This window comes from Methanocaldococcus villosus KIN24-T80 (assembly GCF_000371805.1).
Taxonomy (GTDB): Archaea; AGJL01; Methanococci; order Methanococcales; family Methanocaldococcaceae; genus Methanocaldococcus; species Methanocaldococcus villosus.
The window spans coordinates 229858-345200 of record NZ_AQUK01000001.1 but is presented as its reverse complement, the minus strand read 5'-3'; the positions used below and the strand labels follow the sequence as shown (position 1 = coordinate 345200).

120 protein-coding genes, 6 tRNA genes, 2 rRNA genes, 1 pseudogene and 1 CRISPR repeat array (2 of these 130 only partly in view) are annotated in these 115343 nt (G+C 30.8%); of the genes and pseudogenes, 54 read left to right on the top strand and 75 right to left on the bottom strand.

What is annotated here, in order from left to right; genetic code table 11:
• Positions 1 to 1131, top strand: the 3' portion of a protein-coding gene (locus METVI_RS0101945; RefSeq protein ID WP_004591345.1) for an NCS2 family permease. The gene continues 174 nt to the left of window position 1, outside the view; 1131 of the gene's 1305 nt are visible here — the last part of the coding sequence; its start codon lies beyond the left edge, outside the window; its stop codon occupies positions 1129 to 1131.
• A 5-nt stretch (positions 1132 to 1136) separates the two neighbouring features.
• Here METVI_RS0101945 and METVI_RS0101940 read toward each other — a convergent pair whose 3' ends face one another.
• Positions 1137 to 1508 (bottom strand): 4Fe-4S dicluster domain-containing protein, encoded by a 372-nt coding sequence (locus tag METVI_RS0101940; RefSeq protein ID WP_017980987.1) that lies wholly within the window; start codon positions 1506 to 1508, stop codon positions 1137 to 1139.
• Positions 1509 to 1516: 8 nt separating this feature from the next.
• Positions 1517 to 2056, bottom strand: coding sequence for an OsmC family protein (locus tag METVI_RS0101935; RefSeq protein WP_004591342.1), 540 nt, complete (start codon positions 2054 to 2056; stop codon positions 1517 to 1519).
• 279 nt (positions 2057 to 2335) lie between these two features.
• Between METVI_RS0101935 and frhA the strand changes: the two genes are divergently transcribed.
• The 4 genes from frhA to frhB are packed head-to-tail and all read left to right on the top strand — an operon-like array spanning position 2336 to position 5603.
• Positions 2336 to 3544, top strand: coding sequence for a coenzyme F420 hydrogenase subunit alpha (gene frhA / locus METVI_RS0101930; protein WP_081604663.1), 1209 nt, complete (start codon positions 2336 to 2338; stop codon positions 3542 to 3544).
• A gap of 49 nt (positions 3545 to 3593) precedes the next feature.
• Entirely contained in the window at positions 3594 to 4088 is a 495-nt protein-coding gene (gene frhD / locus METVI_RS0101925) for a coenzyme F420-reducing hydrogenase, FrhD protein (RefSeq protein ID WP_004591338.1), read from the top strand.
• The gene (frhG, locus tag METVI_RS0101920) at positions 4076 to 4753 is read left to right on the top strand and encodes a coenzyme F420 hydrogenase subunit gamma (RefSeq protein WP_004591336.1); all 678 of its coding nucleotides are present in this window, start codon (positions 4076 to 4078) and stop codon (positions 4751 to 4753) included. The genes frhD and frhG overlap by 13 nt, the downstream gene beginning before the upstream one ends.
• Position 4754: 1 nt before the next feature.
• Entirely contained in the window at positions 4755 to 5603 is an 849-nt protein-coding gene (gene frhB / locus METVI_RS0101915; protein ID WP_004591334.1) for a coenzyme F420 hydrogenase subunit beta, read from the top strand.
• On the opposite strand, the gene METVI_RS0101910 is transcribed toward frhB, so the two are convergent.
• Genes METVI_RS0101910 through cobY form a run of 4 tightly spaced genes read right to left on the bottom strand, consistent with a single transcriptional unit; the run spans position 5600 to position 7610 of the window.
• Positions 5600 to 5992, bottom strand: coding sequence for a 30S ribosomal protein S8e (locus METVI_RS0101910; protein ID WP_004591332.1), 393 nt, complete (start codon positions 5990 to 5992; stop codon positions 5600 to 5602). The genes frhB and METVI_RS0101910 overlap by 4 nt on opposite strands.
• 10 nt (positions 5993 to 6002) lie before the next feature.
• Entirely contained in the window at positions 6003 to 6779 is a 777-nt protein-coding gene (locus METVI_RS0101905; RefSeq protein ID WP_004591329.1) for a helix-turn-helix domain-containing protein, read from the bottom strand.
• A 1-nt stretch (position 6780) separates the two neighbouring features.
• On the bottom strand, positions 6781 to 7047 hold the full coding sequence (locus METVI_RS0101900; protein ID WP_004591328.1) for a PRC-barrel domain-containing protein: 267 nt from the start codon (positions 7045 to 7047) through the stop codon (positions 6781 to 6783).
• 5 nt (positions 7048 to 7052) lie between these two features.
• Positions 7053 to 7610 carry an adenosylcobinamide-phosphate guanylyltransferase gene (gene cobY / locus METVI_RS0101895; RefSeq protein WP_004591326.1) on the bottom strand — a complete coding sequence of 186 codons (558 nt, stop codon included), beginning with the start codon at positions 7608 to 7610 and terminating at the stop codon, positions 7053 to 7055.
• Positions 7611 to 8040: 430 nt separating this feature from the next.
• A CRISPR array of direct repeats spans positions 8041 to 8594; the repeat unit is 37 nt; unit sequence GTTTGAATCGCTTATCCATTAAAACAAGGATGGAAAC.
• A gap of 57 nt (positions 8595 to 8651) precedes the next feature.
• Between cobY and hemL the strand changes: the two genes are divergently transcribed.
• The 4 genes from hemL to METVI_RS0101875 all read left to right on the top strand — a co-directional run bounded on the left by hemL (position 8652) and on the right by METVI_RS0101875 (position 11261).
• Positions 8652 to 9917 carry a glutamate-1-semialdehyde 2,1-aminomutase gene (gene hemL / locus METVI_RS0101890; RefSeq protein WP_017980986.1) on the top strand — a complete coding sequence of 422 codons (1266 nt, stop codon included), beginning with the start codon at positions 8652 to 8654 and terminating at the stop codon, positions 9915 to 9917.
• Between the two features lie 4 nt (positions 9918 to 9921).
• Complete coding sequence (gene pyrH / locus METVI_RS0101885) at positions 9922 to 10596, top strand: UMP kinase (protein WP_017980985.1); 675 nt, start codon at positions 9922 to 9924, stop codon at positions 10594 to 10596.
• A complete protein-coding gene (locus tag METVI_RS0101880; RefSeq protein WP_017980984.1) occupies positions 10593 to 10781 on the top strand; it encodes a DUF2116 family Zn-ribbon domain-containing protein in 189 nt (62 codons plus the stop codon). Before pyrH ends, METVI_RS0101880 begins: the two co-directional genes overlap by 4 nt.
• Positions 10782 to 10877: 96 nt before the next feature.
• Complete coding sequence (locus METVI_RS0101875; RefSeq protein ID WP_017980983.1) at positions 10878 to 11261, top strand: CBS domain-containing protein; 384 nt, start codon at positions 10878 to 10880, stop codon at positions 11259 to 11261.
• On the opposite strand, the gene METVI_RS0101870 is transcribed toward METVI_RS0101875, so the two are convergent.
• From METVI_RS0101870 to METVI_RS0101850, 5 genes are all read right to left on the bottom strand, one after another.
• Positions 11258 to 11599 (bottom strand): DUF555 domain-containing protein, encoded by a 342-nt coding sequence (locus tag METVI_RS0101870; RefSeq protein ID WP_017980982.1) that lies wholly within the window; start codon positions 11597 to 11599, stop codon positions 11258 to 11260. The two genes, METVI_RS0101875 and METVI_RS0101870, sit on opposite strands and share 4 nt — an antisense overlap.
• A gap of 15 nt (positions 11600 to 11614) precedes the next feature.
• Positions 11615 to 12271 carry a triose-phosphate isomerase gene (gene tpiA / locus METVI_RS0101865; RefSeq protein ID WP_017980981.1) on the bottom strand — a complete coding sequence of 219 codons (657 nt, stop codon included), beginning with the start codon at positions 12269 to 12271 and terminating at the stop codon, positions 11615 to 11617.
• A 2-nt stretch (positions 12272 to 12273) separates the two neighbouring features.
• Positions 12274 to 12909: a stage II sporulation protein M gene (locus METVI_RS0101860; RefSeq protein WP_026152861.1), complete on the bottom strand. Its 636-nt coding sequence runs from the start codon at positions 12907 to 12909 to the stop codon at positions 12274 to 12276.
• Positions 12910 to 12911: 2 nt separating this feature from the next.
• Complete coding sequence (gene hmgA / locus METVI_RS0101855) at positions 12912 to 14102, bottom strand: hydroxymethylglutaryl-CoA reductase (NADPH) (protein ID WP_017980979.1); 1191 nt, start codon at positions 14100 to 14102, stop codon at positions 12912 to 12914.
• Positions 14103 to 14209: 107 nt separating this feature from the next.
• A tRNA-Leu gene (locus tag METVI_RS0101850) sits at positions 14210 to 14297 on the bottom strand.
• A gap of 159 nt (positions 14298 to 14456) precedes the next feature.
• Between METVI_RS0101850 and METVI_RS0101845 the strand changes: the two genes are divergently transcribed.
• Positions 14457 to 15602 (top strand): ABC transporter substrate-binding protein, encoded by a 1146-nt coding sequence (locus METVI_RS0101845; RefSeq protein WP_004593811.1) that lies wholly within the window; start codon positions 14457 to 14459, stop codon positions 15600 to 15602.
• On the opposite strand, the gene METVI_RS0101840 is transcribed toward METVI_RS0101845, so the two are convergent.
• The 4 genes from METVI_RS0101840 to alaS are packed head-to-tail and all read right to left on the bottom strand — an operon-like array spanning position 15599 to position 19985.
• Complete coding sequence (locus METVI_RS0101840) at positions 15599 to 16408, bottom strand: SPFH domain-containing protein (protein WP_004593809.1); 810 nt, start codon at positions 16406 to 16408, stop codon at positions 15599 to 15601. The two genes, METVI_RS0101845 and METVI_RS0101840, sit on opposite strands and share 4 nt — an antisense overlap.
• Positions 16405 to 16818 carry an NfeD family protein gene (locus METVI_RS0101835; RefSeq protein ID WP_004593808.1) on the bottom strand — a complete coding sequence of 138 codons (414 nt, stop codon included), beginning with the start codon at positions 16816 to 16818 and terminating at the stop codon, positions 16405 to 16407. Before METVI_RS0101835 ends, METVI_RS0101840 begins: the two co-directional genes overlap by 4 nt.
• A gap of 25 nt (positions 16819 to 16843) precedes the next feature.
• Positions 16844 to 17308 (bottom strand): methylated-DNA--[protein]-cysteine S-methyltransferase, encoded by a 465-nt coding sequence (locus tag METVI_RS0101830; RefSeq protein WP_004593806.1) that lies wholly within the window; start codon positions 17306 to 17308, stop codon positions 16844 to 16846.
• Positions 17309 to 17342: 34 nt separating this feature from the next.
• Positions 17343 to 19985 (bottom strand): alanine--tRNA ligase, encoded by a 2643-nt coding sequence (gene alaS / locus METVI_RS0101825; protein ID WP_017980978.1) that lies wholly within the window; start codon positions 19983 to 19985, stop codon positions 17343 to 17345.
• A 72-nt stretch (positions 19986 to 20057) separates the two neighbouring features.
• Here alaS and afpA point away from each other — a divergent pair, with 72 nt between their 5' ends.
• The gene (afpA, locus tag METVI_RS0101820; RefSeq protein ID WP_017980977.1) at positions 20058 to 20606 is read left to right on the top strand and encodes an archaeoflavoprotein AfpA; all 549 of its coding nucleotides are present in this window, start codon (positions 20058 to 20060) and stop codon (positions 20604 to 20606) included.
• Here afpA and METVI_RS0101815 read toward each other — a convergent pair.
• Both METVI_RS0101815 and METVI_RS0101810 read right to left on the bottom strand, forming a co-directional pair.
• Positions 20593 to 20919 (bottom strand): DUF192 domain-containing protein, encoded by a 327-nt coding sequence (locus METVI_RS0101815; RefSeq protein WP_004593800.1) that lies wholly within the window; start codon positions 20917 to 20919, stop codon positions 20593 to 20595. The genes afpA and METVI_RS0101815 overlap by 14 nt on opposite strands.
• Positions 20906 to 21736 carry an SDH family Clp fold serine proteinase gene (locus tag METVI_RS0101810; RefSeq protein WP_026152858.1) on the bottom strand — a complete coding sequence of 277 codons (831 nt, stop codon included), beginning with the start codon at positions 21734 to 21736 and terminating at the stop codon, positions 20906 to 20908. Before METVI_RS0101810 ends, METVI_RS0101815 begins: the two co-directional genes overlap by 14 nt.
• 109 nt (positions 21737 to 21845) lie before the next feature.
• Here METVI_RS0101810 and METVI_RS0101805 point away from each other — a divergent pair, with 109 nt between their 5' ends.
• Positions 21846 to 22961 (top strand): AAA family ATPase, encoded by a 1116-nt coding sequence (locus METVI_RS0101805; protein WP_004590360.1) that lies wholly within the window; start codon positions 21846 to 21848, stop codon positions 22959 to 22961.
• A gap of 1 nt (position 22962) precedes the next feature.
• Here METVI_RS0101805 and METVI_RS0101800 read toward each other — a convergent pair whose 3' ends face one another.
• From METVI_RS0101800 to METVI_RS0101785, 4 genes are all read right to left on the bottom strand, one after another.
• Entirely contained in the window at positions 22963 to 24063 is a 1101-nt protein-coding gene (locus tag METVI_RS0101800; RefSeq protein WP_004590357.1) for an OBG GTPase family GTP-binding protein, read from the bottom strand.
• A gap of 63 nt (positions 24064 to 24126) precedes the next feature.
• Positions 24127 to 24396 (bottom strand): ArsR/SmtB family transcription factor, encoded by a 270-nt coding sequence (locus tag METVI_RS0101795; protein WP_004590349.1) that lies wholly within the window; start codon positions 24394 to 24396, stop codon positions 24127 to 24129.
• A gap of 135 nt (positions 24397 to 24531) precedes the next feature.
• The gene (gene pheT, locus METVI_RS0101790) at positions 24532 to 26154 is read right to left on the bottom strand and encodes a phenylalanine--tRNA ligase subunit beta (protein ID WP_004590348.1); all 1623 of its coding nucleotides are present in this window, start codon (positions 26152 to 26154) and stop codon (positions 24532 to 24534) included.
• Positions 26142 to 27155, bottom strand: coding sequence for a nucleotidyltransferase domain-containing protein (locus METVI_RS0101785; RefSeq protein WP_004590347.1), 1014 nt, complete (start codon positions 27153 to 27155; stop codon positions 26142 to 26144). The genes pheT and METVI_RS0101785 overlap by 13 nt, the downstream gene beginning before the upstream one ends.
• Before the next feature lie 115 nt (positions 27156 to 27270).
• Here METVI_RS0101785 and METVI_RS0101780 point away from each other — a divergent pair, with 115 nt between their 5' ends.
• The 6 genes from METVI_RS0101780 to METVI_RS0101755 all read left to right on the top strand — a co-directional run bounded on the left by METVI_RS0101780 (position 27271) and on the right by METVI_RS0101755 (position 32744).
• Positions 27271 to 28116, top strand: coding sequence for a PhoU domain-containing protein (locus tag METVI_RS0101780; protein ID WP_004590346.1), 846 nt, complete (start codon positions 27271 to 27273; stop codon positions 28114 to 28116).
• The gene (gene trmY, locus METVI_RS0101775; protein WP_004590345.1) at positions 28113 to 28724 is read left to right on the top strand and encodes a tRNA (pseudouridine(54)-N(1))-methyltransferase TrmY; all 612 of its coding nucleotides are present in this window, start codon (positions 28113 to 28115) and stop codon (positions 28722 to 28724) included. Before METVI_RS0101780 ends, trmY begins: the two co-directional genes overlap by 4 nt.
• Positions 28714 to 29838, top strand: coding sequence for an NAD(P)/FAD-dependent oxidoreductase (locus tag METVI_RS0101770; RefSeq protein ID WP_004590344.1), 1125 nt, complete (start codon positions 28714 to 28716; stop codon positions 29836 to 29838). The genes trmY and METVI_RS0101770 overlap by 11 nt, the downstream gene beginning before the upstream one ends.
• A gap of 183 nt (positions 29839 to 30021) precedes the next feature.
• Positions 30022 to 30654: a formate dehydrogenase accessory sulfurtransferase FdhD gene (locus METVI_RS0101765; RefSeq protein WP_004590342.1), complete on the top strand. Its 633-nt coding sequence runs from the start codon at positions 30022 to 30024 to the stop codon at positions 30652 to 30654.
• 38 nt (positions 30655 to 30692) lie between these two features.
• Positions 30693 to 31967 (top strand): isopropylmalate/citramalate isomerase large subunit, encoded by a 1275-nt coding sequence (gene leuC, locus METVI_RS0101760; RefSeq protein WP_004590339.1) that lies wholly within the window; start codon positions 30693 to 30695, stop codon positions 31965 to 31967.
• A 12-nt stretch (positions 31968 to 31979) separates the two neighbouring features.
• Positions 31980 to 32744, top strand: coding sequence for a sulfide-dependent adenosine diphosphate thiazole synthase (locus METVI_RS0101755; RefSeq protein ID WP_004590337.1), 765 nt, complete (start codon positions 31980 to 31982; stop codon positions 32742 to 32744).
• Here the strand turns inward: METVI_RS0101755 and METVI_RS0101750 are convergent.
• The 6 genes from METVI_RS0101750 to ilvC all read right to left on the bottom strand — a co-directional run bounded on the left by METVI_RS0101750 (position 32733) and on the right by ilvC (position 35687).
• On the bottom strand, positions 32733 to 33410 hold the full coding sequence (locus METVI_RS0101750; protein ID WP_004590334.1) for a KEOPS complex subunit Pcc1: 678 nt from the start codon (positions 33408 to 33410) through the stop codon (positions 32733 to 32735). The genes METVI_RS0101755 and METVI_RS0101750 overlap by 12 nt on opposite strands.
• Before the next feature lie 58 nt (positions 33411 to 33468).
• Positions 33469 to 33541, bottom strand: a tRNA-Gly gene (locus METVI_RS0101745).
• An 11-nt stretch (positions 33542 to 33552) separates the two neighbouring features.
• Positions 33553 to 33628: transfer RNA gene (locus tag METVI_RS0101740), tRNA-Gly, on the bottom strand.
• A 71-nt stretch (positions 33629 to 33699) separates the two neighbouring features.
• Positions 33700 to 34278, bottom strand: coding sequence for a flavodoxin family protein (locus tag METVI_RS0101735; protein WP_026152857.1), 579 nt, complete (start codon positions 34276 to 34278; stop codon positions 33700 to 33702).
• A 1-nt stretch (position 34279) separates the two neighbouring features.
• Positions 34280 to 34678, bottom strand: coding sequence for a secondary thiamine-phosphate synthase enzyme YjbQ (locus METVI_RS0101730; protein ID WP_017980974.1), 399 nt, complete (start codon positions 34676 to 34678; stop codon positions 34280 to 34282).
• A 22-nt stretch (positions 34679 to 34700) separates the two neighbouring features.
• On the bottom strand, positions 34701 to 35687 hold the full coding sequence (ilvC, locus tag METVI_RS0101725) for a ketol-acid reductoisomerase (RefSeq protein WP_004590328.1): 987 nt from the start codon (positions 35685 to 35687) through the stop codon (positions 34701 to 34703).
• A gap of 925 nt (positions 35688 to 36612) precedes the next feature.
• Here ilvC and METVI_RS0101720 point away from each other — a divergent pair.
• Together METVI_RS0101720 and METVI_RS0101715 are read left to right on the top strand one after the other, a co-directional pair.
• Entirely contained in the window at positions 36613 to 38298 is a 1686-nt protein-coding gene (locus METVI_RS0101720) for a bifunctional NADP phosphatase/NAD kinase (RefSeq protein WP_017980973.1), read from the top strand.
• Positions 38295 to 38978, top strand: coding sequence for a TrmJ/YjtD family RNA methyltransferase (locus METVI_RS0101715; protein WP_017980972.1), 684 nt, complete (start codon positions 38295 to 38297; stop codon positions 38976 to 38978). The genes METVI_RS0101720 and METVI_RS0101715 overlap by 4 nt, the downstream gene beginning before the upstream one ends.
• On the opposite strand, the gene METVI_RS0101710 is transcribed toward METVI_RS0101715, so the two are convergent.
• From METVI_RS0101710 to METVI_RS0101685, 6 genes are all read right to left on the bottom strand, one after another.
• The gene (locus METVI_RS0101710; RefSeq protein ID WP_017980971.1) at positions 38970 to 39650 is read right to left on the bottom strand and encodes a translation initiation factor IF-6; all 681 of its coding nucleotides are present in this window, start codon (positions 39648 to 39650) and stop codon (positions 38970 to 38972) included. The two genes, METVI_RS0101715 and METVI_RS0101710, sit on opposite strands and share 9 nt — an antisense overlap.
• 6 nt (positions 39651 to 39656) lie before the next feature.
• A complete protein-coding gene (locus METVI_RS0101705; protein ID WP_026152854.1) occupies positions 39657 to 39908 on the bottom strand; it encodes a 50S ribosomal protein L31e in 252 nt (83 codons plus the stop codon).
• A gap of 8 nt (positions 39909 to 39916) precedes the next feature.
• On the bottom strand, positions 39917 to 40561 hold the full coding sequence (locus tag METVI_RS0101700) for a 30S ribosomal protein S3ae (protein WP_017980969.1): 645 nt from the start codon (positions 40559 to 40561) through the stop codon (positions 39917 to 39919).
• Positions 40562 to 40575: 14 nt separating this feature from the next.
• Positions 40576 to 41178 carry an HVO_0476 family zinc finger protein gene (locus tag METVI_RS0101695; RefSeq protein ID WP_017980968.1) on the bottom strand — a complete coding sequence of 201 codons (603 nt, stop codon included), beginning with the start codon at positions 41176 to 41178 and terminating at the stop codon, positions 40576 to 40578.
• A 10-nt stretch (positions 41179 to 41188) separates the two neighbouring features.
• Entirely contained in the window at positions 41189 to 41851 is a 663-nt protein-coding gene (gene rpsB / locus METVI_RS0101690) for a 30S ribosomal protein S2 (protein WP_017980967.1), read from the bottom strand.
• 77 nt (positions 41852 to 41928) lie between these two features.
• Entirely contained in the window at positions 41929 to 42513 is a 585-nt protein-coding gene (locus METVI_RS0101685) for a 50S ribosomal protein L15e (protein WP_017980966.1), read from the bottom strand.
• A 108-nt stretch (positions 42514 to 42621) separates the two neighbouring features.
• Here METVI_RS0101685 and METVI_RS0101680 point away from each other — a divergent pair, with 108 nt between their 5' ends.
• Positions 42622 to 43209 (top strand): segregation/condensation protein A, encoded by a 588-nt coding sequence (locus METVI_RS0101680; RefSeq protein WP_017980965.1) that lies wholly within the window; start codon positions 42622 to 42624, stop codon positions 43207 to 43209.
• A 1-nt stretch (position 43210) separates the two neighbouring features.
• On the opposite strand, the gene METVI_RS07130 is transcribed toward METVI_RS0101680, so the two are convergent.
• Positions 43211 to 43528: a CRISPR-associated protein Cas4 gene (locus METVI_RS07130; protein ID WP_238318265.1), complete on the bottom strand. Its 318-nt coding sequence runs from the start codon at positions 43526 to 43528 to the stop codon at positions 43211 to 43213.
• Between the two features lie 334 nt (positions 43529 to 43862).
• Between METVI_RS07130 and METVI_RS0101670 the strand changes: the two genes are divergently transcribed.
• On the top strand, positions 43863 to 44249 hold the full coding sequence (locus METVI_RS0101670) for a GIY-YIG nuclease family protein (RefSeq protein ID WP_017980964.1): 387 nt from the start codon (positions 43863 to 43865) through the stop codon (positions 44247 to 44249).
• A gap of 486 nt (positions 44250 to 44735) precedes the next feature.
• Here METVI_RS0101670 and METVI_RS0101655 read toward each other — a convergent pair whose 3' ends face one another.
• Positions 44736 to 45044: a hypothetical protein gene (locus tag METVI_RS0101655; RefSeq protein WP_017980961.1), complete on the bottom strand. Its 309-nt coding sequence runs from the start codon at positions 45042 to 45044 to the stop codon at positions 44736 to 44738.
• Positions 45045 to 45155: 111 nt separating this feature from the next.
• Here METVI_RS0101655 and METVI_RS07365 point away from each other — a divergent pair, with 111 nt between their 5' ends.
• The 5 genes from METVI_RS07365 to METVI_RS0101630 all read left to right on the top strand — a co-directional run bounded on the left by METVI_RS07365 (position 45156) and on the right by METVI_RS0101630 (position 51368).
• Positions 45156 to 45437 carry a transposase gene (locus METVI_RS07365; protein WP_081604662.1) on the top strand — a complete coding sequence of 94 codons (282 nt, stop codon included), beginning with the start codon at positions 45156 to 45158 and terminating at the stop codon, positions 45435 to 45437.
• Positions 45438 to 45674: 237 nt separating this feature from the next.
• The gene (locus tag METVI_RS0101645; RefSeq protein WP_017980959.1) at positions 45675 to 47471 is read left to right on the top strand and encodes a TIGR02556 family CRISPR-associated protein; all 1797 of its coding nucleotides are present in this window, start codon (positions 45675 to 45677) and stop codon (positions 47469 to 47471) included.
• Entirely contained in the window at positions 47455 to 48348 is an 894-nt protein-coding gene (gene cas7b / locus METVI_RS0101640) for a type I-B CRISPR-associated protein Cas7/Csh2 (RefSeq protein ID WP_017980958.1), read from the top strand. Before METVI_RS0101645 ends, cas7b begins: the two co-directional genes overlap by 17 nt.
• Positions 48349 to 48370: 22 nt before the next feature.
• On the top strand, positions 48371 to 49090 hold the full coding sequence (gene cas5b / locus METVI_RS0101635) for a type I-B CRISPR-associated protein Cas5b (protein ID WP_017980957.1): 720 nt from the start codon (positions 48371 to 48373) through the stop codon (positions 49088 to 49090).
• Between the two features lie 22 nt (positions 49091 to 49112).
• Complete coding sequence (locus METVI_RS0101630; RefSeq protein WP_026152853.1) at positions 49113 to 51368, top strand: CRISPR-associated helicase/endonuclease Cas3; 2256 nt, start codon at positions 49113 to 49115, stop codon at positions 51366 to 51368.
• A gap of 761 nt (positions 51369 to 52129) precedes the next feature.
• Here METVI_RS0101630 and cobN read toward each other — a convergent pair.
• On the bottom strand, positions 52130 to 55588 hold the full coding sequence (gene cobN, locus METVI_RS0101625; RefSeq protein ID WP_017980955.1) for a cobaltochelatase subunit CobN: 3459 nt from the start codon (positions 55586 to 55588) through the stop codon (positions 52130 to 52132).
• A 91-nt stretch (positions 55589 to 55679) separates the two neighbouring features.
• Here cobN and METVI_RS0101620 point away from each other — a divergent pair, with 91 nt between their 5' ends.
• A complete protein-coding gene (locus METVI_RS0101620; protein ID WP_004590019.1) occupies positions 55680 to 56093 on the top strand; it encodes a 4Fe-4S dicluster domain-containing protein in 414 nt (137 codons plus the stop codon).
• On the opposite strand, the gene rgy is transcribed toward METVI_RS0101620, so the two are convergent.
• Positions 56086 to 59424: a reverse gyrase gene (gene rgy / locus METVI_RS0101615; protein WP_017980954.1), complete on the bottom strand. Its 3339-nt coding sequence runs from the start codon at positions 59422 to 59424 to the stop codon at positions 56086 to 56088. The two genes, METVI_RS0101620 and rgy, sit on opposite strands and share 8 nt — an antisense overlap.
• A 117-nt stretch (positions 59425 to 59541) precedes the next feature.
• Positions 59542 to 59757 carry a TRAM domain-containing protein gene (locus tag METVI_RS0101610; RefSeq protein ID WP_004590898.1) on the bottom strand — a complete coding sequence of 72 codons (216 nt, stop codon included), beginning with the start codon at positions 59755 to 59757 and terminating at the stop codon, positions 59542 to 59544.
• Positions 59758 to 59887: 130 nt separating this feature from the next.
• On the opposite strand from METVI_RS0101610, the gene aroC reads away from it, so the two are divergent.
• The gene (gene aroC / locus METVI_RS0101605; protein ID WP_004590897.1) at positions 59888 to 61009 is read left to right on the top strand and encodes a chorismate synthase; all 1122 of its coding nucleotides are present in this window, start codon (positions 59888 to 59890) and stop codon (positions 61007 to 61009) included.
• Here aroC and METVI_RS0101600 read toward each other — a convergent pair.
• Positions 60991 to 61212 (bottom strand): hypothetical protein, encoded by a 222-nt coding sequence (locus METVI_RS0101600; protein ID WP_026152852.1) that lies wholly within the window; start codon positions 61210 to 61212, stop codon positions 60991 to 60993. The genes aroC and METVI_RS0101600 overlap by 19 nt on opposite strands.
• Entirely contained in the window at positions 61190 to 61531 is a 342-nt protein-coding gene (locus METVI_RS0101595) for a DUF2304 domain-containing protein (RefSeq protein WP_004590895.1), read from the bottom strand. The genes METVI_RS0101600 and METVI_RS0101595 overlap by 23 nt, the downstream gene beginning before the upstream one ends.
• Positions 61532 to 61683: 152 nt before the next feature.
• Between METVI_RS0101595 and cdhA the strand changes: the two genes are divergently transcribed.
• From cdhA to cdhC, 4 genes are read left to right on the top strand one after another with little or no spacing between them, the layout of a single operon-like run.
• Positions 61684 to 63975 (top strand): CO dehydrogenase/acetyl-CoA synthase complex subunit alpha, encoded by a 2292-nt coding sequence (gene cdhA / locus METVI_RS0101590; RefSeq protein WP_017980953.1) that lies wholly within the window; start codon positions 61684 to 61686, stop codon positions 63973 to 63975.
• Positions 63976 to 63981: 6 nt separating this feature from the next.
• Complete coding sequence (gene cdhB, locus METVI_RS0101585) at positions 63982 to 64407, top strand: CO dehydrogenase/acetyl-CoA synthase complex subunit epsilon (RefSeq protein WP_004590893.1); 426 nt, start codon at positions 63982 to 63984, stop codon at positions 64405 to 64407.
• Positions 64408 to 64411: 4 nt separating this feature from the next.
• Positions 64412 to 64852, top strand: coding sequence for a 4Fe-4S dicluster domain-containing protein (locus METVI_RS0101580; protein WP_004590891.1), 441 nt, complete (start codon positions 64412 to 64414; stop codon positions 64850 to 64852).
• A 10-nt stretch (positions 64853 to 64862) separates the two neighbouring features.
• Positions 64863 to 66239, top strand: a complete 1377-nt coding sequence (cdhC, locus tag METVI_RS0101575; RefSeq protein ID WP_004590889.1) for a CO dehydrogenase/CO-methylating acetyl-CoA synthase complex subunit beta — start codon at positions 64863 to 64865, stop codon at positions 66237 to 66239.
• A gap of 143 nt (positions 66240 to 66382) precedes the next feature.
• Here the strand turns inward: cdhC and METVI_RS0101570 are convergent.
• The 5 genes from METVI_RS0101570 to METVI_RS0101550 all read right to left on the bottom strand — a co-directional run bounded on the left by METVI_RS0101570 (position 66383) and on the right by METVI_RS0101550 (position 73139).
• Positions 66383 to 69393 (bottom strand): 23S ribosomal RNA (locus METVI_RS0101570).
• A 106-nt stretch (positions 69394 to 69499) separates the two neighbouring features.
• Positions 69500 to 69575 (bottom strand) — tRNA-Ala (locus METVI_RS0101565).
• 63 nt (positions 69576 to 69638) lie between these two features.
• Positions 69639 to 71126, bottom strand: a 16S ribosomal RNA gene (locus tag METVI_RS0101560).
• The 16S and 23S rRNA genes sit together here with 1 tRNA gene alongside, the layout of an rRNA operon.
• 196 nt (positions 71127 to 71322) lie before the next feature.
• The gene (mobA, locus tag METVI_RS0101555; RefSeq protein ID WP_017980952.1) at positions 71323 to 71889 is read right to left on the bottom strand and encodes a molybdenum cofactor guanylyltransferase; all 567 of its coding nucleotides are present in this window, start codon (positions 71887 to 71889) and stop codon (positions 71323 to 71325) included.
• Between the two features lie 26 nt (positions 71890 to 71915).
• Entirely contained in the window at positions 71916 to 73139 is a 1224-nt protein-coding gene (locus METVI_RS0101550) for a TldD/PmbA family protein (RefSeq protein ID WP_004592260.1), read from the bottom strand.
• Positions 73140 to 73158: 19 nt separating this feature from the next.
• Between METVI_RS0101550 and METVI_RS0101545 the strand changes: the two genes are divergently transcribed.
• Positions 73159 to 74187, top strand: a complete 1029-nt coding sequence (locus tag METVI_RS0101545; RefSeq protein WP_004592261.1) for a mechanosensitive ion channel family protein — start codon at positions 73159 to 73161, stop codon at positions 74185 to 74187.
• Here METVI_RS0101545 and METVI_RS0101540 read toward each other — a convergent pair.
• Positions 74162 to 75487 carry a P-loop domain-containing protein gene (locus METVI_RS0101540; protein WP_004592262.1) on the bottom strand — a complete coding sequence of 442 codons (1326 nt, stop codon included), beginning with the start codon at positions 75485 to 75487 and terminating at the stop codon, positions 74162 to 74164. The two genes, METVI_RS0101545 and METVI_RS0101540, sit on opposite strands and share 26 nt — an antisense overlap.
• Positions 75484 to 75984, bottom strand: coding sequence for a DUF531 domain-containing protein (locus METVI_RS0101535; protein ID WP_004592263.1), 501 nt, complete (start codon positions 75982 to 75984; stop codon positions 75484 to 75486). The genes METVI_RS0101540 and METVI_RS0101535 overlap by 4 nt, the downstream gene beginning before the upstream one ends.
• Positions 75985 to 76037: 53 nt before the next feature.
• Between METVI_RS0101535 and amrB the strand changes: the two genes are divergently transcribed.
• The 3 genes from amrB to glnA all read left to right on the top strand — a co-directional run bounded on the left by amrB (position 76038) and on the right by glnA (position 79947).
• Entirely contained in the window at positions 76038 to 76892 is an 855-nt protein-coding gene (gene amrB / locus METVI_RS0101530) for an AmmeMemoRadiSam system protein B (RefSeq protein WP_017980951.1), read from the top strand.
• 49 nt (positions 76893 to 76941) lie between these two features.
• Complete coding sequence (gene tfrA, locus METVI_RS0101525; protein WP_004592264.1) at positions 76942 to 78528, top strand: fumarate reductase (CoM/CoB) subunit TfrA; 1587 nt, start codon at positions 76942 to 76944, stop codon at positions 78526 to 78528.
• Positions 78529 to 78600: 72 nt separating this feature from the next.
• The gene (glnA, locus tag METVI_RS0101520; RefSeq protein WP_004592265.1) at positions 78601 to 79947 is read left to right on the top strand and encodes a type I glutamate--ammonia ligase; all 1347 of its coding nucleotides are present in this window, start codon (positions 78601 to 78603) and stop codon (positions 79945 to 79947) included.
• Here glnA and METVI_RS0101515 read toward each other — a convergent pair.
• The 3 genes from METVI_RS0101515 to METVI_RS0101505 all read right to left on the bottom strand — a co-directional run bounded on the left by METVI_RS0101515 (position 79936) and on the right by METVI_RS0101505 (position 82749).
• Positions 79936 to 80634, bottom strand: coding sequence for an anaerobic ribonucleoside-triphosphate reductase activating protein (locus METVI_RS0101515; RefSeq protein ID WP_004592266.1), 699 nt, complete (start codon positions 80632 to 80634; stop codon positions 79936 to 79938). The genes glnA and METVI_RS0101515 overlap by 12 nt on opposite strands.
• A gap of 5 nt (positions 80635 to 80639) precedes the next feature.
• Positions 80640 to 81743, bottom strand: a complete 1104-nt coding sequence (locus tag METVI_RS0101510; RefSeq protein WP_004592267.1) for a hypothetical protein — start codon at positions 81741 to 81743, stop codon at positions 80640 to 80642.
• A gap of 76 nt (positions 81744 to 81819) precedes the next feature.
• Positions 81820 to 82749 (bottom strand): thiamine-phosphate kinase, encoded by a 930-nt coding sequence (locus tag METVI_RS0101505; RefSeq protein ID WP_004592268.1) that lies wholly within the window; start codon positions 82747 to 82749, stop codon positions 81820 to 81822.
• Between the two features lie 177 nt (positions 82750 to 82926).
• Between METVI_RS0101505 and METVI_RS07435 the strand changes: the two are divergent.
• A pseudogene (locus METVI_RS07435) lies at positions 82927 to 83049 on the top strand (IS481 family transposase); the annotation flags it as partial.
• A 64-nt stretch (positions 83050 to 83113) separates the two neighbouring features.
• Here the strand turns inward: METVI_RS07435 and METVI_RS0101495 are convergent.
• The 6 genes from METVI_RS0101495 to METVI_RS0101465 form a co-directional block, all read right to left on the bottom strand.
• Positions 83114 to 84181, bottom strand: a complete 1068-nt coding sequence (locus tag METVI_RS0101495; RefSeq protein ID WP_004593331.1) for a YibE/F family protein — start codon at positions 84179 to 84181, stop codon at positions 83114 to 83116.
• A gap of 4 nt (positions 84182 to 84185) precedes the next feature.
• Positions 84186 to 84377, bottom strand: coding sequence for a hypothetical protein (locus tag METVI_RS0101490; protein ID WP_004593333.1), 192 nt, complete (start codon positions 84375 to 84377; stop codon positions 84186 to 84188).
• Between the two features lie 31 nt (positions 84378 to 84408).
• Positions 84409 to 85890: an alkaline phosphatase gene (locus METVI_RS0101485; protein WP_004593336.1), complete on the bottom strand. Its 1482-nt coding sequence runs from the start codon at positions 85888 to 85890 to the stop codon at positions 84409 to 84411.
• Positions 85891 to 86324: 434 nt separating this feature from the next.
• Positions 86325 to 87023 carry a metal-dependent hydrolase gene (locus METVI_RS0101475; protein ID WP_004593338.1) on the bottom strand — a complete coding sequence of 233 codons (699 nt, stop codon included), beginning with the start codon at positions 87021 to 87023 and terminating at the stop codon, positions 86325 to 86327.
• 131 nt (positions 87024 to 87154) lie between these two features.
• Complete coding sequence (locus METVI_RS0101470; protein ID WP_004593340.1) at positions 87155 to 87721, bottom strand: ZPR1 zinc finger domain-containing protein; 567 nt, start codon at positions 87719 to 87721, stop codon at positions 87155 to 87157.
• The gene (locus METVI_RS0101465; RefSeq protein ID WP_004593342.1) at positions 87722 to 87862 is read right to left on the bottom strand and encodes a C2H2-type zinc finger protein; all 141 of its coding nucleotides are present in this window, start codon (positions 87860 to 87862) and stop codon (positions 87722 to 87724) included.
• Positions 87863 to 87951: 89 nt separating this feature from the next.
• Here METVI_RS0101465 and acs point away from each other — a divergent pair, with 89 nt between their 5' ends.
• The gene (gene acs / locus METVI_RS0101460; RefSeq protein WP_004593344.1) at positions 87952 to 90015 is read left to right on the top strand and encodes an acetate--CoA ligase alpha subunit; all 2064 of its coding nucleotides are present in this window, start codon (positions 87952 to 87954) and stop codon (positions 90013 to 90015) included.
• 11 nt (positions 90016 to 90026) lie between these two features.
• Positions 90027 to 91331 carry a pyruvate kinase gene (pyk, locus tag METVI_RS0101455; protein WP_004593345.1) on the top strand — a complete coding sequence of 435 codons (1305 nt, stop codon included), beginning with the start codon at positions 90027 to 90029 and terminating at the stop codon, positions 91329 to 91331.
• On the opposite strand, the gene METVI_RS0101450 is transcribed toward pyk, so the two are convergent.
• Positions 91324 to 92037 (bottom strand): bifunctional fructose-bisphosphatase/inositol-phosphate phosphatase, encoded by a 714-nt coding sequence (locus tag METVI_RS0101450; RefSeq protein WP_017980948.1) that lies wholly within the window; start codon positions 92035 to 92037, stop codon positions 91324 to 91326. The two genes, pyk and METVI_RS0101450, sit on opposite strands and share 8 nt — an antisense overlap.
• A complete protein-coding gene (locus METVI_RS0101445) occupies positions 91998 to 92294 on the bottom strand; it encodes a SemiSWEET transporter (protein WP_004593349.1) in 297 nt (98 codons plus the stop codon). The genes METVI_RS0101450 and METVI_RS0101445 overlap by 40 nt, the downstream gene beginning before the upstream one ends.
• Positions 92295 to 92332: 38 nt before the next feature.
• Here METVI_RS0101445 and METVI_RS0101440 point away from each other — a divergent pair, with 38 nt between their 5' ends.
• The 4 genes from METVI_RS0101440 (at position 92333) to METVI_RS0101425 (ending at position 95492) form a co-directional block, all read left to right on the top strand.
• A complete protein-coding gene (locus METVI_RS0101440; RefSeq protein WP_017980947.1) occupies positions 92333 to 93514 on the top strand; it encodes a preprotein translocase subunit SecD in 1182 nt (393 codons plus the stop codon).
• Positions 93515 to 93603: 89 nt separating this feature from the next.
• Positions 93604 to 93816 (top strand): histone family protein, encoded by a 213-nt coding sequence (locus METVI_RS0101435; protein ID WP_004593351.1) that lies wholly within the window; start codon positions 93604 to 93606, stop codon positions 93814 to 93816.
• A 69-nt stretch (positions 93817 to 93885) separates the two neighbouring features.
• Positions 93886 to 94641 (top strand): MBL fold metallo-hydrolase, encoded by a 756-nt coding sequence (locus tag METVI_RS0101430; protein WP_004593353.1) that lies wholly within the window; start codon positions 93886 to 93888, stop codon positions 94639 to 94641.
• On the top strand, positions 94638 to 95492 hold the full coding sequence (locus METVI_RS0101425; RefSeq protein WP_004593355.1) for a cation diffusion facilitator family transporter: 855 nt from the start codon (positions 94638 to 94640) through the stop codon (positions 95490 to 95492). Before METVI_RS0101430 ends, METVI_RS0101425 begins: the two co-directional genes overlap by 4 nt.
• A gap of 4 nt (positions 95493 to 95496) precedes the next feature.
• Here METVI_RS0101425 and METVI_RS0101420 read toward each other — a convergent pair.
• Positions 95497 to 95573 (bottom strand) — tRNA-Val (locus tag METVI_RS0101420).
• 131 nt (positions 95574 to 95704) lie between these two features.
• Between METVI_RS0101420 and METVI_RS0101415 the strand changes: the two genes are divergently transcribed.
• Both METVI_RS0101415 and METVI_RS0101410 read left to right on the top strand, forming a co-directional pair.
• A complete protein-coding gene (locus METVI_RS0101415; protein ID WP_004593357.1) occupies positions 95705 to 96193 on the top strand; it encodes a CBS domain-containing protein in 489 nt (162 codons plus the stop codon).
• 34 nt (positions 96194 to 96227) lie between these two features.
• A complete protein-coding gene (locus tag METVI_RS0101410; protein ID WP_004593359.1) occupies positions 96228 to 96890 on the top strand; it encodes a phosphoribosylanthranilate isomerase in 663 nt (220 codons plus the stop codon).
• Here the strand turns inward: METVI_RS0101410 and mtnA are convergent.
• From mtnA to METVI_RS0101360, 10 genes are all read right to left on the bottom strand, one after another.
• On the bottom strand, positions 96883 to 97881 hold the full coding sequence (mtnA, locus tag METVI_RS0101405) for an S-methyl-5-thioribose-1-phosphate isomerase (RefSeq protein ID WP_004593361.1): 999 nt from the start codon (positions 97879 to 97881) through the stop codon (positions 96883 to 96885). The genes METVI_RS0101410 and mtnA overlap by 8 nt on opposite strands.
• Entirely contained in the window at positions 97853 to 98611 is a 759-nt protein-coding gene (psmA, locus tag METVI_RS0101400) for an archaeal proteasome endopeptidase complex subunit alpha (protein ID WP_201763966.1), read from the bottom strand. The genes mtnA and psmA overlap by 29 nt, the downstream gene beginning before the upstream one ends.
• A gap of 46 nt (positions 98612 to 98657) precedes the next feature.
• A complete protein-coding gene (locus METVI_RS0101395) occupies positions 98658 to 99500 on the bottom strand; it encodes a PIN domain-containing protein (RefSeq protein WP_004593365.1) in 843 nt (280 codons plus the stop codon).
• Between the two features lie 25 nt (positions 99501 to 99525).
• A tRNA-Arg gene (locus METVI_RS0101390) sits at positions 99526 to 99600 on the bottom strand.
• A gap of 11 nt (positions 99601 to 99611) precedes the next feature.
• Complete coding sequence (locus METVI_RS0101385; RefSeq protein ID WP_004592674.1) at positions 99612 to 100319, bottom strand: (5-formylfuran-3-yl)methyl phosphate synthase; 708 nt, start codon at positions 100317 to 100319, stop codon at positions 99612 to 99614.
• A gap of 109 nt (positions 100320 to 100428) precedes the next feature.
• Positions 100429 to 100884 (bottom strand): 30S ribosomal protein S19, encoded by a 456-nt coding sequence (gene rpsS / locus METVI_RS0101380; RefSeq protein ID WP_004592676.1) that lies wholly within the window; start codon positions 100882 to 100884, stop codon positions 100429 to 100431.
• Between the two features lie 11 nt (positions 100885 to 100895).
• Positions 100896 to 101627, bottom strand: coding sequence for a 50S ribosomal protein L2 (locus tag METVI_RS0101375; RefSeq protein WP_004592678.1), 732 nt, complete (start codon positions 101625 to 101627; stop codon positions 100896 to 100898).
• A 12-nt stretch (positions 101628 to 101639) separates the two neighbouring features.
• A complete protein-coding gene (locus tag METVI_RS0101370; protein ID WP_004592680.1) occupies positions 101640 to 101900 on the bottom strand; it encodes a 50S ribosomal protein L23 in 261 nt (86 codons plus the stop codon).
• A 9-nt stretch (positions 101901 to 101909) separates the two neighbouring features.
• Entirely contained in the window at positions 101910 to 102665 is a 756-nt protein-coding gene (gene rpl4p / locus METVI_RS0101365; RefSeq protein WP_004592682.1) for a 50S ribosomal protein L4, read from the bottom strand.
• A gap of 11 nt (positions 102666 to 102676) precedes the next feature.
• On the bottom strand, positions 102677 to 103675 hold the full coding sequence (locus tag METVI_RS0101360; protein WP_004592684.1) for a 50S ribosomal protein L3: 999 nt from the start codon (positions 103673 to 103675) through the stop codon (positions 102677 to 102679).
• A gap of 163 nt (positions 103676 to 103838) precedes the next feature.
• On the opposite strand from METVI_RS0101360, the gene METVI_RS0101355 reads away from it, so the two are divergent.
• Positions 103839 to 104444, top strand: coding sequence for a translin family protein (locus METVI_RS0101355; protein ID WP_004592685.1), 606 nt, complete (start codon positions 103839 to 103841; stop codon positions 104442 to 104444).
• Positions 104441 to 105196, top strand: a complete 756-nt coding sequence (locus METVI_RS0101350) for an MTAP family purine nucleoside phosphorylase (protein WP_004592687.1) — start codon at positions 104441 to 104443, stop codon at positions 105194 to 105196. Before METVI_RS0101355 ends, METVI_RS0101350 begins: the two co-directional genes overlap by 4 nt.
• Here METVI_RS0101350 and minD read toward each other — a convergent pair.
• The 4 genes from minD to nadC are packed head-to-tail and all read right to left on the bottom strand — an operon-like array spanning position 105186 to position 107643.
• Entirely contained in the window at positions 105186 to 105953 is a 768-nt protein-coding gene (gene minD / locus METVI_RS0101345; protein WP_004592689.1) for a cell division ATPase MinD, read from the bottom strand. The genes METVI_RS0101350 and minD overlap by 11 nt on opposite strands.
• Positions 105954 to 105958: 5 nt before the next feature.
• The gene (locus METVI_RS0101340) at positions 105959 to 106525 is read right to left on the bottom strand and encodes a hypothetical protein (RefSeq protein ID WP_004592691.1); all 567 of its coding nucleotides are present in this window, start codon (positions 106523 to 106525) and stop codon (positions 105959 to 105961) included.
• 2 nt (positions 106526 to 106527) lie between these two features.
• Positions 106528 to 106794 carry a hypothetical protein gene (locus tag METVI_RS0101335; protein WP_004592692.1) on the bottom strand — a complete coding sequence of 89 codons (267 nt, stop codon included), beginning with the start codon at positions 106792 to 106794 and terminating at the stop codon, positions 106528 to 106530.
• A 6-nt stretch (positions 106795 to 106800) separates the two neighbouring features.
• Positions 106801 to 107643 (bottom strand): carboxylating nicotinate-nucleotide diphosphorylase, encoded by an 843-nt coding sequence (gene nadC / locus METVI_RS0101330; protein ID WP_004592694.1) that lies wholly within the window; start codon positions 107641 to 107643, stop codon positions 106801 to 106803.
• Between the two features lie 24 nt (positions 107644 to 107667).
• On the opposite strand from nadC, the gene METVI_RS0101325 reads away from it, so the two are divergent.
• Positions 107668 to 108045 (top strand): Rpp14/Pop5 family protein, encoded by a 378-nt coding sequence (locus tag METVI_RS0101325; protein WP_004592696.1) that lies wholly within the window; start codon positions 107668 to 107670, stop codon positions 108043 to 108045.
• A gap of 4 nt (positions 108046 to 108049) precedes the next feature.
• Positions 108050 to 109267: a UbiD family decarboxylase gene (locus tag METVI_RS0101320; protein WP_004592698.1), complete on the top strand. Its 1218-nt coding sequence runs from the start codon at positions 108050 to 108052 to the stop codon at positions 109265 to 109267.
• On the opposite strand, the gene METVI_RS0101315 is transcribed toward METVI_RS0101320, so the two are convergent.
• Both METVI_RS0101315 and METVI_RS0101310 read right to left on the bottom strand, forming a co-directional pair.
• Complete coding sequence (locus METVI_RS0101315) at positions 109260 to 110486, bottom strand: nucleotide sugar dehydrogenase (protein WP_004592700.1); 1227 nt, start codon at positions 110484 to 110486, stop codon at positions 109260 to 109262. The genes METVI_RS0101320 and METVI_RS0101315 overlap by 8 nt on opposite strands.
• A complete protein-coding gene (locus METVI_RS0101310; RefSeq protein WP_004592702.1) occupies positions 110483 to 112159 on the bottom strand; it encodes a beta-propeller domain-containing protein in 1677 nt (558 codons plus the stop codon). The genes METVI_RS0101315 and METVI_RS0101310 overlap by 4 nt, the downstream gene beginning before the upstream one ends.
• 163 nt (positions 112160 to 112322) lie before the next feature.
• Between METVI_RS0101310 and METVI_RS0101305 the strand changes: the two genes are divergently transcribed.
• The 4 genes from METVI_RS0101305 to fdhF all read left to right on the top strand — a co-directional run.
• Positions 112323 to 113579, top strand: a complete 1257-nt coding sequence (locus METVI_RS0101305; protein WP_004592704.1) for an ammonium transporter — start codon at positions 112323 to 112325, stop codon at positions 113577 to 113579.
• A 33-nt stretch (positions 113580 to 113612) separates the two neighbouring features.
• A complete protein-coding gene (locus METVI_RS0101300; protein WP_017980946.1) occupies positions 113613 to 113951 on the top strand; it encodes a P-II family nitrogen regulator in 339 nt (112 codons plus the stop codon).
• 32 nt (positions 113952 to 113983) lie between these two features.
• Complete coding sequence (locus METVI_RS0101295) at positions 113984 to 114844, top strand: TIGR00341 family protein (protein WP_004590199.1); 861 nt, start codon at positions 113984 to 113986, stop codon at positions 114842 to 114844.
• A gap of 91 nt (positions 114845 to 114935) precedes the next feature.
• A protein-coding gene (gene fdhF, locus METVI_RS0101285) for a formate dehydrogenase subunit alpha (RefSeq protein ID WP_081604661.1) crosses the window boundary here: on the top strand, positions 114936 to 115343 show its 5' end (the start). Its footprint extends 1614 nt past the window's final position; only the first 408 of its 2022 coding nucleotides appear in the window; it begins with the start codon at positions 114936 to 114938; its stop codon lies off the right edge, out of view.

Sequence of the window (115343 nt, the reverse complement as noted above, 5' to 3'; positions counted from 1 at the left end):
GCTTCAGCAATAGCAACATTGATCATGGGTTTATATGCAAAATATCCATTTGCTTTGGCTCCAGGGATGGGATTAAATGCTTATTTTACATATGGTGTATGCTTGGGTATGGGCATTGATTGGAGGGTGGCATTAGGGGCTGTTTTTATATCAGGAATACTATTTATTATTTTAACACTTACAAAAGTAAGAACATGGATTTTTAATGTCATCCCTAATGCAATAAAATATGGAACTGCTGTTGGAATTGGACTGTTTATAGCTTTTATTGGTCTAAAAAATGCTGGAATAATTGTAGAAAGTAAAGCAACTTTAGTAACTTTGGGTAATATATTAAATCCTGAACCTTTATTATCTTTATTTGGCATATTTCTAACATCAATCTTAGTTAGTAGAAATGTTATTGGTGGAATACTTATTGGAATTATAATAACCTCTTTAATTGGAATGATTTTTGGAATTTCACAATTTCCTAGTGGGATTGTTTCATTACCCCCCTCAATAGAGCCAACATTTTTAAAACTTGATATATTTGGTGCTTTAAATTTGGGATTATTAACAATTGTGATGTCATTCTTCTTTGTTGATATGTTTGATACTATAGGAACACTGAGTGCTCTCTCATCACAGGCAGGATATTTAGATAAAGATGGAAAGTTGCCAAGAGTAGAAAAAGCTTTAATGTCTGATGCTACAGGAACAGTTTTAGGATCTCTATTAGGGACATCAACAGTAACAACATATATAGAATCTGCTTCTGGAATTGCAATGGGTGGAAAAACAGGATTTGTTTCAGTTGTTGTAGCTTTATTATTTTTATTATCTCTCTTCTTTTACCCCTTGGTTAAAGCTATCCCTACATATGCTACAGCTTCAGCTTTAGTTATTGTTGGAGCTTTAATGATGAAAGCTATAAAAAATATTAATTTTGATGATTATACTGAATCTATTCCAGCTTTTATAACAATATTAACAATTCCTTTGACATTTAGTATAGCTACTGGTTTAGCTTTAGGATTTATAACATATCCAATATTAAAAATCTTCACTGGAAGGGCTAAAGAAGTCCACTGGTTGGTTTATATCTTAGCAGCAATATTTGCTTTGAGATTTGTTTATTTAAGTGGATAGTATATTTAAATTAATCCAGCTTCTTTTAATTTCTCTTTTATTTTTGCTAAAATCTTATATTCTTTTATGATATTTTGAATATATTCTTTTTTTGGAAATTCTATAGCATCCACTGGACATAGGGTTTTACAGGTGGTACATGCTACAACACAGTTGTAAGGTCTTGCCACTATAGGCCTTTTTTTCTCTTCATCCCAATCAAACACTACCCTATTTGCACAAGTTAAGAAACAGAGACCACATCCAATACATTTTTCATAATTAATTTCTGGATACCATTTAATATCTTTCCTATCTATTCCAAACCATGGTTTTACTGACCAATCTCTAATAACTCTTCCTAATTTATCTTTTCCAATTACAGGAATGTCCTCCATTTTTCCACCTACTCTATTATAACATTTTTAATTACTTCACATTTTAAGGAATTAGAGATTAAACACTTATTAGAACCTTTTAATACAAGAGTTTTTAACTCTTCTTTATTTACATCTTTTTTAGGTTTAACATAAATATCCAATTTTATCTTTTCAATACATCCTTTTTCAAAATTTTTTTCTACAGATCCTTTAACATTGATATCAGCTTCAATATTTTTTTCTAATAAAGTATTTCCTACTGCTATAGCTATACACCCACATAAGCCAGATAAAAATGTATCCATTGGAGAAATTTTCTCTTTTATAGCTCCTTTTCCTCCTCTTGAATGTATTTTTAACCCTTTAATATTTAATATTGATTCAAACTCCTTAACAAACTTACTTGAAATCTCTTGATTATCTGTCTTTGAAACAATAATATCTACAATATCCATAATAAGTTTATCTCTCTCCTTTTCAGGAATTTTCATTAAAAAATTCTCTAAAGCTTTTGGTAACATTATTGGCATTATCTTTGGTGCTATTTCTTTACAGATCTCTTCCATTTTTTATCACCATAATTATGTTAGCACATTATATATTTATAATTTTCGATTAATTGATTAATTCTAATATTTTTTAAAAATTTTTAAATATTTTGATGAATATTATTAAAAGTTTCTTATTTTTAAAAATAGATTTAATAAAAAATAAGAAATTTCTATAACCATTTAGCATATTTAAGGATTTAATTTAGTTTATTAATTTTTTTAAAGAGATATTAGAATAAATTTGCTAAATTAAAATTATATTTATAACCTTAAAAATTCTTAAAAGTGATCATCATGAGAATTGAACTAAGTCCAACTACAAGGCATGAAGGACATTCAAAGTTGATATTGGAAGTTGAAGGAGAGATTGTTAAAAGGGCTTATTACATTAATACAACACCTGTTAGAGGATTTGAATCCATGTTAAGGGGAAAACCTATAGAATTTGCTCCTATTGCTGTTATGAGAATATGTGGAATATGTCAAGCTACCCATGGTATTGCTTCATGTGAAGCTATAGAAAATGCATTAAACTGTGAAGTTCCAAAAGATGGGTTACTTTTGAGGGAGCTAATAGGTTTAGGAAATAGGATGCATTCACATCCATTACACCATTTATTAACACTTGATGACTTTATTAAAGAGGGTGAAGAAGAATTAAAAATTGAGTTAATAAAAATCATCCAAAAAATGAGAAAAATTGGACAAATGATAGTTGATATAGTTGGTGGAGAAGGAATACATCCTCCAAATTTAGTTGTTGGAGGGGTTAGAAATAATATTACTGAAAGGGCTAAAGCTAAGATCTATTATGGTTTAAGAGAATATGAAAAGTTGGCATATGAGCTTTATGAAAAGTATGTTCCATTAGTTGAGAGATTTTTGGAAGAGAGTGGTATTCCTAACTTAGGAATGCACAACTGTCCATTTTTAGCAACATCACCAACTTATGGAGATAGGGAGAAAATAGATTGGGATCAATTTATTGAAATCCCTCCACAGAGATATTATGGAAATGAGATTGGCTTAGAAACATCTGTTATGATACCTTTATATAATGGTAGTCCTGTTGAAGTAGGGCCTAGAGCAAGAATGATTACATTTGGAAAATTCAAGCCAAAAAGTGCTTTAGATATTAACATAGCAAGAGCAAAAGAGAATTTTGGAGCAGTTTATAGAGCTTATGAAATATTAGATGAAGTTAATATAAATGGAAAAACAAGGGCAGAGATTGAATACAAAGAAGGATTTGGAATTGGAATACATGAAGCTCCAAGAGGAACAAATGTTCACATGGCTGAAACAACCAAAGATGGAAAAATAAAGAGATATTCAATAACAGCAGCTTCCACTTGGAACTTCCCAGTAGTTGAAAAAGCTATTGAAGGCTATCCTCACCAGTATGCTGAAGTAATTATGAGAGCTTATGACATATGAGCTTCATGTGCAACCCATATAATAGTTAAAGAAGATAACAGAGTTATTGAAAAAAGAATGTTATAAGCCCCAAGGGGAACCCTAAAAAGGGACCCTGGGGTTTTAGAGGGAGAAAATGGATTTAAATCCTTCATATTTACAAAAAGAAATTTTAATTATTGGCTGTGGAAATATTTTATTTGCTGATGATGGTTTTGCCTATCATGTTATTGAAAAGTTAAAAGAGAAAATTAATGATGATAGAATAGCTATATTGGATGCTGGCTGTGCCGCTTCACATGTTCTATCTTTAATAGATGAAGAATCTAAAGTGAAAAAAGTTTTATTAGTGGATGTAATTGACTATGGATTAAAACCTGGGGAGTTGAAGATATTATCCTTAGAAGAGCTCCCAGATGTTAGATATGATAGAATTGATATCCATAATTATCCATTAGCTGAGAAATTAAAAGAGCTGTCTAAAAAAGGTATAGAAGTAAAGGTTATTGGCTGCCAAGCTAAATATATTTCTGAACCAGATGTTCATATTGGGCTTTCTAAGGAGGTAGAGGATGCTATAGATAGAGCTTGTGATCTTGTTATTGAAGAGGTGAAAAAATGGTTAAAATAGCCCATGTACAACTTTGTAGCTGTTGTGGATGTTTAGTTTCATTAACAGATTTGTATGAAAGGTTACTTGAAGTTTTAGATAAGGTTGAATTAGTTTATTCTCAGACATTAATGGATGTTAGAGAAATTCCTGAATGTGATATAGCTATAGTTGAAGGAGCTGTTTGTTTAGATGATCATCACTCATTGGAAGTTGCTAAGGAGGTTAGGGAGAGAGCTAAGATTGTTATAGCCCTTGGATCTTGTGCTGTTACAGGAGGAATAACAAGATTTTGTAAAGGAAACCAAAAGCCAAAACCAGTACATAATGCCTTTACTCCATTATCAGAGGTTATAAATGTGGACCTTTCTATTCCTGGTTGCCCTCCAAGTCCTGATATAATATATAATGTGATTTTAGCCTTATTGAATAATGATGTAGATTACCTTTCCTTATTTGTTGATAAGAAAACAAAAGCATGTGGATGTGATTTGATAACTGAGGTTGTTAATAAAGATCTGTGTATGGGCTGTGGAACATGTGCAGCCTCCTGTCCAACAAGAGCTATAGAGATGATAGATGGCAGGCCTGTAATTAAAGAGACATGTATAAAATGTGGAGTATGTTCTTTCCAATGTCCAAGGATTAGATATCCAAAGTTCTTGGAAAATATAGAGGGGGAATAACATGAGCGAGCTTGGAAAATATATAAAAGTTGTTTCAGCAAGATCTAAATTAAAAGAAGTTTTAAAAAAGTCCCAAGATGGGGGGATTGTTTCAACAGCTTTTATATATGGTTTAGAGAACAATTTATTAGATGGGGTTATAGTTGCAGACAAAAAAGATGGGTTTATGCCTTACCCTAAAGTAGCTACAACTGTTGAAGAAGTTTTAGAAGCAGCAGGGACAAAATATAGTGTTTGCCCTAATATATCTGTTTTGAAATCTGCTGCAAGGGAATATGGATGTGAAAAAATAGGGGTAGTTGGGACACCTTGTCAAGTTAGAGCAGTTAGAAAGCTTATAAAATATCCTTTAGGCTTTAGACATGTAGCTGATAAAATTGCTTTAATTATTGGTATATTCTGTATGGAGAACTTCCCATATGAAGGTTTAAAATTAATTGTTGAGGAGCATTGTAATGTGAAGATGGATGATGTTGTTAAATTAGATATTGGAAAAGGTAAGTTCTGGGTTTATACAAGATGGGGAGAAACAAAAGCTATAAAGTTAAAAGAAACTCATCCATATGAACAAACATCCTGTCATGTCTGTTTAGATTATACAGCTGAGTTAGCAGATATCTCCACAGGATCAGTAGGTAGCCCTGATGGATGGAGTACAGTATTTATTAGAACTAAAAAAGGAGAAGAATTCTTTAATAAAATGGTGGAAGATGGTTACTTAGAAATAAAGCCAATAGAAGAGGTTAAGCCAGGTTTAGATCTTGTTATAAAATTAGCTAAAACTAAAAAAGATAAGAATAGTAAAGAAATAGAGCATAGAAAAGAGCTTAATTTACCAGTTCCACATTAATTCTCTTTTATTAAAACAGCATTAACTGTTCCATCTTGCCCAGGTCTTGAAGTTACTTTTGCTAATCCTAATTCAGTTTCAATAATAGCTCCTTTTGTTATAACATTTCTTCTAACATAGTGTATATTTGCTTGGTTTTCTTTTACTGTTATTATTTTTACTTTTTTAGCTATATTTGTTTCAGGATCAATAACATTTGCATAAGCTGTTCTAACAACTTTTACCTTTCTATTTCCTCCCCTAACTCTAACTATCTTTAACTTCATTCCTTCACTACAAACATGTGTCTCTATAGGCTCTCTTCCCATTTCATATTTTCTCTTTTTTCTAGCTTTTTTATACATTCCTCCAGAAGGTTTTCTTCTACTTCTACCTTGCCAAACACTCATAATGTTTCACCTAATAAAGTTTTATAAATGTAATGGTATGTATTGTTTTCTCATAAAATTTAGGATATTCTATATTTAAACCTTCCGCATATTTAATTAAGGATTCATTTAAAAATAAACTATACCCTTTATTAACTAATTCAATAGCTTTAAATGGATTATTAACTCTTATTCTAACTCTAAAATTTATATTATTACTCTTTAATATATTATATAAAATTCTATGTGGGCTATATCTTATCCCAATAAGGTTTTTATAATTAAACTCTTCTTTATACACCATAACAAAATGGTCTTCATAAGTGTGTATAATATCTATTTTTTTATTCCCTACTTCACTCTTTAAAAATCTATCATCTTCTAACCTATATAGCCAATAGCTATCATCCAAACCAAGAATATCAACAAGATCCATTTTTAATAGTTTTATGGCATTATTAAAGGATGTTATAATAGGATCATCAAATAATTTTTTAGCCAATTCTCCAGAAATATATCCTGAAACTGTAAATCTCTCACTTTCTAATCTACTTTTTTTTATTAAATATTCTTCTAATAAATTTATAGCCTTTTCTGTTAACACAGTACCATTTGGAGAAGAGTAATATAGTTTAAATCCAAGTTTCTTTTCTAACCTCTTTAATTGTATATTAAATGAAGATGGAGAAATATTTAACAATTTTGCAGCAGAATTTTGAGACTTTGTTTTATATAAAGCTAAAAGTAACAAGATTTGATTTGATGTTACAAATTTATCTTTGTCTTTTAGAATAATATCAGCTTTCATATTATTCAACAGGCTTTATATATGCTTGGGTCAGATATTTCTCATCTATTACAACAACATCTTTTATAGCTATTACAGCTTTATATGGAATAAAAACATTTTTTCCATCAGCTATATCTATTGGACTACCCTCTTCTGGCTCTACTTCTAAAGAAACTATCTTTCCTATTTTCTCATCAAAAACTATATCAACTACTCTACCTAAAACACTCCCAAGGTTTCCTACAATATTCTTTCCAAATATTATTTTAGCAGGAAGCTTTTTCATATATATTACCTCTCAAAAAGCTTTTTAGCTAATAATAAATCTTCCTTTGTATTAATGTTAAAGATTAATTTTTTTGTTATATAGATTCCTTCTTTTTGATAGCCTTTTTTAGGAGAAACAATATTTATTCCTGCAGGAACTAAATTCTCATAACATAGATGTGGGTTAGGGTATATATCTTTTGGTATCATAACATTTAGAGCCTCTACATCACTTTTTCTATAATAGTCTATTATATCATTTATGAGCTTAGAATTTAGATTTATTATGTCTGAGCAAACAGTTAAGAATGGTTCTTTAAAATATTTTATACAATAATTTAAATCTTCTATATATCCATTTCCAGGAGTTTCTATTATAAAAATGTTTTTATAATGTTTTTTTAAATATTCTTTAGTTCTCTGTGTATATGGTGAAGTAGCTACATATATATTTTTTATCTTAGATTCATTTAAAGCAGAAATTATATAGTCAATAAGATGTTTCTTATTTATTTTTATTAATGGTTTTTCTAGACCTCCTAATCTCTTTCCTTTACCACCAGCCATTACTAATGCATCCATAATTTTGACCTTAAAAATTTTTTAGAGTTTATCTACATTTAAATATATAAACTATATATAAAGATTTTTAATAACTATATCAATTTTTCTAATTAACTTTTCTTGCCTTTATATATCCTCTTGTTAAAATTTGTATGAGAAAATTAGTGAAAAGTAATAATGATTTTTTCTAATTAAAATTGAGATTTTTTAATTATTTTTGTTATTTATTTTTATTTTTATGGTTTTATGTTTAGTTTGTTTTTATTTTAGTTAGATAAGTTATAATTGTTTATATTTTATGATACAGTTGTGCGTTATATTTATAAATAATTTGCATAATCTTTCTTAACTTTATAAAGGTTTTAATAATTGGGCAGTAAGAAAATTCTAGTTGAAAAAGAAAGGTTTATATAGGAGTTTTGGCGAATATAATTAGTGGTTGCATAGGGTTTGAATCGCTCATCCATTAAAACAAGGATGGAAACTTTCAACAATTTTCAATAATGATCTTTTTATTATATGTTTGAATCGCTCATCCATTAAAACAAGGATGGAAACCATGGTAATAAAACTCATATAAATAATCCATATCCTGTTTGAATCGCTTATCCATTAAAACAAGGATGGAAACATTTTGGATTCTAACTTCTCAGCTGCGTCTTTGCTTGTTTGAATCGCTTATCCATTAAAACAAGGATGGAAACATATTATTTGTTTCTATTGCTATTTTATTCATTCTAGCCACATAATGTTTGAATCGCTTATCCATTAAAACAAGGATGGAAACATCTTTAAGAAGTCTGGATAACTAACTGATATTATCGTTTGAATCGCTTATCCATTAAAACAAGGATGGAAACCTCTATCCCTGTTCATTGTGTCATCTCTAAAACTGTTTGAATCGCTTATCCATTAAAACAAGGATGGAAACTGTACACAAACGGTCAAAATATGGGTAGGACTATGTTTGAATCGCTCATCCATTAAAACAAGGAGAGTTAAAAATAAATATAAAATTTTAAATAATAATAAAAACACATTGAGAATATAGGTGGGTTCATGAAATCTAAAGAGTTATTTGAAGAAGCAAAAAAATACTTAGTTGGTGGAGTTAATAGCCCTGTTAGATATTTTGAACCATATCCTTTTTTTGTTGATAGAGGTGAAGGATGTTATATTTATGATGTTGATGGTAATAAATATATTGATTATTGTTTAGCTTATGGTCCTCTAGTATTAGGTCATTGTAATGAAATAGTTATTAAAGAGGTAATAGAGCAAATAAGAAAAGGTTCTACATTTGGATGCCCTACAGAAAAAGAAATAGAGTTAGCTAAACTTGTAGTTTCTTATGTTCCATCAGCTGAAAAGGTAAGATTTGTTAATTCAGGAACTGAGGCTACAATGTCAGCTATTAGGTTAGCAAGAGGTTACACTGGAAGAAAAAAGATTATAAAATTTGATGGAGCATATCATGGAGCACATGATTATGTTTTAGTAAAAAGTGGTAGTGGAGCTTTAACTCATGGGGCTCCAAATTCTTTAGGAATTCCTGAAGAAACTGTTAAAAACACTATTTTAGTTCCATTCAATGATGAAGATGCAGTGGAAAAGGCTATAAAAGAGAATAAAGATGAAATAGCATGTATTATGGTTGAACCAGTAATGGCTAATGTTGGATGTATTCTACCAAAAAATGGTTTTTTAAAATTTTTAAGAGAAATAACAGAAGAAGAGGGAATATTACTAATATTTGATGAAGTAATAACTGGTTTTAGACTGGCAAGAGGAGGAGCACAAGAATATTTTAATGTAATTCCAGACATAACAACATTAGGAAAAATCTTAGGAGGAGGTTATCCAATAGGGGCTATAGCAGGAAAAGAAGAAATTATGAATAATTTTTCCCCATTAGGAAAAGTGTATCAAGCTGGAACATTTAATGGTAATCCTGTTTCAGTGACTGCAGGAATAGCTACATTGAAGCAGTTAGATGATGAATTTTATAAAAAGACATTCAAATTTGCTGAAACATTAGCTAATACTTTAAGAGATTTAATAGAAAAATATAATATAGAAGCAAGAGTTTATAATATTGGCTCTATGTTTCAAATCTACTTTAATAAGGAAGATGTTATAAATTATGATATTGCTAAAAAGAGTGACATAAAAATGTTTATGAATTATTTCTATGAATTATTAAAGAGGGGAGTTTTTATTCCACCATCTCAGTTTGAATGCTGTTTTACATGTATAAAACATGGTGAAGCTTTAGAAAAAACAATAAATGTGTTAGAAGAGGTATTTAAAAAATTGAAAGAGTGAAATTATGAGAATAGTTTTTGATATTGGGGGTTCTATATTAGCTCCAAACAATATAGATGTTGAAAAGATAAAAGCAATTTCAAATATCTTAAAAAAAATTAAAGATGAAGGTCATGAAGTTGCAGTAGTTGTTGGTGGTGGAAGGACGGCTAGAGAATATATAAAAGCTGCTAAGCAATTTAATGCTGATAATAGCTTCTGTGATGCTATTGGAATAGAAGCTACAAGATTAAATGCTATGCTAATTATTTCAGCTTTAGGAGAGTATGCTATTAAATCTATTCCTAAAAATTTTGAAGAGGCAGAATTAATATTAAAATTAAACAAAATTCCAGTTATGGGTGGAACACATCCAGGCCATACAACTGATGCAGTATCAGCTATGTTGGCAGAATATATAAAAGCAGATTTATTGGTTATAGCCACAAATGTTGATGGAGTTTATGACAAAGATCCTAAAAAATATAAAGATGCTAAAAAATATAATAAGCTCTCATTTAAAGAACTCTTTGAGATAGCTTTAAAAGCTTCATCTGAAGCTGGTAGCTCCAGTGTAGTGGATCCATTAGCTGCAAAGATAATAGAGAGAGCAAGAATAAGGACAATTATTGTTAAAGGAGAGCCAGAAAATTTATTAAATGCTATAATTGGAAAAATTAATGGAACTGTGATAGAATGATTGAACCACATAGACACTGTTTAAATTGTGGAATCTCTATTCCACCAGATAAAGTTTTCTGCTCTGATAAGTGTAGAATTGAATATTTAAAGAAAAGAAAGGCTATGATGAGAACACAATATATGTTTTTGGGAATAGTTGTGTTAATATTATTATATTATATAATTACTATATTTTTAAAATAAGAACAACCCCTCAATGATGAAAGTTACCCCCACTGAATTTTTTAATGATGAAATCGGCACTAACTGAGAGGGACTTTATATAGGGGGAGGGAAAAAATGATATCAAAATATTTAGTAAGAGATGTAATGGTAAAAGGAGTTGTAGAAGTTCCTTTAGAGGCTAAACTTAAAGATATAATAAAAATTATGGCAAAACATAACATTTCTTCTGTTGTGGTTTCAGATGGGCATCAGTATTGGGGAGTTATAACAGATACTGATATTTTAAAGCATTATAAAGACTTAGAAAAAACTGCAGAGGAAATAATGACTACAAAAGTTATAACTGTTAATCCAGAAACTCCTTTAGAAAAAGCAGTAGAAATTATGGCTGAAAATAAAATACACCATCTATATGTGAAATCTTCATGTGAAGAAGTTATAGTTGGTGTTTTATCATCAAAAGATATAATTAAATTATTTTCAGAATTATTAGATTAGATTTCTACAACTTCTACAGGCTCTAATGGAATATCTTTTAAAACTTTTCCTATTGTAGCTTTAGCTATTCTTATAGCATGTTCCTGATTTTCAGCATTAAAAACTTTCATTGATAATAACACTCCCACTAAAGCTGTTCTTGCTACAACTAATACACAATCTATCAATTCCCCACATTTTGGACAAACTGTTAAACCCACATCTATATCAACATAATTCATTCCAGCTTTGTTTAAAGTCTTACCTATCTGTGATATAGCTATATTAATAGCATCCTCTACATCATCAACATTTCTCACTATATATGCAGCTTGTAGTGTCACATGATAATTAGGCATTTACTCTCACCAAATTTAGATATATTTTATTAATTCTCTTATAGCTTCCTCAACATTTTTAGCTTTTACTACTCCAGAAGCTAGTAACACTCCCTCAGCTCCAAGATCTAAAGCCGCTTTTACATCTTCTCCTTTGCTAATCCCTGCTCCACAAAGTACTTTTACATCTTTATTTATTTCCTTTACGGCTTTAACTGTTCCTTCAACTACTTCAGGATTTGCTTTTGATACAGGAATTCCTGTTCCTATAAGTTCTGGAGGCTCAACAGCTATATAATCAGGATTTAGTGCAGCTACAGCTTTAGATGTATTGATATTATTTGTGCAAACAACAGTCTCTAATTTCAATTCTCTACATCTATTTATTAGCTCTTCTATATCAGATAATAATAACCTTTTTTCAGAATGATTTAATAATGTTCCAATACATATATCTTTTATTGATTCTGGCAATATATGCCCTGTATGGCTTCCAGGTTTTATATTATCAACATGCTGTGCATACACAGGGATATTCACATTTTCAGCTATCATTCTTAAATCAACATATTGTGGAGCAACAGCAATATTAACCCCACTTTCTTCTGATACTTTCTCAGCTATCTTAGCAATCTCTAACCCTCTTTTTCCTAAACTCTCTTTATATGTCTTATAGTTTATTATAATTATCATAACTATCCCACTGACATAGCTAATTTAAATGTTACAGTACCTTCTATTATTCCTGCTATTATAAATAATATAATAGAGAATATTAAGATTTTTAATGATTCTTTTAAGTAGATATAAGCTTTACCAAACTCCCTTCTAAATAAGTAGAACAACATTATATTAAAAAGTATTCCTCCAGACACAGATAATATTAATGCAGGAATCTCAAAAATTCCATGTGGTAGAACAAGATAAATAAATTTATTTAACCCATATTTATATAAAACATAGGAAAGTATATATGTGTTAATAAGTAAAATTAATAATGAAAATATTCCTGAAAAATAATCAATTAAGCAAACTTTTAGATTATTTCCCCAGATGAATGTTATTAACTCAAAAGCACTATATTTGCCTCCCTCAACTATTCCAGAATGCTTTACATATTCTTTAAACTCATTAAACATCTCATCTCCTACTTGTAAAAAATACATGTTTGAATTTATCAAAATATAGGAAATAATAAAAAAAGAAAGGAACATAATTGAAACAAATAATATAATCTTTCTATTTCTTATCAGAGCTTTTAGAATTTCTTTTATATTTAATATTTCTTTTATTGTTTCATATAAAATTAATAAAATATAAATTTCTCTCATATTCATCTACCTAACTGTTGATGTGCTTTACCCAAATGTCCTGCTGCTAATGCACCTAATAAAGATAACTCACCAGCTAAAACTGCTGCAGCTACAATTTCAGCAAATTTTAAAGCTTTGTTATCTCCATAACATCCAAGCATTTCTAAACACTCTTTTTGTGTCTCCACTCTTGTTCCTCCCCCTACTGTTCCAACAGGTAAATCAGGTAGTGTTACTGAAAAATAAAGCCCTCCATTTTCAGGTTCAGCCACTGTTATTCCTAAAGAGCCTTCAACTATATGAGCTTCATCCTGCCCTGTAGCTAAAAATATTGCCCCAACAATATTTGCATAGTGTGCATTAAAACCTATACTGTTGCTAATAGCTGAGCCTATATAATTTTTTAATCTATTTACTTCAGCTATAGCTTCAGGTGTAGTTTTTAAATATTTTTCAACTTCTTCCCTCTTTAAATATACTTCAGCTACCACACTTTTACCTCTACCATTTATCAAATTCATGCCACTTGCCTTTTTATCTACACAGGCATTTCCACTGACAGAAACGGTTTTTATATTAAGTTCTTTTTCAATATATTCACAAACTTTCTCAACAGCAATAGTTACCATATTCATACCCATTGCATCTCCAGTCTTAAAGCAGAATCTTGGATATACATACCTTCCAACTATTAAAATTGGATCTATTTTTATAAGTTTTCCATGTCTTGTTGTTGATTCTGCTATCTCTTTTATTTTCTTAAAATTATCTATTAGCCATTTTTTGAACTCTATTGCTTCTACAACAGAAGATGTTTTAAAGCATGGTGCTCTTGTCATCTTGTCATCAATGACCCTAACTGTAACCCCTCCACACTTTGTTACAACTGAACATCCTCTATTTACTGAAGCTACTAAAGCTCCTTCTGTTGTAGCTAAAGGGATGTAATAATAACCATTAGCATATTCTCCATTAATCTTTATTGGCCCAGCATATCCAAGAGGTATTTGGATAGCTCCAATCATGTTTTCTATATTTTTTTTCATTGCCATTTCTTCATTAATACTATACTTAGCTACATGCTCTAACTTTGTATTAGTCCTTATCTCAATAAACTTTCTCCTAATTTCAGTAGCTTTTTTAGCATCAACATATTTTTCTAGCATATATGGCTTTATCTCTCCTTTTAATAATTTCTCTAATAGATCCATAGCTTCACCAGAACATAAAACTTTAATATTTAAAATAGTTAAAAAAGAGATTAAAAATTTTCTATCATATATTTAAATTTATGAATATTATTGTCTAAAATAAAAAATGGTGCAGGGGGTGGGATTTGAACCCACGAACCCCTACGGGACCGGATCTTAAGTCCGGCGCCTTTGGCCAGGCTTGGCGACCCCTGCACCTTAAGCATTCTATAAAATAGAAAATAGATATATATATACTTTTTGGAGTTGTGTATAGAAAAAACAACAACATTGGTTTCCTTTATAGGTTAATAATTATTAAAAAAATAAAAATTTTTATATAAGGATTTATCTTAATGATATATTGGTGATATCATGAGAAAAACTATGGTAATTTTAATTAGCCTCTTATTTGTCAGTGCAGCAATAGCTTTAGCAGGGTGTCAGGAAAAAAAAGTTGTAGAAGAAAACAATGGAGTGGTTAAAATCTCTGTTGGTTACCTACCTACTGACCACCATGCAGCCCTATTTGTGGCATGCTATCATCCAGAAATCTTCAAAAAATATGGTATTTATTTAAAAGAAGTTGAACCTAAAAAAAAGTATGAATTGTATAAAAATGATAAGAAGATAGCAGATATTGAACTTTATCTAATAAAAACTGGTGGAGCAGACATAATGAACTTACTAGCTCAAGGGAAGCTAGATATTGGTTTAAATGGAGTACCTCCTGCAGTATTCTATATTGATAAGGGATGTAATGGAAAGATCATAATGTGCTTACAAGGAGAAGGTTCAGCAGTAGTAGTTAGAAAGGATATACCTGCAAATAATTGGCAAGAGTTTGTTAATTGGATAAAGGAGCAATATAAAGAGGGTAAGCAAGTTAAAATAGGACATCCGCTGCCAACATCTATTCAATATGTTATGATAAAAGATGCCTTAAAAGCTTCAGGAATTAGCTATACTGAAAATCCTAATGAAAAGGCAATGGTATTGTTAGTTAATTGTAAAGGACAAGGATCAATGCCACAAATGCTGTCTCAAAAACAGTTGGATGCTGTTATAGCTTGGGAACCAATGCCAGAGATTTTAAAGAGTAAAGGTGTAGGAAAAGCAATAGTTTATAGTCAAGATTTACCAAAATCTAATGGAGGTACTTGGAAAAACCATCCATGTTGCTGTGTTGTAGCTTCAGAAAAATCTCTAAAAGAGAAAAGAGATGCTATTATAACTTTTGCTAAACTATTGAGATATGCTACTGAAGAAATAAACAAAAATAGGGATCTTGCTGCAGAGGCTTCAACAAAGTGGTTAGGAGTAGATGAGAATGTTGAAAAAGAATCTGTTAAATATATTAAATATGATTGGAGAATTGAAACATTCTTACCAGGAATATTAGAATTTGTAAAAGCTATGAATAACCAAGGATTAATGAAAAATATGTTAAAAGATGTTTCTGATGAAAAAGCTAAAGAAGTAATATTTGATTTCAATGCTTACAATGAAATTAAATCTTAATCTCTTTTTTTAATAATATTTTTTGCTAAATCTAAGACATTTTCAGAGATAATATATTTACTATTTTCTTTTAATACATTATTTGCTACTTCTAATGCCTTATACAATTGAGCTTCTTCTTTAAAATAGTTTCTAGCAGCTTCAGCAACTATTTGAATAGCTTTTGCTTTACCTTCAGCTTCTATTTTTAGACTTTCAGCAATTCCTTGAGCTTTTAATATTCTACTCTGTTTTTCTCCTTCAGCTTCTAATATCTTAGCTCTCTTTAATCTCTCAGCTTTCATCTGTTGAGCCATAGCCTCTTTTATATCTTGTGGAGGGTCAATCTCTTTAACTTCAACCTTCTCTATTCTAACTCCCCAAGGGTCTGTTTCTTTATCTAATATTTCTAATAATTTTGAGTTTATATATTCCCTCTTATTTAACACTTCATCCAATTCCATACTGCCTATTATTGCCCTTAAAGTGGTTTGAGCTAAGTTAATAATAGCATATTCATAATCTTCTACTTCTAAAAGAGCTTTAATGACATCTATAACTCTATAATAAACAACAGCATCAACTCTAACAACAGCATTATCTTTTGTTATCATTTCTTGTGGGGGGATATCAACTACTCTTGTTCTTAAATCTACCTTTTGCACAACATCTATAAATGGGATAATAAAATTAATACCAGGTATTAATCTTCCAGCAACTTTCCCTAGTCTAAATATTAAACCCCCTTCATACTGTTTAACTACAACTATACTCCTTGTTATAATAATTAAAACTAATATTCCTAAAATAATCCAAAATATTATCATTTTGTCACCTTCTTAACAATTAAATGAACCCCTTCATAACCAATAACTTCTATTTTATCTCCTTTCTTTATTTCATCTTCACTTTTAGCTAACCAAGTTTGGTTCTCTATTTCAACCCTTCCATATCCTTCTTTAAAATCCTCTACTGCTCTTCCTCTTTTACCCACATACCCCTCAACACCAACCTTTACATTTACTTTCACAGAATAGACAAAGTAATAAAGAATAATTGCTGTAATAACCCCTGCTAAAATTGCTGAAATAACATCAAATATTGGATTTGGGAAAAGAATTAACAAAATACCATAAACAATTAAAGCTATCCCAATGGCGGGAAAATACAACCCAGGGATTATAGATTCAATGGCAACAATAATCACCCCTAAAATGATATAAAAATATCCAAGCATAATCTCACATTATATAGATTTATCTTTATTTATATTTAAAATTTTTTATCTCTCTATCTAATATCACCTTCTTCTCTTCTAAGCCATATGCATACCCTCCTAAAGAATCTTTTGCTACAACTCTATGACATGGGTATAAAAGAGGTAGAGGGTTTTTATTTAGAGCCCTTCCTACAGCTCTTGGAGAAGTGTTTAATGCTTTTGCCACATCCCCATAAGTTACAGTTTTTCCCATAGGAATATTTGTTATAAATATTAAAACCTTCTTTATAAATGGGCTAACTAACAATTTGTGCTTAACCTTCTTCCTAGCCTCTTTATCTGACATTTTAGCAAAATAGAGCTTTAATATAATCTCTGCTATATCTAAATATTCATCAGAAAGTTCTCCAAAACCTTTGGGTTTAGATTTTAAAGGGATAGTATTGGCTACTAAATAATCATCTTTAAACTTTAAACCAATAAAATATCCATCTATTTCAACTATCATAAAATTAAATTATTTTAAAATTAAAAAATAAATTTTACTCTTTTAAAAATTTCTTAACTATCTCTTTTATTTCCTCTAATTTTCTCTCACATCTTCCCTGTGCTAAATGTTCCTTTCCTCCTCCTTTGGCTATAGCCTTAATTAATTCATTCATACTAACATCAACTTTTTCCCCTCTTTTACATAGTATAAAGCCTTTATTATTTGTTAAAATAACTATTCTATTTCCAATAGCTAAGTTGTCAGCTAAGCTTAACAAGTCTTTTGGTTCGGCATCAACACACTCAATTAAAACTTCATAATCTCCAATTTTTTCAAATTTATCTAACAACTCATATTTTTTTAGTTCAGCTAATTTCTCTCTCATCTCTTCTAATTTTTTATTCAGCTCTTTGTTTTCTTCAAATATTTTTTCTAAAGATTTTGGTAAATCTTCATAAGAACATCTTAATATTTTAGAGCTTTTATCTAATATATCTTCTAAAGTGTTAGCATACTCTAAAGCTCTTAAACCAGAGACATAAATTAATCTTTCAACACCATCCTGAATTCTTTCAGTTTTTATAATCTTTATCATTCCAACTTCTCCAGTATTTTGGCAGTGTGTTCCACCACATGCTTGGACATCTATTAGCTCATCATTTTTGATCATCACAATTCTTAACACATCTCCTGGAACTACACCACCTTGATATATTCTAAATCCAAACTTCTCTTCAGCCTCATTTCTATCCATAAATACTGATTCAACTTTATAATTACCTAGAACAATTTCATTGGCTAACTTTTCTATTTCTTTTAACTCTTCTTTGCTAATTCTTTTATAGTGTGTAATATCTAACCTTGCTTTATCAACATCAACATCTGATCCAGCTTGATAAACATGCTTGCCCAAAACTCTTTGACATGCGGCATTAACAATATGTGTTGCTGTATGATGCCTCATTAATGTTAATCTTCTTTCAAAATCAATAACCCCCTTAACTTTATCTCCCTCTTTTAATCCTTCAACAGATTTAAGTTTATGATATACAATATTATTTTCCTTTTTAACATCTATAACTTCATATTCCTTATCTCCTTTTATTATTTTTCCTTTATCTGCCTTTTGTCCTCCTCCTTCTGGATAGAAAAGTGTTCTATCAAGTATCACATAATTATCAACAATTTTTAATATCTCTGCTTCAAACTCTTTATCATTTGGATATTTATAAAATAATAGCTCAGTCTCTTGAACATCAACTTCAGGCAGTTTTTCTTTTTTCTTTTCTATTTTCTTATGTTCATGTCTTTCTGCTATTAGTGTGTAAAAGTTGTCAGGGATATCAATATCTTTCCCATATTTATTTAATATCTCTTTAGCAATTTCTACAGGCAATCCATGGCTATCATAAAGTTCAATTAGATCATCTAAAGAAATATCTTTTTTCTTTAACAATCTTCTAACTATTCCCTCTCCCCTTTTCAGAGTCTCTCTATATCTTCTCTCCTCAATTTGTAAAACATCCATAATGTAATCTTCCATCTCTAAAAGCTCTGGATATAGGGATTTTAAACTGTTGAGTTGCATTCTAACTATTTCAGTTATTGGTAAAGATAAGTTAAGCTTATCCATATGTCTTAGTGTTTTTCTTATCAACATTCTAACTAAATACCCCTCTTGAACATTAGAAGGAACTATCCCATCCCCAAGCATAAATGCTAAAGCTCTTGTATGATCAGCAATAGCATATATATTTTCATATGGCTCTAACAATCTTGTTAACTCCTCTACATCCATTCCTACTTTTTCAGCTACCTTTTTTCTTAACTCTCTAAGATCCTTAGCATCACTTATATCCATAATTCCAGAAAGTTCAGTTATATTTTTTAATATCCCTCTTTCTATCTCCTCAACCCCTACCTCCTTTTTCAATTTCTCAACTATATTTCCAAATATTGCATCATATATTGTTTCCTTTCCTTGTGAAATCCAAACAAATCTCTCTATTCCATATCCTGTATCAACTATTTTTAAAGGAATTTCTTTATAATCATTCTCAATCTTTTCATATTGCATAAAAACTAATGTAGCTAATTCAACACCATGAGTTAATACTTCAAAACATGGTCCAGCATTTCCTCCTCCTTCCCACCAACTTTCAACAAATATTATTTTTTTCTCATCTATACCTAATCTTTTAAAAAATTTATAACAAAGTTCAACTGTTTCATCCTGCCAATAAATGTAGTTTTCAGGGGTGTTAAATGCATGATGGCCTCCCATGGTAAAGCATGTTAAGTGCCTTCCTGTTCTACCTACATTATCAATATCATTTAATCTTATACATGGTTGAGCTATTACTAAAGGGTTAGCCTTTGGTTTAATAAGCCCTTTAGTAACCCATGGTTGAAAAACAGCAATTGAAGCAATTGTTAATAATATATCATCTCTCCATCTTCTTGCTACAACAGGAGCTCTTTTTATATGTCTATGACCATGTTCTTCAAAAAATTTTATAAACTCCTTAACCATCTCATCATAATCAAAAGATTTTTTAGTCACCTTTTTACCAATAAAAGAATATTTATCACAGTCATCACAAATATCCTTTTCTTCAATACTCCAAAAATACTTTCCACACTTTTCACACTTTTGCCTTTTAAATCCCAAATCTTCAAATAGTTTTACTTTCATTTTCTTCACCTAAACTTATTTATGTAAGCTTAAGATATCTTAATTTATGTTTTAAAATTTTTGGTGATAGATATGAAAATTGCATGGGGAATAACTGGTTGTGGAGATAAGATAGAAGAGGTAGTAAATCTTATGATAAAACTAAAAAATAAATATAATTTAGATATTGATGTATATACATCAAAAAGTGGGAAAGTTGTTTTAAAGTGGTATAAACTTTGGGATCTTTTAAAAGACGAGTTTTATGATGTGAGAGTTGAAGTAGATGCAAATGCTCCATTTTTACCTGGAAAATTACAAACTGGAAAATATGACCTCTTTATAGTAGCTCCAGCTACTGCTAATACTGTGGCTAAAATTGCTCACTGTATTGCTGATACATTAATAACAAACTCTGTAGCTCAGGCAGTTAAAGCTAAAGTTCCTGTTTATATTTTTCCCCCAGATAATAGAGTTGGGGAGATAGAAACTATAATTCCTGGAGGTAAGAAATTAAAGCTTTACATTAGAAAAGAAGATGTAGAAAATGTCAATAAGCTTAGAGAAATGGATGGGATATATGTTATAGATAATGTAGAAGATATTGAGAAAGTGATATTAGAGCATCTTAATAAAAAATAACTATTTCTCCTATTAATTTTTTTGGTTCAATTTCCCTACACTTATATTCTAACATTGCTGTTGAATACTCTTTTGATTTATAGTAGCTCCAAGGATTTAATCTAACAGCATCAACAACTCTATAATTATCAATAAAAACTACATCTATTGGGTAGAACATAAAAAATGTATGGATAGACACTTTTCTTCTTTTATATAAAAATAGCATAGCCTTATCTTTAATATCTCTTAACATTAAACCCAATGCCCTTTTTATAATATTATCAGCTATTATTACTTCAAACTCTAACTCTCCAATTTTAATCTTTTTCATTATTCCCCTCTTTTTTATATGGGATAGGGATATAATAAACAGATGGTTTTGCTCCTCTTGGTTGTGGATATAGATCTAAGAGTTCATAAACCTTTTTTGGAACATTTGTATCTACTTCAATTCCAATTTCTTTTAATTTTTGTACAGTTAAAGGATAGTCATGTGTCCATTTCCCATTAGATAATATTTTAGCTATTTTTTTAGCTTTCTCTTCTCCATATTTATCTTTTAATAAATTATATACGAACTCTTCCATCTGTTTAATAGCTTTTCTAGCAATATCAACTAATATTAAAGTTTCATCATTAAGCTTTTCTCCTTTCATACAGTATGCTTCTAAGATAGAAACTGCAGGATACTGTCCAAGTTGAGGATCAACTGGCCCAAGGACAGCATTTTTATCCATTATGATTTTATCTGCTGCTAATGCTATTAATGTTCCTCCACTCATAGCATAGTGAGGAATAATAACCCTTGTCTCAGCAGGATGCTCTTTTAATGCTAAAGCTATCTGCTCAGCTGCTAATGCTATTCCTCCTGGGGTGTGGATGATTAGATCTATAGGCATATCTTCAGGAGTTAATCTTATTGCCCTAAGTATCTCTTCACTATCCTCTATAGTTATATATTTATAAATAGGAATTCCTAAAAATGATAATACTTCCTGCCTATGAATCATAGCAATTACTCTACTTTTCCTCTCTCTTTCTAAATCTTTTATACATTTTAACCTTCTCACTATTCTATATCTCCACATCAACTCTGGATATAAGAAAAGGAACATGAAGAGTAGGAAGAAAAACAAGTCAAGACTCATGTTTTCAACCTTATCGATATATTTTTATATATGTATTAGAAAGTTATTAATATCTCATTGTAGATATATAAATTAACCCTAAATAATTAATTTTTATTTGGTGAGAGATGTGAGTAAAATAAGTATCAATCCTTTAAAAATAAAATCTTTTTCTAAAATCAAAACTTATGAAGACCCCATTCCATCTCTAAAATTAGTTGTTTTAGAACCTGTAGGATTTCCAATTAAAGTCAGTAATGAAAATGTTAGAGTCACCACGGATGATCCAGTTTTATTTAATATCTATGCAAGAGACCAGTGGATAGGAGAGATTGTTAAAGAAGGGGATTATCTATTTGATAACTCTATCTTACCTGACTATGCATTTAAAGTAGTTTCAACTTATCCAAAAGAAGGAGGTATGATTACAAGTGAAACAGTTTTTAAATTGCAAACACCAAAAAAGATTATTAGAACACACTTTAAAAAAGCAAGATTTGATGAGATAATAGGGCAGGAGGAAGCTAAAAAGAAATGTAAGATTATTATGAAATATTTAGAGAATCCAAAACTCTTTGGAGAATGGGCTCCTAAAAATATACTTTTCTATGGCCCACCAGGAACTGGAAAAACATTAATGGCTAGAGCATTAGCTACTGAAACAAATTCCTCTTTCTTATTGGTCAAAGCTCCAGAGTTGATAGGGGAGCATGTTGGTGATGCTGCTAAGATGATAAGGGAACTTTATCAGAAAGCTTCTGAATCAGCTCCATGCATTATATTTATAGATGAATTGGATGCTATAGGGTTAAGTAGGGAATATCAGTCTTTAAGAGGAGATGTATCTGAAGTTGTTAATGCACTATTAACTGAATTAGATGGAATAAAAGAACATGAAGGTGTAGTTACTATTGGAGCTACCAATAATCCATCAATGTTAGATCCTGCTTTAAGAAGTAGATTTGAGGAAGAAATAGAGTTTAAATTACCAAATGATGAAGAGAGATTAAAAATAATGGAGCTATATGCTAAAAAGATGCCAATACCTGTTAAAGCTAATTTAAAAGAGTTTGTTGATAAAACAAAAGGTTTCAGTGGTAGAGATATTAAAGAAAAGTTCTTAAAACCAGCTTTACATAGGGCTATTTTGGAAGATAGGAATTATGTTAGTAAAGAAGACTTAGAATGGGCTTTAAAAAAGATATTAGAGAAAAGAAAAGAAGCTCCTCATCATTTATATATTTAAATTATCTTTTTATAACAATAGTTAATATATCCTCATCCTCTAACTTATGATCTAATCCAACCCTTTGTCCAGGGTGCTTAACAGATTTTCCCCAAACTAATGCATATCTGAAGTTTTTAACAAAATCTCTATGAAGTTTTTCACAAACATCTTTAACAGTAGCTCCTTTTCTCATTATTAAAGGTTCATCAAAATCTGGCTTTTTACCCTGTGGTTTTAAATATATTTTTATAAACCCTAATTTATTATAAATTTTCTCTTTTAATAGATCTAAATTAATACCCTTATTACCTGAAACAAGCACATAATCCTTCCCAAATTCTCTTAGCCGCTCTTCAATATATTTTATGTAATTTTCATCAGCTAAATCTATCTTATTAACCACAACTAAAGATGGTATATAAACCCTATTACCTGTAACAACATCTATAAATTGTTCTACAGTTATGGGTTCTCTAATAATAACATCAGCATTGTGTATCTTATACTCATTTAAAATAGCTCTAATCTCATCTTCATCTATATCTAAAGGAACAGTAGAATTTACAGAAATTCCTCCTCTATCTTTAATTTTTATTTTTACATCTGGCGGTTTTTGATCTAACCTAATACCTACATTATAAAGTTCTTTTTCAATTATAGGGAGGTGGTCTAAGGTAAAGATATCTACTGTTAGTAAAATTAAATCAGCTGATCTAACAGCTGATAAAACCTCTGTACCTCTCCCTTTTCCAGCTGAAGCTCCTGCTATAATTCCAGGGGCATCTAAGAGTTGAATTTTTGCCCCTTTATATTCTAAAATTCCAGGAACAATAGTTAATGTTGTGAAAGCATATGCCCCTACTTCAGACTTAGCATTGGTTAACTTGTTTAGAAGAGTAGATTTCCCTACTGAAGGAAATCCCACAAAAGCTGCTGTGGCGTCTCCACTTTTTTTAACAGCATAACCTTTTCCTCCACCCCCACTTTTTCTTCCCTGTGCCTGCTCTCTAAGTTTTGCTAATTTAGCTTTCAATCTAGCTATATGTTTTTGTGTAGCTTTATTATAAGGAGTTCTCCTCAATTCTTCCTCTATTCTTCTAATTTCTTCTTCAACATTCAATTATGATCACCTAAAAAAGAGTAAGAATTTAAAATTTAAGATTAATTTTAAAAAAAGCTAACCCTATAACTCATCTACTAATTTAATTATCTCTTTAACCTTATCATTTGTTATATAATAGAAGTTCCAAGTTCCCTCTTTTCTTGCTCTAACTATTCCTGCTTTCTTTAAAATATTTAGATGGTGGGAAATAGTAGGCTGTGGTTTTTTTAATTCTTCTATGATCTTACAAACACACATACTTCCATTTTCTGCTAATAGTTTTAATATCATTAACCTTGTTGGGTCTCCAAAAGCTTTAAAAACCTCTGCAGCCCTCTCGTATTTTTCCATTCTATCACCTTTAAATTCTATTCAAAAAATATTAGAATAAATGCATATTCTTTAATATAGGTTTTGGAATATATACTTTACTAAACTAATATAAATAATTTACTATGAAAAATTATTCTTAAAATATGTAAAAATCTATTCTATAAGAAGTTCAAAAGCAGACACTGGAAATTCTAAATCAAAATTGGTCAAAACCTCTGGATCGATTTCTCCAAAGTAGCCAATTACTCTTTTATCTTTTATTATTTTAGCACACCTACCCTTAATAAATGATGGATGATCATATCTATCTATTTCATAATCTATCCTTAACTCTCTTAAAAGAGCTTCAACATGACTTTTTATTTCACTGTAGTTTGTTTCATTACTCATTATTGCTCCAGCTATTTTTTTAATTTCCCTTACTCTATTCCCATCTAATATAACACAATCTCCTATTTCAAAAATTTTTATTGGTAATTCTTTATGTTCATTAATTTTTAAGGTTTCCATAATTAATGGTAGAATGGAGGTTCTTAAAATCCTATGCTCTATAGAAGCTGGTTTTAACACTTCTATATAATCTCCTTTTAATTTCATTTTCTCAAATAACACTTTTTCATTGGTTAGTATTAAATTAATAACTTCATAAAATCCTAAACCTATCATAATTTCTCTTATAAAATCACATCTCTTTTCTAATTTATCCAACTCCCCTATTGTAGCAATTTCTGGATAAACTCCTTTAAATTTATCATATCCATATGCTATAGCAATTTCCTCTGCAATATCAACCTCACTGAAGATATCTACTCTATATGGAGGAATATAAACAATAAGCTTATTTTCACTAAATACTGCATCTAACTTAGCCCTTCTTAGATAATTTATCATAATTCCTGGCTGTAGCTTTGTTCCTAAAATTTTATTAATATAATCAGGATTTACCACAATTGTTTCTTCTTTCAGCTTTGGATAAATTTCTCTTTCTTTTCCAATGACCTCAACACTATGAATCTTGCTATATTTTCTTTCAGCTAATGCTGTTACTAATATATTTAATGTTTTCTCAACAGCAACCTTATCAGTCCCAGTAACATCTATTAATAGATTCCTTGTTCTTTCAGTCACCCTTGTTAATTCACTGTTTATTATTGGAGGAAATGATAAAACATTCCCTTCACTGTCTAAAATTATAGGATACTTGCCCTTAATCAAATGTCTATATTTTATTCCTTTTTCATGTTTCTCTAATATTTCTTCAGCACTCATTTCTTCATTATATCCTAATGGAACAAATGAGATATTATCAACTTCTTTATAATAAAATGGAGGTTTTACTTTATCAAAATCATGAATTCCAATAGCTACTTTTTTTCTATCCCTTCCTATAACCCAATGAAGTTTTTCCTGAAGATTTATTATACTCTCTAAAACATAGTTATCAATAACTATCCCTTTTATTAATGCCATAGCTATATAAGGCCTTGTTTTTACATTTTCAACATAGAGTTTCACATCACTTTTCTCAACATCATATTTACTCATCCCTGGATCAATACCAATAAATCCTCTAAAACCTCTTGCTAACCCTTCAACACTTAAATAATCAGGTCTATTTGGATTGACAGAAAAAGATATTAATTTCTCACCTTCCTCTTCCCTAATCTCTTCTACTTCTACACCCATCATTGGAAACTTATCTTCTATAAATTTATCATCTAAAGGCATATTAACTAGCCTTTCTAAGTCATATTTTTTGACATTTACTGTAGGCATCTTTTCACCTTTATATATTCATTGTAAGCCTCTCTTTTTGTTCCTACAACAACTCTTTTATAATTTCCTTTCTTAGTTATTACTTCTTCCAATTTTCCTCTTGCTATAAATTCTTCTCCTTTAAAACACTGTCCTGCATAAGTGTGTGTGAAAGAACAGAGTTCTTTAATTTCTTTATCATTATAACATTCAATTTTATAAACAGCAGGGCTGTCAAAGATTAATTTATCATCTAAAACCTTTCCTTCTATAGAAATGTATCCTAATCCTTTATACCTCTTTTCTCCATATTTTTCATCAACTCTATCTCTAACAAATAACAAATCAAACATTGTTCCATCTATAACCCCTCTATTGTATTTCCTTTTTTCATGGAAAATAAACTCTTCAAAGGTTAAACTATTATCTTTTATTCTTTTCTCATAAGCTTTTTTCCAAAATTCTAATGTTAGAGCTTCTATTTTTCCATCTTCTATGGCCTCTTTTAAAGCCATTCTTGCCTTATTAAATTCTTCCCCATAAACAACAAAATCTATGTCAGAGTTAGGATTATTTAGTTTTAATAAAAGAGACCCTGTAACTCCAGCTTTATTTAAATTAACACCATAATCCTCTAAAATTATTGCTAACTTTCTACACTTCTCCTCTAAAGCATTCCTACTATTTTCTAAAATCTCTTTTAATCTATCTTCTGGTTTTAAAATATTTTTTATCCTATCATTTGGAACAGCATGGATAAGGATATCATTTACTTCATCATAAAATAAGTATTCACTAAATTTCTCCCTTAAAAATTTATAAGCTAAATCACTGTCTGCCATTTTTACATATTTTTTTCCATTAATTTCTCTTATATTACTCTTATCAACAGGAATATCTACATATTCATAAGGAACATACCTCAAGAATGCTATTATCCTATCTTTTGGATGGACATAGCTAACAACTGCAAAGTACATTCCTTCAACAGTTTCTATAAAAGTTCTTATTTTCATACTCAAAACCCATTTTATTGTTATTGTTGAAAATTCTTAAATTTGGTATTTAAGATTTTGTTAAATATTTATATATGAAAACATCCCTAGTAATCATAAAATAGGAATTTTAGGGGATAAAATGTTAAGAGGAAAATCAGCAACATTAGCTGGGATAATAAAAGTAATTATTGAAGAAGAACCAGAAACACAAGATGAGATTGCTGAAAAATTGGGAATAAGTAGGAGATATGTAGCAAAGCTTTTAAAACCATTAATAGATGAAGGGGTTGTAAAGCATCCATATGTTGTAGATTTAAAAAAACTACATAAAATAAATTTAGATTTTGATGAATTTTATGTTATGAAAAATATTATTGAGATTTTAGAAAACATGGAGAGAGTTTTATTAAATGAGTTAGATTCTGTTTATAAGGCTTTAAAAGAGAATAATAAAAAAATAGCTGAAGAGGTTATATTGAAAGATTATGCTTTAAATAAGATGGAAGAAGAAGTAAAAATGTTATTAAAGATTAGTTCTATTAAATACTTGCCAGAATCTTATGCTAATGCTTTCATTATTATAGCCTCTAATTTAGAGAGATTAGGTGATTATCTAGCTAACATAGCTGAAGAAATTGTTAATGGCCTAAAATTAGATGAGACTATAGAGGATGAAGTGGAAAAAATATTTAATATATTAAGGGAGATGCTAAAAGAAGCTTTTGAGGTAGTTAAAACTAAAAAGAAAGAAACAAAAATATACAGACTAGAAGAAGAATTACATAGAAGATTAGATAAACTATTAGATCTTGTTTTAAAAAACAAAAAAGATGATATAAACTTTTACATTCAGTTTGGAATGTTTTTAAAGGATATAGAAAGATTTGGGGATAGGTGTGTTAATATAGTTGATACAGCTTTGGAAGCATATCATAACATCCCAAAAAGTTCAATACCTGAAAGATTAAGGAGATGTAGAGCATGAGAGAATTTATTTTTAAGGCAAATAAAACAATAACCTCCTCAAACATAAATTTAAAAGACTTGCCTGGGAGTTGTGGGAGGTTAGATTTAGTTTGTAGATGTGTAAGTGATTCTCTCTTTCTCTCACATGATATAAGAAGGGATGTTATTTTCTATTCTATCTTATATGGTCCTCCAAATCCACCAATAGCTATAAAGTTTGTTGGAAATGAATTAAAAAAAGTTTCCCCAGATGAGAGGAATATAGCTATATTTATAAAAAAGGCTATAAAAAAATTTGAAGAGTTATCTGAAGAGGAGAAAAAATATTGGAATGAATCAACCCCTGGAATTTATGTAAGGAGAATTGATTTTAAAGATTTAGTATTAGAGAAGATTAATGAAGGAAAAAATATTTATTATTTACATAAAAATGGAAAAGATGTTTATGAGGTTAAGATAAAAAATCCTGTTTTTATTTTAGGAGATCACATTGGATTAACTAAAGAGGATGAAGAATTTTTAGAAGATAAGGCTATTAAAATTTCACTATCTCCTTTAGAATTACATGCCAATCACTGTATTGTTATAATACATAATATTTTAGATAGGTTAGAGTATGGAATATGATGTTGTTGTTATTGGTGGAGGTATTATAGGAAATATAACAGCTAAGGAAATTAAAGGAGATGTATTAATTGTTGAAGAGCATCAGAGTATTGGCTTTCCTTTACAGTGTGCAGGGATTATTAGTAAGAAGTGTTATGAATCTTTAGAAAAACCTAAAGGAGTTGTTAATAAAGTTAGAGGAGCATATATACATACAATTAAAAATACTTTAAAAATTGAAAGTGAAAAAGATATGGCTTATGTAATGGAAAGAAAAGTTATGGATAAAGATATTGCTATAAAAGCTGCTAAAAAGTGTGATATTCTTTTAAAATCTTATGCTGAAGTGGAGGAAAATAAGGTTATTATAAAACATGGGGGAGAAGTTATAGAAATTCAACCTGAAGTTATTGTCTCTGCTGAAGGTGTAAGAGCTAGGACAGGAATGAAGTTAGGGTTATTAAAAGGTAGAGAGGTGCTATCTGCATGCCAATTTGAGATGGTTAATGTTAAAAATATTGATGATGATTTTGTCCATATTTTTTTAGATAAAAGATATTCTGAAAATTTTTTTGTTTGGATAATACCATTAGAGGAGGATAGGGTTAGGGTGGGATTATTAGATAAAGGTGGAGGATATAATAAATTATTAAAATTTATAAATAATAAAAGTGAGATGTTCAAAAACACTTCTATTGTAGAATTTTCTGTTGGAGCATTACCTATTGGGTATTTAAAAAAGACTGTTAAGGATAACATATTATTGGTAGGAGATTCTGCCTGTCATGTAAAACCATTGAGTGGTGGGGGGATATATTATGGTTCTTTAGGTGGAAGAATTGCAGGTAGGGTAATAAATGAGTATTTAAATGGTAGTGGAGATTTAAGAAGGTATGATAAAGAATGGAGAAAGGAATTTGGAGAGGAGTTAAAAACATCATTAATGATTAGAAAACTATTTTTAAAAATGGGTAATGAGACAATAGATGAGATAATAAAGAGAATAAAAGATAGTGATCTTGTTGATTATATAAACAAATATGGGGATATGGAAAAACAGAGTATAATTGCTTTAAAAGTTTTAAAGTCTTTAGGTTTAAGTTTGGGTTTAAAGCTTATAAAAGAGATTTTATAAATTTATATGTATGAATATATACTATTAAAAAATAAAAACCTATGCTGGGAGGTCCCTTTCGGGTTCCCTCCCAGCAGAGGACGTGTGTAGATGTAGGATACCCCAAAGATGGTTAGCGTTGCACGCCCACCCCGATGTTTAATATATCCAAATTTTATATATATACTTTACTAATGGGAAATTATGATAACAAAAATTAAAATAATAAATAGCAATTTAAATAAAGAAGAGGATATTATTGCTATTGAAGAGGAGTATGAGCTTTTTATTAATAATAAATTTATAGGCACATTCTCAATATCCCCTTCTCATATAAAAGAATTTGCTATAGGGCATGCTATAAGTGAGGGTTATGTTAATGAGATAGATAAAGTTTTAGTTGATAATGAAAAAATATTAGTTTTTGGTAGCAAAAAGATTAGAGATTTGTGTATTAAAAAACCTAACATAGATGTTATAAAAAGGGTTATAAATTATAATTTAGAGTTAAAATATTGGAAATTAACAGGATGTTTTCATTGGGCAAGTATTTTTAACAATAATGGAAAGTTTATAACACTCATAGAAGATATAAGTAGGTCATGTGCTGTAGATAAAGTTATAGGTTATGCTTATTTAAATAACTATAACAATATTATCCTTAAATTTAGTGGCAGGATTTTTAAAAGTATTGTCAAGAAAGCAGCAAACTCAGGGATAAAAGTGATAATATCAAAGTCTCCTGCTACAGATAAAGCTATTAAATTAGCTAAAGAGAGAGATATAACATTAATAGGATTTGCAAGGGAAGGGAGGTTTAATATTTATAACCTATAAATCTATAAATTAACCTATAAATAATCTTGGTGAGATAAATGGGTATGACAATTGTTGAAAAAATACTAGCAAGGGCTTCAGGTAAAAAAGAGGTTTCTCCTGGAGATATTGTTATGGCTAAAATTGATAGAGCAATGGTTCATGATATTACTGGGCCATTAACAGTAAATGTTCTTAGGGAGCATAATATAGAAAAAGTTTGGGATAATGAAAGGATTGTTATTCTTTTTGACCATCAAGTTCCTGCAGATAGTATAAAAGCTGCTGAGAATCATAAACTAATGAGAAATTTTGTTAAAAAACATAATATAAAATATTTCTATGATATAAGAGAAGGAGTTTGTCATCAAGTTTTACCAGAAAAAGGTTTTGTAGCTCCTGGAGAGGTCATAGTAGGGGCAGATTCTCACACATGCACACACGGAGCCTTTGGAGCTTTTGCTACAGGTATTGGAAGTACAGACATGGCTCATGTTTTTGCTACAGGAGAACTATGGTTTAAAGTTCCTGAAACAATATACTTTAACATTAATGGAGAGTTGAAAGAGTTTGTAACCTCTAAGGATGTAATTTTATATATAATAGGTGAGATGGGAGTAGATGGAGCTGTTTATAAGGCCTGTCAGTTTGGAGGAGAAACTGTAAGGAATATGTCTATAGCTTCAAGAATGACAATGACTAACATGGCTATAGAGATGGGTGGTAAGACAGGAATTATAGAGCCTGATGAAAAAACTATAAACTATGTTAAAGAGGCCATGAAAAAACATGGTACTGAAAGAGAATTTAAAGTAGTGAAAGCTGATGAAGATGCTGAATATGAAGAGATAATTGACATAGAAGCTGATAAAATAGAACCTGTTGTAGCTTGCCCACATAATGTAGATAATGTAAAACCTGTAAGAGAAGTTGCTGGAAAAGAGATAGATCAGGTCTTTATAGGATCATGTACAAATGGTAGATTTGAAGACCTAAAAATGGCTGCTGATTTTATAGATAAACATGGAGGAATAGCAGATAATGTTAGAGTTATTGTAACTCCTGCATCAAGAGAAGAGTTTTTAAAAGCTTTAAAAGCTGGAGTAATAGAAAAGTTTTTAAAGCATGGATGTGTTGTAACAAACCCTTCATGTTCTGCTTGTATGGGCTCACTTTATGGAGTTCTTGCTGATTATGAAGTGTGTGTCTCAACATCTAATAGGAATTTTAGAGGTAGGCAAGGATCATTAAAAGCTGAAATTTATTTAGCATCCCCAATAACAGCAGCAGCATGTGCAGTAAAAGGAGAAATAGTAGACCCAAGAGATTTATAAGGGAGGGAAAAAATGTTAAAAGCAGATGAGGTTAAGATCACTAAAGTTATTTTAAAATCTTCTTTTGAAATGTGGTTAAGTAATATTGAAGTTGATGTAGTCATTGTAGGAGCAGGGCCATCAGGATTAACATGTGGTAGATATTTAGCTAAAAATGGTTATAAGACATTAATATTGGAAAGACATTTAGCTTTTGGAGGCGGCACATGGGGAGGAGGAATGGGATTTCCTTATATTGTCATTGAACCTCCAGCTAATGAGATATTGGAAGAATGTGGTGTTAAATTAAAAGAAATGGAAGGGTATTATGTTGCAGACTCTGTTGAAGTTCCTGCTAAGCTTGCATGTAAAGCTATTGATGATGGAGCAAAGATATTAACAGGAGTGGTTGTTGAAGATTTAATAGTAAGAGATCATGAAGTTAATGGAGTGGTTATTAATAGCTATGCTATAGAAAGAGCTGGCTTGCACATAGATCCTTTAGCTATCAAAAGTAAAGTTGTTGTTGATGCAACAGGTCATGAGGCAAATGTGGTAAATATCTTAATAAGGAAGAATAAGTTAAAGTTGAATCTTGAGGGAGAAAGGTCAATGTGGGCTGAAAAAGGAGAAAATGAATTATTAGAAAACACAAAAGAAGTTTATCCTAACTTATTTGTATGTGGTATGGCTGCAAATGCTGTTTTTGGTGGGCATAGAATGGGAGCTATATTTGGGGGGATGTATTTATCTGGAAAGAAGTGTGCTGAGTTAATAATGGAAAAATTAAAACTGTAATCTTTTAACAAATCTTACCCAATCATTTACTTTCTCTTTCTCTTCAAATCCTAAGTGCTTATAAAACTTTTTAGCCTGTTCATTTTCAACTCCTGCCCAAAGTTCTATAACATCTCTACCCCTTTTTTTGGCATATTCTATAGCTTTATTTATTAACATTGTTCCTATCCCCCTACCTCTAAAATCTGGATCTACAAAAATCTCATGGATTTCAGCAACTTTTTTCTTTTCTATTTTACTTTCCCAATTACAATCACAGGCTATAAATCCTATAGGTTTATTTTTATACTCAATAATAAAAAATCCATCTTTATCTCTTTTCATTAACCACTTAAAATACCACTTAGCCCATCTTTCAGTTTTATAATAGTATTTTTTAAATCCTTTATATGCCTTATAATAGAGAGATAAGAAGCTTTCCAAGTCAGATTCAGTTACATTTCTTATTTTATAATCACAAGCTATTTCATAAACTTTTATAGCTGCTGTTAAGCATCTAAAAAAATCATCTAATATAGATTTTAATGAACCAATAGAATGTGTTTCTATGTGTAAATTATTATTTTTTAATGTTATTTCAAAGCTATTTTCTTTATAATTGTCAATTTCTAAACTTCTACTTACCTCTTTAGGAATATCAATATTTAAATCAAAAATAACCCACATTATCTCACAAATTTATGCATTTAACTTTATTAATATAATGTTCTAAAAATAAATATGATGCGCCGGCCGGGATTTGAACCCGGGTCGCTGGCTTGGAAGGCCAGAGTGATACCAGGCTACACCACCGGCGCCCTTAACAAAATGGTGCGGCCTCCGGGATTTGAACCCGGGGTCCGGGCGTGGCAGGCCCGTGTGTTACCAGGCTACACCAAGGCCGCACCTAATGAGCAAGATATATAATATTAAAAAGGTATATATAAACTTTTCTATTTCATAATTTTAAATATGTTCATCTCTTAATTAATTTTACAACTTCAGCAACTTTTCTTCCAAGATTTCTTGCAGTTTCTAAACCTATATCATCATTTTTACAATCTTCAGGATCTTTACCTACTCCAGTACCTCCATAATGTGCTGTAGGTTCAGCATCCCCAACAATAATCATAGAATGTATCAAGAAAAAGTTATGAATTTGCTGAATAGTTGTTTCTTGACCACCATTTCTTGAAGCTCCTACAGCTATAGCTCCACCAACTTTATTTTTTAGCTGAAAACCATATCTAAGAGGCCTTGACCTATCCATAAGTATTTTTAATTGAGCTGAAACTCCTCCAAAATAAACTGGAGAGCCTATAATAATACCATCTGCCTCTCTCATTTTATTTAATATATCCTCTACATCATCTATTATTTGACACTGACCTGTCTCTTTACAAACATTACAAGCTATGCATGGATTCATTTCTTTTTTAGCTAAACTTATAAATTCTGTATCAAACCCTTCATTAGCAGCAGCTTTTAAAGCTTCTTTTACTAAAAAACTTGTATTTCCTTCTCTAGGACTACCACTTATACCTAATATCAAAATTTCACCCTTCAAAAATTTTTATATAAACTTTTCTTTCTCTTGGTCCATCAAATTCTGCAAAAAATAAACCCTGCCATGTGCCTAATATAGGCTTTCCATCTTTTATTATTATCATCTCTGAACATCCAATAATAGAACTTTTTATATGTGCATCTGAATTTCCTTCTAAATGCTTATAATTGTAGTTTTTAGGTATTAATTTAGATAAGTAGTTAATAATATCTCCTTTGACTGTTGGATCAGCATTTTCATTAATTGTTATGGCTGCAGTAGTATGTGGAGCGTAGATAATAGCAAAACCTTCATTTACCCCTGATCTTTTTATAGCATCTAATAAAAGGTTGGTAATGTCTATTAATTCTTCCCTTTTTTTACTCCTAACTGTGTAGGTAAATAACATACTTATCACAAAAAATATATTTTTATTTTTCTAAACCACACATCTTTCTTAACCTTTTACCAACTTTTTCAATTAAATGCTCTCTTTCTAATCTTCTTAAGGCATTTAACTTAACAGCTCCTGCCTGGTTCTCTAAACTCCATTCTTTAGCAAAATCTCCTTCTTGTATCTCTTTCAAAATTTCTTTCATAGCTTTTCTAGACTCTTCATTTATTACTCTCTTTCTTCTTGTTAATCCTCCATATTCAGCAGTATTTGAGACACTTTGCCACATACCTTCTAAACCTCTTTGGTATATAAGATCAACTATTAACTTTAATTCATGACAAGTCTCAAAATATGCCATTTCTGGTGAATAACCTGCCTCAACTAATGTTTCAAAAGCTGCTTTTATCAACTCTGTTACTCCACCACATAGAACAACTTGCTCACCAAACAAATCAGTTTCTGTTTCCTCCTTAAATGTAGTTTTTATGACTCCAACTCTTGTTAACCCTATAGCTTTAGCCATCCCTAAAGCAATATCTAATGCATTTCCTGTATAATCTTGTTCAACAGCCACCAATCCAGGCACGCCAAAACCCTCTAAATATGTTTCTCTAACCTTAACTCCAGGAGCTTTTGGAGCAACCATTGTAACATTAACATTATCTGGTGGAATTATTAAACCATAATGTATATTATATCCATGAGAGAAACTTAAGGTCTTTCCTTCTGTTAAGTGTTTTTCAATGTATTTTTTATAAACTATAGGTTGAACTTCATCAGGAATAAGCATATGTATAATATCAGCTTCTTTAGCAGCTTCTTCTATAGTTTTTACATTCATATTATCTTCTATAGCTTTTTTCCAAGATCTTCCATCGGGTCTTAAGCCTAAAATAACATTTAATCCTGAATCTCTCATATTCAAAGCCTGAGCTCTCCCCTGACTACCATAACCTATTACAGCAATAACTTTGTCCTTAACAGCATCTAAACTAACCTCATTATCATAGTAGATTTTCACTCTATCACCTAAAATTAGATTTAATGTTTTGTTAATATATTAATGTTTTTATAATTTATCTTTTATGCTTAATACATTCTTCTATTTTGTAGTTTCCATCCTTGTTTTAATGGATGAGCGATTCAAACAATATCTATACAGCTAATAACTGTGATAAAACAGATATAGTTTCCATCCTTGTTTTAATGGATAAGCGATTCAAACCGCTTAGCACAAGAAGGAATCTTGGAAAGAACATATAGTTTCCATCCTTGTTTTAATGGATAAGCGATTCAAACAAAAAGCGGTTATTATATTGTATATTGACATAAACATGTTTCCATCCTTGTTTTAATGGATAAGCGATTCAAACAAAAAGCGGTTATTATATTGTATATTGACATAAACATGTTTCCATCCTTGTTTTAATGGATAAGCGATTCAAACGTTTGGCAGTAAAAGGTTGTATACGATTAATTTTAATGATGTAGGGTTTCCATCCTTGTTTTAATGGATGAGCGATTCAAACCCTATGCAATCACTAACTATATTCGCCAAAACTCCTATATAAATCTTTCTTTTTCAACAAGATTTTTCTTACTACCCAATTATTAAAACCTTTATAAAGTTAAGAAAGATTATGCAAATTATTTATAAATATAACGCACAACTGTATTATAAAATATAAACAATTAGAACTTACCTAACTAAAATAAAAACAAACTAAACATAAAACTATAAAAATAAATATCTAAAATAATTAAAAAAATCTCAATTTTACTTAGAAAAAATCATTATTACTTTTTCCCGATTTTCTCATACAATTTTTAACAAGAGGGTATATAAAGGCAAGAAAAGTTAATTAGAAAAATTGATAAGAGTTATTAAAAATCTTTATATATAGTTTATATATTTAAAAGTAGATAAACTCTTATCTGTGATAATTATGTTAGATATTGCTTTAAAAGTAGTTAATGAAATAGATAAGAAAATAAAGCCATTAATTGGATGGGAAAAGGCAGAAGAAATTGTTAAAATTGGTGCTGATGGAACTCCAACAAGGAGAATTGATATAATTGCTGAGAATATAGCAATAAATGTACTAAAAAAATTTGGTGGTGTATTAATTAGTGAAGAAATAGGATTAGAAATATTTAACAACTTTAATTATATCTACATTTTAGATCCTATTGATGGAACATATAATGCTTTAAAATCCATTCCTCTATACTCAACATCTATAGCAATAATTAAAATAAAAAATGAGCATAAAGAAACATTAGAAAATTTAAATAAGGAAGAATTAGGCAATTTTATAAAAAATCATTACACTATTGATGATATCAAATTAGGAGTTGTTAAAAACCTTGCTACTGGGGAAATATATTATGCTATTAAAGGAGAAGGATGTTATTTAAAAAGTGAAAATCAAAAAAAGAGATTATATGTTAGTAAAGTTAAAAAATTAAAGGAAGCTACTATTGGACTATCTCCTTATGGATTATCTAATAATGGTCTTTTAGAATTTCTAAAAGAGAGAAGGGCTAGGAGAATAAGATTATTTGGATCAACAGCTTTAGAATTGTGTTTTGTAGCCAACAATGCACTTGATGCATATGTAAATATCAATAATAACTCAAGACTCTGTGATATAGCTGCTGGGTATATAATATGTAAAGAGGCTAACGCTATTGTAACAGATAAAAATGGGAAACCTTTAAATTTGAAGATTGATTTATTTTCAAAAACATCATTAATTGTTAGTAATAAACATTTGCATAAAAAATTAATAGCTTTATTTGGAAATAAATGGGTTATAAAGCCTATATCATTTGGAATAGTTGTTAGAGAAGATAAAAAGTCTGCTATAGAATTAGCAAAAAAGGTTTGTAATTATTTAAAAGAAAGAAACATCCCTTATTATGTTGAAAGTTTTCTAAAAGATGAAGTTGGAGGAAAAGAATTTGACATTAGTAAGGTTTCTCACATCATAGCTATAGGAGGGGATGGGACAATATTAAAAGCTGCTAGAATTGTTGGTGATAATCCTATACCAATACTTTCAATAAACATGGGTAATGTAGGTTTTTTAGCTAATTTTAATAAAAAAGATATATTTAAAGCTATAAATATGATTATAGAAGGAGATTATGAAATAGAAATAAAATCAAGAGTTCAGTGTAAAATAAACAATAATAAAAAAACATCTCCAGCATTGAATGAGGTAGTGGTTATAACAAAACATCCAGCTAAAATGTTAGAGTTTAACATATATATAAATGATAAACTTGTTGAACATGTCAGAGCTGATGGAATAATTGTAGCCTCACCAAATGGATCAACAGCATATTCTTTAAGTGCTGGAGGACCTATAGTTGAACCTAGTGTTGAATGCTTTATTATCTCTCCAATATGTCCTTTTAAGCTCTCATCAAGACCAATGGTTGTTTCTATTTTAAATAAAATAAAAATAGAGCTTCTAGTAGATAAACCTGCTTTAGTTGTTGTTGATGGAAATGTAGAAGGAGAGATAAATAAGGGGGATATTCTAACATTTGAAAGAGGGCCTGACTGTTATTTTATTAAAGGTAAGGACTTCTATGAAAAACTTAAAAACTTTGGGATATCATGATTGTTATTTTAGTAAACCCTAAATACTCTGGAAATGTAGGTAGTGTTGCAAGAGTTATGAAAAATTTTGATTTTGAAGAACTCAGAATTGTTGGGAGTAAAGAGATAGTAAATAATGAAGCATATATGATGGCTATGCATGCTAAAGATATTCTTGATAGAGCAAAATTTTATAAAACTTTTGATGATGCTATTAAGGATTTGGATTTTATTATAGCCACTTCTGGAGCTAGAGGGGGAGATAGAAATTTAAAAAGAGTTCCAATAACTCCAAAAGAACTTGCTAAAAAGATTCTGGAGATTAAAGGGAAGATAGGAATAGTTTTTGGTAGGGAAGATGATGGGCTAAGAAATGAAGAGATAGATAAATGTGACCTCTTAGTCTCTATCCCCACTTCCCAAAAGTATCCAATTATGAACCTTTCTCATGCAGTAGCTGTTATATTATATGAGATATACTCAACAAAAGTAGAAAATAAATTTTTAGATATAAATATAAGAGAGGCTTCTAAGGAAGATAAGGAGCTATTAATAAAGAAATTTAATGAATTTATTGAAAAAAAGGATTTACCAGAGCATAAAAAAGAACTTTGTAAAATAATATTTAAGAGATTGGTTAATAGAGCTTTTATATCTGGGAAAGAAGCATGGGCATTGATGAATGCTTTTAAATCAGATTAGCCCTAAAGCATCCTCTATTATTAATAATTCTGGACCTGTTGTGTCCCCACCAACTATAGCTCCTTTTGTATTAGCAATTACACAAGCCCCAACTGATGTAGTTCCCTTATTAGCAGTTCCTTTTCCAATATACTCTACTTTAAATAACTCTTTTAAAAAATTTAATTCATCTTCTTCAGTTAATGGATGAACTAAACAACCTTTATTTGTTAAAACTCCATTACTTCCAACTGTTGGTAAATCTACTATTGTCCCAACTTCTGTTTCAACATTTAAATAATCCTCTATGTCTTTTTTAAAATCAGCCAACTCAGGGGAGATAAGAGCTCCATTATCATTAGTTAATATTAAATTACCTAAAGCAGTATTTTTTGATTTAATTATCCCTAAATTAATATCTATATCATTATTTTTTAAAAAGCTTTTTAGCACTTCCAATTCATCATCTTTAACAATCTTTGGAAGTAAGATAGCATAGCTGTTTCCTGCAACTAATGAACCTATAAGTGAGCTTCCACCAATATTGATCTGTAATATTTCAGTTTTTAAAACTTCTTTTACATCCAATATATCTTTTCTTTCTAAAAAGATAGGTAATAGTGTTAAAAACTCATTAGTAAATGCTAAAACTCCTACAGTAGGAATACCAGAAAAGTATTTTTTAATAATCATAAACAATCACTCAGCTAATGTGGCTATAACAGTGTCCCCTTCTTTGACAGCTTTAACTCTTACTCTTGCAGGAGGTTTTTCTATTCCTCTTTCCCAAATCTTTTCATTTAACTTATTATCTATTTTGACATTTTCAGCTTTCATATGTCTTTTTAAGAATTCTTTTATCTTTTTAATAGCTCTTGGAGCTCTCTTTTTTCTTGTAGATCTATTTATAACATCTCTTAAAGATATTGTATATATTCTCTCCATCTGTATCACCCACATTATGCACTAACTTCTTCTTCTCTAACATATCCTTCATTCTCCTCCTTCTTTGCTAAGCTTAAAACCTCTGATTTATATATAATAACATTTTTTATAGGGACTATTTTCTTAGCAGCCTCTTTTATCTTTTCTGCCATTTCTCCAAATAGCATAGCTTGTACATACTGTGGGAATGTTTTTTCATTAGCCATGTTTTTAATTATCTCTACCATCATTTTTCTAATATCTGACTTTTGCTTAGTGTTTATTCTATAAGCTGTTAATACTGTAGCTTTTGTCCTAATTTTGTATCCATCTTGAGTAGTTACATCTACAATAGCATCTATCTTACTTCTTCTTCTCCTAACCTGTGATTTCATATATTCTCTTGTTGTGTCATGCCCATAATATTGGGCTATTGCTTTATTCCCAGTAACTCCAAATATTTTGAAATATACTCTATGCATGTGTTTTGTAGGATCTCCTGTTAAATCTTTTAAACTGGTTTCAGCTACCCTACCTAAGACTAAGCTTGGATCATTTGCAGGAGTGTAGCCTATAAATACTCCTCCAAACTCTGGAGTGGCATATATTTCATACCAAACTTTCTCTTTCCACTTATCTCTAACCTTTCTTACTTTTCTTCTTCCTCTTGCTACAGCCATTGTTTCACCTTAATTTATTCTCTGTAATACTCTGTTAAATCTACATATCTTCTCATAGGTTTTATAACCTCTCCATACAGCCTAACAATATCTTTTGCCTTAGCTTTTTTTGAAAATCCTTTTTCTTTTTTTATTTTTTTCAACCTAAAGAACCCTTCATTTATCTTATAAACTTTTCCCATCTCAAATTCAAAGTCTTTTGGGACAAAAATATAAATACTGTATGTTCTGTTTCCATCATTTATTGTTATACCTAACTTCTTTGGGATTGATAAAGATTTTCCCCATATAACTTTTATTTCTTTACCTAATGCTGATCTCTTTTCATCAGGAGTTTCTATTTTTGTTATCTCTATCTCTTCCCCTTCATGTTCTATAACATCTCCCACTTTGTAAATCTGATCTTCAGGAATATTAATTACTTTTGCTACAGAGATGTCATATCTACTTATAATTAATTTGGCCTGGGAGAGTTTTATCTTATCAGATATCTCTTTAACATAACCACACTTGGGACACTTTAATAAATAATAATATGCTCTATCAAACTCCTTCTTTTTAACTACAATCATCTCCTCATGCCCACAATTCTCACATATTTCATTTATTCTTTCCATTTTACCATCTTTATTTTTTCTTTCTTCTTCTCTTTCTTTTATCTTTTGGTTGAATAACTATTCTATATTTTGGATTTGCAGCCCTCTCTAAAAATTCTTCATATGTAAATGGAACATTGTCATCAGTTATAACTCCCCTATTTTTAAGATATTCTTTTGTTAATATGTAATATATTAAAGCTACAGCTTTTTTTCCTTTATTGTTTGTTGGGATTACAAGATCTATAAATGATGTCAAATGTTCTGTATCACATAGGGCTACTATTGGGATTCCTATTTCTATAGCCTCTTTTAAAGCCTGTCTATCAACTCTTGGATCACTTATAAATATGACTTCAGGTTCTATAAACCCTTTATATGATGGATTTGTTAAAGTTCCAGGAACAAATCTTCCTACTACTGTTCTAATTCCTGTATATTTCCCAAATTCTTCTAATGGTCCCATTGTATATATTCTTCTTGAGACAGCCAATATATCTTCTGGTTCATATCTTGCTAAGAACTTAGCTGCTATCCTTAATCTTTCATCAGTCTTTCTAACATCTAAAACATACAGACCATCACTTCTAACTCTATATATAAACCTCTCCATATCTTTTGTCTTCTGCTGAGTACCTATGTGAATTCCTGAGGCTAAATATGTATCTAATGGAACCAGCAGCTCTTCTGCCATCTTTATCACCTAAAAAAGTTTTATAAATCTTTTTATCGGGGGGTTTAAAAATTAGTGGTTGTTTCCCCCATAAGCAATTACTTCCCTCTTCTTCCATGAGCTCTAATGCTTGGTCTAACTTTTTCAGCACCTATTCCTTTATTTCTTAATCCTCTACCTTTCTTACCTGCTGATGTTAAACCTCTAAATGCTCTTCCTTTATGCTTTCCAGTACATATCCAAGCATAGTTTGGATCAGCTTGAATGGCTGGATGTGCAGGATCTACAAGAATAACCTCATACCACTTATACTTCCCATCTTCCCCTACCCAATAACTGTTTAAAACTTCCATGTTTGGATATTTCCTAGCAGCTCTCTCTTCAGCTATTCTTTGAATAGATTTACCCATTGTTATTTTATTAACTCCCAATGTTGCAGGTTTTTTAGAATTTTTAGGTCTTGGTTTTCTTAATCCTCCTCTTCTAACTCTTACCCTAACAACAATTATTCCCTGTTTTGGTTTATAACCTAATGATCTTGCTCTATCTAATCTTGTTGGTCTCTCTATTCTAACAACTGCAGGTTCTCTTCTCCACTGCTGTAGTCTTTCCCATAACAGCTGCCTTACATATGTTTCTTTTGGTCTTTTCCATGCTTCCCTTATATATTTATATATTCCCATTTTATCCCTCTATTAGGGTTCAGCATATTGCCACATCCCCTTAGTTTTCATAGAATAATATAAAAGTTATTTATAAACTTTATGCTAAAACTTATCATAGTGGTAAATATGGATATCGCACTTTGGGTTAGAATGATTATGGATGGAATAAAGAGGAAGAATATAAATCCTTGGGAAGTAAATATAGCGGATGTAGCTGATTATTATATAAATAAAATAAAGGAACTAAGGAAGTTTGATATAAGATTATCTGCTGATGTTATATTGGTTGGAGGTATATTATTAAGAATGAAATCTGAATCATTGTATGAGAGTTTTATAGAGAAGAAAGAAAAAAGAAAAATAAGAAAAAATCCTAAAACAGTAAATGAGTTAATAGAAACTATAGAAGAGGAGTTAAAAAAAGTTAAAAAGAGAAGTAGAAAAAAGAATGTTAAAAAGGATGAAGATTATGAATATTACAATATAAATGAGATAATTGATGAGTTAGTAGAGAGTGAAGACATTGATAAAATTATAGAAAACTTATTAAAAGAATTAAAAGAGGATAAAATAATAATCTTTCAAGAAAAATTTAAAAGCAAAGATGAAAAAATTAAATATTTTTTACCTTCTCTCTACTTAGCTAATGAAGGAAAAGCTGAAATAATTCAAGAAAAGATGTTTGATAAATTAATTATAAAAATTAAAGAATAAATTACTTGCAACACAAATTTCTATAACAATAACCAACACAGTTCTTTTTATTTACTTTAATATCTATGGGAAACTCTTCATTTTCAATAATATCAAAGATTAAATCAACAAATTTTATAGCATTATTGATATCTTTTTGATTAAAAGTAATTTCTTTAACTAAATTTCCACTCCTTACATAAACTACAAAACCTCTATTAACTTTAGCATTGAAATTTTCTTTAATTAATAATCCATAAAGTATAGACTGATATTTATGAATTTTAAAATATATTTTTATATTCTGCAAATTTGTAATCAAGAGGGGCATAACTCTCATCTTTTAACTCTAAAACCTCATCCACAATGCCAACAATCCTATATTTTTTAGAGGAGAGATAAACATTTGTGAATTTTGCCTTTGCATTTATAGATTTTCTAATGTAATTCTTTATCAGCTAATGGGGTGATGGGAACTATGGTTTTTTGTATCGATACGCTTTGCTCCAATGGGGTTTAAATGACCTAGGAGAAATAAAACTTACAGGGATATGCCTAAAAGCTCTCTCAATTCCAAAGATTATTATCCACGATTTGATCTTAGTCTTATTTAGATCAGAATGCTATGTAAGCCAATTAAGGTCATATAGACTAAAAAATAACTGGTGAAAAATATGAAGTCAGATAACCTATCCAATTATGGATTTAACACATGGAAAAAACTTTCTGAGCTAAGGGAAGAAGATATTCCTGAAAAGCCAGGAGTTTATGTACTTAGATTAAATAAAACATTTGGAAGACTTATTGGCAAGTCCGATATTCTTTACATAGGTTCTACAAAGAATCTCAGAAGGAGAATATGGGAGAACTATATTGAAGGAGGGGAAAATCAAAAGGGAACCGCAAAAAGAATACACGACTACTTAACGAAAAAAGGTTATCTTAATGAGGTCGAAGTTAGTTGGGTAATCCATGAAAATTACAGAGAAGTAGAAAGAAAGCTTAGAGAAGACTACGAGAATGATCACCATGAATTGCCACCATGGAATAGGCAGAAGTAAATTTACTCTTTTCTTTAGGATTCCTAACCAATATTGGCTAAATATTTTCTTAACTCATCAAGTATTCGATAAATACATTGCTCCAATAAAGGCAAGAGACTTCTTACATCCTCTCTAACGCCCTCGTGAAATATATCGTTACGTAAATCGTAGATTTTATCAATACTGCTTTCATATCCGTACTTCTGAAGAATTGCCTTCATTTTTTTCTATGTCTACCTCCTCTACTTGATCCAAACTTATAAGTTTTCCAAACTTCGAGTGCAGTCCATAATAGCATAAATTTATTTATATCATCCTGCTCTAATAATGCCTTATTATACCAATACAAAAAACGTAAGATATAGTCTTGTTCGTTGGGATCCATAGTATCTAAAATATTAAGTGCATTCATAACATTCTTTAGTGACTCTTCACTTAAATCTAACCTAATTGAAAATCTGTCTTTTAATCTTATTGTTACACTCGTTATGATTCTTGCAGATATTAATCCATTTTTTCTTCTACTATGAGTTTGGAGCTTGGTATTTCAAAAACCTTAAAATTGTCAATAGTTGCACCTACATTAGTCTTAAGGCATATAATTGCCAAGATTTTTTCTATAACCCTCTTTCCATAAATACTTGCATTATCCAAATTCTCCGCTTCAATATTGAAGCTAATTTTTACCTTCGTTTTACTTATGGATTCAAAAGTTATGCCATTTACCGCTACTGTTTTATCTATGTATATGTACCGATCTTCTCTAAACTTCAAGACAGCCTCGCATTTGAATAATTTGCTATGATTACTCAAATCTTATCACCCCTAAAAAATATCCTAAGAGGGAGAGATAAAGATAGTCGATGCTAAACCGATTGAAACGAAAGAACTTGTAAGGTTTAACAGACACAAGAAGAGAGGAGAATCGAGCATAGTGAGAGAAGAAGAATCGATAGGCTAAAATCCATCAAAAAAAGATTCTACTGCGGTTACAAGATAACCTGCGTTACGAATGGAAGATTCTTGAACCTGTTTTACGTTGATACAGCAAGAAAGCACGATTTAGCTGTGCTGAAGGAGAAAGAAGACGATTTTGTTGAAAGATTGAAAGGAAAAACCGTTATTGACGATAAAGGATACGTTAGCAAGGAGTTCGCTGAAGAAATGGAGAAAAGGGGTGTTGTATTCATTGCAGTGAAAAGATAAAGAGCGATGAGGAAGCCGAATACTACGAATTCCTCTCCAGACTGAGGAAGAAGATCGAAACCCTTTTTTCAGTTGCAGATAACTTCGGATTAAAGTTTATAAGGGCTGTGAGCAGAAGAGGTCTGGCCGTTAAGATCATTCTTGGTCTGTTAGCTTTTAACTTCTATCAGCTAATGGGGTGATGGGAACTATGGTTATATATATAATTTTTATGCTTTATTTATATAGGGGGTAGTAATGTTGTCAAGTGTAGCAACAATTGGGAAATATGTTATTGAAAAAGAGGGAAAAGATATCAATAATCCATTGTCTATACTTGTAGAGAATCCAAATATTGATGGAAATTATAATATAATATTTAAAATTACATTTGACGAAGATTTTAATTATTTGGGGGTTTTTGATGATAAATTTGATAGTTCCATGGTTTTAAAACTGCTTTATAAGAAAGGTTCTCCAAGAGGTGCTGATTTAAGCCCAACCTCTAAATTAGTTGATGCTGAAAAAACATTTAAAAATAAAATATTAAAAGCAGTTGTAGATGCAAATAAATATAAAAAATCTAATTTTTTAAAAAGATTGGAAAAAGTATTAAAAAATTATGAAAAGAAAATTATTGAAGATATTAAAAAATTAAAGAAAAATTATCCAAATGAAGGAGTTATTTTAACATTGGTTTTTAGAAAGAATGGTGAAGAATTTTATGTTGGGGATATAAAAGAGTTTAGAGACTATTTTATTCATAAGGCTACTATGGATTATTATTATATGAAAACTGGAAATATTACTGCAAAAGGTATAGGGGTTTGTTCTATTTGTAATGAAAAAGGAGAAGTATTTGGATTATTTAGAGAGTTTGGATTTTACACAATAGATAAAATTGGAAATGTTAATGGGCTGAATCCAAATGAAGCATGGAAAACATTTCCAATATGTTTAAAATGTGCTTTATATGTTAAAGCAGGAAAAAATTATTTGGATGAGCATTTAAAAGTAAGATTTTATGGAAATGATTTATACATTATTCCAAAGGTTTTGGATGAAAAAGATATTGAAAAAGTATTAGAAAGATTTGAAGATATGGCAGAAAAATTTGGAACAAAGGATTATTCATACTTGGAAAATATGTTATTTAAATTTCTTTCAAGAGAAGATATTTATCTATATATCACTTTTATGTTTTTTAAGAAAGGAAATGATTTTAAAATTACTCAAGTAATTGAAGACATTCTTCCATCAAGATTTAGAAGGTTGTATGAAGAAATGGATAAAGTGGAGGATTATGGGATATTTAAGTATTATAAATTAAAAAATAAAAAACTTTCAAAAACTGAAAAAGAATATTATAGAAAAATTTTAGGAGAAGATTTAAAGGGATTAAAATTTAGATTTGGTTATATAAAAGAATTCTTTGGTAATGATGAGTTTTTGAAAATAATAAATATAATCATCTCAAACAAAAAAATTGATTATTATTATCTTATTAAAACTTTCATTTCAAAAATTAGGGAGATATTTATTAAGAATGAGCCTTATGAACTTTATGCTTATAAATCATTTATGATTCTCCTTTATTTGATGAATTTAGGTATTTTGGAGGGGAATGTTATGGGAGATAGTAAAGAGTATTATCTCTATGATGAGGTGGATGAGTTTTTCAATAACTATAGCGGATTTTTTGATAGGGATGAAAAGAAAGCAGTATTTTTACTCGGGGTTTTAGTAGGTAAGCTATTAAATCTTCAGTATCAAAAGAGAGGTAGTAGGCCATTCCAATCAAAATTATATGGATTAAATTTGAATAAAAGTAAAGTAGAAAATATATTCAAAGAACTTAATAAGAAGTTTATGGAGTATGAGAGAGAGGATAATAAACTATATTATAAAAAATTAAGGGAAAAAGCGGCAGAATACTTTTTAAAAGCAGGAAATGATTGGAACATAAAAGATAATGAAATTTCATATATCTTCACACTGGGTATGGCAATGAGTGATAGATTTAAAGGAGGTGGTGTTGATGATAATAAAGAATAGAAGTGAAATTTTATTTTTATATGATGTTAAAGATGCAAATCCAAATGGAGATCCTTTAGAAGAGAACAAACCAAGAATTGATGAAGAAACTGGAGTGAATATTGTAACTGATGTAAGGTTAAAGAGAACAATAAGAGATTATTTGGATAGTATTGGAGAAACCATATTTATAAAAGAAGTTAGGGAAGAAAATGGAAAATTGAAAACCAAAGAAGAGAGATTAGAGGAATTGGAAATAAAAAAAGGAGAAGATTTATTAAAATGTATTGATGTTAGATTATTTGGAGCTACTGTGGCAGTTAAAAATAATACAATAACCTTTACTGGACCAGTTCAATTTAGGTTTGGTAGAAGTTTACATAAGGTTTATCCAAAATTAATTAAAGGAACCACTGTAATGCCCTCTGATAAAGAAAAAAAGCAGGGGACATTTACTGAATATTGGATTGTACCATATTCACTAATTGCATTTTATGGTATAATAAATGAAAATGCTGCAAAAACCACAAAATTGACAGAAGAGGATGTTAAAAAACTAATTGAAGGCATGTGGAATGGAACTAAAAATTTAATTAGCAGAAGTAAAGTGGGGCACACACCAAGATTATTAATTAAGGTTAATTATAAGGAAAAAAATTACCATATTGGGGATTTAGATAAAGCTCTAAAGTTGATTTCAGATATTGAAGATGAGAAAATTAGAGATGTTAAAGATTTTAAGTTAGATTTAACTGAATTAATTGATCTATTAAAAGAAAATAAAGATAAAATCGAGAGTATTGAATATATTTGGGATAGAAGATTAAAATTAACCTATAATGGAAAAGATTTTGATTTCAGTGATGTTGAACTTCCATTTAGGGAAATCTCATTATAATTTTTATATTTTTGGTGAGATTATGAATGTCTTAATTTTTGACATTTGGGGAGATTATGGACATTTTAAAAGAATTTATACAACAACAAGCCCTTTAACTTATGACATAATTCCAAAAACTTCAATATATGGCTTGATTGGGGCAATATTGGGATTTAGTAGAGATGAATATTTAAAATACATAAATAAAGAAACTACAAAAATTGCTTTAAAGATAATAAATCCAATAAAGAAGACATATTTTGGATTGAATCTTATTAATACTAAAGATAAATACTTCATTCCAATAAAAAAGAAAGGTCATGAGCCAAGAACACAGATAAGGTTTGAATTATTAAAAAATCCGAAGTACAGGATTTATATTAATATAAATGATGATAAATTATATAATAAACTGAAAGAACTTTTGGAAGAACATAAAACAATTTACACACCATATTTGGGAATTTCAGAATTAATAGCTAATTTTAAATTTATTGGAGAGTTTGAAGTGATAAAACAAAAATCTGATGATTTTATTGAAATCCATTCAGTTATTAGGAGAGATTATATAGAAAAGATAGATTTTAATTTTGAAAGAGAGTATATGTTTGATAAGATTCCTAATGATATAAATGAGGAGAGAATAACAACAGAATATGTTGATATTTTTTATGAGAAAAATGGATATCCTATAAATTGTAAATTAAATTGTGAATACTATCACATTTATAAACTTAATGAAAACATAACCTTTATTTGATAAGGTGTGACATAATGCTTTTATCTCATCCAGGATATCCATTAAAAAACCTCTAATAAATACTAAAGAAAGAGCATTAAAAAAATACAGTCCACCAAAATTAAAATATTTTAATAAAAAAATAATAAGAGAAATTCTAAAAATTATTACTCTATCTCATGACTTTGGAAAATCAACAACTTATTTTCAAAAATACATTAGAGGAGAGAAAGTTAACAATTCTCTAAAAAAACATTCTACAATATCTTTTTTATTAACAAATTATATTATTGGTCAATATCTTAAAACCATTGATATAAATCAATATTATCAACTATTTTCCTTATGTGTTAAAAACCATCATTCTTATTTATCAAATCCAATGCATGATTTGAAAATTGATAAAGATATTTTAAAAAAACAATTCAATGCTTTGGATATCCAATATATAAATGACATTTTAGAAGAGAATAATTTTCCAATAATAGATACAACATTTGATAATATATTAGATGAGTTTTATAAATTGGAGGATATTGCCTATAATTTGATGTATGAAAAGGCAGAGTTAAGATATGAATTTTATTTTTTATATCTATATTTATTCTCCTTGCTAATAAGTTCTGATAAAGAAGATGCTATATTCAGAGGTAAAGAAATTATCACTAATTCAAAAATTCCTAATGGTATTGAAGAATATATTAAAAAAATTCCTAAGAAAAATGAGATAGATTATTTAAGGACAAAGATGTTCTTTGAAGTAGATAAAAAAGTTAGTAAAATTGATTTAAATCATAAGATATATTCTTTAAATGCTCCAACAGGAATGGGAAAGACATTAGCTGTCTTTAATTTTGCATTAAAATTAGCAAATAGGGTAAAAAATGAAAAAGGTATAGAAATGAGAATTATATATTGCCTACCATTTTTAAGTATTATAGACCAAAATTATAAAGTGTTATATGATGTTTTAAGAAAAATTTTTGGAAAAGACGTTTCTTCAGATGTTTTATTAAAGCATCATCATTTAAGTGAGATTTATTATAAGTTAGATGAGAATGTTTTTGAAGAGGAGAAATTTCTACACTTAATAGAAACATGGAATTCAAAAATAATAATAACTACATTTATGCAACTATTTTATACAATCTTTACTAACAAAAATAAAAATTTAAAGAAATTTCAAGCATTGAGTAATTCAATAATTATATTAGATGAGATACAGGCAATTCCTTATGAGTATTGGTATGCAATAAATAAGCTTTTTAAATTTTTGGCAGAGGAATATAATATTTACTTTATTTTATGTACTGCTACATTACCAATGATTTTTGATAATAATATTGAAATTTTAGATAATAAAGAAGAATATTTTAAAAAGATAAATAGGACAAAAATAAAAGTTCATAAAAATGAAATGAATTTGAAGGAATTTATTGATTTAGTTGCTGAAGATATTGAAAAAAATCCAGATAATGATTATCTAATTGTTTTAAACACTATAAGATCTTCAAAAGAGGTTTATAGTGCATTAAAAGAGTTAGTTGATGGAGATTTTTATTATTTATCAACAAGCATATATCCAAAAGAAAGATTGAGAAGAATTGAAAGCATCAATAAAAACAAAAATAGAAAAATTATTGTTTCTACTCAATTAATTGAGGCAGGAGTAGATATTAGTGTAGATATTATTTATAGAGATATTGCTCCTTTAGATTGTATAAATCAAACTGCTGGAAGGTGTAATAGGCATAATGAAGGAAAAAAGGGAATAGTTAATGTTGTTAAATTGGTAGATGAGAATGGTAGAAGGTTTGCTGATTACATTTATGAGAGGCACTTAATAACTAAAACTGAAGAATTATTAAATGAGTTTGAGATTATTGATGAAAAGATGTTTCTAAATTTGAATAACAAATATTTTAAAAAATTAAGTGATTATAAAGATAAATCAAAAGATATTTTAAAAGTTATAGAGAAGTTTGAATATGAAAAAGTTGAGAAAGAATTTAAATTAATTGAAAATATTCCATCTATAGATTTATTTGTTTGTATTGAAGATGAAGCTGAGAAGATTTGGGAAGAATTTGAAAGAATTAATAAAATAAAAGATGCATTTGAAAGAAGGAGAGAGTTTTTAAAAATAAAAAGGGAGTTTTATAGTTATGTTATAAGTGTTCCTGAATATCGTATAAAAGGGAAGGATATCTTATTTGAGAATTTGAGTAAAATAAATGAGAAATACTATGATAAAGAAACTGGTTTTAAGATTATTGAAGATAAAACAATAATATTATAACTATTTTTCATCTTTTTTTCATCTTTATTTGTTTCCATCCTTGTTTTAATGGATGAGCGATTCAAACGACTTGGGACTATCGAAATATTCGAATGCACTAATAACTGTTTCCATACCTTGTTTTAATGGATAAGCGATTCAAACGGGGAGATATTCCCCTACTCTGGAGATGTGCTAAGAGTGTTTCCATCCTTGTTTTAATGGATAAGCGATTCAAACCCAACAATGTTGGCTGAATTACTGCATATGGCTAAAAAGTTTCCATCCTTGTTTTAATGGATAAGCGATTCAAACCCTATGCAACCACTAATTATATTCGCCAAAACTCCTATATAAATCTTTCTTTTTCAACAAGATTTTTCTTACTACCCAATTATTAAAACCTTTATAAAGTTAAGAAAGATTATGCAAATTATTTATAAATATAACGCACAACTGTATTATAAAATTCAAATAATTATAGCTTACCTAACTAAAATAAAAATAAACTAAACATAAAACTATAAAAATAAAAATAAATATCTAAAATAATTAAAAAATCTCAATTTTAATTCGAAAAAATCATTATTACTTTTTCCCGATTTTCTCATACAAATTTTAGCAATAGGGTATATAAAGGCAAGAAAAGTTAATTAGAAAAATTGATATAGTTATTAGAAAAGTTAATTAATATTAGTGTCCCCCGGGGGAGCAAAGAGGGTATCATCGCACGCCAAGGCTCACCCCCGCGGTTTCCCGGGGGTATATTATAAGTTTTAATATCACTTTATATAAGCTTTCCATGATAAGTCAATGTCTATGGCTCCTCCTTGCACATCCCCACTTACCTCTTCCTCTAAAATTCCTTCTATTTCTAAATAAATACTCTTTAACTCTTCTATTTTATCTTTATCAGCTTTCCATAGACCTCTTTGATAAGCTTCTAATAATCTTCTACTAATCTCCTCTAGAGCATATATATTTTTATCTTTAAAAAACTCTCTATTTTCTTTATTTTTAATAAATACATCATATATTTTATCATAAATCCAATTTTCTACATCTTTTGTTGTAGATCCCCAGCCATAAACTCTTGTTATTCTTTTAGCAATATCTCCAGCACCTTTATATCCATGTTTTTTCATATCTTCTATCCATTTTGGATTTAGAAGTTTTGTTATAACCACTCTCTTTATTTCATCTTTTAAATCCCTAACAGCTATATCTTTTCTAGTATCTCCATAATAAGCTTTTATTTTTTTATTTCTTAAAACTCTTACAGCATTAGTTAATCCTCCATGAACTCCAAAATAACAACAACAGCCAAATAAGTCATACTCATCAGAGACAACTTTATTAAATGTAATATCAACAGTTTTTAGTAAATTTTCAAACTCTCTTTTAGCTTTCTTACCATATACCCCATTACCATAAGCATATGAGTTCCAATAAATAAAAGCATCTTTTAAATCTTTTTCATCTTTCCATGCACTTGCATAAACTGCATATTTTACACCATTACCATAAGTCCCTGGTGGAGATGAAAATAATCTTAAAGTAGCTTCTCTAAATGAAAGTCCACTTTTTAATCCATTAATAACATGCTTTTTAACAAAATTTAATTCTAATGGTTCATTTAACTTAGCTACCTTAGTAATAGCTTTATCTAGCAGCTCCATACAGTTTGGAAACATGTCTCTTAATATTCCAGAAACCCTTACTGTTACATCTATTCTGGGTCTTCCAAGTTCCTTTAGTGGAATAATCTCAATATCAATAACTTTATCCCCTTTATAAACTGGCTTAACTCCTAAAAGGTGGAACATCATACCCAAACATTCTCCATCTGCCCACATCACATCAGATGCCATCCAATATAATGCAATATTTTCAGGATAGTTTCCATTTTCTTTAATATATTTTTCTAATAATTTGTTAGCTAAAATCACTCCAACTCTATATGCTGATGGTGTAGGGATTTTATATGGGTCAACAGAATAGAAATTTCTACCTGTGGGTAAAATATGATAATTTCCTTTAGTTATTAATCCAGAAGGTCCAGGTTCAATATATTCAACATCAATAGCTTTTAATAAACTTCCAATCTCATCAGTTTTCTCTATTCTTTCATTAATATCTAATATTTTTTCATCAATATCACATTTTTTCTCTTTACTTTTTAATATTTTAGCTATATATTCTTCATTAACATCATAATCATAACTTATAATAGATTTAATATACTTTACCCTATCTTTTGGTTTTTCACCAAATATATGCATACCACTGTTTCTTTTTGAATTTTTTATTAACTCTAGCATATCTCTAATTTCTTTAAACTTTTCTTTAAAATTCTCATGACTAATGTCAATATTTAACTTTTTCAGCTCCTCCATTATTAAATGCTCTAATTGATGTCTCCTATTACTATCCATATCTTTTAAATATTCATCAACATAACTATACAATCTCTCAAAGTCTTCTCTAACATCAACCATGAGTGTTTGCATATGATCTATAATGACAGCATAACTTCTCCTCTTAGCTATAACTCCTTCAGCAGGATTGTCTGAATTGTAGATGTAGAGATGTGGAATATCTCCAATTGCTATATCAGGGAAACATTTATTAGATAAACCTACATTCTTTCCAGGTAAGAATTCTAATGTTCCATGAGTGCCTACATGAATGATAATGTCAGCAATATCATTAATATATTTATACGTAGCTAGATATTGATGAGTTGGAGGGCAGTAAGGATCATGTAATATCTTACAGACAGCTCCATCACACCTTGCTCCTGCACAGCCTCTTTTTGGTTGAACACAAACATATATATTTCCAAATTTCAAGCCAGTTATAACAATTTTGTTTTTTCCATTAACATCTTTATAAACCATAGAAGGTGGAATATCTTTTCCCTCTAACCCTCCCCAAGTTTCTAAAACTTTTTTTTGGACATCTTTTGGCAGTGTTTTAAAGTATCTCATATATTCTTCCTCATCCATCAAATATAAATAACCTCCCTTAGCAATTATTTCATTAACAGATGTCCATCTAAACTCTGAAATAGCTTTTTTTTCTAATATTAATTTTATTAACTCTTCACCATTTTTGGGAATATTTTCAACATAGTATCCATTTTCTTTTAACTTTCTCATTATCCTTACAACACTTTCTAAACTGTCTAAATGAGCAGCACTACCAATAGTAGCTTCTAAAGAAGCACAAGCATTTTGATGTAAAATAAATACTACTTTCCTATCCTTTTTTGGCTTATATTTTAAATCCATCCATCTTTTAATTCTCCTGACAACTTTCTTTATTCTTTCCTCAATAGGTATTTTATAGTTATTGTCAGTTGTAGCTATTATTATAGGCTCTATTACACCCTCTAATTCTGGAAGTGCTACACTCCAACCAATTTCAGAAGATAGGCCTTCTTCACTATTAAGCCACTCATGATAGCTTTTATTATAACTCATTATTGGATGAAAAATAGGGACATTTAGCTTTTTTAATATTTCAACTCCTGAAATTTTATTTAATTTATCATTCTCTCTAACAGTGTTTAATGGAAATGACATTAAGTTTATTAATCCATCTATTATAGGTTTGCCATCTTTAAAGAAAAATTTTAAAACTATTTCACCAGAGCTCATATCATTTAAATCTGTTTTAGCTCCATAAGAAAAGATAGGAATAATATTAAACTCTTCTTTAAGCTTATCTAACAATAAATTTATGGCCCTCATATCTTCATTAACTAAATAGTGCCTTGAGAATAATACACCAATAGTATATTTTTTATCAAACTCAACATCTTTTAAAAACTCATCTAAACTTTCATATATTTTATTATTATAATAAATTCCATGGAAAGGTAGTTCAATCACATCCCTATCCTCTCCTAAAATATAATATATCATATTTTTAAAGTTTTCAAGACCTCCATAGGTTATAAATAAATAACACTTATAAGCTTTATCTGAAACCCATTCTTCAGGATTTTGAGAAATAACTATAAGATTTTTGTTTTTTATCTTGCTAATATCAATATCATCACTAACAGTTTTGTAAATGAAGATTATGTCATAATTTTCCACTTCTTTTAAAAACTTCTCAAATGGTTCTTTGTTTGAGTATATCTTATATTCAATTTTCCTATCTTTCCTAACTTCATCTAAAGCTCTTTTTAATATATTACAATAAGACGCCCACATATAAAATAGCAATTTCATATTTTCACCATGTAATAAAAATAATTAATTTTAACATATTTTTGTAATAATTTATAAAAATTTTTATTACAATTTAATAATAGGTGATAATATGGAGAAAGAAAAAGAAGTGTTAAAAAAGGTTAGGGAATTTATGATACTTAACTTAGAGATTAAAAAGCTTTTAAAAGAGTTAAATTTTGAGGATATTTATGAGGAATATGAGAGAGTAACAAAGATATTAAGAAAACCAAATATTGAACTTTATAGAAGGCTTTATAATGCTGTTTTAGAATTAGAGTATAATGGTAAGAAGAGAAAAGAGATTCCATGGTTCCCAAGAATAGATTATGACAAGTGTAAAAACTGTAAAAAATGTGTAGAATTTTGCCCTAGAGGAGTTTATGATATTGAAGATGGAAAAGTTAAAGTAAAATATCCTTATAATTGTATAGTTAATTGTAATGCATGTGCAGAAATGTGCTGTGATAACAAAGCCATTATTTTTCCAAATAAAACTATTTAATACTTAAAATTTCTTCATACAATTCATCTAAAGCTTTTATGTAATTAACTTCCCCTCTTTCTATCTTATCCATGACTTCTTCAAGTTGTCTAGTCCTCTCTTCAGAGATTAAGTGTGGATAATTAGAAATAAGATAGTTATAAACCTCTATTCCTAATTTTGTAGGAATTAATTTATTCTTATCTTTACTCTTTATTACATACCTCCTATCCAATAACTTTTTAATTATCTGAGCATATGTTGAAGGTCTTCCTATACCCCTCTCTTTCATAAGTTTAATAACATCTCCTTCATCATATAATGGAACTTTAGGAACTTTTCTTATCTTTTTCTCAAGAACCTTTAACTTATCTTTCTCTATTTTTGGAATCTGTTTTAACTTTAAATTATATATCCTACTCCATCCATCAAATTTTATCTCTATGTAACCCTCTATCTTTTCATCCAAATCTTTAATATATATCTCTTCATAATCAACAACAACATCCTTCATCTGTGAAGCCATAAATCTTCTAAATATCAAATCATAGACCTTTATATGGTTCTTTGTCAATTTTATATTATTCTCTTTTAAAAACTCTATTAACTCTTCAGTATCCATAGGTTTTGTAGGCCTTATACATTCATGAGCCCCTTCCATAAAAAATTCTCTATTTTTAATATAATCCTCCATATTATTTAGCTTTAAATACTCCTTAGCAACCCTCATTCCATCCAAAGAAACTCTTGTTGAAGATGTTCTATGATATGTAGTAAGCCCAAGCTCAAACAACTCTTGAGCTATATTCATAACTTCACTAACACTTAAATTAAATCTTTTTGTAGCTTCTTCTAACAGTGTGTCTGTAGTAAAAGGTGGCTGTGGAGGGATAGATTTTTCATAAATCTTAATATCTACATTAACATAATCTTTGTCAAAATCTTCATCTATAGCTTTTCCAACATATAGATTATACTCTAATTTTAGAGAGAGGTACTTTACCCTCTCCATATATTCATTATATCTCTCTATTATCCAACCTAAAACTGGTGTTTGAACTCTACCTGCAGATAGATAATTTTTTCCAAATACATTCCAAAGTTTTTGGCTAAGTCTAAACCCTATCCATCTATCTTCAATTCTCCTAACAATTTGACTTTTAACTTTATTTTTATCAAGCTCTAATTTTTCTCCTTTTTTATAAGCTTCAACAGCTCTTAATATAGCTCTTTTAGTTATCTCATTAAATCCAATTCTATAAATATTTTTGTTAAAAGGCATGATATTTAATGCTATATCATATCCAATCTTCTCTCCTTCATTATCAATATCTGTAGCTATAAAAACAGCATCAACTTCATCAGCAATCTCCCTAATAATTTTTATATTTTCTTTACTATCCATAAAATTAACTTTTTCTCCTTTATTTAATAACTCTTTAATTAGCTCTTCTATATCTTTCTGATCAGTGTATTGCTCTCCATTTATCTTTTTTATTGAACAATAAATTGGTATGTATAAATTTTTTTCAATTTTTACTCCATAAAAACCTTCTTTTGTTACAAGATCAAATACATGCCCTCCACTAGCAGTTATTATTAAGTTTAAATCCCCTACACAAACTTCATACACATTTCTATTATTTATTTTTCTAACAGAAGGGTTTCCAAAGAAATTAGCTATTGTTCTTGCTTTGTTTGGACTTTCTACAACCATTAAGACAGATTTTAATAAATCAGGTATTTTATTTTCTTTTCTACCCTTTTTTATCTTTTCTCTATCATCATCAATTTTCTTTAATATTTCATCCAAACAAACTTCATCAACACTTTTAAACTCACTTTCATACATGAATAACATATATTTTCTTAAATATTCAAATATTTCTTCATCATCAACTAAAACTACAGAGAGCCCTTTTGTTAAACCGAACTCAGTCATCCTTGAAGTTCTACCTGAAGCTTGTATGTATGTTTTTACATCTGGAAAGAGAATATACAGATCATCTTCTTTTCTAATTGAGAAGTTCTTTATTTTAAGTTTTTCTTTTATTATCTTTTTAATCTCCTTTACATCTTTATTTTTAATGTCTATATCTTCTTTTATCTGTTTCTTTTCTTTTAAATTTTCTATATATTCTTTTAATTTCATTTTAAACTTGGGTATGCCATAAAATATTGTATATCTCACCCTTTCAGGCATATCCAATCCTCTAACCAAAACCCCATAATATGAAGCCACACCAATTAAAACATCTATTTTTTCTTCTTTAAAGTCTTCAAATCCTTTCTTATCTTTTGAATGAATAAGTTTAGCTTTTATATTATTTTTTATTAATAATTCTTCTATTTTCTTAGCTTTTTCAATACCATAATCTAAAGAAACAAATATTAAACCACCAGAACCAAATTTTTTAACATAGTTTAATATCCTATTAAGATCAAAGTTATTATCATAAAGATCCTCAACATCCCTCAACTTATTCATTCCAAAACCCACTTCAAAATCTAATAACTCCCTGTAAAGCTTGACCCTATCTCCATAACTCTTCCCTGTAGCTGATGCTATCACCAAGCATCCATGTTTAATACTCTTAATTTTCTCTTTTAGTTTTTCTCTTTTTTTCATAGCTTCTTCTAACTTACCAATTCTTATTAAATATATAATCTTAGCAGCTTCATTAATTATGTCTTCTGGAAAACCTAATAGCATTAAGGTTCTATCAATGTTTTTAGAGGCCTTTAAAAGAGCATCAACATCATCAACAAAAATAAAATCAAATTTATTTTTTGGCATGTTTTTAGCTAAATAATTGGATGTTGTTATTAATATAGAATATTCTCCCTTTTCTATCTTTTCTTTCATTTCTTTTTTATCTTTATTAGAAAGCTCAGAATGATAGACAGCTACATCTATATTATTATCTAACCCCCTTAATCTCTCATAAGTTTGTTTAACTAGTAATGTTGTAGGTAAAATTATATAGCATTTTTTCCCTTTTTTAGCTAAATATAAGCTCATTAATATTCCAAAAAAGCTTTTTCCTACACCTGTTGGTGCAACAATAGAGAAGCTTTTATTTTTTAATACTCTCTTAGCCCACATCTTCTGTATGCTAAGTAAGGAATATCCTAAACTCTTTGTAAATTTTTCAAATTCTTTAAATTCTTTCCAAATCTTACAATAATAAGAAAGGTCTTTTAGATTTTCTATTTTTTTACAAAGCTCAGTTTTTTCTACTTCTTTGTCCTCCTTTAAACACTTTTTACAAACACCTATCTTTAGCCTCTCACTCTCTATCTCACCATTACAATTAGGACACATCTCTTTAAATATCATGGGGACAACCATAAATATCACTTAAACTTTAAATTTTAATTTATGAACTTAAAAAATAGATAATAAAAACTTTTTGGTTGTATGTTTCTGATAGTCTCAAATATAAAAAAGAAAATATAATATAAAGAATTATTCTATTTTTTCTCCAAATGCAAACCTACTCTTTACAGAAGTTATTTTAATATTTACTTCATCTCCTTTATGTGTTTCTGGAACAAACACTACAAAACCTTCAACTCTTGCTATTCCATCTCCTCCTTTACCCATATCTTCAATTTTTACCTTGTAAGTTTCTCCTTCCTTAACTGGAACTCTTTTACCTTTATCTTTATTATTTTTAAACATCTAATTCACCAAACCTTTATTAACCTCATTGCATTAAGCTCATTATTAAGAGTATAATAACTCATATAAATACCTATGCATGTGCAAATATTTCTATATTTTTACACAACTATAAAATATGTGGGGGATTATGAACACATTTGGAGATATGTTTAGAGTTACAGTGTTTGGAGAGAGCCATGGAAAAGCTGTAGGAGCTGTTATAGATGGATGTCCAGCAAATTTGCCATTGACTGAGGAAGACATCCAAAAAGAGTTAGATAGGAGAAAACCAAAATCTATATTTTCTACACCAAGAAGAGAAGAGGATAAAGTTGAAATCTTATCAGGAATTTTTGAAAATAAAACAACAGGAGCTCCAATATGTGGAATAGTTTATAATAAAAATATTAGACCAAAGGACTATGAAGAAATAAAATATAAACCTCGCCCAGGGCATGCAGATTTAGTTTATAGGTTGAAATATAAAAACTATGATTACAGAGGAGGAGGGAGAGCTAGTGGAAGGGTAACAGTAGGGCATGTTATTGGAGGTGCTGTAGCTAAGAAGTTGTTATCATATACATACAATATAAAAATTATTGGCTATACAGTGAAGATAGGAAAAATTGAGAGTGAATTTAATTATTACAATAATCAGGAAATCTTTAATAATGAAAGTGCTGTTGAAGAATTAATAAATAAGATAGAAAACAATCCATTGAGATGTCCATCTATAAATGAAAAAGAGATGGAAGAATATATTTTAAAAGCTATAGAGGAGAAAGACAGTGTAGGGGGTGTTGTGGAGATTGTTATTTTAAATCTTCCTGTAGGTGTGGGAAATCCAATATTTAACAAATTACATGCTGAACTTGGTAGAGCTCTGTTAAGTATAAATGCTGTTAAAGGTGTGGAGGTAGGAAGGGGATTTAAGTCATCTGAAATGTTTGGTAGTGAGATGAATGATGAGATGTATTTTGATGATGAAAAAAATATTAAATTCTACTCTAACAATTCTGGAGGGGTTTTAGGAGGGATATCAACAGGTCAGCCAGTAGTTTTAAGAATAGCTATAAAGCCTACACCATCAATAGGTAAAAGACAAAGAACAATAAATTTAAAAACCTTAGAAAATGATTATATTGAGATAAAAGGAAGGCATGATCCTATTATTGTCCCTAGAGTCATACCTGTAGCTGAAGCTATGGTTGCTATAACATTGGCTGATCTTATGATAAAGTCGGGATTTATTCATCCTTGCTGCTTATAAATTTCAATCTTTTCTAACAATATTTTTAAATCAGTCTTTTTTGTTATATTATCTTCTTTCTCTAACATTTCCTTAACTTTTTTCTCTAACTCATTAATGTCTTTAGCTTCTTTAATAAGATTTTTAATAAACTCCATATTTGATATATAGGGTAGAACATCATACAAAAGCTCTTCCAAATTAATCACCTTTCTTAGGCTCATATCTATCTTTTATAGCTATTTCCCTTACTAACTTTGTAATCTCCCTTTCTAATCTTTCAGTTCTTTCAAACAGTTTATAAACTAGGTATAATAAGATAGCTAAGGTTGTATAGACAATAGCATCTACTCCCCTCCCTACCCCTAAAATATCTGCTATTTTACTCATTAAATTAGGATTTATTAATAACAATAAGATAATCATCCAAATTATAACCCAAAATACACCTTTTTCTATTGACATATATCTTTTTTTAGTTCTATATAATGTTATTATTAGTGCAAAAATGCAAAATAAAATACCAAAAATTTGTATTAGCAAGAGATCACCTCATTTCTATTTATTATTTAATTACATCAAACTCTATTAATAAACTTCTGTATTATTGTTTTTGAAATTTTTAATAAAAAGGTTTATATATTCTCATTTTAATCCAAAATTATAATGATTAATCATGATAGATTTGTGATAGTATGAAAATGGGAATGGTTGGAGATCTTGTAATACCATCAGTAAAGATGAAAAAAGCCAACATATCTTTTTCAATAAACATTGGTGAAAAAGAGGAACCTAAAGGAAAAACTCCAAAACCTGGTCTATTGACATTAAGAAGTTGGGATTTTAAACTATTAGAGAGATACAAACCCTTCTATATGCCAATCTGTGATTTGTGTTGTCTATGTACATTTGGGAAGTGTGATTTAAGTAAAGGTAAAAGAGGAGCTTGTGGAATTGACATTAGAGCCCAGCAGGCAAGGATAGTATTGTTAGCATGTTGTATTGGAACTGCATGTCATACAGCACATGCTAGACATTTAGTAGATCATTTAATAGAAGAGCTAGGGGAAGATTATGAAATTAATTTAGGTAATGAAATTGATGTTAAAATGCCTATAACAAGGGTAGTTATGGGTTATGAACCAAAGACATTAGGAGATTTAAGAGATGTTATATCATACTGTGAAGAGCAGCTAACTCATGGATTATCAGCAACCCATACTGGGCAAGAGGGTAGTTATTTAGATTTTGAAAGTAAAGCTTTACATATGGGAATGATTGATGATCTTGCTAGGGAAGTTGGGGATATAGCACAGATAATATCTTACAATATGCCAAAAGGGGAAGAAACTGATCTAGCTGATTTAGGCTTTGATGCTATTGATAAGAAAAAACCAGTCATTCTCTGTATAGGCCATAATGTTATTCCTGGAAGTTATATTATAGATTATTTAGAGGAGAAGGATTTAGAGGATGAAATAGAAGTCTGTGGAATCTGTTGTACAGCTATAGATATAAATAGAGTTTCAAATAAAACAAAGATTGTAGGGCCTTTATCAAAGCAAATCATGTTTGTAAGAGCAGGAGTAGCCGATGTTGTTATTGTGGATGAGCAGTGTATTAACACAAATATTCTTACAGAAACTTTAAACACTGGTGCTATATTCATAGCTACAAATGATAAAGCATGTCATGGATTAGAAGATATTTCCCACTTATCTCCTGAAGAAATGGTAGCATATTTATTAAAACATAGAGCAGCTTTAATAACTGATATGGAAAAGCTTGCAGAAGTTGCAGTTGAATTAGCTAAAATTGTAGCTAAAAATAGAAAAAAAGACATTCTTCCAACAGTAAAGGAAATTGTTGAATTAGCTAAACAATGTACTGAATGTGGATGGTGTAATAGAAACTGTCCATGTGCTTTTGAAATAAAAGAAGCTATGATTTTAGCTAAGAAGGGAGATCTAAAGGGATTAGCAGAGATATATAAAAAGTGTTACTCTTGTGGAAGATGTGAGGCTATCTGTGAGAGAAACTTACCAATAGTGAGTATGATAACTAAAGCAGGAATTTATCACTTTACAAATCAGAGATATAAAATAAGAATAGGTAGAGGACCTGTTACAGATGTAGAGATTAGAAAAGTTGGAGCTCCAATAGTTTTTGGAGATATTCCTGGAGTTGTAGGATTTGCTGGATGTTCAGCACTACCTAATGGAGAGGAAGAAGTGGCTTTAATGGCTAAAGAATTGTTAGAGAGAAAGTATATAGTTGTTGCTACTGGATGTTCTGCAATGGCTATAGCAATGTGGAAAGATAAAGATGGAAAAACACTTTATGAAAAATATCCATCTGAGTTTAAGGCTGGGGGTTTATTGAATTTAGGCCCTTGCTTAGCAAATGCCCACATAAGTGGAGCAGCAATAAAAATAGCCAATATCTTTGCTAAAAAACCATTAGAAGGTAATTATGAAGAAATAGCTGATTATATATTAAACAAAGTAGGGGCTGTTGGAGTAGCTTGGGGAGCAATGAGTCAGAAGGCTGCGGCTATAGCTACTGGATTTAACAGATGGGGAATTCCTGTTATTATAGGACCTCATGGGGCTAAGTATAGAAGATTGTATCTAAGTGATGGTAATAGATTCAAAGTTAGAGATAAGAATACAAAGGAAATATTAGAAATTGACCCCTGCCCAGAACATTTAGCTATAACTGCTGAAAATTATAAAGAAGCTCTCTGTCTAATACCAAAACTTTGTATGAGACCAAATGATACTCCAAAAGGTAGAGCTAATAAGATTTACCACTATGTCACTATGTATGAAAAATACTTTAACAGAATGCCACCTGACTTGGAAAAATTTGTAAGAACTGAGCAAGATATCCCATTTATGCTGAAGGATAAAATAAAAGAGTATTTAGATGAGAAAAATTGGAAACCATTAGAGAAATATCCTAAAGAGCCAACATTACTCTGGTGATATCTTATGGATAGATTTACACCTTATATTATTACTGCTGGGAGTAATACAAATCATGCTGAGGTTATTTCACCTTCAGCATTAAAGATGATGATTAAAAGGGCTAGATCCCCTATTTTAATTTTAGGAGAAAAGTGTGAAAGAGAAATTATAGATAGACTTATTGAAACTTATAAACTTAAAGTGATAAAAACCCCTGAAGAGATGAACTTAATGATTGTTATGAAATATCTTACACAGAGTGAGCATGATCTTGCTATATTTGTGGGAATAACATATTATTATTTAGCCCAAGCTTTAATGCATTTAAAACATTTCTCTAATTTAGTAACTGTTTCTATAGATAGGTATTATCAGCCTAATGCCCATTACTCTTTTCCAAATTTGGATGAAAAGGAATATTTGGATTATTTAAATAGATTAATAGAGTGATAGTATGAACCCAAAGATCATAGTTATCAATCCTGAAAAATGTTCTAAGTGTAATGATTGTGTCAATGTGTGTAGGGAGATTCATGGAATTAGTAGAGTAAGGAAGTATAATAATGTTCCAATGTTTTGCATGCAATGTGAAAAAGCTCCCTGTAAAGAAGTTTGTCCAGTTGGGGCTATTTATCTAAAAGAAAATATTCCAATTGTTAATAAGGAGAAGTGTATTGGTTGTGGTATGTGTGTTATTGCTTGCCCTATAGGGGCTATATTTATAGAAGATAAGGTAGCTCATAAATGTACTCTCTGTTTAGACACAGATAGAGTCTCTCCAGCATGTGTAGAAGCCTGTAAAGATAGGGCATTAATTCTTGTAACTGATGAAACACTTGAACTGTATAAAGAGGAGAGAAGGAAGAAAATATTGGATGTGTTAAAACAGGAGTAGGTGGTAGGATATGTTTGAAAACATTCCTGTATCAGTAGGGCCTATGAATGAAGGGGAGAGAATAAGGAAACCAGATATGTATGTTGAATTAGCAGGGCCAAAAAGTTATGGATTTGAACTTGTTAAAGTAGATGAAGCTGAAGATAAAATTGAAGTTATAGGTAAAGATTTAGATGAAATGGAAGAAGGGTCTATTAATCCATTTGCTATAATTATTAAAGTCAAAGGAAAAAAAATAGAAGAAGATCTTGAAGGAGTTTTGGAGAGAAGGGTACATGAGTTTTTAAATTATATTGAAGGAGTCATGCATCTAAATCAGAGAGATCAAATTTGGATAAGAATTAGTAAAGATGCTTATAAAAAAGGGCTGAGATTAAAGCATATAGCTGAAGTGGTTCAAAAGCTCTTTAAAGCTGAGTTTCCATTTATAGAAAAATGTGATGTAATTATTATAACAGATCCTGATAAAGTTAAAGAGGAATTAGAAAAGGCTAGAGAAATATATAATAAGAGAGATGAAAGAATAAAATCACTAAGAGATGAAGATGTGGATGTTTTCTATGGATGTATAATGTGTCAGAGCTTTGCTCCTACTCATGTCTGTGTAATCTCTCCTGAAAGACCTGCACTCTGTGGGGGAATAAATTATCTTGATGCAAGAGCTGCTGCAAAGATTGATCCAAACGGCCCAATATTTGAAATTAAAAAAGGAAAATGTTTAGATGAAAAGTTAGGAGTTTATGAAGGAGTTAATGAGGTAGTTAAAGAAAAATCTCAAGGAGCTATAGAGAGAGTTTCTTTATATTCAGCTTTAGTGGATCCTTGTACATCTTGTGGATGTTTTGAAGCTGTTGTATTCTACATTCCAGAAGTTGATGGGTTTGGTATAGCTCATAGAGCATTTAAAGGAGAAACTCCTTTAGGAATTCCTTTTTCAACATTAGCTGGTCAGTGTAGTGGAGGAAAGCAAGTTCCAGGATTTGTTGGAGTTTCTATAGCATATATGAAATCAAGAAAGTTTTTACAAGGAGATGGTGGATGGGAAAGAGTAGTTTGGTTACCAAAAGAGTTAAAAGAAAGATTAAAGGAAGATATTCCTAAGGATCTTTTTGATAAAATAGCTACAGATGAAATAACAAATGTAGAAGAATTAAAAAAATTCTTAAAAGAAAAAGATCACCCTGTTGTTAAGAGATGGGTTGAAGAAAGTGAGGTTGTAGAGGTAGAGGAGGAAACAGAAGAAGAAAAACCAGATTTAGAAGCTCCTGTAATTAATCTTCCTGGGGAATTTTTAGGGCTGCCATCTGGCATTAGAATTGAGCTCTATAATGCTATAATAAAAGCTGAAAAAATAGTAATATATAAAGAAAATGGTAAGAAAAAATAATTTTTTTATTTTATTATAATTTTCATTTGTAAATTTAAATTTATAGATATAACATTTATTAAAATAAACTTAACTACTCTTATAACCCAACTAAATTGATTGAGCCGCGCATAGGTCCCCATCCTTATTTGGTGTCTGGACACCTTACCGAGCCCTCGGGCGATTAGTACCGGCGGGCTGAACGCCTCGGCCAAAAAGGCCTCGGCGCTTACACCCCCGGCCTATCAACCCGCTCTTCTAGCGGAGCCCTCGTCCCCTTTACGGGGAATGGCCGCCTATTTTCGGGGAGGGTTTCGGGCTTAGATGCCTTCAGCCCTTATCCCTTAGCGCGTAGCTGCCCGGCGATGCCCTGCCGGACAACCGGTAGACCAGAGGCGCCGGCGGCTCGTTCCTCTCGTACTAGAGCCACCTTCCCCTCAGGCGGCCAACACCCCCAGCAGATAGCAACCAACCTGTCTCACGACGGTTTAAACCCAGCTCACGATCCCCTTTAATGGGCGAACAGCCCCACCCTTGGGCCCTGCTGCAGGCCCAGGATGGGAAGAACCGACATCGATGTAGCAAGCCGCGGGGTCGATATGGGCTCTTGCCCGCGACAACTCTGTTATCCCCGGGGTAGCTTTTCTGTTATCCCTGGCCCCCATCGGTGAGGCACAGGGGTTCGCTAGGCCCGGCTTTCGCCTCTCGGTCGGCCTCTTTTACCGACCGAGTCAGGCCGGCTTTTGCCCTTGCACTCAACGGCGGAGTTCTGACCCGCCTGAGCCGACCTTTGGGCCCCCCTGATGCCTTTTCAGGGGGGTGCCGCCCCAGCCAAACTGCCCACCTACCGGTGTCCCCGCTTACGCGGGTTAGGGACGTGGCCATGGGTGGGTGGTGTCCCATGGGCGGCTCCACCACCCCCGGAGGGGTGGCTTCGACGCCTCCCACCTACGCTGTGCACCCACGGCCACGCCCCAACGGCAGGCTGCAGTAAAGCTCCACGGGGTCTTCGCTTCCCGCTGGGGGTCTCCGGCCTTTGCACCGGAAAGGTAGGTTCACCGGGATCCGGCCCGGGACAGTGGGGGTCTCGTTACGCCATTCATGCAGGTCGGAACTTACCCGACAAGGAATTTCGCTACCTTAAGAGGGTTATAGTTACCCCCGCCGTTTACCGGCGCTTCGCCCGGTTGTACCCGGGTTTCACGTACCGGCACTGGGCAGGCGTCGGCCCTGGTACACACCCTTACGGGCTAGCCAGGACCTGTGTTTTTATTAAACAGTCGGACCCCCCTGGTCACTGCGACCTGCGGTCCCCTCATAAAGAGAAGACCGCAGGCACCCCTTCTCCCGAAGTTACGGGGCCAATTTGCCGACTTCCCTGGGCCGGATTACCCCGACACGCCTTAGGATACTCGCCTAGGGGCACCTGTGTCGGTTCTGGGTACGGTCACCGGGGATCCTTGCCAGCTCCCTTTTCACGGGCTCCAGGGCTCAGCCGAACCCTCCAAAAGGAGGGCCCATCACGCTTTTGCCCGGTTCTCGCCATTACGGCACTCCCCGGGCTTATGCGCTTGGCCACCCTGGCAAGGGTGGTCGGCCTACCCCGAAGCGTCGGGAGCTGGCCTTGCGTTGCCGCACGTACCCCGGTGGCGCCGGAATATTAACCGGCTTCCCTTTCCCCCCTAGGGAATTACCCCGGGGGTTAGGACCGGCTAACCCACCGCTGACGACCATAGCGGTGGAAACCTTGCCCCTTCGGCGGTGGGGATTTTCACCCCACTTTGCTGTTACTACTGCCGGGATTCTCGTTCCCGCGTGGTCCACCCCTGCTCACGCAGAGGCTTCTACCCACGCGGGACGCCCCCCTACCGGATCATCCCTTTTCGGGATGCCCCCGGGTCTCGGCGGCCGGCTTAGCCCCCGTTATCTTCGGGGCCCCCGACCTCGACGGGTGAGCTGTTACGCACTCTTTAAAGGATGGCTGCTTCTAAGCCAACCTCCCCGCTGTCTTAGGCCGGGGACACCCTTCTCATTTACACTTAGCCGGCACTTAGGGGCCTTAACCCGGGTCCGGGTTGTTCCCCTCTCGGACGTACGGCTTACCCGTACGCCCTCACTCGGGGGCTAAGGCGATGACGGGTTCGGAGTTGGACAGGGTGCCGAGGGCTTTCGCCCCCAAACACCCTATCCGTGGCTCTACCCCGCCATCTACCTAACCCCCGGCTGTCCTGCGGGACATTTCGGGGGGAACCAGCTATCTCCGGGCTCGATTGGCTTTTCACCCCTAGGCCGGGGTCAGAGGAGCACTTTGCATTGTAACACCCCTGCGGGCCTCCACCCCTCTGATGAGGGGCTTCACCCTGCCCCGGCCTAGATCGCCCGGTTTCGGGTCGTACGGGTGTGACTCCGGGCCCTTTCGGACCCCGCCCCTCGGCAGAGCCTGCGGGCATGTCGGTTTCCCTACGCCTCCGGGGTTAAACCCCTTAGGCTCGCCACACCCGTACACTCCCCGGCCCGTTTTTCGAAACGGACGGCACGACCCCGGCATACCCCTCCTCGTACTCCTCCCTCGCGGGAGTTTCCTTCGGAGGGGTTACCTTAAGGGCCGTGCCATTCTGTCCCCACCTGGTTTCAGGCTCTTTTCACCCCCCGCTAGGGGTGCTTTTCAGCTTTCCCTCACGGTACTAGTGCGCTATCGGTCTCGGGACGTATTTAGGGTTGGAGGCCTAATGTCCCCCAGCTTCCCGCGCGATATCCAACGCACGGTACTCAGGGACAGCCCAGGATCCATGTTGGTTACGCCTACGGGGCTTTCACCCTCTATGGCGCCCCATTCCAGGGGACTTCGGCTTCCCAACATGGATCCATTATGGGCTGCCCTGCAACTCCACATCTCCCTTCCCTTACGGGAAGGGATTCGGTTTGCCCTATGCCGGTTTCGGTCGCCCCTACTCCCGGCATCTCGGTTGATTTCTTTTCCTGCGGGTACTCGGATGTTTCTTTTCCCCGCGTTCCCGCTCCCTAATGGGAGCGCCCCAAATGGGGCAGGAAGTCCCATTCGGGGATCCCGGGTTCTACGGCTGCCTGCGCCTCCCCCGGGCTTATCGCAGCTTGCCACGCCCTTCCTCGGCGCCCGAGCCGAGCCATCCACCAGGTGGGGTTACGGCTCGGTAAGGTGTCCAGATTTCACCTTAAGGATGGGGACCTATGCGCGGCTCTCATCTATATCGAGCCCTTCACCCACAACCCTAATGAGTTGTGGGCTGCATAAAAAAATAATTTGGTGGACCCGGAGGGATTTGAACCCTCGGCCTCCGGCTTGCAAGGCCGGCGCTCTCCCAGCTGAGCTACGGGCCCACATCCTTCTGAGGCAAGCCCACGACTGGTTTTTAGTGCCCTGCAGCAACCAGCTTTTTTCTCGGGAGGTGATCCAGCCGCAGGTTCCCCTACGGCTACCTTGTTACGACTTCGCCCCCCTCGCCGGACCCAGGTTCGACCCACCCCTTAACGGAATGGGCCTCACCTGGACCCGACTCGGGTGGCGTGACGGGCGGTGTGTGCAAGGAGCAGGGACGCATTCACCGCGCCATGGTGAGGCGCGATTACTACGGATTCCGGCTTCACGAGGGCGAGTTACAGCCCTCGATCCGAACTAAGGCCGGGTTTAGGGGATTCGCTCCCCCTTTCGGGGTCGCGTCCCATTGTCCCGGCCATTGTAGCCCGCGTGTAGCCCAGGGGATTCGGGGCATGCGGACCTGTCGTTGCCCGCACCTTCCTCCGGCTTTGCGCCGGCGGTCCCCCATGAGTGCCCTCCCCCCGGAGGGGGAGATGGCAACATGGGGCACGGGTCTCGCTCGTTACCTGACTTAACAGGACGCCTCACGGTACGAGCTGACGACGGCCATGCACCACCTCTCGGCTCGTCTGGCAAGGTCGTCAACCTGGCCTTCATCCTGCCGTCGCCCCTGGTGAGATTCCCGGCGTTGAATCCAATTAAACCGCAGGCTCCACCCGTTGTAGTGCTCCCCCGCCAATTCCTTTAAGTTTCAGTCTTGCGACCGTACTCCCCAGGCGGCGGACTTAACGGCTTCCCTTCGGCACCGCGCCAGCCCGAAGCTGACGCGACACCTAGTCCGCAGCGTTTACAGCCGGGACTACCCGGGTATCTAATCCGGTTTGCTCCCCCGGCCTTCGTCCCTCACCGTCGGACCCGTTCCAGCCGGGCGCCTTCGCCACAGGTGGTCCCCCAGGGATCAACGCATTTCACCGCTACCCCTGGGGTACCCCCGGCCTCTCCCGGTCCCAAGCCCAGCAGTATCCCCGCCAGCCCCACGGTTAAGCCGTGGGATTTAAGCAGGGACTTACTGGGCCGGCTACGGACGCTTTAGGCCCAATAACAGTGGCCACCACTTGGGCCGCCGGTCTTACCGCGGCTGCTGGCACCGGACTTGCCCAGCCCTTATTCCCGGAGCTGTTAACACTCCGGAAAAGCCCTGGCAGAGCCAGGGCACTCGGGGTCCCCTGGTCGGGCTTTCGCCCATTGCCAAGGTTTCGCGCCTGCTGCGCCCCGTAGGGCCTGGACCCGTGTCTCAGTGTCCATCTCCGGGCTCCCCCTCTCAGGGCCCGTAGGGATCGTAGGCTTGGTGGGCCGTTACCCCACCAACTACCTAATCCCCCGCAGCCCCATCCTCGGGCGGGCCTAAAGGCCCTTTCGGGGAGGGATCATTCCAGACCTCCTCCCCTATGGGGGATTAGCCTCAGTTTCCCGAGGTTATCCCCCACCCGAGGGTAGGTTAGCCACGTGTTACTGAGCCGTGCGCCGGTGGCGTTCCAAAAGGAACGCCCCCTTGACTCGCATGGCTTAGTCGGACCCCGATAGCAGTGGCCTCCGGCAGGATCAACCGGAATTAAATGGGAGCACGGTCGCAAGAAAGGATCAACCTTGAGCTGGTTGCTGCAGGGTTTCACCACCAGTCGTGGGCTTGCCTCAGTCCCGATCCGAGAAGGATCGGGAACGCATCTCAACTGCATCTTATAGGCTAGTAGTGTATATTGAATTGTTTTTAGGTTTAGAACAAATGATATTATAAATTATATAATTTAATTATTTTTTTATATTCAAATCATCTAATGTATTTATATTTATAAATATGTTTCCAAAAATTTCAGCATCTATAAATAAAGGCTTAGATCTTTTTATTAAATTTCTCAATGATAAATTCTTCCCTTCTAAAATAATATTCTCAATCTCTTTTAAACAGTCTCTCCTATAAAGAGCAAAAAGAGGTTCAATGTATCCATTTTTATGTTTTGGAATGATGATATTATATTTATTATCTATAAAGTTTATTAGCTTTTTAATAGCTTCCTGTGTAATGAAAGGAGCATCACATGGTAAAGCTAAAAACCATTCTTTTTCTAAAACCCTCATTCCTACTAACAATCCCATAAGAGGTCCTTTATTTTCTATTAGATCAAAACTAACAATATAAGATTTTCTTATAAATTCTCTTTCCTTTTTAGTATTTATTGGATTTTTAGCAAAAACTATAACATAAGGGATGTTTAAAGACATTAAAAGATCTACTGGATAGTCCAATAGACACTTTCCATTAAAAATTTTAAATGGTTTTTCCCCACCAATCCTCTTCCCTTCCCCTCCAGCCAACACTATAGCACCTATAATACAAACCACCTTTAATTTATAATCTCTCCCTCAAAAGCTATACTTGGAGATATAAGGTGTCCTCTTTGTTCACTATCATTTAAAGGAATTGCATTTTTAAATAGTTTAAAAATATTTCCACTGAAAAGCCCTTTCTTCAATCCAATTATTTCTCCTTTTTTGTATAAATAAGAATTTTTTATTTCAATAGAAAAATCTCCTGTTATTGGATTAGAGGTGTGAGCTCCAATAATGTCATTTATGTAAACATATTCATCAAAATCATTCTTTTCCTTCTCTTCAATAATAAAGTTTGTTGGAGCTATCGATGGTAGTGTACTATAACCTCTTGAACAGTTACTTGTAGATTCTTTACTTTCAACATTAGCCCTTTTAATATCATACAAATAACTTTTTAAAACTCCATTTTCAACTAAAACAGTTCTTTGACTTTTTACACCTTCAGCATCACATTTCTCTGAATATAATGCATAATCTAAAGAGTTATCATCTACAATAGTTATATTCTTACTAAACACTTCTTCTCCTAATTTATCCTTTAAATAACTTCTATTTCTTTGAACATTCTCAGCTGAAAAGGCAGGATATAGGGTATAATATAGAAGATTGGAAAGGGCTCTTGGTGACAATATTATTATCCCTTTGTATCTAATTTTCTTACCATTAGCTGAATTTTTTGCTAACTCTACAGCTCTCTCACTAACTTCTCTTGTATTAAATAATTTATGATCTGTCTTATATTCATAAGCAGTTTCTCCATTTAACATTATAGATATATTTGCTGAAAAAAATGTCTGTCTTTCTTCAACATCTAAACCATAAGAATTTATTAATCTAAAATATGATATAGATTTATATACACCCCCACTTAAAATATTAGCATTAATCTCTTTCATCTCTAATAATCTATCCAACAATTCCTCTTCTGTTAAATTACATACTTCTTTGTTAAATAATCCCTTAGGCTCTTTATATTTATCAGGCTCAGCCAAAGATGAGTACTCATCATAAACTAAGTTTTTCATAGCTTTCTTTAATAATTCTTCATTTAAAACATTTCCATATGCAAAACCAACTTTATTATTTTTCAAAACTCTAATACCATAACCTATAGAACTGTGATATTCAAAACTATCTACATTCTCTCCATCTAACTCTACTCCAACAGAAACTCCTTTCTGCATAAATATTTCAACATCATAACCATATTTTTCTCCTAATTTCACAATATCCATAATATCACAGGTGGTAGTTTTGATAGAACAGATATTTATTGCCACAGTTATTATAATTTTTGGAGTTATATTAGTTAAGATTATTAATTATATCTTAAAGAATTGGGTAAAAAATATTGTTATTAATACAAAAACTAAATTAGATGACATTCTATTAGATGCCATAAGATTACCATTGGCGGTAATTATTTTATCATATTCAATATTATTAGCCCTTCACATACTAGGGATATCTTTTAAAATTCTTACCATTTTAGATAAAACTATAAGAGCTATAGCAATAATTTCAGCAACATACTTTTTTGTTAAATTTACTGATGGTATTTTTAAATACTATATAATCCCTGCAGTTGAAAAAACAGAAATGGAATTTGATGATCATGTGATAAAACCTTTGAACAAGATTATTAAAATATTTATTATAACTATTGGAATCTTAACTGCTCTAAGTGCAGTAGGGTATGATATAACAGCATTATTAGCAAGTTTAGGGATAGGAGGTTTGGCTTTAGCATTGGCTATGCAAGATACAATAAAGAATTTCATTGCAGGAGTTTTACTACTCTTTGATAAACCATTTTCATTGGGACATTGGGTTAAAGTTGATGGAGTTGAAGGAATTGTTGAAGAAGTAGGGATTAGAAGTGTTAGAATAAGAACTTTTGATTATACACTTATAACAATACCTAACTCAAAGCTATTAGAGAGTAATATTGAAAATCTAACAGTTAGGGATAGAAGGAGAGTGTTAATGACTATTGGGCTTACATACAATACAAGCTGTGAAAAGATAAAAAAAGCAAAAGAGATTATAATAAAAACTTTAGAAGAACATAGGGCAACTCTTCCACCATATAGAGTTCATTTTGTTGAATATGGAGATTGGAGTTTAAATTTAAGAGTGGAATATTTTGTCAGAAATTTAGGGTTTGATTACTATTTAAATACTATTGAAGAGGTTAATTTAAAAATTAAAGAAGAATTTGAAAAAGAAGGAATAGAATTTGCCTATCCAACATATTCTATTTATTTAGAAAAGAATCAATAATCTCTAAATAATATTTTTTTAACTCTTCTTTAAATTCCTTTAAATCTAAATAGTAAGCCTTATGATCTTCTAAATACATAGCCCTATCAGCAACAGCTGTTAATAAGTCTAGAGAAGAGGTAGTTATTATAAATGTACTTTCTCCAAGCTTCTCTCTTTCATAAGCTATAATTTCAGCTAGAGATTTAACACCTTCAAATTTCCTACTTAATACACCACTAACTAAAAGATTAACAGCTGAATTATCTTCATCTATTAAAATAATGTCTCTTTTATTTTTAATAGCCTTCTGTATTTGGTATGCCATATACATTGATCCTGAAGCAGTTCCATATACAGCTTTAGGAGAACCTCTAATACCCTTTGGCAGCTTTTGGAAAAATAAACTTATATCCTCCCCATTCATTTCCATAGAACCTGTTGTAGCTTTTATTAAATTTCTAACAGTTATAATAAACTCCCTACCATCTCCTATAATATGATCATCCTGCCCACTTTCAATAGCCTGCAACATTGTAGTTTTTCCCTGAGCATTTCTACCAGTTATAACAAATACTTCCTTCCTTTTTATTCCTAAACCTTCGACAACTCTATATTTTAACTCAATCTCAATAGGTTTTAACTCTTTAGGACATACAAATGGAATATTTATTTCCTTAGGACCTGCTATCCTATAATGTTTTCTTACTTCAGTGTATTTTCTAGCAGGTTTTGAATCATTAGCTATAAAAGAAACTAAATTAAGCTCTTTTAGTTTTTCTCTTAAGAATTTTTGATCTATTATATTTTTTGCTTCATCTATTAGAATATTTAAATTTATATTTTTTATCAATCTTTCTAAACCATAACCTATCTCATCTATTTTCTCAGCTATAACCTTCTCATCCCTCTCTTTAAATACCATTCTTAATAAAAGGTAAATCTTATTACCATCAATATAATTATAATCATCAGCTCTCCAAAGATCACTACCTATATTTAATGTACAATTAACCACTGTTAAAGGTTCATACAAACTTCTATATCTCTTACCAAAATATCCTGCTAATGGTAAAAATCTCTTTTTATTTATTATTTCACTTTTTATTTCTTCTATAACTCTCTGTGTAGCTCCTTCAATACCATCCTTATAATCTGATAATTTTAGAAACTTTTCATTCTCAAAAACAAATGGTAAAACAACCTTAATGTTACCATCAGGCTGTTTTACAGCATAATAAATTTTATTTTTATTAGCTTTTGTTATTAATCTATTATCTAAAAATGGGCATGTTATATGACTTAGAATACTATCTATCATAATATCATCATATATGTGTGTATTACAGCAGGTATGCAGCCAATAGCTGTACATGTTTCTAATGAAATTCTCTTCTCAGTTATATCTAAGTGATATTTAACTTCATCAAAAATCTTCTTTGGTAAACCATGTCTTCCAAGGCCTATATATATTCCTACAGGCTTTTTTCTTAATATATAAGCAATATCTTTAGCAGTTACTAATTTCTTTTCTTCAGGTTTTGATGTAGAAGCTACTGGGATCCCAAACTGCGGTAAAAATTTATCTACTATAAAAAATCTATTTTTATCTATAAGCTTCTCTAAATACTCTCCAGAGTTTCCTATAGTAGTTTTTAAATTTCTTATATCTTCCATACTACATGGAAATTCCATTATGGCCAAATTACAGTCAAATGCATAACATATAGGGGCTGCTCTTGCTATAGCCCTTTTATGAGCTTCATGCCATCTTGTCTTATCATATGAGTTATATAAAATAATAGTTAATCTCTTCATGACAATAACCTTTTATATTTATTTAGAACATTTAAAATATTAAGGTGATATTTATGAGATACCCTGCTGTTGCAGGAATGTTTTATCCTTCTAATCCTCATGAGCTAATAGAAATGATAGAACATTGCTACATGCATAGACTTGGCCCAAAAGACATGCCTTCTCTTGGATGTTATGAAAAACCCATTGGATTGATATGCCCACATGCAGGTTATGTTTATTCTGGCCCTATTAAGGCTCATTCTTACTATGCACTGTCAAAAAGATCAGACCCTATGGAGGAAACCACAGTTGTCATTCTTGGGCCGAATCATACTGGTTTAGGATCAGGAGTAAGTGTTATGGATGATGTTTGGAAGACCCCTTTGGGAGAGGTTGAAGCAGATAAAGAATTTGTAAATTTGTTATGGAGGGAATGTGAAATCATTGATTTAGATGAAACTGCACATCTAAATGAACATTCTATTGAGGTTCAACTACCATTCTTACAGCACTTAGAGATGTTAAATATAATAAAATTTAAAATAGTGCCCATATGTATGATGTTTCAAGACTATGAGACAGCTGTTGAAGTGGGTTATTTTATTGCTAAAATTGCAGAAGAGCTAAATAGAAGGGTAGTTATTATAGCTTCAACTGATCTATCTCACTATGAGCCACAAGAAATAGCTAATAAGAAGGATATGATTGTAATAAGAGATATACTCAATATGGATGAAAAGCAGTTGTATGAGGATGTTGTAAATTATAACATATCAATGTGTGGATATGGGCCAGCAATAGCCATGATGAGAGCTATGAAAGAGCTTGGATATGGTGAAGCTAGATTATTGGCTTATGCAACTTCTGGAGATGTATCAGGAGATTATTCTGCTGTTGTAGGTTATTCTTCTATAATTGTTGAATAAAAATTTTTATCATTTATAATTTGTTCATTTAAATATATTTGGTGAGATTTTGATAACAGATATTTTAATAATCGGAGGAGGGGGTGCAGCTTTAAGAGCTGCTGTAGAATGTAAAGGAGATGTAATTATAGCTGTAAAAGGGCTTTTAGGAAAAAGTGGCTGTACAGTAATGGCTGAAGGAGGATATAATGCAGTTTTTGACCCAAAAGATAGTTTTAAAATGCATTTTTATGACACTATTAAAGGAGGATGCTTTATAAATAATCCAAAATTGGTAGAAATTCTTGTTAAGAATGCTCCAAAAGAGTTAATAAATTTAGAGAAATTTGGAGCATTGTTTGATAGAAGTGGTAATAAAATAGCTCAGAGACCATTTGGAGGACAATCATTTCCAAGAACTTGTTACTGTGGAGATAGAACAGGGCATGAGATCATTAGAGCACTTTTGGAGTATTTATCAAGATTTGAAAGAATCAAAGTTTTAGAAGATGTTATGGCTATTAAATTGATAGTTGAGGATAATAGATGTTATGGAGCAGTTTTTTTGGATTTAATTAGTGGCAATATCTTTCCTATATTTGCTAAGGCTACAATATTAGCTACTGGTGGAGCAGGAAATATCTATAAAATAACATCAAATGCTAAACAGAAAACTGGAGATGGTTTTGCTTTAGCTTATGATGAAGGAGCTTCTTTAATAGATATGGAAATGGTCCAATTTCATCCAACAGGAATTGTAGGGAAAGGGATTTTAGTGACTGAAGCTGTAAGAGGGGAAGGAGGTAGGTTATATAATAAATTTGGAGAAAGATTTATGGAAAGATATGATGAAAGATTAGAACTAGCTACAAGAGATGTTGTAGCAAGAGCAATATATAGGGAAATTATAGAAGGGAGAGGAGTTAATGGAGGTGTGTATTTAGATGTTACTCATTTACCAAAAGATGTGATAGAGAGAAAATTAGAAACTACATTTAAACAGTTTTTAAGATTTGGGATAGATATTAGAAAAGAACCAATGATAGTTTCTCCAACAGCTCATCACTTTATGGGAGGAATTAAAATAAATGAGAGATGTGAAACAGACATCTCTGGACTTTATGCCTGTGGTGAAGTTGCTGGAGGTATCCATGGTGCTAACAGACTGGGGGGGAATGCTTTAGCAGATACTCAAGTCTTTGGAGCTATAGCTGGAAAGGAGGCTAGTAAATATGCTGAAAATTGTGAAATAGAAGTTTTTGATGTTGATATTAGTTATCCTAGTGGTGATATTAACCCTATGGAATTAATTGATAGACTTAGAGAAATCATGTGGAAATATGTATCATTAATTAGAAATAAAGAAGGATTGGAAAAGGCAAAAAGTGAAATAAATGAAATAGGAAAATATTTAGATGAAATAAATACAAGCTCACCTCTTTATTTACAAAAATATTTTGAATTAAAAAATATGATAACAGTTTCAAAGTTAGTTATAGATTCAGCACTGTATAGAAAAGAGAGTAGGGGAGCACATTATAGAGAGGATTATCCAGAAACTAAAGATGAATGGAGGGGTAATATAATAATTAAAGGAAATAAGATTAGATTTGAAAAATTGGAATATGATGTTGATGAATATATTAAAAATCTTTGATTTTAGTAAATTATATATAGTAGGAAATAGGAATATTATTTCCATAATATATTATATTAATTGGGGGAAAATATGGATGTCGATAAGGCAATAGAATATATAAGAAAATATAATGTTAAATTTATAAGATTTCAGTTTGTAGATATTCTAGGATTTCCAAAAAATGTAGCATATCCTGTTAAAGCTGGAGAAAAAGGAATAGAAGAATTAAAAGAAATCTTTGAGAACGGAGTTTGGTTTGATGGTTCATCAATAAAAGGATTTGTTGGAATAGAAGAATCAGATATGCTTTTAAAACCTGATTTAAATACAATTTCTGTTCTTCCTTGGAGACCAGAGGAGAAGAGTGTTGCAAGAGTAATTTGTGATGTTTATAGGAATGAAAAACACCCATTTGAAGGAGATCCAAGAAGTAGATTAAGAATTTTGTTAGATGAATTAAAGAAAGAGATGAATGGAGAATTCTTTGTTGGGCCTGAACCAGAGTTTTTCTTATTAAGAAGAGATCCACACAATCCACACAGGTGGATTCCTGCAGATAGTGGAGGATATTTTGATGTAGAACCATTAGATGAAGCTCCTGACATTAGAAGAGATATTGTTTTAGCACTAGAAAATCTAGGTTTCCATGTTGAAGCTTCTCATCATGAAGTAGCTCCAGGACAACACGAAGTTGATTTTAAATTTGATCATGCTCTAAAAACTGCAGATAGTGTTGTCACATTTAAGATGACAATTAAGAATATAGCAAAGAAACATGGATTAAGAGCAACATTTATGCCAAAACCATTCTATGGAATGAATGGTAATGGTATGCACTGTCACCAAAGTGTATGGTTTAATGGAGAACCATCTTTCTATGATCCAAATGGACCATATAATGGATTGTCTGAAACATGTTTAAGCTATATAGCAGGAATATTAGAACATGCTAAAGCTCTTGTTGCTATAACAAATCCAACAGTTAATTCATACAAAAGATTAGTTCCAGGATATGAAGCTCCTGTAAATATAGCATGGGCAAACAAGAACAGATCAGCTATTATAAGAGTTCCAGCTGCAAGAGGAAAAGCTACAAGAATTGAATTTAGAGCTCCAGATCCAACATGTAATCCATACTTAGCCTTTGCCTGTATGTTAGCTGCAGGATTAGATGGAATCAAGAGAAAATTAACACCTCCAGAACCTGTTGAAAGAAACATATTTAGAATGAGTGAAGAAGAGAAAAAAGCTCTTGGAATAGAGTCAGTTCCAGCTAGCTTAAAAGAGGCTTTAGATCACTTAGAATGTGATGAAGTGTTACAAAAAGCTTTAGGAGATTATATATATGAGAAATGGTTAGAAATTAAAAGATGTGAGTGGGACTGCTACAGAACAGCAGTAACTGACTGGGAGGTTAATAATTACTTAATCTATTAATATCTCTCTATCAAATGTCCTTACAATTACATTTTTTATATATTTTCTAGCTAATTTACCTAAATTTATTAACTCTTTTTCATTTGGTGGAGATATTTTTTTAAGAGAGGTGTCATAAGCATCTTTTGGATCAAACTGTTGAATGGCATAAAGATCACAGTCTTTAACAGTTTTAGCAATCTCTTCTATATCTTTTTCATTTAAATATTTTGGAACAAATGTGGTTCTACATTCTACAAAAACTTTATTTTTACACATTTTTATTATTTCCAAAATCTTCTCTTTTATATTTCCATCATATTTTACAAATTCTTTATATCTACTAAAAGAACATTTAACATCTATTGCTATATAATCAATATAATCTAACATCTCCCTAACTACATTAGGATTAGAACCATTGGTATCTAATTTAACAGAAAATCCTCTCTCTTTAAAAAATTTAGCTAAATCTACTACATCTCTTTGTAATGTAGGCTCTCCTCCAGATATAACAACTGCATCAGCAAATAAAAAATCAATATTGTCAAAAATCTCCTCTATGCTCATCTCTTTACCATTTTCTAATACATATTTTAGATTATGACAATATGGACATCTCATATTACAACCAGATAAAAAAATAACTGATGCACACTTTTTTGGATAGTCTATAGTTGATAAATCAACAATGCCTGCTACTCTCATTTTTATCACTCAAAATATAGTAATTTTGGAAAATCTAAAGCTTTTGCATACTCATCCTCTAATCCATAATAAACCTTACCCCTTTTAATATCTAACAATATCAATGAAATTTTGTCTTTTAAAACATTATTTATAAAATACTCTGAATTTAAAACATATATTGCCCTTTCATCAAATCCTACTGAAGAAGCTACAACCACTATAACCTTTTTAAAATTGTTATTAAAATTTAATCTTTTTAAAATGTTTAACAAATCTTTTAAACTGATAAGATTGTTTTTACAAACACAGTATAATAATATTTTTGATCTTTTTATAGGTAAGGGTTTTTTCTCTTCTAAAATAGCTAAGATTTTATTTTTATCATCAATATATTTTATTTTATATTTTTTATTTTCAATTTTAGACAAACCATTTTCTATCATATCATTTAATTTTTCTTTTATTTTTCTATAAAACCATTTTCTATAACATTCTAAATCAAAATTAATTTCTTTATTCTTTAATAGTTTTTTACAATCTTCTATACCATTACATTTTAAAAACTCTACAAACCATGGATCTTTTAATGCATAAACTAAGGCTTCATCAATTTTTGATTTATATAAAAGCCATTTTTCATAAATATATTCTTTTAATATAGGATTTTTAATACCTTTTAACAATTCTCCCATTCTATAAGATATCTTATTTACATATTCTTTTAAAACATACAATATCTCATTATTATTCTTTTCTTTTATAGCTTTAATAATGTCATTTACACTATAACCTTCAATAGGTTTTAGTTTTAATAGGTATTCAACTGCTTTAAGCTCACTATCATTATATTTATATATTTCAGGGAATGGTTCATTATTGTAATAGAATGAGAAAGCAATAACAGATAATGTCCATTCAAAATATTTTTTTATTTCTTTATCTAAGTCAGGAAAGTAGATATAATCTTTTTTTAAATATTTTTTATAAGCTTCTTTAAGATTTTCCCAAAGCTTTAATCTTACATTATAGGGAATATCAACTATAGAAAACCTCGCATAATTTACTTTAATAACATTATTATTTAATTTTTTAAAAATCTCAACTAGTTCTTCATCATTAATAGGCATAATTTCACTATAAAATTTTATATAAATAATAATAAATTATCTTATTATAAAAACTTTATTTTTAATAAAGTAAAGTTTACCACTTATGTACATAACCTATATCTTTTAGCTCTTTTCCATCTATATATTGTCCATTTTCAATAATTTTTCCTATTTTATTGACCTTCACATGTTTTTTTACTTTATTTAATTTATCTGTTGTAAATAATATTTCAAACTCTTCTCCACTGTTTAAAGCTACTTTTATAGGATCTAAATTAAATTCATCACAGAAAGATAAAACATCTTCAGGTATAGATTTTAATAATTTATCTCCATAGATTTCAAAGTTTTTAAAATATCTTATTTCTTTAGCTAACCCATCAGATATATCACAAGCTCCATGTAAAAATTCTTTCACATCAAGTATTTCCATTCTTGCCACAGGTTTTCTAAGCTTTTCCATAATATTTTTATATTTTTCAGCATAATTTAAAAACTCTTTATAACTAATTTTCCCTTTTTTATATAAATTATATAAATATATAGAACAATAAACCCTTCCAATATCATTTGTCACAGCTATATCATCATTAATTTTCCCTTCTCTAAATAAAGGTTTATTTGTTATTCCTATAGCAAATCCAGAAAGTATCAGATCTCCCTTAACAGTATCTCCACCAACAATAGGACAATTATAATGTTTAGAATAGTCACTTAAACCCCTATAAAGTTCATATATAAATTTCTCATCTCTATCAACAGCTAGGGATAATAAAAAAGCTAATGGTTCAGCACCCATTGCTAATAAATCTGAAACATTTGCTGTCAATATCCTAGCTCCAATTTCATATGCTGATAGTATTTCAGGAATATGTGTTTCTCTTAACATCATATCAGAAGTTAAGATTATATATTTTTTCCCAATTTTTAAAACAGCTCCATCATCATCAATACCTTTTACAACATAGTCTCTTTTAAAGTTTAATAAACTCTTAGCAATTTCTATAACTTTTATTTCATCCATTATCTATCACTTAAGCAGTTTGTAGATATATTGTATCTTTTTATTATATTAACTTTATTTTATATTTGTAAATAAAAATTCTTATATACTTAATAAATTCCTTATGAAGTTATTTCCTACCTCTTAGATAAATTAGACGAAAATCTTCGGTTTTCGTTGCTCGCTTGCTACGCAAGCGACAACCTGAAAGAATTCGTTGAATAGCACAACCAAAATAAAACTACACCGTTTATTAAGTTTTAAAACCCATACGAAGTATACTTCGAAAATACCAAATGCAATAAAAAGGTGATAACATGAACATGAACAACGAAATAATTTCAGGATATAACAATAATTTACTAACAAAAAAGAATAATTTAATTTATTCTACTTTTGTATATAAGTAAGAAGCTAAGATTACTGTTATTGGCACGGTCATAACTACTCCAATACTTCCAGCTAAACTAGCTAATACCTCTGATGCTATAATATTGTAGCTAAATATTATTTCCATTGGGGTATTTTTAATAATGAAATAAAGTATTGGAGCCATTAATGAGCCTACATAAACTAATATTAATGTATTTGCCATAGTACCCATTATATCTCTACCTATATTCATACCACTTTTAAACATTTCTTTAAAGCTTATATCTGGCTTATGTCTTTTTAATTCATACAATCCTGAAGATATATCAATAGAAACATCCATAATTGCTCCTAAAGATGCTAATAATATGGAAGATATAAATACTCCATAAAAATCTAAATAGTGTCCTGAAAATAATATCATTTCTACAAATTCAGAAAATCCTCCTGGAGGTAAATTCATAAGATTTATTCCAATATAACCAACAATTCCACTAATAACTACTCCAAATATTGCCCCTAATGCTGAACATATGGCTTTTTTATTAAATCCACATAGTATAAAATATGATATAAATACAATTAATAATATTATAATAATAGTTAGAGTTATTGGAGGGGTTCCATTAGCAATATTTGGTAATAAAATATAATATATCACTACCACTGTAAAAATTAATGATAATACTGTTTTAAAACCATTAAACCCACCTATTAAAAATAATAATCCTAAAAATAATATTGAAAACATGATTATCCAAAAAACTCTATCATAGGCTAAATATATTGGAGTGTTATCTTTATAAACTACAACTACATGATCTCCTTTTTTAAAATAATTATCAAGTAAAAAATTGCCTCTTAATACATTATTAAACTTTATTATATTACCACTAACATTAACATAAACTATTTGAAACCCTATTTTGATTGGAGCAGTATAATCAATGTTATCATATGTCTTTATCACAACACCTTTTTTAATAGAATAATCATTTTTATAGTTATAGTTAATAACTACCAAAATAACTGATAACAATAAAATAGCAAACAAAAAAATAATATATATTTTATTTTTCAAACTATCACCTAATTTCTATAATTATATTTAAACAGTGATTTTCTGCATCAAATGAGATTCCACATATGTAACCATTTTCATTAGCTATTACTTTTTTATTTTTAAAATATCCTAAAAATTCACCTTTTTTTATAAAGTCTCCCACATTTTTATTAAATTCTGTAGCATCAACTCTATAAATTTTTAGTTTACCCATAAACTATCACCAAAAAAATAGAAAAAAGAAATTATCCCCAAACTTCCTTAATTTTTTCTGGAACTTCTGTGTTGTCATAAAATCCATTAAATATCTCTGAATTTGGTCCAATAGCATAAACAGGAACAGGTACAGCTGTATGAGCAAATGATGCCCATCCTATATGTGCCCTTCTACTTTCTATTTCAGATAAAGCAAATCCTGCCCAATTTCTAACATATTTATTTATTTTTGGATATTTACTTAAGAGATAGCTATCATTTATTTTTGAAGTTGGTGACTTTTTAAATAACAATGCCTTCTCATCATCTGTTAGTTCAATTCCCCAATGTTCTTTAATTAGTCTTAAAATGTTTTCTTTTGTAGAATTTTTTGATATTTCTTTGATCATATATTCTATACTTGCATTAATATTTTTCAATGCTGTAATGTTTGCATAATACTCTGTACCAGTTCCTACACTCATTCCTGCAGTTTCATGATCTGCTGTAACTACAATCAATGTATCAGGATGCTTTTTTTGGAAATCTAAAGCTACTTTAACAGCATTATCAAAAGCTATTGTATCCATTATTTCACTTTTTGCATCATGGGCATGACAGGCATGATCTATTCTACCTCCTTCAACCATCAAAAAGAACCCTTTTGGATTTTTCTCAAGAATTTTTAATGCCATTTCAGTCATTTCTGCTAATGAAGGTTGATCTTTATATTTATCTATATTTTCCCTATCTACTTCATAAGCCATATGTGATTTTGCAAAAAGTCCTATAATTTTATTGGTTTTATTGATATCAATATTTTCTAATTCTTTTTTATTAAACACAACTACATATCCCTTCTTTTTAAATTCTTCAATAAGATTTTTATTATCCTTTCTTTTACTATCCTTCATATCTTTTGGTATGAAATATTCTAAACCTCCTCCAAAAGCAACAGTTGGCTCAAACTCTAATAGTTGTTCAGCTATCTCATCTTCTTCCTCTCTACTTTTAACATGAGCATAAACAGAGGCAGGAGTAGCATGAGTTATTCTTGTTGTAGTTACAATTCCAACAGATTTTCCCATTTTTTTAGCCAATTCACCAAGAGTTTTTTTAGGAATGGAGCCATCAGGTTTCATATTAATCATTCCATTGTATGTCTTATATCCTGACAATAATGCTGTTCCTGCAGCAGCAGAATCTGTAATTTCAGAGCTCTCTGAATAAGTTGTTATTAAACCTTTATTTTTAAATTTGGTTAGTATTACTAAATTACCATTCTCAACTTCTTGCTTGTACCTTTCTGCAATATATGCTTGAGTGACACCCATACCATCTCCAATCAATAGAATTACATTTTTAACTTTATGTTTGGACTCATTTGAGCCTATTTTAGAGAAGGAAACTTCTTTAATGTAGGTGTTAGTATTTTGAGTAATTCCCTCTGAATTTGCCTTATTAACACATCCACATAACATTATTCCAAATATTAGTCCAAATATAATCAATGTTGCGGATATTTTTTTCATATTTTTACACCTCCAACAATTTACAAACTATAATTTCATATATCAAGTATATATGTTTTTCTATTGAGAATAAAAATTCATAAAATATGAACTAATATAAAAAATAAAAAGATTAATTTGATTTTCTCCACAAAATATATTTTTGAATTTTTTTGTTTATTGTTTTGTTATCACCAAATTCATTTAAATTAGCAATTTTTTATTTTTCCATGGTTTTTGTAAATAACGTACTATAATTATTATAAAAAGTGTAGCAAGTAAAAAGGCAGGTAGCTGCTTTATGTTAAAATTTCCACTATAGATTGAATATATTATTAGAGATAATAAAGCAATATATGATATTATTATAAAATACAAATAATGCTTTTTTGGAAATATAAACATAGTATATCCCTCAATAAAAACTATAATGATAAAGTGCAAAACTACTTAAACTATTTAAAAATTAATAAAGACAATATTATATCCTTCCAAATATAAAGAACCATTAAAAACCAAACTAATATCAAAATATATCCTTCTTTTTTTCTTAATTTATATTTGGAGATAGGATAAAATGCCTTAACTCCTGCAGGGGTTATTGAATCTCCAACAATGTGAGATAAGTAACCTACAGCAACAGGTAAAATATATGAAAGGTTTCCACTAACTAATGAATGTGGCTTTAAAATATCCAAAACAATCCATCCAAATATAGCAATAATCAAAATCTTACCTAATAGCTTTTCATTAACAACCATCAACAAAACAATAATTCCTGCTAATACTGGAGAAAATATAGTTAATTTCAATGCCAAAAATCCTAAAATCACTGAAACTAAAATTAATGTCCAAAATGTATGTGTTATCCCCCTATGGTTTGCAAAATATGGGATAAGATAAATTAAAAGAACAGAAACAGATAAGATAAATAAATCTAAATTAAAATATTCTTTTTTAAAATAATAGATTAAGATATTTATTAAAACCAAACCTAAAGATATATAAATTCCCCTCTTAACAATATCTTCCTTAACATCATGGTCTAAATCAGGATACAATGCTCCTGCTAAAGCTAAAAATATCTGTTCTGGAGAAGAGATGAAAGGTAATCCAAATACAAGTCCTAAAATTGTATGTCCTTTCCAATCCATTTTGATCACAATTAATTTTAAAAACACAAAAAATAAAACCATAATATATTTAATAAATAAAAGTGGCGATGATGAAAAGAGGGTTATCTGACGTATGATGATACTTACCCGATCTGAGCCATTTTAAATTTTTATAATTTTTTCTCAATAATAATTCCTTCTTTTAACTTATTGATTTCCTCTTCAGATAAAGTTTCTTCCTCAACACCTTCTCCAATAATAGCACTATGCCCTAATGGATCAGTTAGTATTAATGTAGCTTTTTCTTTTCCTTCTTTTATTCTTTTTATTTTTTCTTTTATTTCTTCTATTCTTTTTTTCTGTTCTTCTGAATCTGCCCATCTGTATAGTGTATCTAATATATTATTTACTCTCTCCAAAACCCCTTCAACATTACTTACAAACCCTTCAGCTAATGGTCCAGGAGTAATTTCCACTCCAAGCTCAGGAATTTCTATATATCCTGAAGAGCTTCTAACAACCCTTTTGCATAAATCTCTTTCATCTTTTATAGTTAATTTATATCTTTTAGGCTCCCTAACCTCTAATGGAAAAACATCACTTCTTTTAAAGTTGCATTTTTCACATATCATAGTAGTTTCTAAAACAGGGCCAAAATATGGAATTTCAAATTGATTAGTGATAATAACAAAACTATTCTTAGCTCCACAAACAGGGCAATCTATTCTCTGCTCCATTCATTCACCTTTAAATAAATGTCTATGGGATTTATTAACATGTTTTGTGTATGCTTTAGAATCTTTAAAAACCCTTCCACATCTTGGACATACTAAAAATTTTCCATATCTACTCTCTATCTTTTTAGCTTTCAATCTCATGTTACTTCACCCCATAAGGTATTTAATACAATAATTATAAAATTATTTATGAGATAAGAATATAAATATAAAAATTTTTCTGTGATAATATGAAACTGTTTTATCCAAAATCTGTAGCAGTAATAGGAGCTACAAAAAAAGAAGGAAAAGTAGGTTATGCCATATTAAAGAATCTATTAAAATTTAATGGGAAGATTTATCCTGTTAATCCAAAGTATGATAATATCTTCAATCTAAAATGTTATAAATCTGTTTTAGATATTGATGATGAAATAGATTTAGCAATAATTGCTGTTCCTAATGTAGCAGTTCCACAGGTGTTAGAAGAGTGTGGGAAAAAAGGAATAAAATATGCTGTTATAATTTCAGCAGGATTTTCTGAAGTGGGTAATTATGAATTAGAAGAGGAAGTAAAAAATATAATAAAAAAATATGGTATTAGGGTCATTGGGCCTAATTGCTTAGGAATAATGAATACACATATAAATTTAAATGCAACATTTTCTAAGATTTTTCCTCCAAAGGGAGGAGTGTCTATTGTATCTCAAAGTGGAGCAGTTTTAAATGCTATACTGGATATTGCTCCTCTATTAAATATAGGTTTCTCTAAAGTTGTTAGTTTAGGAAATAAAATAGATATCCAAGAGAGTGACTTGTTAGAATATTTTTTAGAAGATGATGATACAGAAATTATTGTTCTTTATATAGAAGGATTAAAAGATAAAAGGTTTTTAAAAGTAGCTAAAAAAGTTGCAAAGAAAAAACCAATTATTGTTCTAAAAGCTGGAAGATCTGAAGAAGGAAAGAGAGCTGCCAAATCACATACAGGCTCACTTGCTGGAGATGATGTAGTTTATGACACCGCATTTAAAGAAGCAGGTATTATTAGAGCTAAAACTTTTGAAGAACTTATTGATCTCATTCACATATTTTCTACTCAACCAATAATGGAAAAGAATGAAATAGGTGTTATAACTAATGCTGGAGGTTTTGGGGTTTTAGCAGCAGATGCTTGTGCAGATCATAACTTAAAATTGGCAAATTTTGAAAAAAGTACTATAGAAAAACTAAAAGAAGTGCTTCCAGAAACTGCAAATATAACTAATCCACTAGACATTATTGGAGATGCTACACCTGAGAGATATGAAAAAGCTACAAAGATACTATTGGAGGATAAAAATATTCATGGACTTTTAGTAATATTAACTCCTCAAGAAATGACAGAACCATTAAAAGTAGCTGAAATATTAGCTAATCTTAAAAGAGATAAGCCATTAATAACATCATTTGTTGGAGGAGTGTCAGTTAAAGGAGCTAAAAGTTATCTAAGAAAGCATGGAATTCCTGCATATATAACCCCTGAAAATGGAATAAAGGCTCTATCATATTTATATAAATATAGCCTAATAAAGGTTAAAGAAGACTATGATCCTTATTTAGATAAGATTGAAAAAGAATTTTTAAAAATATATGAAGAAAATAAGGAGATTATAAAATCTTTATTAGATAGACCAAATGAGTATAAAGCTAAACAGTTATTAAAACTGTATGGTTTTGACATACCTAAAGGATACTTAGCAAAAAGTAAATATGAAGCTATAGAGTATGCTAAAAAGTTTAAAAAAGTAGTTTTAAAAATAGTCTCTCCTCAAATATTACATAAAACAGAAGCTCATGGAGTTATTATAAATCCTGATGATGTAGGAGAAGCTTATGATATGTTAATAAAAAATGCCTTAGAGTATGGAAAGAGGAAGAATATTAATGTAGAAATAGAAGGAGTTTTAGTGGAAGAGTTTATAGATGGAGATAAAGTTGAGTTAATAATTGGTGGTAAGAGAGATGAGATATTTGGACCAGTAATTATGGTTGGTTTAGGAGGAGTTTTTGTAGAAGTTCTAAAAGATGTAGCATTTGGAATATACCCTATTACAAAAGATTTTGCTCATGAAATGTTGAAAAGTTTAAAATCATATAAGATACTAGAAGGTGTTAGAGGTAGGGAAGGAAAAGATATAGATTATATAATAGAAACTTTAATGAAAATAAGTGTATTTATGAATATTCACAAAGAGATAAAAGAGTTAGATTTAAACCCTATATTTGTATTTAAAAAAGGAGGCTGTATTGCTGATGCAAGAATAATTTGTTAAGTTGATAGGATATGAGAAAGACAAAAATATTAATTACACTTGGACCTTCTATAGAGAATTGTTTAGATAAGGCTGTAAATTTAATAGATGGTGTTAGATTTAATATGTCACATGCTAATATCAATTATTGTATGAAATTTTTAAAGTTTTTAAATAAACATAATATAGCCAAACTTATGGATTTGAAAGGAATAAAAATAAGGATAAAAAGAACTAAAAAGAAATTTTTAAAAGAAAATGAAATTGTTGAAATTGGTGAAGATCTTGAATTCAATTATGATGTAAATATGAAATCTGGTGATAGAATAATAATAAATGATGGTAAAGTGGTTTTAGAAGTTATTGAAGATAATAAGGCTGTAGTAATTGTTGGAGGGGAAGTAAGAGAAAATATGGGTGCCAATTTCCCAGACAGTGATATAGAAGCTGAAATAATAAGTGATGAAGATAGGGAAAATATAAGATTCGCATGTGATGAAGAGTTTGAATATATAGCATTATCTTTTGTTAGGGATAAGGAAGATGTTAAATTATTAAGAGATTATATAAATGATTTTAAAGGAGATTGTGATATTATAGCAAAAATAGAAACAAAAAAAGCTTTAAAAAATTTAGAAAATATAGCTAAAAATAGTGATGGATTAATGGTAGCTAGGGGAGATTTAGGTGTGGAGATAGATATTGAATATATCCCCATTGAACAAAAAAGGATAATTGAAACAGCTAATAGATTTGGAATTATATCTATAACAGCTACACAAATATTAGATTCTATGGTAAATAACCCATATCCTACAAGAGCAGAGGTAACAGATATAGCTAATGCTATTTATGATGGAACTGACTGTTTAATGCTGTCTAATGAAACAGCTATAGGGAAATATCCTTTAAAAGCTATAGAGGTTTTAAATAAGGTTGCTGAAGTAGCTGACAAACATGAAGAATTTATAAGAAAAACTGATTTAGATGTTTTTAATGTTGAAGAGGGTTTAGCATATGCAGTTTCATCATTATATAAAAAATTGCCTATAAAACTAACAATAACTCCTACATATTCAGGTAGAACAGCAAAAATTATATCTAAGCTAAGAAAGAGAATAATTGCCCCTACACCTAATATAAATACATTAAGAAAGTTAAAGTTAGTTTATGGTGTTGAGAGTTGTTTAATGGAAGAGTTCAATAATATTGATAATATAATATCTGCATGTAGGGAAATAGCTAAAAAGGAGATAGGAAGTGGATTATATTTATTGGTGTTTGGACATCCAATAGGTGAGAGAAAATCAAATACAATAAAAGTTGAATCTATATAAGCTTTAAAAAATCTTTTGAATTAGCAACAATAATATCATATCTCTTTTTATGATCAAGTTCTAAATTTAATGTTTCTTTTTTCTTATTAACTATTATTGCTCCAGCCTCTTTACATATTATATATGAGGAAGCTATATCTACCAATCTAACTTTTGGCCTTAAATCTAAGCATGCATCTATAGCTCCTCTAGCTACTAAACACATTTCTAATCCAAAAGCTCCAAGCATTCTAACTCTTTTAGCATTTATATTTATATTTTCAGCATAAATACAGACACTTATATTATTAGGATCAAATTCCTTAATCTTAATTCTTTTATTATTTAAATAAGCCCCTTTTCCTGTGTAGGCTTCATAAATATGTTTATTAATAAAATCATATGTTAGCCCATAATATGGTTTATCATTTTTAAATACAGCAAAACAGAAAGCAAAAAAAGGAATGCCTATTTTAAAATTAAAAGAACCATCTATTGGGTCAATAACAACAGTCCATTCACTACCATTATCTATTTTTCCAATCTCTTCACTAATTATATTCACATCATTTAAATATTTTAATGCTATATCTTCACTTATTTTATCAAAAATACTAGTTTCATCCCCATATATATTTTTATCAATAACTTTCCCTCTTTTTCCATAATAAGGCATAACTTCCTTTTCTACTTCTTTAATAATTTTTTTACCCAATTCATCCCACATTTTCTCATCTCTTCTTTTATTTTTAAATAAGTAATGGGTATCCAAAACATTAAGGAGAGGATGTTAAACACTATAATTGGATAATCCATTTTTAAGATTCCATATATAAGCCATAGAGATAACCCAGTAGTGAAGGTTAAAACAAATGTCAGTGAAATACTACTAAGATCTCTTTCCCTAATAGACTTTATTAACTGAGGTAATGAAGCAAATGTGGTTAATGTTCCTGCAATGTATCCTACTATATCAAAATCCATATAAGTCACCTAATTTATTAAGTATTTTGGGTGATTAAATGAGGTTGTTAAGAGATAAAAGGATTGCTATCTTAGGGATATTTTTATTTATATCTTTAATATTAATAGCATTCAAAGGTTTAAAGTTTGGAGTAGATTTAAGTGGGGGTACTGTAATAGTGTTAAAAGCTGAAAAGCCTATTAGTGATCAAGAAATGGAAATAACTGTGGATATAATTGAGAAAAGGTTAAATTTAAATGGTTTATCTGACATAACAGTATATCCTAGAGGAAATGATGAAATTATTGTTATAGTTCCAAACAATTCAGATGTGGATAGGATAATAAAGATTTTAAAACATCAAGGAGTATTTGTAGCTAAATTAGATGATAAAATAACTGTTTATACTGGTAGAGATGTTAAAAGTGTTGAACCTCCAGGTAAGGTAGCTACTGAAAGTGGATGGGCTTATGGAGTGTCTTTTGAATTAACTTTAGAAGGTGCTAAGAGGTTTGCTGAAATTGTTAAAGGTAAACCTTATCATAAAATTTATTTATATATGGATGGTAAATTAATCTCAGCTCCTGTCCTTTCTCCAGATCTTTGTGATGGAAAACCACATCCTAGACAGGTTATAACTGTTAGCCCTTATCCACCAAGTAAAGAAGATATTGATGAGGCTATGGCTATATATACAGCATTAAAATCTGGAGCATTACCTGTTAAACTTGATATAGAATACACTTATGTAATTTCTCCAAAGTTAGGAGAAGAGTTTAAAAAAGGAGCTGCTATTGCATTATTATTAGCTTTCATAGCAGTTAGTATGATAGTTGCTATCAGATATAAACAGCCAAAAATAGCATTTCCAATAATGATGACATGCTTATCAGAGATTATTATTATATTAGGATTTGCTGCTTTAATAGAGTGGAAGTTAGATCTACCTTCTATTGCAGGGATTATTGCGGCTGTAGGGACTGGGGTGGATGATCAAATAGTTATAACAGATGAGGTGTTAAAGAGAGGAGTAAGAAAACTGAAATCAAGCATAAAAAGGGCTTTCTTTATAATCTTTGCTTCAGCAGGAACATCCATAGCAGCAATGTTACCTCTATTTACTTTAGGAGTAGGAATGTTAAAAGGATTTGCTTTAACAACTATAGCTGGAATATTGATAGGGGTATTTATTACAAGACCTGCATTTGCAAGGATAATAGAAGAGTTATTCAAAGAATAGATGATGAATTGCTGAAATAAAAATAGGAAACCAAAAAATATATATAATCTTACTTTAAAAAATAAGTTTATAAGATTTGAGGTGATAAGATGGGAGAGCTTCCAATTGCACCATGTGTGAGGATATTGAAGAAAGCCGGGGCTACAAGAGTGAGCGAAGAGGCACAGAAATACTTTGCAGAGGCTATAGAGGAGCTGGCATTAGAGATAGCTAAGAAAGCTGTAGAAATAGCTAAGGAAGCTGGTAGAAAGACTGTTAAAGAGGAAGATGTTAAGGAGGCAGTGAGACAATATACATTATAATTATTATAATTAACATTATTTATTTTTTTATGTTATATTTATCTAAATATTTCTATATTTGGTGGTATTATGGAAATAAAAATATTGGTTGATAATACAGCATATAAGAGATTTTATGCACAGCATGGATTCTCTGTTTTAGTTAATAATAAAAAGAGAGTGTTATTTGATGCTGGGCAGAGCGAGATTATAATAAAAAATTTGAAGTTATTTAATGAATTAGAGAATTTTGATTATTTTGTTCTGTCACATGGACATTATGATCACAGTGATGGTTTAAAATATTTATTAGATTATGTTGATAAAATTATAGCCCATAAAGATGCTTTTATAGATAGATTTTGTGATGGGAGATATATAGGGATTGACAAAGATTTAAAAGACATAATAATGAAGAAGTGTGATCTTATACTAATAGAGGAGCCATATAAAATAGAAAAAGATATAATAGTTTCAGGCTATGTTCCTAGAGAGCATTACTATGAGTTAGATAACTTTGAGTGTATAAAAGATGGGAAGAGAGTTAAAGATTATGTTAATGATGATATGTTCATTATAGCTAAAAATATTTTAATAACTGGTTGTGCCCATAGTGGAATAATAAATGTTATAGAATATGGGAAAAAGATAATGGATATAGATGGGGTTTTAGGAGGATTTCATCTAATAAATGCATCTAAGGAATATATTGATTATGTCTATAATTATTTATCAAAACAGGACTTTTGGTTTATGCCAATGCACTGTACAGGTTTTAATGCTTTGAAAAAGCTTTCTGATTTAAAAAACTTTGTTTATGGTCATGTAGGAAAGGTTATAAAATGAGAGAAGAGGAAAAACCTCTATTCATTAGTATTATTGGAAATTTTTTATTATCTATTTTAAAAATTATTATTGGATATTATTTTAACAGTATAGCTATAATATCAGATGGTATTCATTCCTTATCTGACATTGTAACAAGTATTATTAGTTTATTTGGTGTAAAAATAGCAATAAAACCTCCTGATGAAGATCACCACTATGGTCATGCAAGATTTGAACCATTAATATCATTTATTATTGGTTTAGCTTTACTATTTACATCCTATGAAATATTTAAGTGTTCTTTAGAGAGAATAATGAATGTTACACAATTAGAAGTTAATTACATAATGATATCAGTTATTATTATCTCAATTATAGCTAAAGAGCTTATGGCAAGGTATTCTATATATGTAGGAAAAAAATTAGGTAATCAAATATTAATAGCTGATGCATATCACCATAGATCAGATGTTTATAGTAGTTTAGCTGTTTTAATAGGGTTGTTGTTGGAAAAAATTGGTTTTTATTATGGAGATGGATTGGCAGGGATAGTAGTTAGTTTTATGATTGCAAAAATGGCTACAAATCTCTGTCTTGAAAATATAGATTATCTTACAGGAAAATCCCCAAATAATGAAATTTTAGAAAAAATTAAAAATGAAGCATTAAAAGTTGAGAAGGTTTTAGGAGTTCATGATTTAAAAGCTCAATATGTGGGTAAATGGTTATATGTTGAATTACATGTTGAAGTACCTTCAAACATATCAGCAAAAGAGTTACATGACATAGAAGTGGAGGTTAAAAAGAGATTAGAAAGTTTGGAAGAAGTTGAAAAAGCTTATGTTCATGTTGATTTAGTGGAAAAATAAAATATGGTGGGTCCGGGGAGATTCGAACTCCCGACCACCGCCTCGTCAGGGCGGCATCATAGCCAGCTAGACCACGGACCCTCAAAATAGCAATAATATAAGAATATAAAGTCATATATAAAATTTGTGGTTATGTTCTTAATGTACGAACAGTAAATAATATATAAATACACTAACAAAACAAAAGAAAAAGAAAATTTTAGGGAAATAATATGGTTGCCACGATCCCTGTATTAGTTATTATGAAAAAACCTGTAATTGTTAGTGGGGATGTATCCATTGATAAAATTGCAAAAATTATGATAGATGAGAACATTCCTTGTGTCTTAGTTATAAAAAAAGATAATTCTATTGAGAAAGTTGATGAAGAGGATATTATTAAAAAAGTAATTATAAAAAAACTCTCTCCAGAAAAAGTAAAGACTGAAGATATATCATCTCCAAAAATTATAAAAGTGCATAAAAACACTCCTGTAGAAGAGGCTATGGAAATCATGAGTAAAAACAAAGTTAAAGAATTGTTTGTTGTTGATGACGATGGAAAAATAATAGGTATGATAACAGAGGAAGATGTTGTTAATGTAGCTCCTGATATAATAAACACTTTGGAATCATTAATAAATCATCTGTTGGAGATAGTTGATGAAGTTTTAGAAGAAGAGAAAAAAGAGAAGAAAATAGTAAGGATACCAATAAATTAGAGATAGGTAAATTAGAGATAGGGAAGGTGAGTATTTGAAAATTAAAATATGTGGGATTACAAATAAAGAGGATTTGGTATATATAGCTAATAAAGTTCATGCTGTAGGTTTTATAATAGATGTTCCTGTAAAAACTCCAAGAAAAATAACATTAGATAAGGCTATTGAATTAAAGCAATATCTTCCTATATTTACCTCATTAGTGGCTGTAATTATGCCAGAAAGTTTAGAAGAGGTATTAAATATTTATAAAAATTTAAAACCACATGCTATTCAGCTACATGGGTTTGAAAATTTAGATTTTGTTAAAGAAATTTATAAATTAAAAAAAGAAGGAATTATTGATAGTAGTGTTATAAAGGTTATTCACATCTCTGAAGAAGATGATTTTAATTCAATATTAAAGAAAACTAAAGAATTTGAAAAATATGTAGATGCTATTTTAGTTGATACAAAAATAGAAAAAATAAAAATTATTGGAAAAACACATAATTGGGAAGTTTCAAAGAGATTAAGGGAAAGTATAAAAAAACCACTGATTTTAGCTGGTGGAATAAATAAGGATAATGTAATTGAGGCTATTAAAAAGGTAAAACCATATGCAATTGATGTTTCATCATCTTTAGAATCAGAACCAGGGAAAAAGGATTTTAAAAAAGTGGATGAATTTTTAGAAGTAGTTAAAAAGTTTATTTAAATAATTTCATTATCTCATTAGGTTTTACAACACCTTTTTCTGTAATAATTCCTGTTATTAATTCAGCTGGTGTTTTATCAAAAGCAAAATTATAACAATCACTACCTTCAGGGAAAAGAAGGATATCTTTTAAGTATAAAACCTCTTTTTTATCCCTCTCTTCTATTATTACATCTTCCTCTTTACTTTTTAAATCAAATGTTGATAATGGAGCTGCTACATAAAATGGAATGTCATGATACTTTGCCAAAACTGCTAAGCTGTAGGTTCCTATTTTATTATAAACTGTTCCATTTTTTAGTATCCTATCAGCTCCCACTATTATCTTATCCACTTCTCCTTTCTGCATTAGAAATCCTGCTGTATTATCAGTTATAACTTTGTATGGTATTCCTTCATATTTTAATTCAAAAGCTGTTAGTGCTCCTTGCAATCTTGGTCGAGTTTCATCTACTATAACAATTATTTTCTTACCATTCCAAAAGGCATGTCTTATAACTGATAGAGCTGTACCATACATAGATGTAGCCAAAGCTCCAGCATTACAGTGTGTTAATATAACATCTCCATCATCTATTAACTTTTCTCCAACTTCCCCAATTTTTTTGCAAACATGAATATCTTCTTCATGAATCCTTTTAGCTTCTTCTAATATAGATTTTCCCTCTTTATATGCTTTCATACATCTATCTAATGCATAAAAAAGATTAATTGCAGTGGGACGTGTGTTTTTTAATGTTTTATAAGCCTCTTCTATATCATCTTCATTTATTTCAGCCAATGCTAAGCCATAAGCAGCTGCTACTCCAATAGCAGGAGCTCCTCTAACAACCATTTCTTTTATTGCAAAAGCCACATCTTTATAATTATGGCAAACATAATACTCCAACTTATGTGGTAATTTCCTCTGGTCTATTAAAATTAATTTATTATCTTCCCAAATAATTGGTTTCAGCAAGATCTCACTCTTTATTTTCTTCTTTATTTTCATTTTCTAATTCTTTTTTAACAGATTCTATAATTTCCCTTATCTTATCTACTTCTATTCTTTCAAATCCTGAAGTACTTGTTAAAATACAAACATCAACATTCTCAGCTTTTATCTCTTCATTAGCTTTTGTTAAGCCTTTTATAGCTAGGTTTAAAGCTTCATCTAATTCAATATCATCTCTATATTCTTTCTCAAGTAACTCCATAACTATTTGCCTACCACTACCAATAGCTGTAGCTTTATACTCTATTAAAGCTCCACTAGGATCTGTTTCAAATAATCTAGGCTCATTATCTTTATCAATTCCAGCAATCAAAAGAGACACTCCAAAAGGTCTAACACCACCATGTTGTGTATATGCCTGCTTAATGTCACATATCTTTTTAGCCAAAAGTTCTATTGGTATTTCTTCTCCATATGTTAATCTATATATCTGAGCCTCTAATCTAGCTCTATCTATTAAAACTCTTGCATCAGCAACCAATCCAGATGTAGCAGCAATAACATGATCATCTATTCTAAATATCTTTTCAATTGATTTTATTTTTACCAGTTTACTAGTTATTTTTCTATCAACTGCTAAAATTACCCCTCCTTTAAAAGTTATACCTATAGCTGTAGTACCTCTTCTTACTGCTTCTCTTGCATACTCAACTTGATACAATCTCCCCTCTGGACTAAAAACAGTAATTGCTCTGTCATAAGCTGTAGGTGGAACTATCTGCATAATATCCCTCTAAAAGTTTCTAAGTATTAAATTATTAAAATAGCTCTTTTTATATTTTTACATTTTCTAAAGATTTTTTATTAGTTAATTTTATAAATATTCCCCTACCACCTAATATACATATTTTCTCTTCAACATTTGGATTATAAAAAATAGGCACTCCTTTCTTATATCCCAGAAACTTTAAGTTATTTTCTTTTGCTATTTTAATAGCTTCTGGTTTTGGAAGATATTGAAGAACTGTAGGAATTTTTTCAACAATATGTTCATCAGCAGTTAATTTAAATCTAATTCCATCTTTATTATATATTCCTTCACTATAACCCATCTTATATGTTTGTTCAGACATTAATATTATTGGTAAGTTATTTTCATAACCTACAAAAGCTCCATAAAGTTCTTTTGCAATATTTCTTATCCTATCTTCATAATCATAAAAAAATTTCTTTTTAATTAAATCCCCTTTTGGAGAATATAGACAAGAATCAATTTTTCTTGCAACAGCTGTTAGATATTGGACTCTATCACAGGTTAATAGTGTTGAGGATGTATTCTCAGCAACATCTATTATTAAATCATCTAACTCTCCATCTCTAGCTAATTTTATCTCATCAGGATTAGGCCTTCTGCCATCATACTTTATATCAATTCCAAAATCTTTACATATATTTAATAAATTTTCAATTTCTTTAAATCCTTTAATTCCATCAGCTTTTCTTTTTCCTTTGTCATTAGCAAGATTTCTAATTTCTGATATTACACAAAGTGGAATTATTATTGATTTTAAATTTTTAATTTTTTTATTCATTAATAATTTATTTATAACTCCTGTAATAATAATGCTGGTATCTAAAACAGCAGAGTTGTTCTTTAAAACTACTTCCCCTTTCATAATCACCCCCACACAAAATATTAAATGGCGCCCTGGCCGGGATTTGAACCCGGGTTTGGGGATCCGCAGTCCCCAAGGATATCCTCTACCTCACCAGGGCATAAAAAGTTTTTATAAGCAAAGAGATTTTAATTCTCTAACTAATTCTCTATCTATTCTTCCACTGTTTCTATCACCACCTTTGCATGCTGCTCCTCTAACACCTACAATATCAGTTTTTATACTTTTCAATATAGGTATATGTTCTTTTTTAATAGATCCAGCTAAAGCACACTTTAACCCATAACTATGGGATTCATCAACAAATTCTTCTAATATCTCTTTATTTAAGAAGTCAAATAATGTTTTTCCATCTTTTATAGCTGTATCAATCATTGCTACATCTGCTCCACTATCTCTTGCTATTTTTGGAATTATTAATGGATCAACAGCATTAACTCTATAAGCATCTGCATAACCTGCTGCAACAACAATTTTATCTGCATCATAATCTTTAACAGCTTTAACTACATGTTTCATAAGATCTACAGCTTGATTGTAATTTTTAACTCCATAAAGGCCTACTTTTATATAATCAGCTCCACTCATAGCTGCACCCAATGCAGCTAATGAAACAGTACCTGGTTTATATGGTACATCTCCTACAGTAGCACTAACCAATAAATGTCTAGGTGTAACTTCCCTAATCTCTCTAATTATCCAAGGAAAGTTTGCTCCTAATGATCCTTCTTTTGGGTTTTTAACATCTATTATATCAGCTCCACCTTCTATAGCCTCTATAGCCTCTTCTTTATTGATAGGGCTAACTAATAATAACATGTAACCACCATTGAAGTTTTAAACTTAATTTTTATCATAAAAGTTAATATATAAGTTATTATTCAGTAAATTTGACTATATAAATATTGATGTTGATAAAAAATATAAATTATTTGATTGGGACAAACATAGAACTTCTTGTAGCTCCAACTCCAGGAGCTCCATGCTTGACTGGTTTTCTTGTCAGAGCAAATTCTCCTAAGTAATGACCAATCATTTCAGGAGTAACTTTAACTTCAACAAACTCTTTTCCATTATAAACTCCAAATGTTAAACCTACCATGTCAGGGGTGATTATAAAATCTCTGCAGTGTGTTCTTATTATTCTTGGCTCTTTTCCTTTATTTAATAATCTCCTAGCTCTTTTAATTTTATAAGCTAATTTTTTCTGCTGTGGTGTTAACCCTCTTAATAAACTTCTTCTCTGTCTTGCAGGTAGAAGTTTAATAAACTCTTTTAAAGGCATTTTTTGTAATTCCTCTAAAGTATATCCTCTATATCTAAATTCAACCTGTTTAGCAACAACCTGTTTCTTTCTTTTTCTTCTAGCTCTGGGATTAGCCATTTATATCACCTTTATTTTCTAACTCCAGTTCTTCTTGCAGCAATATGACCAACTTTTCTTCCTGGTGGCATTCTTCTTGAAACTGTTGTAGGCTTACCAGTGTGTTGGTGTCTACCTCCACCGAATGGGTGGTCAACAGCGTTCATTGCTACTCCTCTAACTCTTGGCCATTTAACACCAGTAGCTTTGTATTTCCAATAAGCTTTACCAGCTTTAACAAGAGGTTTCTCTAATCTTCCTCCTCCAGCTACAACTCCTATAGTGGCTCTACACTTTGAATCAAAAACCCTTATTTTACCAGATGGAAGTTTAACATAAGTTTTTTCATTTTCATGATCATGAGTTAATACATGAGCATAACAACCTCCAGCTCTAACAAGCTTTCCTCCATCTCCAGGTATTGTTTCTATGTTAAATATAGGAGTCCCTTCAGGAATTTTATATAATGGCAATACATTACCTGGCTTTATGTCTGCTGAAACTCCACACTCTATAATATCTCCAACTTTCATACCTTCTGGAACTAGCATGATCTTTTTTTCTCCAGTTTCAAATTCAACTTCTGCTACAGGAGCAGATCTTCCTGGATCATGAAGAATATCTATTATTTTTCCAACTACTTTACCATTTTTTTCAAGATCATCATACTTTCTATATTTTGCAGCTCCTCTTCTTTTATGAGAAGGGCACCTATATACAGACCCTCCTTTACCTCTCCTCTGTTGTACTAATCTTTTACCCATAACAACTCACCTTTAGTATATTCCTAAACTTGCAGCAATTTTACTAGCATCATAGTCTTTCTTCAATTTTACATAAGCCTTTTTTTCTCCTTTTGGAGTGATTAATGTATTTACCTTTTCTACTTCCACATCAAAAAGCTCTTTCATAGCTCTTTTTATATCTTGCTTTGTGGCTCTTCTATCAACAATAAACACTAACTTGTTTTCATTTTCTATTAATCTTAATGTTTTTTCAGAAACTATTGGATACTTTATAACATCAAATGGATCCATGTTTCCACCTTAGAATCTCTCTTTTAACTTTTCAATAGCATTTTCTGTCCATAGAGTTAATCTTCCAGCTTTTCCTCCTGGAGCAAGGTGGAGAATACTTAAATCTTTAGCTGTTATAACATCAACACCAGCTAAGTTTCTGCAGGCCAAAATAGCATCGCACCTATCCCCAACAACAACTAAAACACTCTTTGGTTTCTTGTATCTTCTACCTCTCATTTTTCCTTTTCCAGCTCTTATTTTCTTCCCTTCTTTAGCTCTTATTACATCTTCATCTATTTTTAATTTTTTAAATATTTCAAACACTTCTTTTGTTTTCTTAATATTTTCAAATTCATTCTCTACAACTATTGGAAGCTCTTCAATGCTAAATCTATGACCTCTCTCTCTTACAAGATCAATATTTGCTGTTGCAGCAATAGCTGATTTTATTGCTTTGATTCTTTCTTTCTTGTTAATTCTTTCCCATAATATCTTTTCTACTTTTGGAGGATGAGCTCTTCTACCCCCAACAGCCATTGGAGCTAATGCAGCTCTTCCTCCAGGCAATCTTGGAACTCTTGCTAATCCATAACCTTTACCCCAACTTTCAGCAGATCTCCTTTTTCCTGCTAATGGATCAGTACCTTTTGGCTGTAACTTAGCTGTAAAAGCAGACAAGAAAGCTCTTTTTATTAAATCAGGTCTATATTCTGTTTCAAATATCTCTGGCAGTTCAATTTTTTTAATTACTTCTCCATTTAAATTATATACATTTGCCTCCATAACATTTCACCTTATTTTTTTGGTGTTGTACTTATATATGTTATTTCAGGAACTTTTATTAATGGTTCAGATGGCCTAATAGCTGATCTTAATACAATTAATCTTTTAGCTGGCCCTTGAACAGAACCTTTTAATAGGACGTAATTATTTCTTATAACTCCATAGTGTGGGAATCCTCCTTTTGGAGTGATCTCTTCTCCATTGTTTCCTATTTTTAATATTCTTTTATTATATTCAGTCCTCTGATGATACCCCATTTGCCCTGGTCTAGGAACTGTCCACATAATCATTTTTGGAGTCCATGGTCCTATAGACCCTACATGTCTTCCTACTCCCTGTCTAGCATGTTTTCCAAACTGTATTTTAACTCCCCATCTCTTTACAACTCCTTGGAATCCTTTACCTTTTGTTACTCCTATAGTGTCAACTAATTCACCTTCTTGGAAAACATCAGTTATGTTTAATTGCTTACCTAATATCTGCTTAGCATAGTTTAATCTTTCTTCTAAACTTTTTCCACCTATTCTAATTTCCAATATTTCTGGTTTTTTCTTTGGTAAGCATGTTAATTTTGGATTTGTATGAACTAATACCCTAACATCTTCTATCCTATCTTTTATCTCATCTAAATAATCAACAGTTTTTCTATCTTCTTTTTTAGGCAGTTTTATTTTTCTCTCTAATTCTTTATCAAACTCATCTGCCCATATTTCAGTTAAAGTTGTTAAATAATTCCTCTCATTTCTTCCATAAACTCTTATTCCAAATACATTGATTGGAGGAGCTTCTAATATTGTTGCTGCTGTAAATACTTCTTGCCCAGCTCTTGGGCTTTTTTGATTATCTTCTTTTATAAATACATGAGTCATTCCTGCTTTATAGACAGGATATGCTTGTAATCTAACTCTCTCTTCATCTGGCCAACTTCTTATTCTTGGAACTGGTCTTTTAGCTCTTTTTCTTGGGCTAAATGCTAAAGAACCTCTTCTTGGTCTTTTAGTTTTTGGCATAATCTTACCTCCATACTTTTTAATTTAAATTAGGAACTCTTGCTGTTTATTTATTAATAATAATAAAGAGAGATTTTGATGTGAATAATAAAAATAGCCACAAACTTATATAATCTTTACTATAACTAAAGATATATGCTATATAAAACTTTTGGTGATTCTAATGTGTAAGGAATATCTTATAGATTATCTTAAAGAAAAAGACAGTACAAGAGAGGAGATGATAAAGTTAGCAAGAGAGATTACAAGAGATTGTGCAATGCTTATAAGAGAGATTCATAAAACTAATGAGCCAAGAAATATTGAAGAGAAGCTAAAAAATATAGCTGAAAGCATAAAAAAATTAAATCTCCTTTGCAAATATCCAGAATTTGTTAGCTATTTATCAACACCACAGCAAGAATTTATAGAGGCTTATTCATTATATAAAATAAAGTATCATAATACAATTCCAAAATTTTCTGAATTTGATTTCATTAAAGAGGAAAATTATATATTAGGATTGGCTGATGTTATTGGCGAGCTTAGAAGAGAGTTGTTAGAAGCTATGAAAGAGGATAATGTTGAAGAAGTTGAAAAGTATTTTAAATTTATGGAAGATATTTATGACTTTTTAATGTCTTTTGATTATTATTATGTTGTTGATAATTTAAGGAGAAAACAAGATATAGCAAGAGGAATTTTGGAGAGGACTCATGGTGATATTGTATATTTTTTAGAGAATTTAAAACTTAGGAAAAAAATAGAAGAGATTAAGGTGAAATTTTGATAGCTATTATTGGTGGTACTGGAATAGCTAATATTTTAAGAGGAGACAAAGAGGAGATAATAGAAACAAAATATGGAAAAGCTAAGATAATGAGAGATAAAGACTTAGATGTTATCCTCCTATTTAGACATGGGGTTGAGCATAACATTCCACCACATAAGATAAACTATAGGGCTAATATATATGCATTAAAAAAACTTGGTGTTGAGAGAATATTAGCTATAAATTCTGTTGGTTCAATGAAAGAGCACATAAAACCTGGAATGTTTTTTATTCCAATTGATTTTGTAGAATTTACAAAAAAAAGAGAAGAAACTTTTTATGATTATGGAAAAGTTGTTCATATTGATCTGTCTGAACCTTACTGTCCAGAATTGAGGGAAGTTTTAGAGAATATTTTAAATAAAAATAATTTTGAATATGAAAAAGGAGTTTATGTATGTACAGAAGGTCCAAGATTTGAAACAAAGAGAGAAATAGAGATATATAGAAAATTTGGTGATGTTGTAGGAATGACAGGTTATCCTGAAGTTGTATTGGCAAGAGAATTGGAAATGTGTTATGTCTCCCTGTGTAATGTTACAAACTATGCCTGTGGGTTACAAAAGTGTTTAACTGTTAAAGAAGTTCTTGACATTCTAAAAGAAATGGAAGAGAGGATATTAAAAGTGGTTGAAGAATTTATAAAATATAATTTTAAAGAAAGAAATTGTATATGTAAGGATGCACTAAAATATGCAGTTATCGAATGAACAATCTCTTTATTCTCTCTATTATTCCTAAATTCTCTTTAATTTCTATCCTTATAGGCTCTCCTGCTATTATTGATGCCAATTTCATAAATGCTAATGATGCAGGAGATTTAGGTTTATATTCAATAACAGTTTTTTTATTAAGAGCAGCATTTCTAATATTTTCATCTTCAGGAATCTCTACTAAAACTTTACCTTTTATTAAGCTTTCTATCTCATCTTTACCCAATTCTCCAAAATCTCTACCTACTCTATTTAACACTATTCCCATTAGTGGAGTTCCAGCCATTTCTGAGCTTTCTTTCAGCCTAGCTGCATCAACAATGGAGAACATCTCTGGTGTTATAACTAATAAAAGTTTGTCAGCAATGGCTAAATGAATAGCCATCTCTCTATTTAATCCAGCAGGGGCATCTATTATAACATAATCATATTCATCAGCAACATCCAATATAGCATCTGAAAATAAATCAATATCAGCCTTTCTATATCCATCTAATGATAAGCTAGTAGGTAAGACAAAAACTCCTGTTTTATGCTTATATATAGCTTCTCTAACATCTGCTTCTCCTGATAATACTTCATGTAAAGAAGGTTTTTTCTTTTCCATATCAAATAAAATTCCTAAATTAGCCATAGAGATATCTCCATCAACTACAAGAACTTTTTTATTTAATTTAGCAAGAGCAACTGCTAAAGATGCAGAGCAAGTGGTTTTTCCAACACCTCCTTTACCAGAAGCAACTGTTATTATCATATTTATCACTCTTTAAAAAGAGAGAAGAGATAATAACTCCAATTTTTCCATAATTTTTCTGTTAAATTACTCAAGTTACTTGATTGTAATATTATATAATAATCTCCAATCTTTCTATAATAGCAATAACTTTTTGTTAAATTACCATATTTTGGTATAAATTCATAAATAATATAATTTCCAAATTTATCTTTCTGAGGATGTATATTAACATCATTATAAATATGAGCTCTACTGATATCTAAAGGTTCTTTACTAATAACAAAGGTTATATTACCATACTTCTTTATTATTTCATATTCAAAATCTAACTCTTTATCATAATTCAATGGTAAAAACATTTTATGGATATCAATATTTTTTTCAAAATTATAATTTATTTTACTATTTTCTTTAGAAAGAACTTTAGATGTATTAATTGGAGATTTATTAAAAAAAGATTTATTAAATTTATTAATATTATCACTGATGTTATTCTTGTAATTTTTATCAACTTTTGAATAATTTGATTTCTCACTATTTATACACCCAGTGATAATAACAATTAACAATATTATTAGCAGCTTTTTCATAATTATTTCCTCTTTAATAACTTATCATCATAGGTATTATCTTCTAATTTTTTTATAAAGTTGTTAAATGATTCATTACTAATTTCATCACATTTCATTGATTTTTTAATTTCTTTTAATAATTTTATCTCAGTAGATTCTTTTTCCCATTTCATTCTTCTAGCTTTAATTTTTAAATTCTTTTTAATTCTTTTTAGTTTTAATACTACAATAACCATCACTACTATTACAATTAAAATTAATATTATAGATAAATCTATCAAATTCATTCTCCATCACTTTCTTTTTATTTTTAAACTCATGTCTATGCTTTTTGCTGAGTGTGTTAGTGCTCCTATGGAAATAACATCTACATCATATTTAGCATACTCTTTAATATTTTTCTCATTTATCCCCCCACTCACTTCTATTATTGGCTTAAATTTATTTTTTTCTTTAAATTCATTAATTATTTTTAAAGCTTTTCCCACCATATCAGTGGAGAAGTTATCAAGCATAATTATGTCAGGCTTCTCTTCTAAAGCTAATTTTAACTCTTCTAAGTTTCTTACTTCAACTTCTATCTTTTTTGTAAAACTAGCATTTTTTTTAGCCTTTCTTATAGCTTCCTTTATCCCCATAATATCAATATGATTATCTTTTATTAAAATACAGTCATCAAGTCTGAATCTATGTGTGTCTCCTCCAGCAATATATACAGCATATTTTTGTAGTGGTGAGAGTAGAGGTAGAGTTTTTCTTGTGCAAGCTATCTTAACTTTTTTATTAACCTCCTTAGCAATTTTTATTATTCTATATGTATATGTTGCCACACCTGAAAGATGAGATAAAAAATTTAAAGCTGTTCTTTCCAATGTTAGTATAGTTTCTGCATCTCCATTTAATATTAATATTTCACCATTAACAAGATCCCCATCATTAGCTAATTTTTTTGTTTTTATACCATAACTATTAAAGAATTCCTCTATAAAATTAATTCCACATAATAAACATTCTTCTTTAGCAACTATAACAGCTTCTACATTTACTTTTGGTAAGATAGAACTTGTTATGTCTCCAAAACCCACATCTATTTCCAAAGATTTTTTTAACAGTTTTAAAGCATAGTCTTTTAACATCTTATCACTATTGGGGTGTTATTAATGCTAAAAACTCTGCCACCAACATTAAGGGAAAAGAAAAGATATTTAGCTGTTAAAGTATTATATGATGGATTTATAGATGAAGGTGAATTTATAAGATTACTTAGAGAGGCTGTTATTAATTATTATGGATACTGGGGAACATCTAAGGCAAACCCTTGGGTAGTTTATTACTCCTACCCATATGTTATAGTTAGATGTCAAAGAGAAAATGTGGATTTTGTTAGATCATCTCTAATATTAGTAAGAGAATATAAAGGTAAAAATATAAATATTATTTGTTTAGGAGTATCAGGGACTATAAGAAAAGCAAAGATAAAATTCTTAGGGATAAAAAATCCAAAAAGATGGTTCCTAGTTAAAAAATATAAGAAGTGATAAAATGAGAGAATTTATAAATTTATTAAATCCCATAACCATAAATAAAGCCGATAAGAGATATGAAGTAGCTAAAGTATTAAAAAAATATGATGGAAAACCAGTGTATATAAAAGATGTTGATGGTTATGAGATCCTTGGAAATCTTTGGAGTAGGGATAGTTTATCAAAATTTTTTAATGTTGAAAAGGAAAAGTTTCTTTTCTTTATGTTAAAAAAATTAGATGATCTTAAAGAACCAAAAATTGTAAAATTTTCTGGATATAAAAAAGAGAGCCCAGATTTTATCCATTCCCTGCCAATTCCAATATATTATGAGAAAGACCCAGGACCTTATATAACATCAGGGGTAGTTGTAGCATATGATGAAGATTATGGATATAATATGTCAATACATAGGATGTTAGTTAAAGAAGATCACTTAGTTATAAGGATGGTTGAACAGAGACATCTCTACCATTATTATCATAAAGCTATAAAAGAAAAAGGTTATTTGGATGTTTACATAACAATTGGTAACCATCCTGCAGTTTTGTTAGCAGCATCTACTTCAGGAGATATAACATTTGATGAATTAAAATTTGCATCATCATTATCTGATGTTGATGTATTTTCATTAGATTTTCTTGTTCCAAAAGCTGAAATTATTATAAAAGCTAAGATACTAAATGAGTTAGATGATGAAGGTCCTTTTGTAGATATAACTGGAACTTATGATAAAGTTAGAAAACAGCCTATAGTTGAAATAGAGAAAATATATGTTAAAGATAATTTTATATTTCATGCCTTACTTCCTGGGGGGATTGAGCATAAAACATTAATGGGATTACCTCAAGAGCCAAGAATGTTTAAATACATAAGAAATACCATCCCATCTGTTAAAAATGTCAGACTTACTGAGGGTGGGTGCTGTTGGCTTCATGCTATAGTGCAAATAGAGAAAAAAACTGAAGGTGATGGAAAAAATGCTATACTTTCAGCTTTAGCCTCACATCCTAGTTTAAAACATGTTGTTGTTGTAGATGATGATATCAATATATTTGATATTAATGATATTGAGTATGCCATAGCCACAAGAGTGCAAGGAGATAGAGATATTGTGATAATAAAAGGTGCTAAAGGTTCTTCTTTAGATCCTTCTTCTGATGGGTTAACAACAAAAATTGGTATTGATGCAACAAAACCATTGAATTGTAAAGAAAAATTTGAAAGAATTATTTAATATGTCCATCACCCAATAAATAAACTTTAAAACCTTCTTTTTCCCATAAATCTTTATTAATAACATTTTTTGTATCAAATATAATATGCCTTCTTACTAACTTTTTTATTATTTTTATATCCTCTTCAGAAAAGTTTTTATACTCATCATGATCGGCTAAAATAACAATTAAATCAGCATCTTTAACAGCTTCTTCTAAGCTATATAGTGGGTAGGTGAATGATTTAACATAACTATCATAGCACTTAACATTATAATTTTTTAAGAGTAAATCAACTATTTTAATAGCTGGGCTCTCTCTTACATCATCAACATTTCCCTTATAAGCTACACCAAATATAGCTATATTCCTAGGCTTAAGCTTTTTTATCTTTTCAACAACATATAGAGGCATGTTATCATTAATTTCTCTTGCAGTTTTTATTAGTTTAGCATGTTTTGATTTTTCAACGATAAACCAAGGATCTATACTTATACAATGCCCCCCCACACCAGGGCCAGGTTTTAGAATATTAACTCTTGGATGTTTGTTAGCTAAGTTTATTGCTTCCCAAACATTTATAGATAGTTCATCACATATCTTAGCAAACTCATTTGCTAATGCTATATTAACATCCCTATATATATTTTCCATTAATTTAACCATTTCAGCAGTTCTTATATCTGTTAAATATATTCCCCCTTTAACAAAGCTTTCATATATTTTCTTTGCCATTTCAGCAGATTCTTTGTTTATTCCTCCTATAATCCTATCATTCTCAACAAGTTCTTTTAATAAATTTCCTGGTAAAACCCTCTCTGGACAATAGGCTAAGAATACTTTTTTATTTAATTTTCTATACAACTCTTCACATGTTCCTGGAGGTACAGTACTTTCAATAATAATTAAATTATCTTCATTTAAAAATGGTTTTATATCTTCAATAGCTTTATTTAAATAGCTTAAATCACATCTTTTATTTTCATCTATTGGAGTAGGCACACAAATAATAAAAACATCCGCTTTTTCAGGTTCAGTTTTTACAATCAAATTTCCTGAGTTTATGGCTCCTTTAACCAAAGTATCTAAATCTTTTTCAACTGTTTTAAATGTTAAATTTTTTATTTCTTCTACCCTACTTTTGTTTATATCTACTCCGACAACCTTAAATCCTTTTATAGCCAGCATAGAAGCTGTTGGAAGCCCAATATATCCCAAACCTATGACACAAATCTTCATTTTATCACGAGTTTTTCAGATTTCCAAGATGTAATATTTGTTTTAACTACTTCTGATGGGGATAAAGAGAAGATGTGATTATTTATATAAATAACTCTTTCCACATAATCCAAATGCTCAATAATTTTCTTTAATTTTATTTCATTGTCTATTTTAAAAATATAAGCACTCCTTTCTATAGGAATTGCTAAGATCTTATTTTCTTTATTCCATAAAAATGCATGTGGGTTATATAAAGCCAAACTCCAAAATTTATCTAATTTAAATCTATCTAATAACTTTGGGTTATTATAATTAGAGATATTATATAAATCTATTTTGATCTTCCCATCATCATCTTTTCCTATAGCCAATAGTTTATCATTATTAATAAAATGAAGATATGTAGAGTATCCTGAAATATTTAGATATCCTAAAATTTTTGGATGATCATCTAATGAGATTACTAAAAGAGGATCCTTTCTATAATATGTTATTATAAAAACTTTATCTTTTAAAAATCTAACAGCAAAAATTTTCTTACCCTCTTCAATATTTTCCAATTTTCCTATTAATTTTAAGTTACTATTTAATACATACACATTATTTCTATATCCAACTATGGGATCTCCTAATGTTGTTACTAATCTTAAATTTCCATTATATTCATCCATAGCATACCTATTAATTAATCTTCCAGGAACTGATGAGCTTTTCACTGAAAAGCTTTTTAAATCTATTTTAACAATCCCTGTCCTTTCATATTTATATATATTTTTCTTTAAATAATTTGTAAAATCTTTATCTAAAATATTTTTTAAGTTCAAAGCATCTTCTTTTGGTAGTTGGTAAATATAACTATTAATTCTTCTTTTAACTTCTAAAAGCTTAGCTTCATCACTAAATAAGTTATCATCAATAATCTTTTTGAGAGTTTTAGATAACTCTTCTGGAAAATATTTTTCAGCATTCTCTTTTATAAAATCAAGATAAGCCCTATCTCTATGGGAGATATAGTAAGTTAGATAAATATTAGTTCTTGACATATAAATGATGGTATTATATCCTCCAGCCAAGGCTATAGCTCTATTAATCTTTCCATTTTTAATATTTATTTCAGAGATAATGTAGTTTCTGCATATGGGGACATTTGGAATGTAATATTTTAATTTTACATCATACCAAATTTGTGGATAATCACCTTTTGCTATAATTAAATATATTTTGTCTTTATAAACTCTTGAATCAACATAACTACCATTTAAAACCTTCTTCCAGATAACTCTTATCTTTTTTGGATTTGATATGTCATATGATGTAATAGTGTTTTTAAATCTATTTATTATAATTAATGTGTTATTTTTTAGATACAGTAGATTACCATCTTTTATAACATTTGTTACATTTAATGCTTTAGAGTTTATAATATAAGTTTTTTTGTTAAAATATGAAGTTGGGGAATAAAAAATAAAACAGCCATTTGTCTTAACAATATCAGCTTCATCAACTCCTCTAACTTGAACATTGGTTTCAGAGAACTTATATTCATTTTTATAAATGTTGTATTCATATTTATTAATAAATAATTTTTTGGGATCATTTACTTCAAAAATTTTAAAATCACTTATATCTTCTTCTTTAGATATACAACCACTTAATAATAATATTAGAATGATTAGAATAAGTTTTTTCATAATTTTCACCTAAAATTAATTAAAATTAATTGATATTTATCTTTAGTGTTTGTTTATAATTGTGTCATTATATCCAAAATCTCCAAAATACTTATAAAGCTAATAAAATAATATAGGAAACCAGAAATAGCTTTCCGATATCCGATATAATTGGGTGAACTTTATGGCAACTGCAGACCTGTTTCAAAATGTAACAGATATAAATTCAATTGTTCAAGCTTTGACAGCAATGGCTAATGCAAGTGATGTGTATTTCTTAGTAGTAATGGGGGTTCTTGTCTTTATGATGCAGTGGGGTTTTGCAATGCTTGAAGGAGGACAAGTTAGAAAGAAAAATGTTAATAATGTTATGATGAAAAACATGGTTGATTGGTTCATTGGTTGTGTTTCATGGTTATTTATTGGTGGAGTCCTCTGTGCTTCAATAAATCCAGCTGACTTCATAAGCTGGTGGGGCAAAATATTTAGTGCAGCACCATTCTTAGTAGATAATGGTATTGAATTAGCAAGCTGGTTCTTTGGTTTAGTATTTGCTGCAACAGCAGCAACAATTGTTTCTGGAGGAGTTGCAGAGAGAATTAAGTTTAGTGCTTATGTTTTAATCTCTTTGATAATCACAGCATTGGTATATCCTTTCTTTGTCTATTTAGGTCCTTGGGGAGCAGGAATTATAAATTGGCATGACTATGCAGGAAGTTTAATTGTCCATGGTTTAGGTGGATTCTTAGCATTAGGGGCTATTGCAGCTATTGGACCAAGAATTGGAAGATTCAAAGATGGAAAACCAGTTCCAATTTTAGGGCATAACATACCAATGGCAGTCTTTGGGGCATTAGCATTGGCAATTGGTTGGTATGGATTTAACGTAGGAAGTTCATTAGCATTAGGTGACATTAGTGGATTGGTTTGTGCAACAACAACTTTAGCAATGGCTGGAGGAGGAATTGGAGCATTAATAGCTTCAAAAAAAGATGTTCTCTTCACAGCAAATGGTATTGTTGCTGGTTTAGTAGCTATTTGTTCAGGAACTGATGTAGTTAGCCCAGTTGGTGGATTAATAATTGGATTAATTGCTGGGCTTCAAGTTCCAATAGTTTATAAACTTATTGAAAATGCAGGATTAGATGATGTCTGTGGTGTTGTTCCAGTCCATGGAACAGCAGGAGTTGTTGGGGCAATATTGGCAGGAATATTGGGAATGAAGGCATTAGGTGGAGCGGGAGAAGTTAGTTTAATAGATCAAATAATTGCATCAGTATTCTGTATAGTATATGGAACTGCGTTAGGTTATATAATTGCTAAAATAGCAGGAGTTATATGTGGTGGATTAAGAGTTAGTGAAGAAGATGAATTTATAGGGTTAGATTTAGCAGAACATAAAATGCCAGCTTACCCAGAGGAGGAAACATCAGTTGCTTAATTCTATAAAATAAAAAGATTAAAGGTGAAAATAATGAAAAAAATAGAGGCAATAATAAGACCTTCAAAATTGGAAGATGTGAAAAATGCATTGATTAAAGCAGGTTGTAGGGGTTTGACGGTTAGTGAAGTTAAAGGTAGAGGGGTTCAAGGAGGAGTAGTTGAGAGATATAGAGGGAGGGAGTATGTTGTAGATCTACTACCAAAGGTAAAAATAGAGATTGTTGTTGATGATGAATATGTTGATAAGATAGTCAATATAATCTGTGAGAATGCTAAAACTGGAGAATTTGGAGATGGAAAAATCTTTATTCTCCCTGTGGAAGAGGTTATAAGGATAAGAACTGGTGAGAGAGGAAGGGATGCTATATAATTAATAATTTTTATTTTATATGGTGTAGGTGTATGAGATATATGAAAATTATGGTACCTAAAAAATTTTTAAATACTGTTGAAGAAATACTAAAAAAGAATAATGCTTATTCAATCTCAATTATTGAACCTTTAAAATCATCAATTGAAAATGGGATAATAATAACATGTAATGCAAAAGCAAGAGATGCTGAGAAGATAGTTTTAGAATTAAAAAAGATGGGTTTAGGAGAAAAAGGATATGGAAGCATTACCATAATGCCAGCAAACATTACCTTCTCATGTAGGGAGGAAGGTTTAGCATCAACAAGCTTGTCTCCATTAGAACTTTATTATAAAGCAAAATCTATGGTAAAGATAACAAAAACACCAATAATTAAAGTTATATTAGCAAGTATTGTAGGAACTATTGGACTAATTGAGCATAATATCCCAGCATTAATTGGAGCTATGATTATTGCTCCTTTAGTAGATACAGTTATGGGAAGTGCTATAGGAACAGTTTTAGGTAATAAAGAACTTTTTATTGAAGGAATGAAAAAGGAGCTCTTATGTGTAGGAATTGTTACCTTATGTTCATTTTTTATGGGTTTATTTTTTGTTTCTAAAAGTTTGGTTTTAGAATATCTTTCAGGAGGTTCAATCTTATTAAGCTCAATAATTGCTATTATTTCTGGAATTTCTGGAGGAATGGGTATTGCTAGTGGAAAGGAGTATGAGATAATAGGAGTTACAATTGATGTCTCAATATTAATTCCCGCATTATTAATGGGGATTGCATTAGCTACTATGGATTTTAAGTTAATATATACCGCATTTATATTATTAATATTAAACATTATATTATTAGACATTGGAGGATATATTGGGTTGAAATATAAGATAAAAAACTAAAACTTAGCACCCGCCATCTGCGAACCCATTATTGGGAGCAGGTGGTGAAAAAAGACCCAAAGGCCTCCAAATTAGAATAATGGTGATATTAATGGAATTAAAATTTGTTCATACAATTTGTCCATACTGTGGGGTGGGTTGTGGGATAGATTTGATTGTAAAGGATGGGAAAGTTGTTGGAACTTACCCATTCAAAAGACATCCAATAAATGAGGGAAAAACTTGTATTAAGGGAAGCTATTGTTATGAATTTATCCATAGTAAAGACAGATTAAAAAAGCCACTAATTAATAAGAGTGGAGAGTTTGTTGAAGCCTCATGGAAAGAAGTATTGAATTTGATTGCAAATAGACTAATGGAGTATTCTTCAGAAGAGGTAGGGTTTTTTTCATCTGCAAGATGTACCAATGAAGATAATTATATTTTTCAAAAATTTGCAAGAGTAGTTGTAAAAACTAATAATATAGACCACTGTGCAAGACTTTGACATTCACCAACT

Bases quoted from the DNA above. Each gene is read 5' to 3' on its own strand.
- METVI_RS0101940 (WP_017980987.1), bottom strand. From the start codon at position 1,508: ATGGAGGACATTCCTGTAATTGGAAAAGATAAATTAGGAAGAGTTATT.
- METVI_RS0101935 (WP_004591342.1), bottom strand. From the start codon at position 2,056: ATGGAAGAGATCTGTAAAGAAATAGCACCAAAGATAATGCCAATAATG.
- frhD (WP_004591338.1), top strand. From the start codon at position 3,594: ATGGATTTAAATCCTTCATATTTACAAAAAGAAATTTTAATTATTGGC.
- frhG (WP_004591336.1), top strand. From the start codon at position 4,076: ATGGTTAAAATAGCCCATGTACAACTTTGTAGCTGTTGTGGATGTTTA.
- frhB (WP_004591334.1), top strand. From the start codon at position 4,755: ATGAGCGAGCTTGGAAAATATATAAAAGTTGTTTCAGCAAGATCTAAA.
- METVI_RS0101910 (WP_004591332.1), bottom strand. From the start codon at position 5,992: ATGAGTGTTTGGCAAGGTAGAAGTAGAAGAAAACCTTCTGGAGGAATG.
- METVI_RS0101905 (WP_004591329.1), bottom strand. From the start codon at position 6,779: ATGAAAGCTGATATTATTCTAAAAGACAAAGATAAATTTGTAACATCA.
- METVI_RS0101900 (WP_004591328.1), bottom strand. From the start codon at position 7,047: ATGAAAAAGCTTCCTGCTAAAATAATATTTGGAAAGAATATTGTAGGA.
- cobY (WP_004591326.1), bottom strand. From the start codon at position 7,610: ATGGATGCATTAGTAATGGCTGGTGGTAAAGGAAAGAGATTAGGAGGT.
- hemL (WP_017980986.1), top strand. From the start codon at position 8,652: ATGAAATCTAAAGAGTTATTTGAAGAAGCAAAAAAATACTTAGTTGGT.
- pyrH (WP_017980985.1), top strand. From the start codon at position 9,922: ATGAGAATAGTTTTTGATATTGGGGGTTCTATATTAGCTCCAAACAAT.
- METVI_RS0101880 (WP_017980984.1), top strand. From the start codon at position 10,593: ATGATTGAACCACATAGACACTGTTTAAATTGTGGAATCTCTATTCCA.
- METVI_RS0101875 (WP_017980983.1), top strand. From the start codon at position 10,878: ATGATATCAAAATATTTAGTAAGAGATGTAATGGTAAAAGGAGTTGTA.
- METVI_RS0101870 (WP_017980982.1), bottom strand. From the start codon at position 11,599: ATGCCTAATTATCATGTGACACTACAAGCTGCATATATAGTGAGAAAT.
- tpiA (WP_017980981.1), bottom strand. From the start codon at position 12,271: ATGATAATTATAATAAACTATAAGACATATAAAGAGAGTTTAGGAAAA.
- METVI_RS0101860 (WP_026152861.1), bottom strand. From the start codon at position 12,909: ATGAGAGAAATTTATATTTTATTAATTTTATATGAAACAATAAAAGAA.
- hmgA (WP_017980979.1), bottom strand. From the start codon at position 14,102: ATGGATCTATTAGAGAAATTATTAAAAGGAGAGATAAAGCCATATATG.
- METVI_RS0101845 (WP_004593811.1), top strand. From the start codon at position 14,457: ATGAGAAAAACTATGGTAATTTTAATTAGCCTCTTATTTGTCAGTGCA.
- METVI_RS0101840 (WP_004593809.1), bottom strand. From the start codon at position 16,408: ATGATAATATTTTGGATTATTTTAGGAATATTAGTTTTAATTATTATA.
- METVI_RS0101835 (WP_004593808.1), bottom strand. From the start codon at position 16,818: ATGCTTGGATATTTTTATATCATTTTAGGGGTGATTATTGTTGCCATT.
- METVI_RS0101830 (WP_004593806.1), bottom strand. From the start codon at position 17,308: ATGATAGTTGAAATAGATGGATATTTTATTGGTTTAAAGTTTAAAGAT.
- alaS (WP_017980978.1), bottom strand. From the start codon at position 19,985: ATGAAAGTAAAACTATTTGAAGATTTGGGATTTAAAAGGCAAAAGTGT.
- afpA (WP_017980977.1), top strand. From the start codon at position 20,058: ATGAAAATTGCATGGGGAATAACTGGTTGTGGAGATAAGATAGAAGAG.
- METVI_RS0101815 (WP_004593800.1), bottom strand. From the start codon at position 20,919: ATGAAAAAGATTAAAATTGGAGAGTTAGAGTTTGAAGTAATAATAGCT.
- METVI_RS0101810 (WP_026152858.1), bottom strand. From the start codon at position 21,736: ATGAGTCTTGACTTGTTTTTCTTCCTACTCTTCATGTTCCTTTTCTTA.
- METVI_RS0101795 (WP_004590349.1), bottom strand. From the start codon at position 24,396: ATGGAAAAATACGAGAGGGCTGCAGAGGTTTTTAAAGCTTTTGGAGAC.
- pheT (WP_004590348.1), bottom strand. From the start codon at position 26,154: ATGCCTACAGTAAATGTCAAAAAATATGACTTAGAAAGGCTAGTTAAT.
- METVI_RS0101780 (WP_004590346.1), top strand. From the start codon at position 27,271: ATGTTAAGAGGAAAATCAGCAACATTAGCTGGGATAATAAAAGTAATT.
- trmY (WP_004590345.1), top strand. From the start codon at position 28,113: ATGAGAGAATTTATTTTTAAGGCAAATAAAACAATAACCTCCTCAAAC.
- METVI_RS0101770 (WP_004590344.1), top strand. From the start codon at position 28,714: ATGGAATATGATGTTGTTGTTATTGGTGGAGGTATTATAGGAAATATA.
- METVI_RS0101765 (WP_004590342.1), top strand. From the start codon at position 30,022: ATGATAACAAAAATTAAAATAATAAATAGCAATTTAAATAAAGAAGAG.
- leuC (WP_004590339.1), top strand. From the start codon at position 30,693: ATGGGTATGACAATTGTTGAAAAAATACTAGCAAGGGCTTCAGGTAAA.
- METVI_RS0101755 (WP_004590337.1), top strand. From the start codon at position 31,980: ATGTTAAAAGCAGATGAGGTTAAGATCACTAAAGTTATTTTAAAATCT.
- METVI_RS0101750 (WP_004590334.1), bottom strand. From the start codon at position 33,410: ATGTGGGTTATTTTTGATTTAAATATTGATATTCCTAAAGAGGTAAGT.
- METVI_RS0101730 (WP_017980974.1), bottom strand. From the start codon at position 34,678: ATGTTATTTACCTACACAGTTAGGAGTAAAAAAAGGGAAGAATTAATA.
- METVI_RS0101720 (WP_017980973.1), top strand. From the start codon at position 36,613: ATGTTAGATATTGCTTTAAAAGTAGTTAATGAAATAGATAAGAAAATA.
- METVI_RS0101715 (WP_017980972.1), top strand. From the start codon at position 38,295: ATGATTGTTATTTTAGTAAACCCTAAATACTCTGGAAATGTAGGTAGT.
- METVI_RS0101710 (WP_017980971.1), bottom strand. From the start codon at position 39,650: ATGATTATTAAAAAATACTTTTCTGGTATTCCTACTGTAGGAGTTTTA.
- METVI_RS0101700 (WP_017980969.1), bottom strand. From the start codon at position 40,561: ATGGCTGTAGCAAGAGGAAGAAGAAAAGTAAGAAAGGTTAGAGATAAG.
- METVI_RS0101695 (WP_017980968.1), bottom strand. From the start codon at position 41,178: ATGGAAAGAATAAATGAAATATGTGAGAATTGTGGGCATGAGGAGATG.
- rpsB (WP_017980967.1), bottom strand. From the start codon at position 41,851: ATGGCAGAAGAGCTGCTGGTTCCATTAGATACATATTTAGCCTCAGGA.
- METVI_RS0101685 (WP_017980966.1), bottom strand. From the start codon at position 42,513: ATGGGAATATATAAATATATAAGGGAAGCATGGAAAAGACCAAAAGAA.
- METVI_RS0101680 (WP_017980965.1), top strand. From the start codon at position 42,622: ATGGATATCGCACTTTGGGTTAGAATGATTATGGATGGAATAAAGAGG.
- METVI_RS07130 (WP_238318265.1), bottom strand. From the start codon at position 43,528: ATGAGAGTTATGCCCCTCTTGATTACAAATTTGCAGAATATAAAAATA.
- METVI_RS0101670 (WP_017980964.1), top strand. From the start codon at position 43,863: ATGAAGTCAGATAACCTATCCAATTATGGATTTAACACATGGAAAAAA.
- METVI_RS0101645 (WP_017980959.1), top strand. From the start codon at position 45,675: ATGTTGTCAAGTGTAGCAACAATTGGGAAATATGTTATTGAAAAAGAG.
- cas7b (WP_017980958.1), top strand. From the start codon at position 47,455: ATGATAATAAAGAATAGAAGTGAAATTTTATTTTTATATGATGTTAAA.
- cas5b (WP_017980957.1), top strand. From the start codon at position 48,371: ATGAATGTCTTAATTTTTGACATTTGGGGAGATTATGGACATTTTAAA.
- cobN (WP_017980955.1), bottom strand. From the start codon at position 55,588: ATGAAATTGCTATTTTATATGTGGGCGTCTTATTGTAATATATTAAAA.
- METVI_RS0101620 (WP_004590019.1), top strand. From the start codon at position 55,680: ATGGAGAAAGAAAAAGAAGTGTTAAAAAAGGTTAGGGAATTTATGATA.
- rgy (WP_017980954.1), bottom strand. From the start codon at position 59,424: ATGGTTGTCCCCATGATATTTAAAGAGATGTGTCCTAATTGTAATGGT.
- METVI_RS0101610 (WP_004590898.1), bottom strand. From the start codon at position 59,757: ATGTTTAAAAATAATAAAGATAAAGGTAAAAGAGTTCCAGTTAAGGAA.
- aroC (WP_004590897.1), top strand. From the start codon at position 59,888: ATGAACACATTTGGAGATATGTTTAGAGTTACAGTGTTTGGAGAGAGC.
- METVI_RS0101600 (WP_026152852.1), bottom strand. From the start codon at position 61,212: ATGAGCCTAAGAAAGGTGATTAATTTGGAAGAGCTTTTGTATGATGTT.
- cdhA (WP_017980953.1), top strand. From the start codon at position 61,684: ATGAAAATGGGAATGGTTGGAGATCTTGTAATACCATCAGTAAAGATG.
- cdhB (WP_004590893.1), top strand. From the start codon at position 63,982: ATGGATAGATTTACACCTTATATTATTACTGCTGGGAGTAATACAAAT.
- METVI_RS0101580 (WP_004590891.1), top strand. From the start codon at position 64,412: ATGAACCCAAAGATCATAGTTATCAATCCTGAAAAATGTTCTAAGTGT.
- cdhC (WP_004590889.1), top strand. From the start codon at position 64,863: ATGTTTGAAAACATTCCTGTATCAGTAGGGCCTATGAATGAAGGGGAG.
- METVI_RS0101550 (WP_004592260.1), bottom strand. From the start codon at position 73,139: ATGGATATTGTGAAATTAGGAGAAAAATATGGTTATGATGTTGAAATA.
- METVI_RS0101540 (WP_004592262.1), bottom strand. From the start codon at position 75,487: ATGATAGATAGTATTCTAAGTCATATAACATGCCCATTTTTAGATAAT.
- METVI_RS0101535 (WP_004592263.1), bottom strand. From the start codon at position 75,984: ATGAAGAGATTAACTATTATTTTATATAACTCATATGATAAGACAAGA.
- amrB (WP_017980951.1), top strand. From the start codon at position 76,038: ATGAGATACCCTGCTGTTGCAGGAATGTTTTATCCTTCTAATCCTCAT.
- glnA (WP_004592265.1), top strand. From the start codon at position 78,601: ATGGATGTCGATAAGGCAATAGAATATATAAGAAAATATAATGTTAAA.
- METVI_RS0101515 (WP_004592266.1), bottom strand. From the start codon at position 80,634: ATGAGAGTAGCAGGCATTGTTGATTTATCAACTATAGACTATCCAAAA.
- METVI_RS0101510 (WP_004592267.1), bottom strand. From the start codon at position 81,743: ATGCCTATTAATGATGAAGAACTAGTTGAGATTTTTAAAAAATTAAAT.
- METVI_RS0101505 (WP_004592268.1), bottom strand. From the start codon at position 82,749: ATGGATGAAATAAAAGTTATAGAAATTGCTAAGAGTTTATTAAACTTT.
- METVI_RS0101490 (WP_004593333.1), bottom strand. From the start codon at position 84,377: ATGGGTAAACTAAAAATTTATAGAGTTGATGCTACAGAATTTAATAAA.
- METVI_RS0101485 (WP_004593336.1), bottom strand. From the start codon at position 85,890: ATGAAAAAAATATCCGCAACATTGATTATATTTGGACTAATATTTGGA.
- METVI_RS0101475 (WP_004593338.1), bottom strand. From the start codon at position 87,023: ATGGATTGGAAAGGACATACAATTTTAGGACTTGTATTTGGATTACCT.
- METVI_RS0101470 (WP_004593340.1), bottom strand. From the start codon at position 87,721: ATGGAGCAGAGAATAGATTGCCCTGTTTGTGGAGCTAAGAATAGTTTT.
- METVI_RS0101465 (WP_004593342.1), bottom strand. From the start codon at position 87,862: ATGAGATTGAAAGCTAAAAAGATAGAGAGTAGATATGGAAAATTTTTA.
- acs (WP_004593344.1), top strand. From the start codon at position 87,952: ATGAAACTGTTTTATCCAAAATCTGTAGCAGTAATAGGAGCTACAAAA.
- pyk (WP_004593345.1), top strand. From the start codon at position 90,027: ATGAGAAAGACAAAAATATTAATTACACTTGGACCTTCTATAGAGAAT.
- METVI_RS0101450 (WP_017980948.1), bottom strand. From the start codon at position 92,037: ATGTGGGATGAATTGGGTAAAAAAATTATTAAAGAAGTAGAAAAGGAA.
- METVI_RS0101445 (WP_004593349.1), bottom strand. From the start codon at position 92,294: ATGGATTTTGATATAGTAGGATACATTGCAGGAACATTAACCACATTT.
- METVI_RS0101440 (WP_017980947.1), top strand. From the start codon at position 92,333: ATGAGGTTGTTAAGAGATAAAAGGATTGCTATCTTAGGGATATTTTTA.
- METVI_RS0101435 (WP_004593351.1), top strand. From the start codon at position 93,604: ATGGGAGAGCTTCCAATTGCACCATGTGTGAGGATATTGAAGAAAGCC.
- METVI_RS0101430 (WP_004593353.1), top strand. From the start codon at position 93,886: ATGGAAATAAAAATATTGGTTGATAATACAGCATATAAGAGATTTTAT.
- METVI_RS0101425 (WP_004593355.1), top strand. From the start codon at position 94,638: ATGAGAGAAGAGGAAAAACCTCTATTCATTAGTATTATTGGAAATTTT.
- METVI_RS0101415 (WP_004593357.1), top strand. From the start codon at position 95,705: ATGGTTGCCACGATCCCTGTATTAGTTATTATGAAAAAACCTGTAATT.
- mtnA (WP_004593361.1), bottom strand. From the start codon at position 97,881: ATGAAAATAAAGAAGAAAATAAAGAGTGAGATCTTGCTGAAACCAATT.
- METVI_RS0101395 (WP_004593365.1), bottom strand. From the start codon at position 99,500: ATGAAAGGGGAAGTAGTTTTAAAGAACAACTCTGCTGTTTTAGATACC.
- METVI_RS0101385 (WP_004592674.1), bottom strand. From the start codon at position 100,319: ATGTTATTATTAGTTAGCCCTATCAATAAAGAAGAGGCTATAGAGGCT.
- rpsS (WP_004592676.1), bottom strand. From the start codon at position 100,884: ATGGCTAATCCCAGAGCTAGAAGAAAAAGAAAGAAACAGGTTGTTGCT.
- METVI_RS0101375 (WP_004592678.1), bottom strand. From the start codon at position 101,627: ATGGGTAAAAGATTAGTACAACAGAGGAGAGGTAAAGGAGGGTCTGTA.
- METVI_RS0101370 (WP_004592680.1), bottom strand. From the start codon at position 101,900: ATGGATCCATTTGATGTTATAAAGTATCCAATAGTTTCTGAAAAAACA.
- rpl4p (WP_004592682.1), bottom strand. From the start codon at position 102,665: ATGGAGGCAAATGTATATAATTTAAATGGAGAAGTAATTAAAAAAATT.
- METVI_RS0101360 (WP_004592684.1), bottom strand. From the start codon at position 103,675: ATGCCAAAAACTAAAAGACCAAGAAGAGGTTCTTTAGCATTTAGCCCA.
- METVI_RS0101355 (WP_004592685.1), top strand. From the start codon at position 103,839: ATGTGTAAGGAATATCTTATAGATTATCTTAAAGAAAAAGACAGTACA.
- minD (WP_004592689.1), bottom strand. From the start codon at position 105,953: ATGATAATAACAGTTGCTTCTGGTAAAGGAGGTGTTGGAAAAACCACT.
- METVI_RS0101340 (WP_004592691.1), bottom strand. From the start codon at position 106,525: ATGAAAAAGCTGCTAATAATATTGTTAATTGTTATTATCACTGGGTGT.
- METVI_RS0101335 (WP_004592692.1), bottom strand. From the start codon at position 106,794: ATGAATTTGATAGATTTATCTATAATATTAATTTTAATTGTAATAGTA.
- nadC (WP_004592694.1), bottom strand. From the start codon at position 107,643: ATGTTAAAAGACTATGCTTTAAAACTGTTAAAAAAATCTTTGGAAATA.
- METVI_RS0101325 (WP_004592696.1), top strand. From the start codon at position 107,668: ATGCTAAAAACTCTGCCACCAACATTAAGGGAAAAGAAAAGATATTTA.
- METVI_RS0101320 (WP_004592698.1), top strand. From the start codon at position 108,050: ATGAGAGAATTTATAAATTTATTAAATCCCATAACCATAAATAAAGCC.
- METVI_RS0101315 (WP_004592700.1), bottom strand. From the start codon at position 110,486: ATGAAGATTTGTGTCATAGGTTTGGGATATATTGGGCTTCCAACAGCT.
- METVI_RS0101310 (WP_004592702.1), bottom strand. From the start codon at position 112,159: ATGAAAAAACTTATTCTAATCATTCTAATATTATTATTAAGTGGTTGT.
- METVI_RS0101305 (WP_004592704.1), top strand. From the start codon at position 112,323: ATGGCAACTGCAGACCTGTTTCAAAATGTAACAGATATAAATTCAATT.
- METVI_RS0101300 (WP_017980946.1), top strand. From the start codon at position 113,613: ATGAAAAAAATAGAGGCAATAATAAGACCTTCAAAATTGGAAGATGTG.
- METVI_RS0101295 (WP_004590199.1), top strand. From the start codon at position 113,984: ATGAGATATATGAAAATTATGGTACCTAAAAAATTTTTAAATACTGTT.